The following is a 115,343-nucleotide window of genomic DNA, read 5'->3' as shown; positions in this document are numbered from 1 at the left end:
CCCATCAGGGGCTGGGTGGCCCGGTGAGCGCGCGCGGATACGTTCCTTCGGAAAACGTCGCGCAGATCAAGCAGCTCGGCCTCAACGCCTTCCGCGATGACTTTCCCTGGTCCGATTTCGAGGTGGGGGGACGCCGGATGGGCTTCACGCCCAGGCTCGGCCGGCTCGAAGCGCAGGTCAAATCCGGCGTCGCGCGCCCCCTCCTGATCCTCGCCTTCGGCCATCATCTGGTTCCGAATTCCTCACCGCCGACCACCGATGAGGCCCGGCAGCGGTTCGCCGATTATGCTGCGGCGGCGGCGCAATCGGTCGTGGCGCAGCATCCGGTCTTCGAACTCTGGAACGAATGGAATCTGGCGGCGAAGAAGGATCCGGCGTTCTCACCGGAGAACTATCTGGCGCTCGCGCAAGTCGCGCGGCCGGCGGTCAAGCGCGTTGCACCGCATGCGCCTTTCCTGGTCGGAGCTCTCGGCGACGATCCGGGCTGGACATGGACGGAGAAGATGCTGCGAACCGGCATTCTTCAGCATGCGGACGGTGCTTCGATCCATCTCTACAATTTCTGCATGGGCCCGAGCAAACGCACGTCGGCCGAGATCATCGATCGGCTCACGGCGTTTCACCGTCTCGTCGGCCAGGCCAGCGGAAATCCTGACTTCCCGATCTACGTCACCGAGACGGGCTGGACCACGGCCACCAACAAGTGCGGCGTCAGCGAGCAGGCCCAGGCCGACAATACGGCTCAGCTCATCCTGTGGGCGTCGACCGCGACACGCTGGCTCAAGGGCATGTGGCTCTACGAGCTCAAGGACAGCGGAAAGAACCCGTCGGAGCTGGAGGATAATTTCGGGCTCTATCGTTTCGATAATTCGCCAAAGCCGGTTGCCTGCGCGGCCCAGGGGGCCTGGGCCTTCATTCGCCCCAGCCTGAGTGCCGAGCGCCGCGAGCTCGCCAGCGGCGTCGTGTCGATCAATGCATCGACGGCTTCCGGCGGCAGAGTTGCAGTCTGGTCCGAGGCCCCGGACCGACGTTACGAGATCCGGCTCAAGGGCGATCAACAAGGCGCAAGCTTTGCGATGCCGTGCGACCAGGCGGCAAGGCCTGCGTCCGGGGTCTGGATCCCCGTTTCGAGCACACCGGTTTTGATTGCAGCCAATGACAGTGCCGTTCCCGCCCTGGAGATAAGGCCGGCGCGGTAGACCCGATTTTGCAGATATGAGGTTGATGCGATGAAAGTTCTTTTGACGTCCACGCTTTATCCGACGCCTCAGGCCCCAAAGATCGTCGGCGGCGCGGAGATTTTCGCCCGTCGTTTCGCCGAAGGTCTGGTGCAGCGCGGTGATGAGGTGGAAGTGATCCGGGCCGCATCCACGCCTCATCAGGCTCCGGAAACCTGCGACGGCATCAACGTCTACTCCGCTCCGGTGCGGAACGTATATCTGCCCTTCACGGAGCAGAAGAACGTCGCATTGCGTAGCATCTGGCACGCGGTCGACGACTGGCAGATGCAGGCCCCCCTGATCGCGGAGCGCATCCGGGCCTTCAAGCCGGACGTGCTGCACTCCAACAATCTGTCGGGCCTCACCACCGCGATCTGGCGCGTTGCCGCCCAGCTCGGCGTTCCCGTGCTCCATACGCTTCACGACTATTATCTGACTTGCCCGCGCTGCTCCCGCTTCAACAATGGGCGATCCTGCGAGCACACCTGCACGAGCTGCGGAATTCTGAGCTTTCATCGCAAGCGCGCCACGCATTGGCTCAGCGCCGTGGTCGGCGTGAGCGAGCGCGTCCTGTCCATTCATACCGACATGGGCATGTTCTCGGAGACGCCGATCCGCACCGTGATCCGCAACGCCTCGACCGAGCCGCCGCGCGAGCCCTACCCTCGGCCGGTCTGCACCACGGAAGTGACGTTCGGGTTCATCGGCCGCCTCACGGAGGAAAAGGGCATCGACAATTTGATGCAGGCCCTTGCTCAGCTGCCCCGTGATCGGATTCGAATGATGATCGCCGGACGGGTCAGCGAGGAGGAGCAACGGCGCCTCAGGGCGCTCGCGCCCGATGCGCGAATCGAGTTCATGGGCTTCGTGGTGCCGGACGATTTCTACAAGCAGGTCGACGTCGTGATCGCGCCCTCCATCTGGCACGACCCCGGTCCGCTCGTCGTCGCAGATGCCAAGGCTGCGGGCAGGCCGCTGCTCGGCACGCGCTTTGGCGGCATGCCCGAGGTCATCGAGCACGGCGTGACCGGCTGGCTGACCGAAGCCGATCCGCAATCCCTGGCCAAGAGCATGCTCGCGGTCGCGGCCGATCCGCACAAGATCGACGAGATCAGCCGGCGCCTGATCGCGGATACCAACAAATGGATATTCTCCGACGTGCTGTCTTCATACAAGAACCTGTATGAACAATTGCGCGAGCAGCGGATGTCGCACGTGCGCGCAGCAACGGCCGAAGCGTCGCAGGGGCCATCGATCGTCGGCAAGGAGCGCCTCATTCCGCGATGACACGCCTCCTCGCGATGGCGGGCTACGTCTATCAGAGCGCCGCGGCGATCATCCTGATCTTCGCGATCAGCCATCTGTTGCCCGCCGCCGACTACACCAACTTTTCCCTCGCGCTGGCCTCGAGCCAATTGCTCTGCGTCCTGATGTTCGAGTGGCTGCAGCTGGCCGGACTGCGGTTTCTGGCGGCAGCCAAGGAAAACGAGGCGGCGCGGCTGAGGTGGTCGCTATTTGCCGCCGGCCTGTCGAGCGCAGCCGCGCTCGTCGTGGTCGGGAGCTGCGCGTCTGTGGCCAGCGTGCTCCCGACCGGGATCGTCGCGTTGGGTCTCGGCATATCCGTGCTCCAGGGCTTGACGGATCTTTACTTCCTGTCGGTCCGCCTGTCCGACCGGCTGGGCATCGCATCCTTTCTGCTCGCGCTGCGTGCCACCGCCCTTCTGATTGGAGCCGCCGCGGGCGCGATGATCTCGGGGACGGCCGAAGCGGCGCTGCTCGGCATTGCCTTGGGTCACGCCCTCGGCCTCCTCGCCGGCCTTGTCGCCTATCGCACGCCGATGGAGCGCGTGTCGCCGCAAACGATGCTGGCCGACTGGAAGGAGTTCTCCCGCTACGGCATGCTCGCGGCAGGCGCGTCCGTCATCCATCTGTCGGTGCCGGTGCTGCTCCGTGTCATCGTCGTCGGCCAGCTGGGTGCGACCGGGGCCGGGGCTGGATTTTCGATTGCGCTCGACCTCCTGCAACGTCCCTTCTGGGTTCTCAATGCGGCGATCCACACCGTGAGCTATCCGGAAGTGGTCAACGACTTCGAACACGGAGGCAGCGCAAAGTCAGTGCAGTCGGCGCGGCGGATGTTCGAATTCATGATCTGCACGACCCTCGTGCTGCTCGGTGGTCTGATTGGATTCATTCCAGATGCCGCCCGTATCCTGGTGCCGCAGGCGAGCCTGGATGGCTTTCTCGAGACGGCACCAACGGTCGCCGCCTTCTATTTCCTGCACACCCATCTGCAGGCGACGATCGCGGTCGTTCCCCACCTCGAGAAGCTGGCGACCAGGCTCGTCGTCGTCGCGGCCTGCCAGCTCGCCATCGTTGTGTCCCTCTCCCTGGTCGCGGTATCGGCCGGCCTGTCGCCGCGGGGGGCGGTCGGCTGCGCTGCGGTCGCCACGCTCGCGACGATCCTGGTCGCACTCGGTCCCACGCTGCGGTTCGAGGCGTTCCCGCGCTGGCCGTTGGTCATGCAGGCGGTCGTGGCCGCAATCCTGATCGGATCGCTCGGTTCGATACCGACGGAGCCCGCGGTATGGCTGGCCGGCAAGATCGCGGTCGCCGCGATGGCAACGGCGGTCATCGGATGGCGCGGAGACTTTCTGATGCTGGCCCGGCGCAGCTGATTGGCTGCATCAGCGGTGTGCGAAGCAGATCTGGTTCCGATACGGAACCGGGTCTTCCTCAGCGGTTTTCTGCGGCGAAAGCTGCACCATCCCTGAGCAGCCACAACCATTGCGAGTAAATCGATTGGTTTAACCGCCCATGGAAGCGGCATCTGCGAACTTCCCGTGCAGGAGAGCGCGAGCTGCGCGAAGGAATGGACGAAGATGCTTTGATCCACGGCCAGCGAGAAAATGTCTTGCTGCTCCTTGCCGACCTCGCGCGCCGCACGCGCCAACCGCTCTTTCAAAATCTGTCATATAAAATCCAATTCGCGCGGTCTGCGCATACATTCAGCAGTGCAAATCACGAAAATCTTGAAAGCGCCTTCCTCACGCCATGCTGCCCGGGCATCGCATGAATATTCTGCTGCAACACAGAGCAAGTCTGTTCCTGCACAAGGAACCTCGTTTCGCTCGCGATTTGTAGCTTCCATTTTTATCTGAAATTCACACTCGACAGAGAAGCTTGAACGCAATCCCTGCGAGCAATTTCGTTCGCGCTGAAACTCGAGTGTGAAATGTCCGATCAAACCATCCTATCCGCCAGCGGCTTCATCGACTCTATCGGCGTCAACACGCACGCCGGCTTCGGCTGGACCGGCTACAACAATCTCGCGCTGATGGTCGATGACCTCGAGTATCTCGGCGTCACCCATCTCCGCGACGCCATGGGGACCAGCCCGGCCGCGCAACCCGTCGTCGATGGTCTGGCCGCTGCCGGCTACAAGTTCGACTTCCTGGTGTCATCCGCGCTGCCCCAGACCGGCACAACCGGGCTGCAGAACTACATCGCCTCGCTCCAGAAGTTCGTGACGAGCCACCCGGGCAGCATTAGCGCCATCGAAGGGCTCAACGAGGCCAATCACCAGCCCTTCAGCTACAACGGCAGCTCGAGCCTTACCGCCGCAGCTCAGTTCCAGAGCGCGCTCTATCAGGCCGTGAACGCCAACGCCGCGCTCGGCAGCATCCCCGTCTACAATCTGTCACTGGCCTACAACGATCCGCAAGGCTACAGCCAGCTCGGCGACATGTCGGGCTCGGTCGACTACGCCAACGCCCACGCCTATGTCAGCACCAGCCTGACGACCGGCAGCTCGATTTCGGCAACGCTGAGCGCCGTCATGGCCGCGGCACCGGGCAAGCCTGTCGTCATCACCGAGACCGGCTACACCACGCAAGCCAACACCCAATATCTCGGCGTCAACGAGACGGTGCAGGCCAAATCGATCCTGAACACCCTGGTCGATGCCTACAAGGCCGGCGTGAGCGCGACTTATCTCTACGAGCTGTTCGACCGCGATTCTTCCGCCGGCAATACCAATCCCGAGGCCAATTTCGGACTGTTCAATTCCGACGGGACGCCGAAGCTCGCCGCCACCGCCATTCACAATTTGACGACCATTCTGGCCGACGACGGCAAGGGCGGCCTGCAGCCGACTGATCCGTTGAACTACACCCTGAGCAACATGCCAGCCACAGGCAACAGCATGGTGCTCGGCAAGAGCAACGGCGCTTACGAGCTCGTCGTTTGGGCGGAGCCGAAGCTCTGGAAGGACTCGAACGACACCGAGATTTCCAATCCGACCGAGACCGTCACGGTGAACCTGGGCGGCGTGCATCATTCGGTGAAGGTGTACGACACGCTGACAGGGACCACGGCGATCGCCAGCTACACCGACGTCAGCACGATCACGATCCCGGTCAGCGATCACCCGCTGATCATCGAGATCGACGCGCCTCCGACCACCACGACTCCGCCGGACACAAGGACCACTGTCAGCGGCACCGCCGCCGAGATCGTGCCGCAACTGTCCGACCTCAGCGACTCCACGGCCCTGCAGACCATCACGCTGACCGATTCGCACGTCCTGCCGGTCGCCTCGAAGGCGACCATGGACTACATGATCGCCCACTACGGCAGCGCCCTCTCCAAGATCCAGGGCGGTTACTCGTTCTCGGTGACGAACTCGGCTGCGACCTGGAGCAGCACGAAGACCTATAATTCCAGCGGAACGCTTGTGTCGAAGTCGGACACCGGCCTGAATGCAAGCGGACAGCCGACCTCGACCACCGTCGCCTACACCGACGGTTCCAAGGACCTGATCAGCTACACCGGCGGCGTGAAGACGAAGTTCGTTCATGTCGGCACCGACGCAACCAGGACGACCGACACCTACAACACGGCCGGAACCCTTCTGAGCGAAGTCGTCCAGAAGTCGGACGGCTATTACTCCACCACGCTCTACACGAGCGGCGTGAAGACGGCCGCCTACGTCAAGAATGCCGACGGCTCGCAGGACAATTACACCTACGGCATCACGGGTAAGAGCTTCACGACCCAGGTTCAGCATCTCGATGCATCCGGAAAGGTCACCTCGGTGACCCGCAGCCATGCCGACGGCTCGCTGGACTCGACGCAGGTCTACAACGCCGACGGCAGCAGCGTGATCACCACCTACAGCGCCACCGGCGTCAAGCTGGTCGAGACCGCCTATCATGCCGATCACAGCAAGGATGTCTGGACCTACAACATCACAGGCCAGAACTACACGACCGAGCACGACGTCTACAATTCGACCGGCTTCCTCACCAGCCTGACGCGGCTGCACAGCGACGGCAGCCTCGCCTTCAAGCTTACTCAGACGACCGACGGCACCAAGACGACCGATTGGTACAATGCCGCCGGCAGCCTCACCAGCGAGGTGGTCCAGAAGGCCGACGGCTTCTCCTCGACCACGCTCTACAGCAACGGGGTCAAGACCAACGCCTATGTGAAGAATGCCGACGGCAGCCAGGATAATTATGCTTACGGCATCACCGGCCAGAGCTACACCACGCTGATCCAGCACGTTGATCCCACGGGCAAGGTCACCGCCGTGACCCGCAAGCATGCCGACGGCACGCTCGACTATACCCAGGTGATCAACAGCGACGGCAGCAGCGTCGTCACCAATTATGATGCCGCGGGAACGCGAACCAAGGAAACCGACTATCACGCCGACGGCAGCAAGGACGTTTTCCTCTTCAACATCACCGGCCAGACCTACACGACCGAACACGACATCTACGACGCGACCGGCTTCCTCACCACGCTGATTCGCAAGCATGCCGACGGCAGCATGGCGTTCAAGCTGGTGCAGAGCGCCGATGGGGCCAAGACCACGGACTGGTACGACGCCAGCGGCGTGCTGACCAGCGAGGTGGTCCAGAAGCCGAGCGGTTACAGCTCGACCACGGTGTACACCAATGGCGTGAAGACCGCGGCTTACATCACCAACGCGGACATGAGTCACGACAACTACAGCTACAACATCACCGGGCAGAGCTATACCACGCAGTATCAGCACCTCGATCCATCCGGTCAGACCACCGAGGTGACCCGCTGGCATGCCGACAACTCGCTCGACTACACCCAGATCGTCAACAGCGACGGCAGCAGCGTGGTGACCAACTACGATGCATCAGGTGTCAAGAAGACGGAAACCGACTACCACGCCGACGGGTCGAAGGACGTCTTCCAGTTCAACGTCGTCGGCCAGAACTACACGAACGAGCACGACAGCTACGATTCGACCGGCTTCCTCACCAACATCGTGCGCACCCATGCCGACGACAGCCTGGCCTTCACGCTGGTGCAGAGCGCCGACGGCACGAAGACCTCCGACTGGTACGATGCCAACGGCGTCATCACCAGCGAAGTGACAACCAAGAGCGATGGTTACAGCTCCACGACCGTCTATACCGGCGGCGTGAAGAGCGCTGCCTACATCAAGAACGCCGATGGCACATCCGACAACTGGAATTACAACATCACCGGGCAGTCCTACACCACCCAGCATCAGCACCTCGATGCCTCGGGCAAGTTGGTCGAGCTCACCCGGACCCACGCCGACGGCACCCTGGACTATACCCAGGTCATCCATGACGACGGCAGCAAGCTGACCGACATCTATAACAGCTCCGGGACCAAGACCCAGGAGATCGCCAACAACGTGGACGGCTCGAAGGACGTCTTCCTGTTCAACTTCAACGGACAGACCGGTACGACGCAGCACGAGAACTACAACTCCGCCAGCGCGCTGCAATTCTTCGATCAAACCAAGGCCGACGGCACCCACAATGTCACAGCCGTCGCCGGCGGCGTGACGATCCAGGGCGGGGCCGGCAATGACGTGTTTTCAGCCGCGCCAAACTCGACCACGGTTGCCTACGATCACGGCCAGGACCAGATCCTCAACTTCCAGGCTGGTGACGGCACAACCCACGACGTGGTCCAGATCTCGAAGCTCCTGGCCGCTGACTACAGTCACCTGCAGATCACGCAATCCGGGACGAATGCGCTCATCACGTTCTCGGCCAATGATTCGATCCTGCTGAAGAACGTGTATGTCAGCAGCCTGACGAGCCACGATTTCTTGTTCGTCTGAGCAAGGCGAGCTGACGACAAGTCCGCATCAACGTTGACACGGGCCGGGACCAGCCAAGGTCCCGGCCCGCTCGTTAGGCGTCTGCCTCATCAAGAGGCAGAGTTGAGGCGATGAAGACGTTCACTTCCCCGGCAGGATGGTTTCGAGGAACTCGAGGCCGACCGATCCGCGATCACGCCACCTTCCCCGCTCCATCCAGCGAACTTGCGTCACAATTCGTCTCTAGAAGCGAGACGAACCGCGCAAGGACTCCGAGGCCCGATGGAAGCCAGTGAAGCAAGACGTTTTGTCGTTCTCGACTTCTACCGCTTCGTCGCTGCGCTCGGGGTCTTCATCTTCCACCTGAAGCTGATCGACACGGGCATTTCGCCGGCCTGGAACGGGTCCTACGGCCTGTTCGTGGACATGTTCTTCATCCTGTCCGGCTTCGTGATCTCCTATTCCTACCCGTCCGACGCACGTGGCGTGGCGGCCTATTCCCGGTTCATGATCCGTCGCATCGCGCGGATCTATCCGCTACATCTGTTGAGCTTGCTCATCTTCGTGGTGCTCATCGGCGTCGGCCTGGAGCGCACGGCCCGCTCGACCTCGCTGGACTTCCTGTACAATCTTCTGCTGCTCCAGGCCTGGGGCGTCACCGACCATCTCAGCTTCAACTCGCCGTCCTGGTCGATCAGCGCGGAGTTCTTCTGCTATCTGATCTTTCCGCTGCTGATGCTGCTTGCACGCAAGGTGCAACCGTTCGTGCTCGGCGCGATCGTCGCCGCGCTCTATCTGGTCCTTGCTCACGGCCATTTGCCGATCTGGCAGGAACGGTCGCAGATGTATGGCGCCAATTTCGACTACGGGATGCTCCGCGCGCTGCCGAGCTTTTTGAACGGTATCCTGCTCGCCATTCTATTCCGGATGTCGCATCCCTACCGGCACAAGCGGATGATCTTCGCCGGCATCGGCATGTTCGGCCTCTCCGTGCTCGTCCTCAACGTCTTCGCCAAGCCGGACCTCGCCATCCTGCTGTTCTCCTGCGCCATCCTGCTCACGGCGGTCGGCGAGAGCGCCTTCAAGGAGTTTCCGGGCGCCCGCCTGCTCGGACGGCTCGGCAACACCTCATATGCGATCTACATGCTGCACGATGCCATTCTCATTGCCGTGTTCAAGCCGCTGTGGATTTGGCTCGGACTGCGTCCTGATCAGTTCGGCCTGTTCGCTCTGGCGTGCTGCGCGGTCCTGACCATCGCCGCGGACCGCACCTACGCCTATTTCGAAAATCCGGCGCGGCGCTTCATCAACCGCTGGGCCGACATTGGTGCCACGTCCTCGCGCAAGCCGGCCGCAGCCGACACCTCCGTGCGCTTTGACAACACCGAGCGGGCGGTCAACTGACGCCTGCCGGCGACGTGAGGGCGTTCAGGCGACCTTGCCGCCGGCCTGCTGCACCGTCCGCATCGCACTGTCGCCCAGCAACGGTGCGATGTTGGCGCGGGACAGCTCCATGACATCCGGCAGCATCTGTCGTACCTTCTCACCGGCGGCTTCGTGTGCGCCAAGGAACTGCAGCACAAACTTCTCAAAGCTGTCGTCGACCAGGAACTGGGCCGGCGACAGCAACAACGATTCGCTGACGCCAAAGTGCGCGAACAGGCCCTGGAACTTGTCCTGATAGGTAATCGCCGCGACAGGCGTTCCCTGCCCCAGCGCCGCAATCGCGAGATGCATGCGGCCGGTGATCACACCGTCGACCAGACCGACAACGGCCTTGATCTCGCCCGCCGACAGCGCCTGATCGACATGATGCACGTGATCGACGAGCGTGGGCTTCAGGCGGTCGGCCAGCGGCCGAAGGCAATTGTCGTCGGCGATCTCTGGGCGGTAGTCATGAGCGAGCAACAACCAGCTTGCATTGTGCTCGCGAGACAGCCGCTCCATGGCGCCCGCGGCGAGCTCTATCATTTGCCGCAGCTTGGCCGGCTCCGGCTTCCTGAACAACATCGGATGAATGTTGAAGACGAAGACCTTGCGACCCTGCTCGCGTTGTCGCGCGATCGTGGCCGCGATCTGCTTCACTGCGGCCGTATCCGCCCGCGGGGTCAGCATGAACGCCGCGTCGGCGACCAAATGGGCACGTTTCCGCGCGAAATCGTCGAAACGCTGAAGAGATATTGCATCACGCAGATTCAGCACCACGCCCGGGTCCAGCAGCCGGAACACCTCGCGCAGCGCTTTCGCCGGGCGGGAGTTGAAACTGAAGCCGAGCACGCTGACCTTGGCGCCGAACGCAGCCATCAGATCGGCCACGAGCAGCATGCGCGCGGCATCCACCGGCGAATAGTAGCCATCGAGCACGTCGGCCCCCAGGACCAGCCCGAAATCCGGCCTGGTGAGCGACAGCTCCTGCGCGACCGTCTCGTATGAGAACGGCTGTCTCCAGAGTTCGAGCGGCTTGAAGCCCATCGCGCGCACGTCCGCGCTGGCCGTTGGCGTCGCGGTGACAATGTAGACCTCAAGGTTCGGATAGGTCTTCTTCACCTCCCCAGTGGCCGCTTCGATCATCGCCTCATCGCCGCGCGATTGACGAACGCTCCAGGGATCGGAGGGGAGCACGACGAGCCGGCGCAGAGTGTTGCGCGGCGCGGCGTTGACGCCGACGTCCCTCCTGGCGATCTGCCATCTGCGCAGCTCGAGCAGGTCGAGCGCCAACGGCGTATTCTTCGCGCTGTTGAGCCAGCCTCGGAGCTGCCTGCGTACGGGCACCGGGATCAGTTGCTTCACGACATCCTCCTCGTCTTCATCAAGCGGTCGCACCGCGCTTCACGACGAAATCAATCAGGGAAAGGAGCTGCTTCCGCCAGAACAGCAGAATGCCCGTCAGATAAGTCGCGCCAAAACAGGACGACAGCAGTCCAATCCGCAAATAGGGATTCATGCCCGGCGTCGCCTCCCGGCACAGCACGACTGCGCCGTAGGCCAGAGCGATGGCGCAAAGACATCCCGCAATAGGGCGCAGAAACTGGCTCCAGCTCAAGCCGAGCAGCCGGAGCGCCAGCGCAAACGTGACGGGGGTCACCACGAGCTGCGAGAACGCGAAGATCGTGGCCAGTTGACCAATGTCGCGCGAGGGAAGCAGGAACATCGCCGGCACGACCGTACAGAATTTGAGGATGTTGAGCAGAAAGACGTAGTTCGGCTTGCCCAGAGCACCAAAATAGGCGCTGTTGACGAACTGCACCGTCTGGACCGCACCAATCAGCATCAGCGGCCGCATCACCGCTTCGCTGCCACCCCACTTCGCACCGAACAGCAGCAGGGAGAACTCCGGCGCGATCGCCGCGAGGAGCACGAAGACCGGAGATCCGATCAGTGCGCCGAGACTGACGCTGCGCAAATATGCACCTGCGATGCGGTCCCGCTCGTGCGCGATTTTGGACAAGGCGCTCAGCGCCACGTCCATGACCGCCTGCGTGAGCAACTGCATCAGGATGATGTAGACCCTCGCCCCGACCGTATAGATGCCAAGCGCGGCGACGCCATAGAGCGACAGGATGATCATGTCGATCGTCCGAACGATGGCGAAGTCCAGCAGCCTGTTCAGCATGACGTGGATGCTGTAGCCGGAGAGCTCGCGAAAGCTCTTCAGATCGTAGCCGCGCATCGGCAACCATCGCGGCTGGCTCCAGAGCCACAAGCCGCTGATCGCGCTCTGAACGACCACCTGGATCACCAGGCTGAGGGCGCCGAACCCTGCATAGGCACAGGCGATCCCCACGACGCCGGAGACGGCTGTCGCCACCATGGTCCTGACCGCGAGCACCCGAAAATCCATCTGCCGCTTGTAGAGCGCCTCCTGGAACAGCGTCGCGGTGCCGATCGGAAGCGAGAGACTGGCGGCCGTCAGCAGCGGCGCCAGCCCCTTCACGTCGAACCAATGCTCGATATGCGTCGCGAGCAATGCGATCAGAACGGCCAGGAGCGCTGAGGCTGCAAACGAGCAGAAGAACGGCAGCGTCACATCGGCGGGCTCGAGCGTCCGCCGCTGGATCAACGCATCACCGAAGCCGAATTCCGCGATGGAGCTCAAAAGCAGCAGGATAAAGGCGACCAGCGCCGCAAGACCGAAATCGGCGGGATCGAGCAGCCGTGCCAGCACCAGGAACAGCACGAACGACAATGCGCGGCCGCCCCAATTCTGCGCGAGCGACCAGAACAGCGCCACCACGACCTGATGTTGCCTGCCTCGAGTGACGTTCATCAACAATTCGACCCAATTCCGATCCAGACGACGCGGCAATGATGAGGACACGCCACCGCTTGTCGCCGCTCACAACGGCGACTGATTGCTCGCTACAATACGACGGAGTGATGGCAATCAGATGAGCGCCATCACGATTCCGATTTAGAGTGGAAGTGAGTTCAAATCGTGGACTACACTCCCATCGCTCTCTGCGATGTGATGCAAAATGGATGCCTTGATGAATTCGCCGGCCCCGCGTTCTTTTCCCAATTCCAGGCGCTTGCGTGTGGCGATCTACGCCCCGCATTTTGCGGAATATTCCTACCGGCTCGCTTCGGGATTGGCTCACCATTGCGACGTCAGGCTCGTGCTCAACCGCAAGGACGCCAACCAGCAATGGGAACTTGCCGACATCGCCGTGGCGGCTCCCTTCGAGACCCGGATTCGCGATCTGAGCCTGCGCCGCGGCGGCGTGATCGGTATCCCGGCTTCTTTTCTCGACATAATTTCGTTTCGTCCGGACGTCGTTCATTGTCACGAAGTTCCGGAGATCTATACGTCCAAGCTGATCCAGTTCCTTCGTCCACTCGGCATTCCCCTGGTGCTGACCGTTCACGATGCTATCCCGCATTCGGAAGGCGGCTCCGGCACCTCGCCACGTGAAGACGGTTGGCGCGGGCACATGCGTGCCGCCGCGTCGATCGTCACGACGCATGGCGAGAGCTGTATTGCCGATTTTCGTCGCGCCTCGCCCGACTTCAAGGGCGGAACGGTCTCCAGCATGCACGGCGTGCTCATGGTTCCACCGGCCCGACATGCGGTCACCGCGCCCGAAGCCGCACGCATCCTGTTTTTTGGACGAATGTGGGCCTACAAGGGCCTCGACGTCTTCATCGACGCGATCGACATGTTGGCCCGGCGCGGTGTGGCGCATGAGGCGATCGTCGCCGGGCGCGGTCCCGAGATGACACGGCTCGGCGCGCGGATGGAAGCGATGCCGACGGTCAAGACCATCAACGCCTACATTTCGCCTGCGGACACCGGACAGCTGTTTCAATCCGCCACCGTGGTCGCCTTGCCGTACAAGGATGCAACACAGAGCGGCGTGCTTGCCTCCGCTTACGGCAATTCTCGTCCCGTCGTTGCCAGCGCCACCGGGGGCATTCCCGATGTCGTCACCGACGGAGTCAACGGGCTGCTGGTTCCTCCCGGGGATGCCACTGCATTGGCCGATGCACTCGAACGCGTGCTGACCTCCAAGCCACTCGCCGCGACATTGACCGATGGCGCACGGCAGACCGCGGCCGGCATTTTGAACTGGGACCACATCGCCGAACAGCTGCTGGGGTCCTATCACAAGCTCGTCGGCCGTACCGTGAGCTGACCGCGACGGGCACGCGGCCGCTCAAACCGATTGCCCGACCTTCAGCGGTCGAAAGAACGTGCCGCGGATCGCGCCGTCCAGCAGGCGCCTGAGCCTGACCTCGATCAACTCATAACTGATCGCGCTTGCGACCAATGACATCACCAGCCCGAGCACGATGAAGGCGGCCCACAGCAGCCAGCGATCGACGCCGGCGGCGACCAGCTTCAGGCCGATCACCTGCAACGGAAAGAGCACAAAGGGATGCACGAGATAGAGGCTGTAGCTGATTTTGCCGACATATTGCAGGGCCGGGGCACTCAGAGCCCTGCCAAGGCCCGATTCCGGGGCAAGCACCATGCCGAACAGCAGGAATCCGGGAAGGAGCCCCACGAACGGGTGAAACAGCACGAGGCTCGCATACAGCGCGGCTCCGCAGGCGAGGCCCGCGAGCAGGCCGACCCGTCCGGGAATGGAGATGCGAAATCCGGTGGCGCTGAACAGCATGCCGATGCAGAAGAACGCCGTGATCGGCCAGTGCATCAGGCAGGCCAGACCCAGCAGGATCAGGGGCGCCGCCAGCAGCTTGCCCCCGCCGCGCCACATCGAGAATGTCAGCGCAAACCAGATGTAGAACGCCCACTCATAGGTCAGCGTCCAGGCATTCTGCTGGGCAATGGGCAAGCCAAGCGCGTCCTGCACGAAGAACAGATTGGCCGCGAAAATCCCGAGATAGCTCGTCAGATCGATCCCACGGAAGAACTTGTAGCCGACGATCGGACCTATCGCGAACAGCGCAAGATGCAGCACGACGAACACCGGCATGATGCGCAGGACGCGATCGAAGAAGAATCGCGGCAGCGAGCCGTGCCGCACCAAGCTCGCCGGGATCAGGAAGCCGCTGATCATGAAGAACAACTCGACGCCATGCCCGCCGACATTGATCACCGATTGCAGCCAGAGCCAGAGCGGCGGCAGGAAGCCGGGATCCGGGATGTCGTACATGCCTCCCTTTGGCATGTCGTAGAAATGATCCATCAGCACGCTCAGCGCCGCAATTCCCCGAAGCCCCTGGACCGAGGGAACGAACGATCCGTCGTAGGCGGCGCCCGGCTGGTGCAGCGCGCCACTCACTCTGCAGCACCCTGAGTACTGAGGGCGGGCTCGAGAACGACCTTCTTTCTCCGTGCCGAGCGGAACCTTTGTCCGAAGGCGATGCTGGGCTTCTCGACGAATGTAAACGTCATCCAGCTGACAAGGATCGACAACGCCAGGATCAGGGCCATGAAGATCGACCATCCGAGCGGCCCGTCGCCGAACCAGACGAGGCGGTGGATGAAGACGAGCACGAACGGCGACATCAGGTAGACCGAATAGCTGATCACGCCGACGAACGCCATCGGGCGCCACGCCATTCTCTCACCGAACACGGCAAAGCCAATGAAGACGATCGCCGCGCAGACATAGGCCGATGCGATCGAATAGCTGTAGAAGAAGTTCTCGTGGTAAACGCCTCCGAACCGCCGGTCGGCCAGGGTGATGGCGAAGATCGCATACAAGAGCGTGCAGACCGCCACGTGAGACCATCGCAGCTTTCCGCCGATGACGGTGTCGCGGATGATCTTGCCCAGGAACATCGCCGACAGGTTCAGCCCGACCTCCATCACCGAGGAAACCGCCCTGTTCTCCACCAGGAGCGCGGCGGTGGTGCCGACCAGCGCGGCCGCAACGACGATCGTCACCGCCGTGAAGCGCCGGTTCAGCAGCCCCATCGCAAACAGAATGGTGCATCCGACATAGAACAACAGCTCGATCGCCAGCGTCCAATAGAACACCCAGAGATTCGGGACGTTCACGAAGGTCTGCAACATCGTCACGTTCGCGGCGATCTGTCCGAGCGGATAGATCTTCGAATCCAGCAGCTGCATCGTCACGAGCCCGACCACGAGCGAGGTCCAGTAGGCCGGGTAGAGCCGGAAGAAGCGGCTGATCGAAAAATCCCGCACGGGCGTGGCGCTGTCCGGGAAGCTGAACGGAATGACGAAGCCGCTGACGAAGAAGAACAGCACCACGCCGAACCGGCCAAAGTTCATGTAGTAGCCGAACAAATCGTGGATGGGCCAGTAATAGGCGCCCGTCGGGTGCTTCTCGACGATCACCTCGAACACATGCTGGACCAGGACCGACAACACGGCAATGCCGCGCAGCGTGTCGATGAATGCGAGCCGTTTATGCATTATTCGTTCTCACCTGCTTCCGCTCGCCGCCGGCATGTCCGGGCGGAAGCCTTCCAATGACGGCATCGGCGGCCGCATGACAACCGGCACGGCGTCGCCCGCCCGTGCGGAGGCCGCGCGGCGCGAAAACACGTCGCTGAAGCTCAAGGCGATGATCAGGAGGCCGGACGCCGGGCCGTAGTTCAACACCGTGATCGTGAACAGGTTGACGACGAAGATCAGCGTCAGCTTGTACACGTCGGTCGCGCCGAATGTCGCCCTGAATACCATCACCATGAACGCGACGAACGGCAGACCGAACATCAGGTAGGTCCCGATGTAGAAATTGTCGACGGGCACCCAGAAGTGCGCGAGCGGCGAGAACAGCTTCTGCGGATAGTTGAAGCAGCCAGCGCCGCAGCCCGTCACCAGGCCGATCGGCATGAGCTGGTTCATGTAGACGAACGGCAACTGCCAGCTGTTGTTGATGCGATCGACGATGCTGAACAGGGTCGAGTGCGGGACGGCGGCGGTGCCGGAAGCGATCACGATCATGAAGAACGGAACGAAGATCGCGGCAAAGGACCATTGCGCGATGCCCCTGATTGCGGGAAAGCGCGACTTCTCCGGCAGCATACGCACGAACACGAGCAGGAGCAGATAGAGCACGAGGACGATCATCGTCGTCTTGCTCGTGGTCAGCTTGATGACATAGACCGCGAGCGAGCCGAACAGAAGGCACCACGTCGTGCTCTTGCGAATCGAGGTGATCGCGAACGACACGAGAATGAAGAAGGCGGCCATGGTGTTGTCGGCCGCAAAACCCATGAGGCGCTGGTCGTCACCGCCATAGGCCCACCACAGCCGGCCCGCCTCTCGAACTGCGCCGAAGGACTCGTATTTATACCCGACCCAGGGCATGAGATAGAATTTGGTCAGCAGCACCCCGATGACCGAGAGGTAGAAGGTCACGGCGATGACCGACAGCAGCTTCTTGTACGAGCCGAGACTCGAATCACAGAAGCAGAAGCCGACGAACACCGGCAGCATCATCTTGAAGGACGAGATCGCTGCGTTTGCCGTTCCCATCATGAAATAGCCAAGCACAAGCGACAGCATGATCTGGACCAACACCAACAGGGCCAGGGTGCTGCGATTGCGCAAGATGCAATGCACGATGAACTGGATCAGACACGCAAGCGCGACCGCATCGGGCAGATACCAGAGCGCATCCATGTGATAGATGCTGGTATAATAGCGGATCACGCCGCCAAAGGCGTCGCGGACCAGATAGACCCCGAGCGCGATCGCCTCGATGCTGAGGCTGATCAGGATCAGACGCGGCCGTTGCATTGCGAGGATGCTCATGCCCGACTCAGTTCGTCAGCCGCGCCGACGGCGCGGGGGATGGCGCGAAATCCCGACGGCTTCCCAGCACATTTCGCATGAACTTGCCGCCGGGAATTTCGATGTAGAGATAAGTGAAGTGCGAGACCGCTAGCACGGCGGCCAGCGAGACGACGAGATTCAGCGTCGCCGGCAGGCCTGCCCAGACCGAATCCAGCGCGGCGATCCGCCCCGCCCCCACTGCCCGCACGAAATATTCAGCGAGCAGCACCACGAGCGCGTGCACCATGTAGATGGAGTAGGAACGTTTCCCGAGCCAGACCAGCGGCCCCGCCACCAGCATCCGCGGCACCAGCAGCGCATCTGGAAAGGCCAGCAAGCTGCCGAGGAAGATCGCGAACGTCACCGGCGCGAGGAAGGTTGCCGCGGGATTGGTCTCCGCCAGGGACACCAGAACGATGCTGGCGATCATGGCGGCGAACTGCAGTACGCCCTGCGCGGCAGGGCCTGGCTTGGCCGGTAGGCGATCGACGATCCTGACCGTCAGCACGCCGAGAAAGAAGCTCACGAAGCAGCGCAGGATGCCGAAGTCGGTCTGAAGTCCGAGGCTCCTCTTGTCGAGCACGAAAATGATGACGACCAGACTTCCCACCGCGAGCAGCCCGCAGAGAACGTAGAACCACAACAGGGAACGCATGCGCTGGGCCAGCAGCACGATCAGGCCAAATACAAGATATGTGTAGAACTCGACGCTGATGCTCCAGCTCGGCGCATTCCAGCTGAGATAGTCGATGAATCCCATCGAATGCAGCAGCAGGACGTTGAGACCGAAGGAATAGGCATTGTTCACTTCGAACGCCGCCGGCGCGGCCACCACGACACCGGCCATGACCAGACCGATCCGCAGGAGGCGAAACAGAAGATTTGCCATCAGCATGACGATGTGCAGCGGATAGACCCGCGCCAGGCGCCGCACCATGAACTCGCGCAGCGAGAAGCGCCCGAAGTCGCTCTCGACGTAGCTGAGCGACATGACGATCCCGCTGAGAACGAAGAACAAGTCGACCAGCAGCCAGGAGCTTCTGAAGAACGAGCAATTGATCCACGCGTTGTGCGGGAACGCCGCGAGGAAAGTCGGCATCAGCAGGAGATGGTGAATCACCACCGACGTCGCGGCGATCCCCCGAATGCTATCGAGCGGCAGGACATGCGCCTTCTCACGATGAACCATCTCCGTCACATCAACATTCCGTAGCTATTGCACCGCAGCAGTGTGTATCAGGTCTTGCGCGTGTTCAATCTCTGCGATCGCGGACTCGCATTCGACGCATGAGGGTCGACGATAATTTCAACGCTCGCAGATCATTCGGACATGCGAGCGCCAAGATCACGCCACTTTTTGCCTGAGATCGACATGCGTCGGCGCGCAAATCAATTCGGTCGTGATGATTGCGAGTATTTGCGTGGAAAGTGTGCGCGAAATTCGGCGCTGTTGCGATCAAGCCGACCGCGAAGACGTCGATCTCTTCGCATGCAGGACCGCACATATCGCACTGATAATTTTCGCAAGCGGGGAACAATGAGTCGCGTGACGACTTGTGTCGGTTTTGCGACGCATGCTCGCGACACTTCGACGTTCAACGCCTCTTATGTTTTCAGTTTGCAACATTCCTAGGCGCCAGCGTGCCGATCTCGCAGGCATTGCATATCTCCATTTTGCAACCGACCGGGAAACAGACAATGCACGCGTTGTCTCGCCGAGAGCACGCAGCTTTTGCATCGCACAAAAATTGACACAGTTGCATGCGAGGTTTCGCGTGTTCTCCTATTGCAACAGGGAGCAAGGGATACGGATGGGTTGCGGACTAACACGTCGTCTTGCGAGATCGCGATGGCTACCGATCATCTTGGCAGGTTCTGTCTTGATGGTGTCGAGCATCGATGCTTGCCGCGCCCAGTGCGTCGAATTTACGGATCGCGCCTCGCAGCTCCAACTCGACACGTTCGTAAAATCGCCCTCCTCGCTTCTGGAGCAGCTGCGCAATGACAAGGAGAAGCTGAGATATCGGCTCGCCACATTTATCGCCACGAACCCGTCGGTGTTGCCGTCCGTGCAGACCCTCATCTCGGCGTCGACTTCGACCGACCGTTCAGCCATTGGCGCCGCGTTGAGGATCGCCGAAGGGCGGTGCACGTCGACGAAGCCAGACGCTGCGCGCAAGATCAGGGATTTCACGCAGCGGATCGGCGATCTCAACGTGCAAGCAGGTTATTCCGCCGCCGGAGAGGACGCCTCCGGCGCCCAGGCCCAATCGCAAGACAAGGGCCGTGCGCAACCGCCCCGAGGCGGGGCGCTGCTCGACGGCGAGTGGAAGACCAAGCTGGCCAACCCGTTCAAACCCGTCCCCCTTCCGAATTGATCAGCGATCGTCAAAAGGCAGCGAATTAACAGATGTATCAGCCTAGAGAACATTTCCCGTCGGGCCACAGATTCGGCATCGAATTCGGCGGAGCGGTCCTGAGCTTCGAACGCGTGGCCGATGTCCTGCGCCGGCAATGGCCGATCATCGCGGTGTGCACCGGCGCTTCGCTGGCGCTGGTGATCGTCTATCTGATCATGGCGCAACCCATGTACACGGCGAATGCCCGCATCATGATGGATACCCGTCAGGCGCAGGTGCTGGACAAGGACAGCAACGCCAACAGCGCCCTCATCGATACCGGATACGTCGACAGCCAGGTCGAGGTCATCAACTCGGACGACCTGATCCTCTCGGTGGTCCGTCGCCTGAAGCTGACGGACGATCCGGAGTTCAACGGCTCCAATCCGGGTTTGCTCTCCATCGTCCTCGGCAAGTTCATGGCGTTGTTCAGCTCCGGAGAACCGGCGTCGCAGGAACGACTCGAGCACGCCGTGGTCGAGCAGGTTCAGAAGAACCTGAGGACGGAACGCGTCCTGACGACCTATGTCTTGTCGCTGAACTATCGCTCGCGAAGCCCTGACAAGGCCGCCAAGATCGTCAACGCCATCGCCAGCGCCTACCTTGTCGGCGCCCTGGAAGCCAAATATCAGTCCACCAAGCGGGCGACCGAATGGCTTCAGCAGCGCAGCATCGAGCTGAGCGAGCAGGCAACGGCCAGCGACCGCGCCGTGCAGACCTTCAAGGCCGAAAACAACATCGTCGGAACCAGCCGCGGCCTAATGTCCGAACAGCAATTGTCGGACCTCAACACCCAGCTGGTTCAAGCGCGGGCGTCGACGGCCGAAGCCAAGGCCCGGCTCGACCGGATCACCGCAATTTCGGACCAGGACGTCGCACAATCGACGGTGACCGATGCTCTCAACAACTCGGTCATCACCCGCCTGCGCGCGCAATATCTGGACCTCCAGGCCCAGTATGCCGACTGGTCGAGGCGCTATGGCAAGCAACATCTTGCTGCGGTCAATCTGGCCAACAAGATGGAGGAGCTGCGCAAGAACATCGCCGATGAGTTGCATCGGATCGGCGACGCCTATCGCAGCGACTATGAGATCGCAAAGAGCCGAGAAGCCTCGCTCGAGAAGAACGTAAAGGAACTCGTCGCCCAGGCCGGCGATACCGGCCAGGCTGCAGTCAAGCTGCGCGATCTCGAAAGCGCCGCCGACACCTACCGCAACCTCTACAACAACTTCCTCGAGAAGCTGCAGAGCGCGACGCAGAATCAGAGCTTTCCGCTCAGCGAGGCGCGCCTCATCAGCACCGCCACCAAGCCGGATCGCAAGAGCTCGCCGCGCACGGTCCTGGCGCTGGTGGGAGGCCTGGTGGGCGGCCTGTGCCTCGGCTTCGGCGCCGCCTTCGCCCGCGAGCTGCTCAGCGACGTGTTGCGGACCCCCGGCGAGGTCGAGGACGAGCTCGGCGTGAAGTGCCTCGGGGTCCTGCCGGACATTCGTCCGCCGACCAAGACCGGCGCGTTGCTTTCGACGTCCGCGAAGACAGGTCCACCCGATCTGTCCCGCTACGTCGTCGATCATCCATTCTCGCGGTTTGCCGAGACGTTGCGCAACATCAAGGTATCGATCGACGTTGCGCGCCTGACCCGCGAGATCAAGGTGATTGGCATCGTGTCGTCCCTTCCCAAGGAAGGAAAGACGACGGTGGCGGCCAACTTCGCCCAGTTGATCGCCCTCACCGGACATCGCACGGTGCTGATCGACGGCGATCTGCACACGCGCTCGCTCACGCGAGAGCTCGCGCCGAACGCCAAGAGCGGACTGGTAGAGGCGCTCAGCGATCCGGCCAGCCTCGGCTACCATGTGCAGCGAAGCAAGGAGACAGGGCTGGATTTCCTGCCGTCCGTCGTGGCCTCCCGCATGGTCAATTCGGCCGATGTCATTGGATCGAAGGCGATGGCCGATCTGCTCAAGGTGCTAAAGGAGCACTATGAGTACATCGTGATCGATCTTGCCCCGGTGATGCCGGTGGCGGATTCAAAGGCCGTCAGCTTCCTGATCGATGCCATGGTCTATGTAATCGAGTGGGGGCAGACGACACGAAGCGCTCTTCAGGAGTCGGTTTCCGGGTCGGAAGTCCTGCAGAAGAAATTGCTCGGCGCCGTGCTCAACCGCGCCAACCCGAAGATGCTCAAGCGCATCGAGGCGTACAAGGGCAAGCATCACAACAGCTATTACGTCGAGCATGCCTAAAAGGCAGAGGCGCGGCGCCGCGCCCAGCCGAATTGTAAAGACGTCGGGCCCGCTGCCATTTGGCAGCGGGCCTTTTTTCGCGTCTTGCGCAACTGTCGCCTGAAGAGGAACGAGCGCGCCTTCGCACCACGAGACGGAAGATTGCGCCGAGCCCACCTCCGACTGCTGAGGCCCTCCGTATTCGTCCGGAATCCACAACTTGCAGTTATTGCTCTAGCCAAAAGCAAGGATTGACGAAGGCGACGCTGGCGAGGACAGTGCGCCAATTGGCAATCATTCATCGGTAATACGAGACAATCCGGTCCTCGATGCTTCAAACTGCTGAAACTTTGGGCATCTTTCTTTCTGGGTTCCCTGAGGCTAACCTCGGCTGATATTTGTCGTTCATTTCCGGCGGGCTCGGAATGCTGATCGTCCTGACGATTTTGACTATTTGGGTTCTGCTCAACATCCTGTTCGTGTTGATCGTGGTTCCCCCCCGTAAACCGCGTCCCCAGCCGATGGCGACGACACTCTCACCCGCGCCCATCGACCCGAGTCAAAGGGAAATCGAGCAGGACGAACCCTTCTCGATCCGCCATGTCATCGTTTCCGTCGCGATGGGAGCTTTCTTCGTGCTGGTGCCGCCGTTGCTTGCCTTGCGCGACGCGATCATGCGGCTCTTCAGCAGGTCGTCGAGAGACGGAACCTGATCCCTCGAGGATCCGGTTCCGGACAGTGAAGAAATTGAACGACTAATATGCTTCCTGGAACATCACTGCGGACGCCGTCCGGGCCATAATCTTCAGGTCGAGCCAGATACTCCAGTTGCTGACGTACCAGACGTCATATTCGACCCGCTTCTCCATCAGATCGATCGTCGGCGTTTCCCCCCTGAACCCGTTCACCTGGGCCCAGCCGGTCAGGCCCGGCTTCATGTGATGCCGGTAGACGTACTTGCTGATGATCTCGTCATAGTAATTGTCATGGGCCAGCGCGTGGGGGCGCGGCCCAACCAGCGACATATCCCCGCGCAGCACGTTCCAGAGCTGCGGCAGTTCGTCGATGCTCGTCATACGAAGGAAGCGCCCGATCTTGGTGACCCGAGCATCCCTCTTGGTCGCCTGGGCAATCGTTTCGCCGTTCTCGCAGACTGTCATGCTCCGGAACTTCCAGATCTCGAACGGCCTGCCATTGAAGCCGCGGCGCGACTGGCGAAATATGACGGCTCCCGGGGAATCCAGCTTGATCAGCACGGCAACGGTGAGCAGCAGCGGCGTCAAGACTACGAGCGCGAACAGGGCCACGCCGACGTCGAGACAGCGCTTTTGCAGCCGCTCGAGAATGGTGAGAGGCGGCCGCTGGATTTCGACCGCTACGGTTCCACTGACCGGCAGGAAAGGACGAGCGACCAGATCGGCGACCGGATCGTCCGGCAGCAGGCGTATCGGCTGCGGGACCGCGCGCAGATATGGCCCGAGCTTGCGCAGCATCGGCAATTCGTTCCAGTCGATCGCAAGCAGATATTCATCGACGTCGGCCGAGCGCGACTGACGGATCACGTCGCGAATCTGCCGCTCCCAATGGCCGTCATCCCGGTCGTCGCCAAGCACGAAATGGCGCATGACGTCGAAGCCATTTCTCCGCAGGTCCTTGAAGCGGCTGGAGGTGAAGTCGAGCGGCTTGAGGCTGAGCAGGATCACCTTGCGATCGACCAATCGGCTTCGCGCAAAGCTCGTGCCAAACACCGCCTGCCAGACGAAGCGGAGGCTGACCAAACCAAGTCCGCCGATCACGGCAAATACGATGACGGTGCCGCGGGAGAGGTTGTCGGTTGATTTCAGCAGGAAGGCCGCAACGGCAAGGATCGTCAGCGACGTCAGCCAGATAAACACCGCCTTTCGAAGCTGCCAGACGATGTTGAGCAAGCGGTGGGTGGCGTAGACATCCCGGAAATAGGCGACTGCGACGAACACCACGCCGACAAACAACCCCGCTCCCACCGAAGCGCCGTCGGCGGGTGAAGCGACGGCCGCGCCGTACAGCGAAGCCCCGGCGGCATAGCTCAACAAGATCAGCAAAAAGTCAGCCGCCATGACGACGATCTGAAATGGCCTCTGAAGAGCGCTGCCGCGCATCGACGACAGCGTGTGAGTGTTTTCAGAACCATAAGTTGCAACAGCCATTCGTACCTCTGTCTATCGAGAGAGTGTCTGACGCTCATCGTGATGCTGAAGACTCGTCACTTCCCCGCACGGAAAGTGTTGAGTGATCGCAGCGACATTGTGGCGCTGCACGCAAAACTTTTGCGGCGCACGGATCATGCGTCGTGTTGAAATGCGCAGCGAAATTCGACGCGCTGAAAATGTCGTCACAGTGATGACATATGAGCGAACGCGTTGCCCTATTTTGAATCAAGTTCCACGTCCACCGCGATGCTTTGCCGTCGTGTGAGCGACTCCTCGCTCATCTTTCAGGCGATGGAATCCCTCGGCGAAGCACAATGAGTCATTTGCGAGAATTTCGATGATTTTCTATCTGGGCGTGCGTTGCGTAATTACGCCAAGGCATGCATCTTTGCTGCACTCTCGCCTTGAGCGATGCAATCCTGCGGACCGACCATTCGCACCGCCGGTCGCATACCCCAGGTGGGCAAAAAATGCCGCGCCCTTCTTTTGGCGTGATCGAGCCGGAGAACAAGGACGCTCCCTCGCCAATTTCACGTCGTTCGTGTTGGATGGAAGCTCTCCGGTGCCGGCGACTTGGGGAAATTTTTTCGACCACCCGATCGATTGAGCGCCATGATATCTCTCGCCCGACCACGCCCGCCTATGCCCAAACCGCAATTGCCGGAGGGAGTCCGCATCTATGCGATCTCGGACATTCATGGATGCGCACATCTCCTCCAGCCGATGTTGCGGGTGATCGACGCCGACATCGCCTGCAGCCGGCCGCGCTACGCGATCGAGGTCTTCATGGGCGATTACATCGATCGCGGCCCGGATACGCGCTCCACCCTCGACGTCCTCGTCGAACGGAGCCGCCGGGGCAACGCGGTCTTCCTCAAAGGGAATCACGAGGCATTTCTGGTGAGGGTGTTCGAAGACCCTTCACTGTTCGAGGATTGGATTGCCGTCGGCGGGACCCAGACGCTGATGTCCTACGGGCTCGCGCCGCCGGACCTGAAGCGCGACGAGCCGGCATCGATCATGCGCGATCTGATTCGGGCGATGCCCACCGAGCATCTGGAATTCCTGGACAATCTGCGGCTGAGCTTCAGTTGCGGAGACTTCTTCTTCGTTCACGCCGGCGTTCGCCCCGGCGTTCCATTGGCCGAGCAGACGGAGCGCGATCTACTCTGGATTCGCGAAGAATTCCTGCGCAGCGAGGAGCAGTTCGGCAAGTACATCGTGCATGGCCATACGCCGGTCCGCAGCGCCGAATTCATGGCGAACCGCGTCAACATCGACACCGGCGCCTATGCGACCGGCAACCTCACCCTGATGAGCATCCAGGGCAGCCGCATGCTCGCGGTATGACGCGGAGCCTTGGTTCGCGACGGCTAGCCCACCGGACCATGGCATCGACCTCGACCGGATCTAGTTGAGCAAGCGGGGCTTTTCCAGCCGCGCGCGTGTTTCGGCCATCCAATCGTTCCAAGCTCGCTCGTGCTTGACGTAAAGCTCCAGCCAGCGCTCCCCATGTCTGTCCTGTCGGACACGGCGCGTCTCGACAAGCAAATCGGCCCCGGGGCGGGAGCTCGGATTATCCAGCGCTTCGAACTCGACCGTCTCCGAGATCGTCAGCCCGACAAGCACGCGTTGTCCGGCGCCATCGACGATGTAACGCCGCGGCGCATCCTTCTTGGGTTCGCTCATCTCGTCATGCCCCATCGTACCAGTGAGATCCCGCCAGCGAATCGGACGTTGCCTAAAAGGCTCGTCGAGGGTGGCCGAACGTCGAGGTGGGAGTCGGTCCGGTCATTCGGCGCGAGGCGCCGCGGGACGGGTTCGCAGGGCTTCGTTGCACGCGCCAAGCGCGTAGCGCGTATCCCAAGGTGAGGCCAGCGCCGAAAATGAAAGCGGAGAGGAATGTAGAAGTCATGGGAGTCGCCCTAGATAGTCCGGGACTCATCAAGAGCGAGCAGTGTGTCGACATCATGGTTCTTGCCGACTTCGGGCGCCGAAAGATTGTTCATACCTGACCTCTTACGTGCATGCAGCACAATCCCGTGCATTGATCGCTGCGATCAAGATCACTCATTAGAGTCACTCCATATAAAGAGATGTCCTCGCGATCCCGATCTGTCCGAAGGCTGCTGCCGTCGAACGGACCTGGCACGCCCTCCCACGAACAGGAAATTTCGGGCCAACCGGCCAATCCATGCCCTTGCAACCAGTCGGGACCCGTCGCATTATTTCGCATCTCATATTACGAGGGATTCAATCCAATGAACGTCCGCGCCCTTATTCCATCCATTGCCCTGTCCGCTCTCGGTCTCGCTTTGACAGCATCCGTAGCACCGGCCGCCGAGCTGGCGGTTGCTCCAGCACATCAGCGCGCGGCCTACGCGCAAACCGGGGTCGTGCTGTGGGATGACGTTTATCCGCCCGCGATCTACGGCCCGCAACTTCGCTCCGTCGAAGAAGTCGCAGCCATGAAGGCGCAGGCGCGTCCGGTGTCCCAGCGCTGGTGGGGCTATTGGTACGTTCGGTGAGCGCGGGAGCGCTTAGCTAGGAGCCACCTTCGACCCAGCGACCTTCGACCACAGACCGCCGATCCACCGGATAGCCGGTGGCGGCGGTTTTTGCTTGGGCTCGCGCGCCGATTGCCGGACGGCGGCCCCGGAGACAGGCCGGCAGGCCAACGCCTTCTCCGAAGCCGGTTCCCTCTCAGCTCAACAGGAAGTTGCCGTTGTGCAGCGTGCCGCTCGCATTCTGCAGGCTCACATCCATATCACTCGTTCCGTCGCCATCGATATCGATCTGAAGATAGTCGTTACCCGGCCCGAAGTTCTGCAGATGAGCCGAGGCATGATTGCCGCCGAGCAACGCCGCATTCTCCACGTACTCGATGTGACCGCCGGCGACGCTGATGCCTGAGAACGTAAAGCTGTCATTGTCGGCATCGAAACTGTGAATGGTATCCGCGGCACCGGCGGCGGAATCCGCGGTGCTGACGAAGCGGAAGTTGTCATGGCCCGCACTGGCGAAGATCTCATCCGCACCCGCGCCGGCAGTGATCGTGGTGTTACCCGACGCATTGCCGATCGTGATCCTGTCGAAATTCGCGGCGGCATTGACGGTTTCGACATTGGTCACCGTGATGTCATAGACATTCGCGTTGAAGTTCAGAGTGTCGTCGCCGCCGCCGAGATCAATCGCGTTCGCCGGGCTGCCCTGCAACGTCAGAATGTCGTCCGACGAGCTCCCGTTGAGCAGATTCACGTTCCACAGATTGTCGAACGAATTGCTGCCTGCGGCGAGATTCAGGACGTTTGCCGTCCCTTCGCCGAGATTGACCGACACTCCGGACACGGTGTTCAGAAGCGTGACCATATCGTCCGACGGGTTGAGATTGCCGGTAAAATCACTGCCGTTGAGGTTTTCGACACCATTGATGCTGACCGAATTCACCCCATTGGCGAGCGACACCAGATCGTTTCCACCGCCCATGTCGATGACGATGCCGTCGACGGTATTCGTCAAGCTGACTGAATTATCGCCTGAATTGCCGTTGATGTGCTCGACGCCGAGCGCGGCGAATGCCGCGAAGTTTCCGTTGAGAACGATCGTATCCTCGCCATCGCCGAGGCCGACCGCGACGCCGTTGGCCGCGGCGATCGCACCGGTCACGGTCAAGGTATCGTCGCTCGCGGTTCCGTGCACGTGGTTGACGTCGTAGATGTTCACGAACGAGTTCGCGCCGGCTGCGAGATTCATCGTATTGTCGCCGTTGCCGAGGCTGATGTTCAGGCCCGTGACAATCGTCGACAGGGTGAGCACGTCGTTGACGCCGGGCGCCACACCGAAATCGGACCCGCCGACTCCCTCGACACCGATCAGGCTGAGCGTGTTGGCGCCGCCCGCGAGATTGAGCTGATCATTGCCGCCGCCGAGATCGACGACCAGTCCGTTGGCGGTCGTCGTGAGGTTGACGAACTCGTCATTGCCGCTGCCGACAAGGTTTTCGACACCCGAGAGATTGAGCGTGTAACCGTTACCGAAGATGCCGTTGAGCAGGACGGTATCTCCCGTCCCGGCTCCCAGATTGAGCCCGTGTCCAAAGATATTGGCTCCGACGCGAAGATAATCGTCTCCAGCCGTCCCGATCACGGGTGCCGTGTTAGAGAACTGTTGCGTCGAGAGGTCGATCGGACTGCCCGAAGCTCCCGACGACAGCAGCACGATGGCGTCGCTAAACTGCAGCGCTTCGACGTTGGTCAGGGTGTCGGTGCCGTCGCGGTTCGCAACATTGTCTTGAACCTGGACCGTCCCAGCCGTCGTGACGGTGTATTGCGATTGCGTACCCGAGAAGATCACCATGTCGGAGCCGGCGCCGCCGTCGATCGTATCGTTGCCGCCCTGGCCGGTGATGCCGTCATTGCCGCCGCCAGCGTTGATCGTGTCGCCACTGCCGCCGCCGAAGAAGAACTCGTTATTCGAGCCGCCGACGAGCGTGTCGGCCTGATTCGAACCCTGGACGCTGTTGACGCCTCCCGTGATGAAGTCTGCGCCGGCCGCACCGCTCACAAGTCCCGTCGAAAGATCGACGGAAACTCCGCCCCCGCTCGCCTGAGAATACGAGACCCGCGTATTGCCGTTGCCGGTGATGGTGTCGTTACCGAGCAGGCCTTCGAACAGGTTGAAGGTGCCGAACGATCCGGCCGAAGTCACGCCGGTGAATCCGGTGGCATTATAGGTGTCGTTCAGGTTGCTGCCGGTCGCGCTGTTGACGCCCACATAGGTATCGGTGCCGATGGAGCCGCCGCCGGTCGCAGTTCCCGCCTGCAGGTTAACCGTCACCGCATCGGTCGCGCTGGAATAGATGATGCGGGTGTTGCCATTGCCGGTGATCGTATCGTTGCCGGCCAGACCTTCGAACTGGTTGAAGTTGCCGTTGTTGCCGACGTTGTTGGTTGCAGCGTTCTGGAAACCAACGGCGCCGAAATTCGTGGCCGTGAAGACGTCGTTGAACGTGGTGCCCTGGGCACCCTCGATTCGGCGGAACGTATCATTGCCGATCGAACCGTCACCGGTCGCTGTGCCTGCCGTGAAGTCGATGGTGACCGGGCCGGTGGAGAAGTAGATGTTATTATAGCTGATGACATCGAAGCCACCGCGGCCGTCGATGAAGTCGTCACCGGCAAGTCCGGTGAAGGTCTCCGTGGCCGTGGTGATATCGCTGCCGCTGATGGTGTCGTTGAACATCGAGGCCATCACGGCGTTGACGCCGCTGAACGTATCGTTGCCCGTGGATAAGTCACCGCTTGCAGTACCTGCCAGCAGATCGACCGTCACCGCGCCGGTGGCGTTGGTGAATGCAACGCGCGTGTTGCCGTTCCCGGTGATGTTGTCATTACCTCCCATGCCGATGAATTCGTTGAAGGTCAGGTTGGAACCGGCATTTTGGCTGCCCCCGCTGAAGCCAACGGCGTTGAAGACGTCGGCAACGTTCGAGCCGCGCACGGACTCGACCGATCGCAGCGTGTCGGTGCCGACCGTCGCGGCGTCACCTGTCACGGTTCCCGAGGCCAACTGAACGTTGATCCCACCCATTGCGGCCGGGTCGAGCGCGTAGTCCGCCCGATCGAAGCCAGCCCGGCCGTCGATGAAGTCATCGCCGGCGCGGCCTTCGAAGATTTCCACGGTTCCGGCGCCGTTGGTGCTGCCGAGCAGTTGGTCGCCAAACCCAGAGCCGACAACTCCCCCGAAGCCCGAGCCCACCAGGGTATCGGTACCGACCGAAGCATCTCCCGTCGCCGAATGGGCCGCCAAATCGACGGTCACGCCGCCCGTTGCGTTGGCATACGAGATGCGCGTCAGGAGCGCACCCAGGCTGTTCATCGCGCCCGTGATGCTGTCGTTCCCGCCGCGGCCTTCGAACTCGTTGAAGCCCACATTGGTCCCGGCAATACCGCTATCGCCCGCAAAGCCAGTCGCGTTGAACGTGTCGGCATAGTCGCTGCCCACAATCCCCTCAACGTTCACCAGCGTGTCAGTGCCGACCCCTGGACCTGTCACCGAGCCTGCCGCAAGATTTGCGGTAATGCCGCCCGTTGCCGCGACATAGTCGGCGCGGTCGAAGCCGAGGCCGCCGTCGAGCAGATCATTACCATCGAGGCCCTTCAGCCGGTCGTTGCCGCCGAGGCCGCTCAGGCTGTCGGCATAGGCGGTACCGACCAGTGTATTTGCACCGGCGTCACCGGTGAGATGCACGCCCTGCCCCAGGATGAAGTCGGCAGCCGTGAGGTTCGACAGCGTCACGTTCAGCAGCGTGAGGGTGTCGCCATTGCCGAAGTTGATGACCGTGTTCGGCCCCTGTTGGGTGGCAAGCGCCTGAACGTCGGCAAGGGTCGAGACACCAGGGATCCCCGTGAGGTCGATCTTGTCGGCGTCCGTCTGCAGGAAGTCGCCGATGGTGTCGGCGCCGCCGCCGGCAGCGTAGACAAAGGTGTCTGCACCGATGCCGCCGTTCAGGCCGTCGTTGCCGGCACCGCCGCTGAGCAGATCGTTGCCGCCGTTGCCGAACAGCTGGTCGTTGCCGCCAGAACCGGTGATTGTGTCGTTGAAGTTCGAGCCCGCAGCGCTGGTCACCCCTCCGATGATGGTGTCATGACCCACCGAACTATCGCCGTCCACAGTACCGCTTGCGAGGTTGACGATCACGCCGCCGGTCGCGTTGGCGAACAGCAGCTGCGTGCTGCCGTTGCCGGTGATGAGGTCGTTGCCGGCGAGGCCCTGGAAGGAATTGAAGCCGATGAAGCCGGTCGCGTCGTAAGTGTCGGCGAAATTGCTGCCATAGACGCTGTTGACGCCCGTGAAGGTGTCGTGCCCGACCGACACGTCGCCCGCGACCGAGCCAGCGTTCAGGCCGACGGTGATGCCGCCGGTGGCGTTGGTGTAGAGCACTCGTGTATTGCCGTTGCCGGTGATGGCATCATCGCCGCCCAGGCCTTCGAACTGATTGAAGCCGCCGTTGTTGCCGATATTGAGCGCACCGGCCTGACCATAGCCCGTCGCCACATAGGCGTCGGCGTAGCCCGTGCCCTGAATGCCCTCGATCGACCGCAGCGTATCGGTTCCGATCGACCCATCGCCGCTCGCCGTGCCAGCCGCCATGTCGACGGTGACGCCACCCGTGAGCGTGCTGAGGCTGTTGTAGATCGCGGTGTCGAAGCCGGCGCGGCCGTCGATGTAGTCGTCGCCGCCAAGACCGGTGAAGTTGTTGTTGAAGCTGCTGCCCAGCAGCGTGTCGGCGAAGGTCGAGCCCTGCACCGCATTGACGCCGGTGAAGCTGTCGGTGCCCTCGGTCGCACCCGTGGCGCTGCCGGCGACCGTGACCGCATTCGTGGTCCCGACTGTGCTGGTCTCGAGGTCGACGCTGACGCTGGAGGCCGCGATCTGGTAGTTCAGGCGGGTGGAGCCGTTGCCGATGATGGTGTCGTTGCCGCCGGCGCCGGCGAAGTCGTTGAAGGCGCCGGAGGAGCCGACATTGGTCGCCCCGGCCTGACCGAATCCGGTCGCGTCGAACGTGTCGTCGAAATTGGTGCCGCGGGCGGCCTCGACGTTGCGGATCGTATCGGTGCCGACGGTCGCATCGCCGTTCACGGTGCCCGCGGCGAGGTGAACATAGATGCCCGAGGTGGTCGTCGTATCCGAATTGTAGGTGACCTGATCGTAGCCGCCGCGGCCGTCGATATAGTCGTCGCCGCCGCGACCTTCATAAGTCTCGTAGGTGAAGGCCGCATTGTCGCTGCCGTAGAACGTGTCGTTGGAGGCCGAGCCCCAGATCGTCGAGACGTTGGAGAAGGTGTCGTGGCCCACCGAAGCGTCGCCATCGGCGGTCCCCGCTCCGATGTCGACCGTGACCGCGCTGGTCGCGCTCAGATAGGACAGTCGCGTCACTGCCTGCCCCAGGGTGTTGAGATCGCCGACGACGCTATCGTCGCCGCCGCGCCCTTCAAACTCGCTCTGGCCGGCGGCTACGCCGGGCAGACCGGTCGAGCCGTTAAACCCGGCCGCGTTGAACGTGTCGGCATAGTTGCTGCCGAGGATGCCCTCGACATTCGCCAGCATGTCTGTTCCGACGCCGGGTCCCGAGACGGTGCCGGCCGCAAGATTGGCGGTGATGCCTCCCGTTGCATCACCGTAATCGGCGCGGTCAAAGCCTACGCCGCCGTCGAGCTGGTCGTTGCCGCCGAGCCCTTGCAGGACGTCGTTGCCGCCGAGGCCGCTCAAATTGTCGGCATAGACCGTGCCGACCAGCGTGTTCGGATTGGCATCGCCGATCAGGTGAACGCCTGGCGCGAAGATGAAATCCGCCGCAGTCAGGTTCGCCAAAATCACGTTCTGCAGCGTCAGGCTGTCGCCATTGCCGAAATTGATGAACGTGTTCGGTCCCTGCTGCGAGGCGATCGCCTGCACGTCAGCGAGGTTGTAGATGCCTGCGCCCGAAAGGTCGATCTTGTCGGCTTGCGCATGCGAGAAGTCGCCGATGAAATCGGCGCCGCCGCCGCTCACATAAACAAACGTGTCAGCGCCGCCGTTGCCGACCAGATTGTCGGCGCCGCTGCTGCCCTTCAGCGTATCGTTGAAGTTCGATCCGGACAGGCCGATCACGCCACCGGTGATGGTGTCATGCCCGACGGAGGCATCTCCATTGACGGTGCCGCTGGCGAGATCGACAACAACGCCGCCAGTCGCGTTGGCGAACAGCAGCTGCGTGCTGCCGTTGCCGGTGATGAGGTCGTTGCCGGCAAGACCTTGGAAGGAATTGAATCCGAAGAAGCCGGTCGCGTCGTAAGTGTCGGCGAAATTGCTGCCATAGACGCTATTGACGCCCGTGAAGGTGTCTTGCCCGACCGACACGTCACCCGTGACCGAGCCAGCGTTCAGGCTGACGGTGACGCCGCCGGTGGCATTGGTGTAGAGCAGCCGTGTGTTGCCGTTACCGGTGACCTGGTCATCGCCGCCGAGGCCCTCGAACTGGTTGAAGGTACCGTTGTTGCCGACATTGAGCGCACCGGCCTGGCCATAGCCGGTCGCCACATAGGTGTCGGCGTAGCCCGTGCCCTGAATGCCCTCGATCGAACGCAGCGTATCGGTTCCAATCGACGCGTCGCCGGTCGCCGTGCCCGCCGCCATGTCGACGCTCACACCACCCGTGACCGTGCTGAGGCTGTTGTAAATCGCGGTGTCGAAGCCGGCGCGGCCGTCGATGTAGTCGTCACCGCCAAGACCGGTGAAGTTGTTGTTGAAGCTGCTTCCGAGCAGCGTATCGGAGAAGGTCGAGCCCTGCACCGCATTGACGCCGGTGAAGGTGTCGGTGCCCTCGGTCGCACCCGTGGCGCTGCCGGCAACCGTGACCGCATTCGTGGTCCCGACGACGCTGGTCTCGAGGTCGACGCTGACGCTGGAGGCTGCGATCTGGTAATTCAGGCGGGTGGAGCCGTTGCCGATGATGGTGTCGTTGCCGCCGGCGCCGGCGAAGTCGTTGAAGGCGCCGGAGGAACCGACATTGGTCGCCCCGGCCTGACCGAACCCGGTCGCATCGAACGTGTCGTCGAAATTGGTGCCGCGGGCGGCCTCGACGTTGCGGATCGTATCGGTGCCGACCGTCGCATCGCCGTTCACGGTGCCCGCGGCGAGGTGAACATAAATGCCTGAGGTAGTCGTCGTATCCGAATTGTAGGTGACCTGATCGTAGCCGCCGCGGCCGTCGATATAGTCGTCGCCGCCGCGACCTTCATAAGTCTCGTAGGTGAAGGCCGCATTGTCGCTGCCATAGAACGTGTCGTTGGAGGCCGAGCCCCAGATCGTCGAGACGTTGGAGAAGGTGTCGTGGCCGACCGAGGCATCGCCATCGGCGGTCCCGGCCCCGATGTCGACGGTGACCGCGCTGGATGCGCTCAGATAGGACAGTCGCGTTACCGCCTGCCCGAGGGCGTTGAGATCGCCGATAACGGTATCATCGCCGCCGCGGCCTTCGAACTCGCTCTGGCCGGCGGCTACGCCGGGCAGACCGGTTGAGCCGGTAAACCCGGCCGCGTTGAACGTGTCGGCATAGTTGCTGCCGACCACGCCTTCGATGTTGACCAGCGTGTCCGTCCCGACGGCGGGTCCCGAGACGGTGCCGGCCGCGAGGTTGGCGGCGATGCCGCCGGTCGCATCGGTATAGATGGCGCGGTCGAAGCCGGAGCCGCCGTCCAGGAGATCGCTGCCGCCGAGGCCCTGGAGGCGGTCGTTGCCGCCGAGACCGCTGATGGATTCGGCATTGGCGCTGCCGACGAGGTCGTTGGCGTTGTCGTCGCCGACGATCGGCGCGGCCGGCGTGCCGAACAGGAAATCGCTCGCCGTCAAGCTGTTCAGATCGACGTTCTGAAGCGTGAGGCCGTCGTTCGAATTGAACGTGATGACCGTGTTGGGACCGTTCTGCACCGCATGCGCTTGCAGATCGGAGAGACTAAAGATGCCGTAGACGCCGGTCAGATCGAGCTTGTCCTGGCCATGGACGAAATCCTGGATGAAGTCGAAGCCGCCGCCGCTCGAATAGACGAAAGTGTCCACACCGGCGCCGCCACTGAGGAAGTCGTTGCCGGATCGACCATCCAGGGTGTCGTTGCCGTTGCTGCCGGAGAGGCCATCGTTGCTGGCGCTGCCGACGATGGTGTCGTTGAAGTTGGACCCCAGAACGTTGAACACGCCACCGGTGATGATGTCGTGGCCGACCGAGCCGTCGCCATCGGCCGTGCCCGCGGTGAGGTTGATGCTCACACCGCCGGTCGCGTTGCCATACTGGATCTGGGTATTGCCATTGCCGGAGATGGTGTCGTTTCCGGCATTGCCCTGGAATGTGTTGAAGTTCGCGTTGGCGCCGGTGAAACCCGTTGCGTCGTAAACGTCATCAAGACTGCTGCCCACGGCGCTGTTGACGCCGGTGAACGTGTCGTGACCGGTCGAGCCGTCACCGGTGGCGGTGCCACCCGCGAGATTGACGGTCACCCCGCCGGTCGCGTTGGCGAAAATCAGGCGCGTGTTGCCGTTACCGGTGATGACGTCGTCACCACTCAGCCCTTCGAACTGGTTGAAGGTCCCGTTGTTGCCGATATTGGCCCCACTCGCGCCGTAACCGGTCGCATCGTAGATGTCGTCAAAGTTGGTGCCCTGAATGCCCTCGATCGAACGAAGTGTATCGATGCCGTTCGATGCATCGCCGGTGACGATGCCGGCCGCCATGTCGACGGTGATGCTTCCCGTGATGAAGAAGATGTTGTTGTAGGACGAGACGTCGAAGCCGCCGCGACCGTCGATATAATCGTTGCCGGCAAGGCCGGTGAATGTGTCGTTGGTCGCCCCGCCCAGCAGCGTGTCGTCGAACATCGATGCCTGAACGGCGTTGACGCCGCTGAATTGGTCGGTTCCGACGGATGAATCGCCGGTGGCAAAGCCAGTGACGAAGTCGACCTGGACGCCAGCCGTCGCGTTGTTGAAACCGAGCCGCGTGAAGCCGTTGCCGGTGACGATGTCGTCACCGCCATTGCCGGTGAACTCATTGAACGTCCCGTTCGAGCCGGCATTGACGCTGCCCGAGCCGAAACCGGTGGCATTGTAGGTATCGGCGAAGTTGGTGCCGCGGATTGCCTCGATCCCGCGCAACGTGTCCGTTCCGATGGTGGAATCGCCGGTGACAGATCCGGCGGCGAGATTGACCGCAATTCCCGTCGTGGTGTTCGAATCGACATTGTAGTCGACGCGGTCATAGCCACCGCGGCCGTCGATGTAGTCGTTGCCCGCAAAGCCCGAATACACCTCCGCGGTGAACATCGGATTGTTGCTGCCCAAAATGGTGTCGTTATAGGCGGAGCCCCAGACGCCGTTGAAGCCGGACCCGACGAGCGTGTCGTGACCGACCGATGCATCACCCTGTGCATAGCCGGCGGCAATATCCACCGTCACCGCGCCGGTGGCGCTGACATAGGAGACGCGCGTCAGCTCGGCACCCTGGCTGTTGGTGTTGCTGATGATGGTGTCGTCGCCGCCTTTGCCTTCGAACTCGTTGTAGCCGACGGGGCTACCCGGGACATGGGCGTCGCCGGTGAAGCCCGCCGCGTTGAACGTATCGGCAAAGTCGCTGCCGATGGCAGCTTCGATGTTGACGAGGGTATCTGTTCCCACGCCCGCGCCGGACGCCGTTCCGGCCGCGAGGTTGATCGTGACGCCGCCGGTTGCGTCGGTATAGACGGCGCGGTCGAAGCCCGGGCCACCGTCGAGGATGTCGTCACCCGAGCCGCCGCCGAGATAGTCCTTGCCGGCGCCGCCAAAGAGGATGTCGTTTCCGTCACCAGCGCTGATGCGATCGTTGCCATCCTGGCCGTCAATCAGATCGTTGCCTGCTCCGCCCGAAAGCAGGTCATCGCCGAGCGAGCCGAACAGGGCATTCCCGACCGGGGTCAGGACGGCACTCTGGACCTGCTGGTCGAGATTCTCGACATAGAGCGTCGTGAGCTCAGTTACCGAATCCGGGTCGGAGAAATTCGTCGCAGCCAATTGCTCGGCAGCCGCGCCTTGAGCGACCTGGCCGGCCTGCGCCAGCTCGGTGACGCTCGTGGCCCCCTGAATGCTGTCGTTCGCGGCAGCAACGACCTCGATAACCGTCGCGGCGGCCGCCGCGTCGACGCCGGAGGACGTGACGACGCTCTGAACCGTTTCCGAAGACGCCAGATCGAAGACGGGCGCGCCGGGCCCGCTCAGGGAGGCCGTAATGGCGCCTGCAATGGCTGTAATGACCGCGCCCGTCTCCACGCCGACGGCCGACACCTGGGCGACCGTGCTTTGGACCTGGATAGCCGCCGCAAGCACCGCCGTTGCCGTCGGATCGCCATTCACCGCAGCGGGCACGGGATCGTACGACAGCAGGTCAATGGGGTTGGCGGGATCAGAGGCGAGATCGACGTTGAACGCGGCCGCAATGGCGTTGATGGCTTGGTCCACCGTCAGCGGGTGCTCGTCGTTTGCCGTGCTATCGACCAGCGCAACGATCAATGTCGTCAGCGGAGTGATGACGGTGGAGCCCTCCGGCGCCCTCAGCACACCAGCGACCTGCAACCCCGTCGAGATATCGACGCCTCCGATACTCACGAGCGGACCGGAGCCGCCCGCCAGCGTAAAGCTGCCGTCAGCCCGCGTCGTCGTATACGCCTCGCCTGCGTCGAGTATTCCGTTGTTGTTGGCGTCAGCAAATACGGTCGCCCCGCCGATATAGCCGTCGATATCCAGCGCGTTGATCTCGTTGGCACCGGACGTCACGGTCAGCGCGAGCTCGGCTGAGCTCACCGCCTGATGAATGCCGTCGTCGGAGATGGCGGTGACCTGCAGCGTGAACGGATCAGCGCTGCCGACGGCGTGGTTCGGGATCAGAACGACGTTCTGAATGGAGTCGCCCGTCACGAGCCAGACGCCGTCCCCGATCGCTGCGCCGTTCTGGACCGTAAAGCTCGACGGAACCCCCTCGATCTTCACCGACAAGGTGCTGCTCTGGTCGACCTTATCGGCGGAAATGTGAAGCGTGATGTTTCCGTCGGCGGCGCCCGATGAGTCCTGAACGCTCAGATTCGGCGCGTCCTCCGCGCCATGGATATCGAAGCTGATGTTCTTTGTCGTGCCGTCGACCGACGTGACCGTGAAAGTCTCCGTCCTGGTGTCGTTGGCGCCGAGATACTGAATAGCGGCGTTGTCGACCGAATAGGTGTAGTGGCCGTCGGCCTGCAGCGTCACCGTGCCGAGGTTGCTTGGTGCCGTGATCTCGCCAGCCTGGAACGCGGCCTGATTCTGGTCGGCGTCGAGGATGGACAGCTGCCCGGACGCCGTCAGTTGGCCGTCCTCGGTGACGTCGTGATCGCCAACATTGCCGATGGTCGCGCCGTCGTCCTCGCCGTGGATTGTGAACGTGACATCCTTGGAGGTGCCGTCCTGAGAGGTGACCCTGAACGTATCGATCTTGGTTTCGCCGGCTCCGAGATATTGCGCGGCGTTGTTGGCGACGGTGTAGGTGTAGCTGCCGTTGGCCGAGAGGTTCAGCGTGCCGAGATTGCCCGGCCCTGTGAGCACGCCGGCCTGGAACGAGGACTGGCCCGCGTCCGGGTCGCTGACCGAGATGCTGCCCACGGCGGTCAGATTCCCGGCGTTGTTCGCCGCAAGGTCTTCCGTCACATCGGCAATGGTGGGATCGCCGATCGTCGCCGCGTGATTGCCGCCGGCCGGGCCGTGAACGGTGAAGCTGATCTGCTTGGTGGTGCCATCGACAGCGGTCACGGTGAAGGTGTCGACCTTGACGGTACCGGCCGCCAGATTATGCGCAGCGCTTTCGGCCACGACGTAGACATAGCTGCCGTCGCCCGACAGCAGCAGGAAGCCGAGATTGCCGGCAGCGGAGCCAACGGCCGGCTTGAACGCCGCTTCGCCCTGATCAACGTCCGTGATTCCGATGCTGCCGGATGCGGTGAGCACGAGCGCGGACGGATTGTCGTAGACATCGTGAATCGTGGGTGTGCCGATCACCGCCGCGTCATTGACGCCCTTGATGACGAACGAGATTTGCTTGGCCGTGCCGTCGAACGACTTGACGGTGAAGGTTTCGACCTTGGTGTCGCCCGCACCGAGATATTGCACGGCGCTGTTGGCGACCGAATAGCTGTAGGTGCCGTTGGCATTCAGCGTCAACGCGCCCAGATTGCCCTGCCCAGTGATCACGCCGGCCTGGAACGTGGACTGGTTCTGGTCGGCATCCGAGATCGAGATCATGCCTGACACCGACAGCGTCGGCGTGCTCGCGTCCTCGGTGACGGTGGTGAAGGCGGGCGCGCCGATCACGGCGGCATCGTTGGTGCCGTGAACCGTGAAGGAGACCTGCTTGGCCGTGCCGTCCAGCGCGCTGATCGTGAACGTCTCGACCCTGGTCTCGCCGGCGCCGAGATATTGAACGGCGCTGTTGGCGATCGAATAGGTGTAGCCGCCGTCGGCTTTCAGGGACAGCGTGCCGAAATTGCCCACCGCGGATACCACGGTGGTCTTGAACGCCGATTCGCCTTGATCGACGTCGGAGATCGCGATCGTCCCGCTGAGCTTCAGGGTCGGATTGCGGGAATCCTCGGTGACATCGGCAGCCGAAGGCGTGCCGATGATTGCGGCATCGTTGGCGCCCTGGATCGTGACGGTCGCCGTCGCTGTCGATGTCAGGCCGGCGCTGTTGGTTACGGTGTAGGTGAAGCTCTCGCTCGCGGACTGGCCGGCGCGCAGCGACTGGAACGCCGAACCCGGCGTATAAGCGATGCTGTGGCCGTCGGCGGCGATGCTGACCGTCCCCAAAATTCCCTGCGTGTTGACGGAGGTGACGCGCAGCGTCCCGCCCGCGGGGTTGGTGTCGTTGGCGAGCACGTTGATCGCGGTGGCGCCGGCATCCTCGCCGATCGTGACCGAATCGGCATTGGCGACCGGCTTCTGCACGAGCGAAACCTGGAAGACGGCGTCGTTGTAGTCGGCGTCGCCCGGCGCGGTGTAGGTGCCGTTGGACCTGCGCGTCGCGGCGGAGTCCTCCCAGGCGATGGTGCCGGTTGCGCCGTCGGCGGTGTCGCCGGCGAGCTTGGCTGCCGTCTGCTGGCTGCCCATGACCGATGAGGCATAATCGATGCCGCCTGCGTTCTTGGAGGTCTCGGTGAACAACGCATTGGCGCCGGCGCCCCTGAGCAGGTCGGGCTTGCCGGCAACGTAAATGACGTTGCCGTTGGCATCGACATCGGCGACCGCCCAGGTGCCGTCCGAGAGCTTGATGACCTTGATGGCGCCGGAGAGATCGTCGGCATCGTTGCGGCCCAGCGCCGCACCGTCCGGAATGAGGAAGAACTGGATCTTGCCAAGATCGGCGGTGTTCACCGCGAAGTCGACATAGGAGACACCGGGGGTGAGGGCGCCAGCCCCTTGCGAATCCGCATTTGCGAACAGAATTCCGCCGAGCCCTGTTGAGCTGTTGTACCAACCAAAGGTGTTGCGATAGGCCGCGGACTCCGAGACAAAACTGGCGCGCAAAATCGTCTGGTCGCTCATGGCGAGCCCCCCTTTAACGTTCTGATGCTCAAAAGTTCGCCGTCAGCCCAACGGCGCGAGTTGGAAATGAAATGGTCTTGTTATGATTGTATCGGGTATCGGTTCGACGAGGCGCCGTTGCCCGACGTCGAACGGCGAAGTCCTGTCACGGAGCGACGAAGGACTTCTGATAATTGCAAATTGTTTTCATTGTTGCGTGACTGCGTCAAGACAGCACAGCTGCTAACCTTAAGCGCAGTGTGAATCGAACTGCGCAGCCGAGAAAGCGCGCGTTCCAGGTTTGCGATTGCGCCCGATTTCGGCAAACCAGAGGATCGAAGCTCTACCGAATTGCAGCACAATACGGGATGGAATGAAGCGATCGCCTTGCCTCCCCGGCTGGCCTTGACCAGATCGCTTAAGCTGCCGAGAAAATGGATTGCGACCGTTGATAGCGCAGCTGAACAATTCGCGCCGCGCCGGGCAACACATACTGCGACACTCTGACGCGCACAGATATCCCCACAGATCGATATCGGGAGCCGAAAGCCGTCGTCGAGATCCGACTGACTCAAGCAAAGCAATGTCATCTCAATTCCTGGTGCGGCAAATATTTCTCTTCCATGGAATAGCGCCGGCACATCTGGACGCATGACCCGAATGGGTCATTCCGGTCCGGGCGCCGCCGCCTGCCGCAGCCATCCGCTAGACTTTCGTCAAGTGCGATTTTTCAGGAAAAACAGGCAAGGGGGGCTTGCTTCGAGCCGCCTCCTCACGAAGCATCGCCGGTGAGGGAAACGCATTCCGGGGCCCCAAATGTCGGGGACTTGCATGCATGCAGCAAGGATGCATGCGGGCTCGCAACGAAATGCGTGGGGTTAGGCGGAGGGGGCCGCGCTTGAAAGTCGACAAAATCGACGATGCGGAGCTGTCGAAGGTCCTCAATCGACTTGGCGAAGCCGCCGTGAATCCGGAAGCATGGCGCGACATCATGGATGACATCTGCAAGGCGGTGGGCGCGTCGGCGGCCCTGCTCCTTCAAAGCGATATCCGGACCCCGGACGTTCCGCGCACGGCGTCGATTGCGGAGGCTACCGAGCTCTACTTTAGGAATAACTGGCATCTGAGGGACCCGCGCGCCAAGGGCTTTCCGCGCATGATGGCGGGCGAGGTCGTGACCGACCTCGATGTGATGACGCCGGAGCAGATTCGCGCCGATCCCATGTACAACGAGTTGCTGTTTCCATCCGGATTCCGCTGGTTCGCCGGCATCGGCTTCTGGGCCGACAGCGCCGCGTGGGCATTGACGATCCAGCGAACCGGCCGCGAAGGCCCGTTTGAGGCAATCGACAAGCAGCTGCTTGCCCAATTGGCGCCGCGCCTGACCGAGACGGCCACGCTCGCGACGGTCGTCGGCAGGACTGCACTCACCGCGATGACCGATGTTCTGGACCGGGTCCGACAGCCCGCGTTGATCCTCAATCGGGAAGGAATGGTCCTGCGCACCAACGCGGCAGCCGAAACGGGATTCGACAACGAGATCCGCATCAGAGAGCGGCGCCTCATCCTTCGCGACAAGCATGCGATGACAAGGCTCGATCAGCTGATCAGCGCGATGCGCTCCACGCCGGACGCCTCCGCCATCCCCGCCTCTCCGATCCTGATCCGCCGGACGACAAAGCCACCGGTCGTCTTGCGGATCCTGCCGGTGGACGGGGCGGCGCGCTCCGTCTTCCTCGGAGCCCGCGCCATGCTGATCCTGTCCAACCTCATTCCACGCCCGGCGCCGGATCCGGCGCTGATCGGCCAGGCCTTCGATCTCACCCCGGCGGAATCCCGCCTGGCCGCCCTGCTTGCAACCGGCGCATCGCTCGCCAGCGCTTCCGAGCACCTGCGGATCTCGCGCGAAACAGCCCGCAACCACCTCAAGTCGATCTTCTCGAAGACGGGCGCGCACCGCCAGTCGGAGCTGGTCACGCTTGTTTCTCAACTCGCTTGATTTGCATCGTCCAGCTCGGGACCGTGACCGAGGTCCTGAACCGCGCGTGTCAGCCATCATCCGCGGCAAACACGAACGCGCCAATTCCCTGCGAACAGGGAAGTTTACAGGGAAAAGCGCCCACCGCAGGCCCCGCCTTGGCAACGAGAATTGGCGAGAAGTACCTTAAATTGCCAGAAATCCCGAGCGTCCCGGCTCTCATCGGAGCAGGGAATTTTCGCTGGCGAACAGGGACTCGCATGGCCGTGAGCAGGGAAATATATCCGGCGGGCTTCAGTGGCGCGCCTCCCCTTGCGCCGCGCGAGCGGGGATACTGATCAGGAGCTGCCTGAATGGGCGAATTGGCCGATCGGAAGGTGAAGAACCGATCTCATCCATCTATTGATCGCAAGGAGGCATTTGCCTGAAAAATTTCGCGCCTTGGCGTGATCCCGGACCTAGCGTAGCATTAGGGAGTCTCATGCCTCCGGGGAGGCGGCCTTTTGTGATGCGCCTGCAAACGCTCTCGTTTCATGATTGGCTGGAGCACGCATTTGGACGCGAGGTTCGCTTTCAGCAAGCACCTTGGTACTTCGATCCTGAGCATGATTGGTGGGACCCGCCACCAGCAGAAGCCGTGTCTTATCTCACTCGGCTGTTTGAAGACCCGCAGACCGCGCTAGAGGGATTTGCTGACAGCCAAATCGCACAAGGCTTAACCTACCTTGTCAATACCAGCGCAAGCGGCGATAACAGATGGCTTTGTTCAACTGATGTGCCCATCAAAGATCGTGTCCGCTGCGTCAAGTCCATCGCGGAACTCTTTGCCAAATTGTTCGAATCGCGGTGCACCCCCAGTTTGTCCCACCTGAGCGAAGCCGATGCCGGGACGCTAAACTGTGTCTGTTATATGTGGTGGGATGCATTTCCGTGCTTGGCTCTTGCCGACGATCCGCATCTACCAACTCTCCACGATTGCGCGCTCCGCACGATGGAGCGCATCCTTCACCTCAACTCGATTGCTTGTCAGGAGAGCGCTCTGCACGGGCTCGGACACTGGCAACGCGGCTACAGTGACAAGGTGATCCCAATCATCGATCGCTTTTGCACGGTGCATGCTAAAGCTGACTTTCGGCTCTTGGCCTATGCCCAATCTGCCCGCTGCGGGTGCGTGCTGTGACCTTGGGGAAATGGCTCGATAGCAGCACGGCGGAACGCAAGATGGCGACCAAACCGTACGAGTCCCGTTGCTGAAACATTCCGCCTCACGCTGCGAAGAAACGCGATCCTTCACCTCCCGGTGATCTCTCTGAGCGGCTCGAGGTCTGCCGGAACTTTTCCGTGCCGATGTGTCAAACGCCATATTCCGCCGATGCAATGGGCGCTGTTGCATTCCTGGCCGCCGTCGCTGCAGGCGTCGGCGACGCCGCGATGACATTCGCCTTCGGCCGTAATAATCCGTCTGCGAGGCCAAACACCTGGTACACCCGGTGGGATTGCTTATCCGCGAACCAGCAATTGATGACGGGATTCCGGCCGCCGGCCCATCCGAGCTCGCGCAGTCCTCGGCGAAACGCCTCCAAGGGCCGCCAGTCAACGGTGCCCCAGGCGTCCGGCTGGACGTGCACGCCCGCAGCCAGAGCAACAGACGGCTGCAGCCTGGGCGTGATCTTGACCAGATTCAGCAGCGTCGCTGCCACGATCATCATGAGGATCCCACCAACGCTGAGCGTAATCTGCATCGCAAGCCCTTCCGATATGTCGAGCAGCGCCAGGAGGCTAACGAGCGTCAGCAGGACGCCGAGGCAGAAGATTGGCAACGAATGCTTGCCACAGAGGATGGCGCCGCGCATCACCGCACTCGTCAAGGCTTGCCGATTGGGCGGCACGAACCATACCGCCACAACCGCTAGAGCCAAGAAATGCAATAGACGCAACGGATCGAGATTGGATTTGTCTGGCGGGTAAGCCAATTTGGTCAGCCCCTGGGGGATCAACGCTTCCAACGGCTTGACTTTCCAGCTCAATGCGATGACGAGGCTGAAGATCAGATAGAGAGCGGCAGGCACGAGCACCGTGCGAGACGTTAGCCAGGGGCGCACTCGTTCGCCCTCGATTATCATCCAGGCACCAAGAACCGCCAATAGCTGCCAGGCCAGTGGATTGAAAGCCCAATGGCCGCTCGGCCACGCCGGCATGGACCAACCGAACATTTGCACCAGCGCATAAAGCGCCAGCGAGGCGCCAAGCGTCACGTTCGGCATTCGGAGCAGCAACCACAGCAACGGCGCGAAAAAGAGCTGGAGAAGCACGAAGATCGGCAATACGTCGGTATTGACCGGACGGTATTGCAGGATCGCTGCGTGGGCGAGCGCCGAGCCCGGCTGGTCCAACAGAATCCGCGTATTGCTCTCATCAGCAAGACGGTCCCCGCCTGCGAGGTGAACCAAGACGGCGCAGGCGAGCGTCAGCAGCAGAAATGCGACATAGATGTCCCAACTTCGCCGCAGGGTCCGGCGGATCACGCTGGTCCACCCCTCGCAACTCCGTACTTTGCCGTAGGCCAGCGCGCAGGTCACTCCCGAGACGAACATGAACACTTCCGCGGCATCGCTGAAGCCGTAGTTCCGTAGCGTCAGCCAACTTCCAATGTTATTGGGGACATGATCAAGAAAGATGCACCAGAGCGCGATGCCGCGGCAGGCATCAATGCGAAGGTCGCGGCTGTTGACTTTGAGCTCCGGCAGAGCGCCCGCAAATAGCTTCGGGGATGCGGTCCGATCCTGCATTGGCTTGCCTCGTCCAGGGTACGCGCAGGCTTCGAGAGGAACGAGCGACAGGAACTGAATGTAACAAAAAGCACGTTGCGGGATTCTGACAGCGCCGCAGTCCAGAATTGCTTCACACCGACCCGGCCACGACAGCAATTGCGACAAATGGTATGGCAGAGCTGCGCACAACCCTCTGGGGGAGTGCTGACTGCCGTCATCATCGTGCAAGCGCCGCAGTCTGTAAATCGGCCGGAGGTCGGTACAGAGAGGTGCCTAGGTCCTATGACCAAGGTACCGTCCGTCCTGCGGGGCCCGCGAGCTGCGCGCTTCACGTAGTCCGCTCCCTTCTTCTGACGGCGAACCCGCTGGCCGGAGCCGAGATGGAAGATGGACGATTTCGAAGGTGGGTGTATGATTTTCCATTGATCTCCGCGCGGCCAGAAGACGGAGAGCTTTTTTATGAAGGTGCTTGTTGTTGACGATCACACATTGATTCGGGCCGCGCTGCACGCCGTCCTGAAGCAACTAAAGCCAGAAGCCGTCATATTCGAAGCTTCGAGCGGCCGGGAGGCCATGCACATCGTCGAGGAGCATCCCGACATCAGCCTCATTTTGCTTGATATCAATTTGCCTGATCGCGACGGCTTCTCCGTCCTTTGCGAACTGCGCGATCGCTATGCGAGGACTGCTGTCGTCATTCTCTCGTCCTCCGATGATCAAGACACAGTCAGGCGCGCCTTCAAATTCGGCGCGCTGGGTTTCATTCCGAAAACCACGGAACGCGAGGTGATGCTCAAGGCTATTGAATTGGTGTTCTCCGGCGGAGTTTACATCCCGTTGGAGATATTGGAGAAGACGGCGGGCCCACGGCATGCAAACAAGCCAGTGACGCCCGACTCGCTCAAGGGGGTCGGGTTGACCGATCGGCAAATTGAAGTACTTGCGCTCCTGATGAAGGGGAAGAGCAACAAGGTCATTGCCACGATGCTCAATATGGCAGTGCCTACGGTGAAGAATCACATCACGGTCGTTCTCAAGGCCCTCGGCGTAGCGACGCGCACCGAGGCCATCATAAAGGTCGGAAAAATGGGCTGGGAGTGGCCGCCGAAATCTGGATCATGAAACTGCCCCGGCGTCTCTCCCACCATCGTGATCCCTAAACAGCTTGTGCATGACCGCGCGGAGCTGCATTGGGTCGACCGGCTTATGCAGCAAAACGTATCCTCGATCCTTGGCGTCCCGCAGTGGTTCAGCTGCCGTGTCGCCGCTGATGAGAATGGCAGGAATTGTCGAGCCAAACGCCGCATTGATTTGTTCAATTGCCCTGATTCCGGTCTTCCCGCGTGCGAGATGATAGTCCGAGATGATGAGGTCGGGGCGTTGTTCGCGCTCAGCAAGTCGAACCAGTGCGGCTTCGTCGGATCCGGCGGCAAGAACCGAACATCCCCATTTGCTGAGCAATCCGCCCGTTCCCTCCTGCACGATGGGAGTATCGGCAATAACAAGAATTGCCTTGCCGTCGACTGCAAAAGCGCCGGGGTGTGGTAAGTCGGCGGGCGCCGCGGCCCTGACGCATTCGTCGACCTTCGGAACCAGGATCGTGAATCGCGAACCGCGACCCACAGTCGAAGCGAGCTCAATTGGATGGTTGAGAAGCAAGCGGAGCCTGTCGACAATGGCAAGGCCGAGCCCCAGGCCGCCGGACCGGTTCTGCTCCGGAGCAGGAACTTGAAAAAACTCGCCAAAGATATTCTGCTTTTGATCCTCGGGAATGCCGGGACCGGTATCGTATACTTCGATGCGCAGCATTTCACCGCGCCGACGGCATCCGACCAGGATCCCGCCCTGCAACGTATAGCGTACAGCATTGGACACCAGATTCAGGAGTATGCGTTCGAGCAGCATGGCGTCGCTCCGCACCCAGGCGTCACTTGGCCTGACGCGTAAGCGCAAGCCTTTTTCACGCGTCGCCTGATCAAACGCGGTCTCACTTTTCTGCAACAGGCGCCCGATCGGGAATTCGGTCATGTAAGGGTTCAGCATCCCGGCATCGATTCTCGAAATGTCCAGCAGCGAATTGAACATTTCGTCCATTTCCTTGCGCGTTGCGTCGACCCGCTCGATCGTCCTCGCCCGCTCCCCCGGTTCGAGCGGCGTGCGCAGCTGGGCAACAAACAGCCCTAATGCATGTAACGGTTGCCGCAAATCATGGCTTGCCATGGCAAAAAAGCGTGATTTTGCGGCACTGGCAAGCTCCAGCTCTTGCGTTCGCTCTGCGACCTTCTGCTCGAGTTCGACGCGTGCGCGGCGCAGATGCTCCTCCGCTTTCTTGCGTACCTCGATATCGGCGCTCAGCAACAAGCTTGGAACGGTAATGCTGATCAAGAACATCAACACCAGCAGGAACGATGCGTTAAGGTCCGTGGTGGTGAACGGGCCGCCGCCCCTGAGCGTGCCCCAGATCGTGATGCCCGCAAGCATCAGGGCGACCGTCGCGGTATCGCGTGGACCGCGGCGCAGCGCCGCCCACAACATTGGCAAGATCGCCAGAAAACCCAGTGGATCTCGTCCGGGCGTTTGCTCGATCAAAGGGCTGAAAGCAATGAGTCCAACGACCGCCGCTGTCGTGAGGACGCCGACCGTCTCCTGAAGCGCATGGCGTTCGAAGTCATGATAGCGGCTTGATGCCCAAAGCACGATAACGGGAGTGATGACCAGTGCGCCTGTCACATCTCCCAGCCACCAGGTGATCCACGCGTCGGCGAAACTCTTCTGTTCGATGTACCCGAAGATTGTCAGACTGGTCAGGCCAATGCTGGCGCTGATCGGCGTCGCGATGCCGACGCAGATCACCGCAAACTTTGCGACAGAATCGGGGGTTGAAAACGTATTACATCCGCTCGACCACCGATCAATGAGATAAGCGCCGACAACCGCTTCGAGAGCATTACCGGCCGCAATCGCGATTGCGGTAGCAACCGAGCCCGCCGTCGTCGCATTTGCGATCAACGCTCCCGCAAAAATTGCTGGCCAGGTCCGATATCCCCCCAACAGCACCGCCGCCAGCGCGACACCTGTCGGCGGCCAAATTGGCGTTGAACTGGGATGAACGGAGGCGAGAGCAAGGCCACCTTTGGCCAAGACGAGATAGATGGCGCCGATTGCGACCAGACTACCGACATAGCTGACACCTCGGCTAGAATTTGTCTCGGGAGCTAATGATCGAGGATTGGACATCGTCCACGTCCTGGACTAGGCAAATGCTTCGTCTATCGAAACTGACTTTTGATCTCTGGATCTAACATCGCTAGATGGATACGGGCAGATGCACTCAGGTCCAATTGATCACAGCAGTCCGCCGGCGGACTAAGAGACGGCACGTGCGATCGAGCTGGCCGACTTGCTGTTCAATCCCCGCGGATTGCGTCAGAGAACCAGCGGGACGAACAGGGCACCGTTGCACCCCGAGGAATTCGCGCCGTCTCGTGTTCACCCCGAGCTTTGGGGGGATGCATCGTACGACGAAGATAGGCGCTCCGAAAGCCGGATTTGGACCTGGACCAGGTCGCTGTGCGCGACAAAGGCCTATCTCTCGTTGGAGTCTGGGGACTGAACCACTTGCACGATAGCTTGCTGCGACGTGACGGAAGCCTCGCTCAAAAATTAGAAGCATCCATGACCGATGAGGCGACGAGTCCGTTGCGTCGGCCGTGGCGTTTGCGCTGGGCGACGCAATTCTCCCTTGATCGAACCACCGTAAAGAAGCCTGTGATCGAGTGCCATCGTTCGACGACTTGCACGGCGGTCATCTTATTTGAGGCGCCGCCTCGTTTGTTCGCTATCGCTGACAAAACGGCGCACGCACTTCACCGCATTCAAGCATCTTTGAAGAAGCAGCACTGGCGTGCTCGCGCCGCCAGCGGGCGGCAATTAATCACTTGCGTGGGCATCCGAAGACGAATGCGCCGTACACGGCCTTCGTCCGGATTGATCAAAGCGAATTGGCAGGCATGCCGACATTCGCCCGTATCCCGGCATGCCGGTGGCTGGAAGCCGCATCATCAACTGAGGCTAGAGCCGTACGGTTCGAGCGCCTGCCGAACGCCGCACACACCAAACAAATACCGCATCATCGCTCCGTGGACCGCCTCGACCGCGCTCCACAATGTGGCAGGTGCTACAGCCCAAAGCCTCGGCCGATCTCCCGCATCAGCCTGAGCGCGGCGTCAGTATGGCGGCCATAGAACAGCGCGCGATCAAGCTGCGAAAAGATGCCCATTCCAAATAGCGCGATAGCGACGCCTCTAAGCATGGTTGTAGACCGGGTTTGAACGATGCTGCGAAGGTTCAAAACGGCCCCAGCCGCAGGATGGGGTCAACAGCCGGGGCCGGCATTCCCATTCCAATGTGCCGCAATCGGCGGTAATCGGCACGCACCCAGCTAGCCACAGGAAAGCTAACGAACCATTTCGCGTGTCCGAATTCGGTGCGATGCGCTTTGCTGTTGCGCAAACCAAAGCCCAACGCAAAGCGAGCGCCGCCCGCAATTATACGGAGGCCGAACCAGAGTTGCGGTGGCGTGGCGTCCATCTTCAGCGGCTTCTTCAGGTTGATTTTATGGCGATCCAATTTTGGGCCGTGGACCCACGAGCCTCAAAGCCAAGGCGCATCGCTTCCAACGCCTCGGCCTGTTTTCCCTGGGCATTGAGCTGCCAGGCTGTGGCGGCCTGCCGCTGAATCTCCGCCCAATAGGCATCCTTGTCCCGCGGCAGCTTGTCCCGCAGTTCTGCCAGTTTGGCGATGTCCGCCGTTGCGGCGGCTGCATTGCCAGAGCGCGCGGCGCCAAGAGCGCGGGCGAAACAGGTGATCGCATCGACTTAGGCAAACCGGCTCGGCTCGGCCTTCAGCGCGGCCGCGCCCTGCAAATCGCCGCGCTCGACCATGTAACGCGCCTGGCTGGCCGCTATCGCGTAGGGACCGGCGCGGACGGCGGGCGCATAGCCCGTCGTCGCAACCATGTCCGCGATGACGTCGCGGGCTCGGCTGTCCTGCGCGAGCTGGAGCAAGGCGTAGACCATATAATCGTCGGCATGCAGGCGCTTGCTGGGGTCCTTGCCGTCCTTGGCAGCCTTGGCGGAACGACTTGGCCTCAATGGATTCGCTCCAGTAGCCGACGCGCGTGAAAATGTGCGAGGCCATATGCAAAGCGTGCGGCGCTCCCTGCCTGCATCGATGAAAGAAGAGAGGTTCCTGAAGGTCAGCTCCTCGCGTCGTCTGGCAAAAATCCAGCAGCTCGGCGATTCCGGCCCTGATGTTCTCCCCTGAGCGTTGACCGTTAGATGTGGAGGAGAAAATCCTGACTGGTGAGTATATTCGCGGTTACATTGGTCAAGACAATTTCCATATCCGCCGACCCTTGATTCTGCGCTGTGGTCGAGTTGTTGACGTAGACAATCGTATTCGCGCCGCTCTGAATCCACCCGATACTGTGCGCGGCGACTTGGGCGCTCCCGCTGAGCAAGCCTTGGACACTCGTCACCCCCGCGATCGCCGAGGTGTCGATGATGTCTGTACCATGAACGAAATCACTGATCGTATCGTGGGTTGCAACCGTGGAATCGGAAATCGCAGCGAATACGAATTGGTCGCTTCCCGCTCCTCCTATTAACGTGTCGGCACCTCCTCGGCCCTGGATCACGTCATTTCCTGCTTGCCCATCCAGCGTGTCGCTGCCGACATCGCCAAAAATGAAGTCAGCAAAGGATGACCCACGGACGGCATTCACGCCGGTGAAGGCATCTGTTCCGGTGCCGGCGAGGTCACCGGAGGCCGTCCCATGGGAGTTGCCGGCGGCTAGATCGACAGTCACCCCATCCAGCGCATTGTAGAATGCAATGCGAGTATTGCCGTTGCCGGTAATGGTGTCATTGCCGTCCATTCCCTCGAACTCGTTGAGGGTACCGAAATCGCCGGCATTTGCACCGGAGGGGCCAAAGCTGGTTGCGATGAAAGTATCGTCGAAGTTAGTCCCGCGAATCGCCTCAATTGATCGAAGAGTGTCTGTTCCGATCGAAGCGTCGCCGGCCACCACGCCTGACGCCATATCGACTTGAATACCTGAAACCGAACCGTCGTTGTTATAGAACGCCCTGTCGAAGCCAGTTTTGCCGTCGATGAAGTCATTGCCGCCGCGACCGGCAAAATCTTCAGCTGTGCCATTGGGATTGTTGGAGCCGGTGATGGTATCGGCGAATGACGACCCTGACACCGAGCTAACGCCCGAAAAGGTATCGGTGCCTACCGACGCATCGCCGGTTACGGTACCCGACGCGCCGCTGGTGGTGCTGGTCCAGCTATTGAGACCGAAAGTGATCGTCACGGGACCGGTTGCATTGGCGTAGATCAGACGCGTGTTGCCGTTGCCGGTAATGGCATCGTCACCACCAAGTCCCTCGAACTGGTTGAAGCTGCCGTTGTTGCCGACGTTAAGAGCGCCTGCAAGGCCGTATCCCGTTGCCACATAGGTGTCGGCAAGGACGGTTCCCTGGATGGCTTCGATCGAACGCAGCGTGTCCGTACCGATCGAGGAGTCGCCCGTGGCGGTGCCGGACGCCATGTCAATGGCGACACTGCCGGTCGAAAGATAGATGTTGTTGTAGCTTGCGGTATCTAAGCCGCCGCGACCGTCAATCGTGTCGTTGCCGCCAAGCCCGGTAAATATCTCGTTGATGCCGCTTCCCGACAAGGAATCGGCGAACATCGTGCCCATGACGGCATTGACGCCCGTGAACGTATCGCTTCCGACCGAGACGTCCCCGGTAGCCGTGCCGGCTGCTATGTCCACCACGACGCCTGCGGTCGCATTGTTGAATCCGAGGCGCGTATTGCCGTTGCCGGTGATGATGTCGTTGCCGCCTTCGCCGGTGAACTCGTTGAAGGTCCCGAGCGAGCCGGAGTTCGTGCTGGCGCTGCTAAATCCGACGGCGTTGTAGGTATCGGCAAATTTGGTGCCACGGACCGCTTCGATCGACACAAGTGTATCAGAACCAACCGTGGCATCCCCCGTCAGGGTGCCAGCCGCGAGACTGATCGTGATACCCGACGTGGTGGTCGGATCGTTATTATAGTCGACGCGGTCGAAGCCGCCGCGGCCATCGATCACGTCGTTGCCAGCGAACCCCGCAAACACCTCGACCGTGCCGAATCCATTGTTGCTTCCGAACAGAGTATCGGCGAACGAAGAGCCCCAGACGACAAGAATCCCCGAGCCAACAAACGTGTCGTGACCAACGGATCCATCTCCATCCGCTGCCCCGGCTGCGATGTCGACAGTCACACCGGCGGTGGCGCTCACATAGGAGACCCGCGTCAGAGCCGCGCCTAAAGGATTCACGTCACTCAGAATGGTGTCGTTGCCACCGCGGCCCTCGAACTCGTTGAACCCGATCGGCGTACCGGGCGTACCGGTGCCCCCAGCGAAACCGGTCGCATTGAAGGTGTCCGCAAAATCACTGCCAACCACGGCTTCGATCGCAACGAGCGTATCGGTACGCACTCCCGGTCCGGATACCGTTCCCGCCGCAAGGTTCACGGAGATCCCGCCCGTGGCATCGGTATAGACAGCGCGGTCAAAATCGGCCCCGCCATCGAGCAGATCGTTGCCGCCGAATCCCTGAAGCCGATCATTTCCGGCGAGGCCGGAGATTGCATCCGCTTGACTCGTTCCGAGCAGCACATCCGAGCCCGAGGTGCCGTTGGTGGCGTTGGGAAAGATGAAGTCGCTCTGCTGGAGGCTTGTTACACCTATCAGCGTCAGAGTATTCCCGCTTCCGACGTCGATGATGGTGTTGCCGCCGCTCACCGTTACCTTCGATTGAACATCTGCGAGCGTGAAGAAGCCTGACAACCCTGTCAGATCGATCGTGTCGCCTTGGGTACGGTTAAAGTCCGTGATAGTGTCTGCTCCGTCACTATCGGCGTAGACAAAGGTGTCGGCGCCGTTTCCGCCGGTCAAGGTATCGGCGCCACCGCGGCCGTCGATCCGATCATTGCCGTCCCTGCCGTCGAGGGCATTGGCATTGGCATCCCCGAGAATGACGTCAGCGAAAGCTGAACCGCGGACGGCATTCACGCCGGTGAACGTGTCTGTCCCGACACCTGCGAGGTCACCGGAGGCCGTCCCGTGGGAGTTGCCGGCTGCGAGGTCGACGGTCACCCCATCGAGAGCATTGTAGTATGCGATGCGGGTATTGCCGTTGCCGGTGATCGTGTCATTGCCGGCCATTCCCTCAAACTCGTTGAGGGTACCGAAATCGCCGACATTTGCGCCGGAGACGCCGAAATTGGTCGCGACATAAGTGTCGGCGAAGCCGGTTCCGCGGATCGCTTCGATGGATCGGAGAGTGTCCGTTCCGACAGCAGCGTCGCCGGTCACCACGCCCGAAGCCATATCGATTTGAATACCCGACGCCGAACCATCGTTGTTGTAGAAGGCCCTGTCGAAACCCGTTTTACCGTCGATGAAGTCATTGCCGCCGCGACCGGCAAATTCCTCCGAGGTGTTGTTTGGATTGTTCGAGCCGGTGATAATGTCGGCAAATGACGACCCCGACACCGAGCCGACACCGGAGAAGGTGTCGGTGCCCACGGACCCATCACCGGTCACGGTACCCGACGCGCCGCTGGTGGTGCTGGTCCAGCCGTTGAGAGCGAAAGTGATCGTCACGGGGCCGGTTGCATTGGCGTAGGTCAGCCGGGTGTTGCCGTTGCCGCTGATGACGTCGTTACCGCCCATTCCCTCGAATTGATTGAAGCTGCCATTGTTGCCGACATTGGCATAGGGAAGGCCGGTCGCGGGATCGATAGCGCCGGTGACGCCGAAATTAGTCGCGTCATAAGTGTCGGTAAAATTAGTGCCCTGAATGCCTTCGATTGAACGCAAGATGTCGGTGCCACTCGAGGCATCTCCGGTCACCGTTCCAGCGGCAAGGTGAACGCTGATCCCCCCCGTCGTGAAGGTCAGGTTGGCATATTGCGCCGTGTCGAAGCCGCCTTTTCCGTCGATGAAATCATCGCCGGCAAGGCCCATGAAGTTCTCATTGGCGCCGCTTCCAGAAAAGGTGTCGGCAAACATCGAGCCCATGACGGCGTTGACCCCGGTGAATGTATCGGTACCCACGGAGGCATCGCCGGTCGCTGTGCCCGCGAGGAAATCGACCGTCACGCCGGCGGTTGATTGCGTATATTGAAGTCGGGTGTTGCCGTTGCCGATGATGCCATCGTTGCCGCCCATGCCTTCGAAATTGTTGAAGGTGCCGCTCGATCCGGCATTGGTGCTGGTGCCGCTGAAACCAGTGGCATCGTAAGTATCGGCGAAGTTGGTGCCGCGGACGGCTTCCACTGAACGCAGCGTATCGGTCCCGATTGTCGCCTCGCCAGTGACCGTTCCGGCCGCAAGATTGACGGTTATGCCCGTGGTGGTGGTGGCGTCGTTGTTGTAGACGGCAAAATCGTAGCCGCCGCGGCCATCGATCAGATCGTTGCCGGCACGAGCGTCATATTGCTCGAAAGTGCCGTTCGGATTGTCGCTGCCCCGCAGCGTGTCTCCAAATGCTGACCCAATGACCGCATTGACATTGGTGAAGGTGTCGTTGCCGACTGATGCATCGCCGTTCGCCGTTCCCGCGGCGAAATCAACGACCACTGCCGCTGTCGCACTGACATAGGAAATGCGGGTCAGAATCTCTCCGGAAGGATTGACCGTGCCGGCGATGATGTCATCTCCCCCCATGCCTTCGAAGCTGTTGAAGCCAATTGGCGTGCCAGGCACCCCGGCATTGCCGCTGAAACCGACCGCCGAGTAGTAATCGGCAAAGCTGCTGCCCTGGATGGCTTCGATACCGACCAGAGTGTCGGTGCCGACACCCGGCCCCGTCACGGTTCCTGCCGTCAGATCGGCGGTGATGCCCCCGGTCGCGTCGAGATAGACCGCTCGATCAACGCCCGACAAACCATTGAATGTGTCATTACCGCCGAAGCCTTGGAATGCATCGTTCCCGGCGGTCCCTGTCAGGGTGTTGTCGCCAGCATCGCCGAGAATGGCGCCGAGCACGCCGACAGAATAGACCACCGCGCCGCTGGTTGCGGTGTTGCCGGCCGCATCGCTCACCCGTGCGGTCAGCGAGTTGCCGCCCTGGTTCAGCGTGACCGTCGTGCTCCAGCTGCCGTTGCCCTGCACGATCGCGGTGCCGATCGTGGTGGTGCCATCCAGGATGGTGACGCTGGCGCCGGCATCGGCGACGTCGACCGTGCCGGTGATGGTCTGGCTGGCCTGGTTGACGGGCCCGCCCGCGCTGGTGATCGCGACGGTCGGCGCCGCCGTGTCGAGCGTGAAGTTTAGCGAGGCCGAGCCGGTGTTGCCAAAAGTGTCGGTTTGGCTCGCCACGATGGTGTGTAATCCGTCGGCCAGCCCGCTCGGCGTAAACGACCACGCCCCTTGCGCATCGGTCGTTGCCGTAGCGGTGCTGAGAACACCATCGATCGTCAGATGCACCACCGTGTTGGCGAGGCCGGTGCCGCTCAGCGCTGGGTTGGTGGTGAGGTGATCGGTGGCCGAGGTGCCGGTGTCGGAGACCAGGGCCTCGGTCACCGTCGGGCCGGTGGTGCTGAGGGTGTAGACCACCGCGCCGCTGGTCGCGATGTTGCCGGCCGCATCACTGACCCGTGCGGTCAGCGAGTTCGGGCCATTGTTGAGCGTGACCGTTGTGCTCCAGGTCCCGTTGGCCTGCACGATGGCCGTGCCGATCGTGGTGGTGCCATCCAGGATGGTGACGGTGGCGCCGGCATCGGCGACGCCGACCGTGCCGGTGATGGTCTGGCTGGCCTGGTTGACGGGTCCGCCGGCGCTGGTGATCGCGACCGCGGGTGCCGCCGTGTCCAGCGTGAAGCTCAGCAAGGCCGAGCCGGTGTTGCCAAAAATGTCGGTTTGGCTTGCGACGATGGTGTGCGGTCCGTCCGCCAGCCCGGTCGGTGTAAACGACCACGCCCCTTGTGCGTCGGTGGTCGCCGTCGCCGCGATCGAGCTGCCGTCGATGGTGAAGTGCACCACGGTGTTGGCAAGGCCGGTGCCGCCCAGCGCTGGGTTGGCGGTGACGTGGTCGGTGACTGAAGTGCCGGTGTCGGCAACCAGGGCCTCGGTCACCGTCGGGCCGACGGTGCTGAGCGTATAGACCACCGCGCCGCTGGTTGCGGTGTTGCCGGCCGCATCGCTGACCCGTGCGGTCAGGGAGTTGCCACCCTGGTTCAGCGTGACCGTGGTGCTCCAGCTGCCGTTGCCCTGCACGATCGCGGTGCCGATCGTGGTGCTGCCGTCCAGGAGGGTGACGGTGGCGCCGGCATCGGCGACGCCCACCGTGCCGGTGATGGTCTGGCTCGCCTGGTTGGTCGGTCCGCCCGCGCTGGTGATCGCAACCGCGGGTGCCGTGGTGTCCAGCGTGAAGCTCAGTGCTGCGCTCGTCGAACTGTTGCCGGCGACATCGCTGAACCGCGCCGTCACCTGCTTGGCGCCATCGGCGCCGAGATCGCCGGCAGTCACCGTCAAGCTGACACTTCCGGCCGATATGTCGACTGCCGTGATCACATGCGTGACCGGATGCGCCAGCGGCGAGCCGCCCAGTAACAGCTGCACCGTATCGCCGATGGCATCGGTCGGGTTCAGCGCCACCGTGAAGCTCGGCGAGGTCGCCGAGGTGATGTTGTCCGTGCTCGAGGTACCAGTATCCGAACCCGCCGTCAGATCTGGCGTGCCACCGGTCGGTGCCGTCGTGTCGAGGGTGAAGCTCAGCGACGCCGAGCCGGTGTTGCCAAAGGTATCGGTTTGGCTTGCGACAATGGTGTGTAGTCCGTCGGCCAGCCCGGTCGGTGTAAACGACCACGCCCCTTGCGCATCGGTGGTCACCGTCGTCGCGATCGGGCTGCCGTCGATGGTGAAGTGCACCACGGTGTTGGCGAGGCCGGTACCGCTCACGGCCGGGTTGGCGGTGACATGGTCGGTGGCGGAGGTGCCGGTGTCGGAGACCAGGGCCTCGGTCACGGTCGGACCGGTGGTGCTGAGCGTATAGACCACCGCGCCGCTGGTCGCGATGTTGCCGGCGGCATCGCTCACCCGTGCGGTCAGCGAGTTCGGGCCATTGTTGAGCGTGACCGTGGCGCTCCAGGTCCCGTTGGCCTGCACGATCGCGGTACCGATCGTCGTGCTGCCGTCCAGGATGGTGACGGTGGCGCCGGCATCGGCGACGCCGACCGTGCCGGTGATGATCTGGCTGGCCTGGTTGACGGGTCCGCCGGTGCTGATGATGGCGACCGTCGGTGCCGTCGTGTCGAGCGTGAAGCTCAGCGCCGCGCTCGTCGAACTGTTGCCGGCGACATCGCTGAACTGCGCCGTGATCTGTTTGGTGCCATCGGCTCCGAGATCGCCGGCAGTCACTGTCAGATTAACGTTGCCCGCCGTCACGTCGGCGGCCGTGATCACATGCGTGACCGGGTGCGCCAGCGGCGAGCCGCCCAGCAACAGCCGCACCGTATCGCCGATGGCAACCGTCGGGGTCAGCAACACCGTGAAGCTTGGCGACGTCGCCGAAGTGATGTTGTCGGTAGCCGAGGTACCGCTGTCCGAGCCCGCTGTCAGGTCCGGTGTACCGCCGGTCGGCGCCGTGGTGTCGAAGGTGAAGCTCAGCGACGCCGAGCCGATGTTGCCAAAGGTATCGGTCTGGCTTGCGACAATGGTGTGTAGTCCGTCGGCCAGCCCGGTCGGTGTAAACGACCACGCCCCTTGCGCATCGGTGGTCACCGTCGTCGCGATCGGGCTGCCGTCGATGGTGAAGTGCACCACGGTGTTGGCAAGGCCGGTGCCGTTCAGCGCCGGATCGGCGGTGACGTGATCGTTGACTGACGTGCCGGTATCGGCGACCAGGGCCTCGGTCACGGTCGGGCCGGTGGTGCTGAGGGTGTAGACCACTGCGCCGCTGGTCGCGGTGTTGCCGGCCGCATCGCTCACCCGGGCGGTCAGCGAGTTCGGGCCATTGTTGAGCGTGACCGTGGTGCTCCAGCTGCCGTTGCCTTGCACGATGGCGGTGCCGATCGTCGTGCTGCCGTCCAGGATGGTGACGGTGGCGCCGGCATCGGCGACGCCCACCGTACCGGTGATGGTCTGGCTGGCCTGGTTGACCGGTCCGCCTGCGCTGGTGATCGCGACCGTCGGTGCCGTGGTGTCCAGCGTGAAGCTCAGCGAGGCCGAGCCGGTGTTACCGAAGCTGTCAGTCTGGCTCGCGACGATGGTGTGCAATCCGTCGGCCAGCCCGCTCGGCGTAAACGACCACGCCCCTTGCGCATCCGTGGTCACTGTCGCCGCGATCGGGCTGCCGTCGATGGTGAAGTGCACCACGGTGTTGGCAAGGCCGGTGCCGCCCAGCGCTGGGTTGGCGGTGACGTGGTCGGTGACTGAAGTGCCGGTGTCGGCAACCAGGGCCTCGGTCACCGTCGGGCCGACGGTGCTGAGCGTATAGACCACCGCGCCGCTGGTTGCGGTGTTGCCGGCCGCATCGCTGACCCGTGCGGTCAGGGAGTTTGGGCCGTTGTTGAGCGTGACCGTGGCGCTCCAGCCGCCGTTGCCCTGCACGATGGCGGTGCCGATCGTGGTGGTGCCGTCCAGGATGGTGACGGTGGCGCCGGCATCGGCGACGCCGACCGTGCCGGTGATGGTCTGGCTGGCCTGGTTGGTCGGTCCGCCCGCGCTGATGATCGCAACCGCGGGTGCCGTGGTGTCGAGTGTGAAGCTCAGCGCTGCGCTCGTCGAACTGTTGCCGGCGACATCGCTGAACTGCGCCGTGATCTGTTTGGTGCCATCCGATCCGAGATCGCCGGCGGTCACTGTCAGATTAACGTTGCCCGCCGTCACGTCGGCGGCCGTGATCACATGCGTGACCGGGTGCGCCAGCGGCGAGCCGCCCAGCAGCAGCCGCACCGTATCGCCAATGGCATCGGTCGGGTTCAGCGCCACCGTGAAGCTCGGCGAGGTCGCCGAGGTGATGTTGTCCGTGCTCGAGGTACCAGTATCCGAACCCGCCGTCAGATCTGGCGTGCCACCGGTCGGTGCCGTCGTGTCGAGGGTGAAGCTCAGCGACGCCGAGCCGGTGTTGCCAAAGATGTCGGTTTGGCTTGCGACAATGGTGTGTAATCCGTCGGCCAGCCCGCTCGGCGTAAACGACCAGGCGCCTTGCGCATCGGTGGTCACCGTCGTCGCGATCGGGCTGCCGTCGACGGTGAAGTGCACCACGGTGTTGGCGAGGCCGGTACCGCTCACGGCCGGGTTGGCGGTGACCTGGTCGGTGGCGGAGGTGCCGGTGTCGGCGACCAGGGCCTCGGTCACGGTCGGGCCGGTAGTGCTGAGGGTGTAGACCACCGCGCCGCTGGTCGCGGTGTTGCCGGCCGCATCGCTCACCCGGGCGGTCAGCGAGTTCGGGCCATTATTGAGCGTGACCGTGGTGCTCCAGGTCCCGTTGGCCTGCACGATGGCGGTACCGATCGTCGTGGTGCCATCCAGGATGGTGACGCTGGCGCCGGCATCGGCGACGTCGACCGTGCCGGTGATGGTCTGGCTGGCCTGATTGACGGGTCCGCCGGTGCTGGTGATGGCGACCGTCGGTGCCGTGGTGTCCAGCGTGAAGCTCAGCGAGGCCGAGCCGGTGTTGCCGAAGATGTCAGTCTGGCTCGCGACGATGGTGTGCAATCCGTCGGCCAGCCCGCTCGGCGTAAACGACCACACCCCTTGCGCATCGGTGGTCACCGTCGTCGCGATCGGGCTGCCGTCGACGGTAAAGTGCACCACGGTGTTGGCAAGGCCGGTGCCGCTCAGCGCCGGGTTGGTGGTGAGGTGATCGGTGACCGAAGTGCCGGTGTCGGCAACCAGGGTCTCGGTCACGGTCGGGCCGACGGTGCTGAGCGTATAGACCACCGCGCTGCTGGTCGCGGTGTTGCCGGCCGCATCGCTGACCCGTGCGGTCAGCGAGTTGCCGCCCTGGTTCAGCGTGACCGTGGTACTCCAGGTCCCGTTGGCCTGCACGATGGCGGTGCCGATCGTGGTGGTGCCGTCCAGGAGGGTGACGGTGGCGCCGGCATCGGCGACGCCGACCGTGCCGGTGATGGTCTGGCTGGCCTGGTTGACGGGTCCGCCGGTGCTGGTGATGGCGACCGTCGGTGCCGCCGTGTCCAGCGTGAAGCTCAGCGCGGCCGAGCCGGTGTTGCCAAAAGCGTCGGTTTGGCTCGCCACGATGGTGTGCGGTCCGTCGGCCAGCCCGGTCGGTGTAAACGACCAGGCCCCTTGCGCATCGGCGGTCGCCGTCGCCACGATCGTGCTGCCGTCGATGGTGAAGTGCACCACGGTGTTGGCATGGCCGGTGCCGTTCAGCGCCGGGTTAGTGGTGAGGTGATCGGTGGCGGAGGTGCCGGTGTCGGAGACCAGAGCCTCGGTCACGGTCGGGCCGGTGGTGCTGAGCGTGTAGACCACCGCGCCGCTGGTCGCGGTGTTGCCGGCCGCATCGCTCACCCGAGCCGTCAGGGAGTTGCCGCCCTGGTTCAGCGTGACCGTGGTACTCCAGGTCCCGTTGGCCTGCACGATGGCGGTGCCGATTGCGGTGGCATTATCCAGGATGGTGACGGTCGCCCCGGCATCGGCGACGCCGACCGTGCCGGTGATGGTCTGGCTGGCCTGGTTGACCGGCCCGCCCGCGCTGGTGATGGCGACCGTCGGTGCCGTGGTGTCCAGCGTGAAGCTCAGCGCGGCCGAGCCGGTGTTGCCAAAAGCGTCGGTTTGGCTCGCCACGATGGTGTGTAATCCGTCGGCCAGCCCGGTCGGCGTAAACGACCAGGCGCCTTGCGCATCGGTGATTGCCGTAGAGGCGATGAGAACACCATCGATCGTCAGATGCACGACGGTGTTGGCCAAGCCGGTGCCGTTCAGCGCCGGATTGGCAGTGACGTGATCGGTGGCCGACGTGCCGGTGTCGGCAATCAGGGCCTCGGTCACGGTCGGACCTGTGGTACTGAGCGTGTAGACCACGGCGCCGCTGGTCGCGGTGTTGCCGGCCGCGTCGCTGACCCGTGCGGTCAGCGAGTTCGGGCCATTGTTCAGCGTGACCGTTGTGCTCCAGCCGCCGTTGCCCTGCACGATGGCGGTGCCAATCGTCGTGCTGCCGTCCAGGATGGTGACGGTGGCACCGGCATCGGCGACGTCAACCGTGCCGGTGATGGTCTGGCTGGCCTGATTGACGGGTCCGCCGGTGCTGGTGATGGCGACCGTCGGCGCCGTCGTGTCCAGCGTGAAGCTCAGCGAGGCCGAGCCGGTGTTGCCGAAGATGTCAGTCTGGCTCGCCACGATGGTGTGCGATCCGTCAGTCAGCCCGCTCGGCGTAAATGACCAGGCGCCTTGCGCATCGGTGGTCACTGTCGTCGCGATCGGGCTGCCGTCGACGGTGAAGTGCACCACGGTGTTGGCGAGGCCGGTGCCGCTCAGCGCCGGGTTGGCGGTGACGTGGTCGGTGGTCGAAGTGCCGGTGTCGGAGACGAGACTCTCGGTCACCGTCGGGCCGCTGGTGCTCAGCGTGTAGACCACCGCGCTGCTGGTTGCAGTGTTGCCGGCCGCATCGCTGACCCGTGCGGTCAGGGAGTTGCCGCCCTGGTTCAGCGTGACCGTGGTGCTCCAGGTCCCGTTGGCCTGCACGATGGCGGTACCAATCGCAGTGGTGCCGTCCAGGATGGTGACGGTGGTGCCGGCATCGGCGATGCCCACCGTACCGGTGACGGTCTGGCTGGCCTGGTTGACCGGCCCGCCCGCGCTGGTGATCGCGACGGTCGGCGCCGTCGTGTCGAGCGTGAAAACAACGGGCACGCTCGTTGTGACGTTGGCGCTAGGGTCCAAAGCCACGATGCTGTGGTCGCCATCACCTGCCAGGGTGACCGCCAGGCTCCAAACGCCGCCGGAGCCAACGGTAACCGTTCCAATCTGCGTCGTAACACCATTGTATGTGTCGTACAGCGTCACCGTGCTTCCAACGAAGGAAGGATCAACTGTTCCGCTGATTGTTTGATTTCCTTGGTTGGTTGGGCCGCCTGCGCTGCTGATAAGGACAGGTTCGAATGAAGCCACAACAACAGCTTGCGATGGGTCCAAAGTGGGGACGAGCGGCTTCGAGGCGGAGGCAGAAGTCCCCGCGATGGAAGCGAGCGTCACAACAACTGGAGCGATCGATCCCCCACCAGCTTGGCCTTTTATGTCGTCCCCTATAATGGTGGTTGGAGCTTCAGTGGGTGATGGTGGGGGGCTCCCAGCGAACTTCTGCAGCGACTTTGTGTCGACGTCTCCTCGCTTGCCGTCGCTAGGAGCCGGAGTGTCTGGAGCAATCTGTTTCCCGATATCGTAGGTCGTCAACACCTGTTGAAAAGCGTTGAACTCCTGCGCAACTTGCCCTGGGGTCTTGCTGACAGTTTGAGTGATCACCTCGAAATTCGCGGTTGGCGTGATGGTTAGCGATGGACCGTCGCTGGTAACTATCCCGATCGGATCCCCCGCAGTACAAACGCCTTGAAGCAAGTTCGTCGCTGGAACGCATTTGAAGACTTGTACGGAATGAACTCGGCCGTCTTGCTGATCAGCGACAGAGACCGAGACTTTCCCATCCACAGCATCGACGCTGAGAAGGACGGCAGTACCGCGAATTCCAATCACGGCAGTCGGCGTCGCGACCTGCATGTCGCCGCTTTTCGCGACCTGGCCAGCGACGAAACTGGCGGCACCCTGGATGAGAGTGAACATCGAATGGTTCGTGCCACTCGTCAGGCTGACTAAGGTGCCACTCGCACTACTCTGCCCCTCATACCCCAATTCGTTCAACATGAACCGAGCGTTGGCGCTCAGGTTGAACGTGCTGCCGTCGATAAGGACGAGACCAATGGTAGAGCCGCTTCCAGTTTGCACGACATCGTTCTGATAAACGACATCCCCATTATTCGCCTCGATCGTAACGCCGTTGCGAACGATGCTGGCGCTTCCCGTTACGGTCGCGACACGGCCAATCACCTTTCCAGCAGCGGCATTACCTCCGGCTTGCGCAAAGGTTTGATAACCGGTGAGGGCTTCGACCACTCTCGCATCGAGCAGCGCGCCGTCCGACGAGCTGAGCGGCAAACGCTTCTCGCCGAGAAAGTAATTGGGGATCGTGATCCGATGGTCAGAATCGGAAATGATGAGATCATGACCTGAACGTGCATAGTCCCCTGAGAACAAGAGATGCGCGTCCGAAATGATGAGTGCGTGAGCTGGGGCAGGCTTAGGGAAACTAAAGGACGCCCCAGCCATATCAGATCCGGCAACATCGAACTTTTGGTTCAATGGGGTAGTCAAACCAGCCCCCACCCATAAATTTGCAAATTAAATAATTAAATGCTAATAGCACCCCGTAAATTTAATTAAAAGAGCTATTTGATCTGGCTGGAACGCTGAAAGCCTGCGGTGGTTTGGCCCGTGATAATCACGCTGGCCCGAGTGTCCGTGGCTGACGATCATAAACGACACACGCTGGGTCCATCCGCATGGTGCAATCAAGAGGGCTTCATCGCCTGGACCTGTTGGAAGTGCGCCGTCAGCTGGTGCGCGCGCGCAATCGGCACTCCAATAACAGGAGCATTGTGAGGCGCATCAACGGTCTGTTATGTCGAATTTATCACTTGGATGCGATCGAACCCAAAGGAGGTCGGCGAATCCGCGAAGCCATTCAAATTGCGCTGCGAGATACATCCAAGGATTAGTTGACCAAAGTCCCGCGCCCCGCTCCCTTATTATCCGCGATTGCGCGGTGCGTTCACTCGCGAGCGTATCCTGCCATATCTCGGCCAGTGGACAATTGCGACAGACCGCGAGTTGACCGCCGCTTGCGGTTTTTACCGTTTGCCGCTGGGCGCGTGATTGCACGTCTTATGGAAAGCGTTCGCCGCCCCGGCCATCTGAAGCGATAGCTGGTCCATGGCCGATCCTTCTTCAGCCAGGCGCTTCTCAACGTACTGCTGCTCAACGTCGGTCAACGCAGTTTCTAGCAGGCGCAAATACCGCTCAACATTCTTCCTATGGGTCTGCAAACGGACAATCGTTTCGTCGCTCATGTTCTATCCAATAGGTAGCGGCGCAATATTGCAAAATAGCTCTGAAAAGCCGCGTCAAAAAAACCAAAATATAAATAACAGATTTAAAATGGCAGAACAATCGAAGCGGATCAAGACTCAGCCTCGCGGTGAATTGCTTATGCTCCACACGCCGGATTTTTGAATTTACTAAAATCCAAACTCCCTTTACCCTAGGGGTATATTGCTATGCGAAATTTGATTGTGGGGCAGCGTTATGTCGAGTGCGATTGAGTTGATCGTTGGCGGTTTCACTCGGCTAAAAGACCAGCTGTCGCTCGAAGCTCTCCGGATGCATCGCTAGCGGTTGGCCGCTGATCTGAAGGCCACAACTGGTTTCGATTGCCGATCATCTATCGTCCAAATCGAGCAAGACATCGCGGCCATTGAAGCGGGGCTCCGGACGCTTTCTCAACCGGTCAGCGGCTGATCGGACAAGCGAGGGTGAGAGAGACCGAAGGCGGTTAGTCCGCTCCACCCCACGCCGATTTGCCGCCGGAATACTGGCAGGCGCTCCTCGACGATCCACGCTTCGGCCTGTCGGGCAAACTCTAGATGGCACCCGTAAATTTCCCAATGTTGCCTGCCTCGGGCCGCCGGCAAGATGACAACATGAAAGCATCGAAGCCGAAGGAATGGAGCGACCTCGAACGCAGGAAGCTTTCGGCAATGAGCCGCCGGCGGTACGGCGCGGCGGAGATTGCCGCGGCCCTTCGCCGGCATGTCGGCTCAGTCAAGCGGATGGCGCGAGAAATGGGGCTACTTCTGAAAAAATGACGATCGGACGAATTTCATCGATCTATTGCAAGACAGAACGCCTGTCCGCGTTCGACCGATGCCGCACCTGATCGGTAACCAGAATTCAGGACCGCTCCGTTGGTAGTCGAGCTTAGCTCGGCTGGCCACGCCGCTCCATCTGTGGCAAGCTCGATTTTATTCAACGAGCTCAACAGGTATCTCGCCACCCGACATCGGGTTCCGTAGAGGCCAGCAGTTGAACCCAGTCTTTCGGTTCGGCGCGCATGGATAGCGACTTCCAGGCGTTATGGGAGGACGACGACCGCATCTTTTGCCGGGCATCGCGCCAGGGCTCCGATGGTGGCCGCAAAACTGTGCTGGCCGTGCTTCCCGCCGAGCATGCCCCATCAACGAGCCGGGATCGCCTGGCTCACGAATATGCACTAAAGGACGAGCTCGACAGCGCGTGGGCCTTGCGGCCGCTCGAACTTGTCAGGGAGGGCGGCCGGCCCGTGCTGCTGCTCGAGGATCCCGGCGGCGAGCCGCTGGAGCGCCAGCTCCAAGCGCCTATGCAGGTGGGAACGTTCTTGCATCTCGCCGTCCACATCACGGCGGCTCTTGGCAAGGTCCATCAGCGTGGGCTCGTGCACAAAGACATCAAGCCGCACAACATCATCGTGAATCGCGCGACCGGCGAAGTCAGACTCACGGGTTTCGGCATTGCCTCGCGACTCCCGCGCGAGCGCCAATCACCCGAACCGCCTGAAACCATCGCCGGCACCCTCGCCTATATGGCACCCGAGCAGACCGGACGAATGAACCGCTCGATCGACGCGCGCAGTGATCTATACGCGTTGGGCGTCACCTTCTATCAGATGCTCGCCGGCGTGCCCCCGTTTACCGCAGCCGATCCGATGGAATGGGTGCACTGCCATATCGCCAGGAGGCCTGTGCCGCCCGCCGAGCGTCGGAAGCAAGTGCCCAATTTCCTTTCGGCCATCATCATGAAGCTGCTCGCCAAGACCGCCGAGGAGCGCTATCAGACCGCGGCCGGTCTGGAGAGCGATCTCCGGCGCTGCCTCGCCGCCTGGGAGGCTCGGCAGGGGATCGACGACTTCCCCCTGGGCGAGCGCGACATCCCGGACCGGCTGCTCATCCCCGAGACGCTCTATGGGCGCGCGCGAGACATCGAAGTCTTGCTCGCGGCCTTCGACCGCATGGTCCAGGGCAGCACGCCTGCGCTGGTGTTGGTCTCGGGATACGCCGGCATCGGCAAGTCAGCTGTCGTCAACGAGCTGCACAAGGTGCTGGTGCCCTCGCGCGGCCTGTTCGCCGACGGCAAATTCGACCAATACAAGCGCGACATTCCCTATGCCACATTGGCGCAGGCGTTCCGCAGCCTGCTCCGGGGCCTTCTGGCGAAGAGTGAGGTCGAGCTGGCGCCCTGGCGCGATGCCCTGCACAAGGCGTTAGGCCCGAACGGCGGGCTATTGGTGGACCTGGTCCCCGAGCTGAGGCTCATCATCGGCGAGCCGCCGCGGGTACCCGACCTGGCTCTGCAGGATGCGCAAAGGCGCTTCCACCAAGTGGTGCGGCAGTTCATCGGCGTGTTCGCGCGACCGGAGCATCCACTGGCGCTATTCCTCGACGACCTGCAATGGCTAGACTCGGCGACGCTTGACCTGCTCGAGGATCTAATGACTCAGGCGGATGTGAGCCATCTGCTGATGATCGGCGCTTACCGCGATAACGAGGTCGACGCCGCGCATCCTCTGCGGCGCAGGATCGCCGCCATCAAAAATTGCAGCGGCATCGTTGAGGAGATCGCGCTAGCGCCGCTTGCCACCGAGCATGTCGGGCAGCTGATCGCCGACTCGTTGCGTTGCGAGCCGAGTTATGCCGCGTCCCTGGTGCAGATAGTGCAGGAGAAAGCGGGTGGCAATCCGTTCTTCGCCATCCAGTTTCTTCACGAGCTCGTCGAGGAGCGTTTGCTTGCGTTCGATCATACGTCGCCGTGCTGGACGTGGGATCTCGATCTCATTCGCGCCAAGGGCTATACCGACAATGTGGTGGACCTCATGGTCGGCAAACTCGCGCGCCTTCCGGCCGACACGCAGGCAGCGTTGCAGCAGCTCGCCTGTCTCGGTAACAGCGCCACGATCACGCTGTTGGCCCTTGTTCTGGGAAAATCGGCGGCTGAAGTCGACGCAGCGCTGTGGGAAGCCGCGCACGAGGAGCTGGTCGAGCGACGGCAAGGCTATTACAGATTCACCCACGACCGGGTGCAGGAAGCCGCCTATTCAAGCAAACCGGAAGCCGAGCGTGCGGAAGCCCATCTCGCCATCGGCCGGCTCCTCGTGGCGAATACTCCCACAGAACAGCACGGGGACGTGATCTTCGACATTGTCAATCAGCTCAACCGCGGCGTTGCGTTGATCACCTCACGAGACGAACGAGCGAAGCTGACCGAGCTCAACCTGCTCGCAGCCAAGCGCGCCAAAGCGTCCACCGCCTATGACTCGGCACTGACTTATCTCAAAGCCGGCGCGGCCCTGTTGCTGGAGGATTGCTGGGAGAGCAGGCATGAACTGGCCTTCTCCCTGGAGATCAACCGGGCAGAATGCGAGTTTCTGACCGGCGCGCTGGCGGAAGCGGAGCGACGCCTGATGGCTCTCTCAGCCCGTGCGGCCGGGCCTGTCGAGTTAGCCACGGTCTCGTGCCTGCGCATTGACCTGTACACGAGGCTCGATCGGAGTAGCGATGCAATTGCTGTTGCTCTCGATTACCTCCGCCACCTGACCATCGACTGGCCGCCCCATCCGACGGAGGAGGAGGCGCGAGGTGAATACGACCGCGTCCGCTCCCAACTTGGCGGGCGCCGTATCGAAGCTTTGATCGATCTGCCCTTAATGAGTGATTCGGTGTCTCTCGCGACTCTGGGCGTGCTGACCAGGCTGCTGCCGCCTGCACTATTCACGGATTTGAACCTCTTTTCCTTGACCGTTTGTCGAGCGGTTAATCTCAGCCTTGAACACGGAAACTGCGATGCCTCGTGCGTTGCTTATATGAGGCTTGGGATGATTGCCGGTCCTCGCTTCGGCGACTACGAGGCGGGATTTCGATTTGGTCTGCTCGGATATAAATTGGTCGAACGGCGCGGATTGACGCGACTTCATGCGCAGACCTACATGCTCTTCGGAGCGCACCTCGCGCCATGGACGCAACATGTCCGGAGTGCGCGTGATTCGCTGCTTCGGGCTTTCGACGTCGCAAACAAAACCGGTGATCTCACTTTCGCCGCGTACGCCCGCGTCAATCTCAATTCGAATCTGCTCGCGGCTGGTGACCCGCTCGCCGAGGTGCAACGCGAAGTCGAGAGTGGCCTCGCATTTGCGAAGACGGCACAGTTCGGGCTGGTCGTTGACGTTGTCGTCAGCCAACTGCAGCTCATCCGAACCCTGCGGGGGCTGACGTCGAAATTCGGCTCCTTCGACGATGAGCACTTTGAAGAGCTTCAGACGGAGCGCCGGTTCGCCGAGAATGCCAACCTCATGCGAGCGGACTGCTGGTATTGGATCCGAAAGCAGCAGGCGCGCTTTTTTGCAGGCGACTACGCGACTGCGATTGAGGCGTCGCAAAGGGCGCAGCGGCTGCTGTGGACGTCTATATCGCAACTCGAAACTGCCGAATACGAATTCTATGGTGCATTGTCCCTCGCGATGGCCTGCGCCTCCGCTGCGCCTGCCCAGCACCGGGAGTACCTCGCGGCACTGGCGGTGCACCGGCGACAGATCCAAATCTGGGCAAAGAATTGTCCGGAAAATTTCGAGAATCGCGCTGCGCTTATCGAGGCGGAGGTCGCCCGCTTGGAGGGCCGCGAACTCGATGCCGAGCGCCTCTATGAACACGCAATCCGCTCGGCCCGCGCCAACGGCTTTGTTCAAAACGACGCGCTTGCCAACGAACTCGCCGCACGCTTCTACGCGGCGCGCGGGTTTGAGAGAATCGCTCGAGCGTACTTGGCCGACGCTCGGCGTGCCTATTTGCGGTGGGGGGCTGATGGCAAGGTGCGGCAACTCGACCGCGTCTATGCCCACCTGGCAGAGGAAACAGCGGCGCCCGGTCCGACGAGCACGATCGAGACCCCCCTGGAGCAGCTCGACCTCGCCACCGTCATCAAGTTGTCGCAAGCGGTCTCGGGCGCAATCGTCCGGGAGAAGCTGCTCATCACCGTCATGCGCACCGCTATCGAGCACGCGGGCGCCGAGCGCGGCCTGTTGGTTCTGTCGCACGGGACCGAGTTGCGAATTGCCGCCGAAGCGACCACCGACGGCGACACGGTCGTCGTGCAGCTGCGCGACGAGCCCGTGACTGCAGCGCTCCTGCCGGAGGCGATCCTCAACTACATCTTGCGTACGCGGGAGAGCATCATTCTCGATGATGCCGCAGCCCAGAAACCGTTTTCAGCGGATCCCTACATCGTTCAGCGCCAAGCGCGCTCCGTGCTCGGCCTGCCGGTGATCGCTCATGCCAATTTCATCGGCGTGCTGTACCTGGAAAACAATCTGGCTGCGCACGTCTTCGCGCCCGATCGGATCGCGGTGCTAAAGCTGCTCGCCTCGCAGGCGGCAATCGCGCTGGAGAACGCTCACTTGTACCAGGATCTCGCAGAACGCGAGGCTAGGATTCGGCGCCTGGTCGAGGCCAACATCATCGGGATTATCATCTGGGAGCTTGGAGGTCGGATTCTGGAGGCGAATGATGCGTTTCTCCGCATCGTGGGATACGATCGCGAGGATCTCATTTCGGGCCCCCTACGCTGGACTGACCTTACACCGCCGGAGTGGCTCGACCGCCACATGCGATTGTGGATCCCGGAGCTAAAGATGATGGGGAGCGTCCAGCCGTTCGAGAAGGAATATTTCCGCAAGGACGGCAGCCGCGTGCCCGTGTTGATCGGCATGGCTGCATTCGACGAGCGACGAGATTACGGCGTCTCTTTTGTCGTCGACCTGACGGAGCGCAAGCGGTCGGAAGAGGCTCTGCGGCAGAGCGAGGAGCGCTTTCGCACCCTTGTACAATTCTCCTTCGACGTTTACTGGGAATCCGATGCGCAGCATCGCTTCACCCGCCAGGAGTTCGGCGAGGGTCTTGCCGACGCGCCGGCGCTTGGCTCTGAAATTGGGAAGACGCGGTGGGAAGTGCCCTATTTGGAGCCCGACGCGGAGGCCTGGCGCAAGCACCGGGAGACTCTCGATGCCCACCTGCCGTTCCGTGATTTCGAGCTGGCGAGGCCTACGCCTGACGGCGGCAAACGCTACGTGTCCATCTCGGGACTGCCGGTCCTCGACAATGCAGGGCGCTTCATCGGTTACCGCGGCGTCGGACGGGACATCACCGAGCGCAAGCGGGCCGAAGAGACCTTGCGGGAGGTGCAGAGGGAATTGGCGCATGCGAGCCGCCTCGCCACCATGGGTGAGCTCACGGCCTCGATCGCCCATGAAGTAAGCCAGCCGATCGCTGGCGCATCGATGAATGCCGATGCCGCCCTGCATTTCTTGGACAGAAACCCGCCGGATGTCGGGAGAGCCAAGGATACGCTCGGTTATGTTGTGAACGACACTGATCGAGCCCGCGACATCATCGGGCGCATACGTGATCTCATCAAGAAAGCACCGCCACTGAAGGGTCGCTTGGATATCAACGAGGCGATCCGGGACGTGATCGAGCTCGCCCGCAGCGAAGCGGTGAAGAACGACGTCGCGATGCAGACGGAACTCGGAGACGGTTTGCCACTCGTCGAAGGTGATCGCGTCCAATTGCAGCAAGTGATCCTCAACCTGATAGTCAATGCCATCCAAGCCATGGGCACGGTCGCGAGGGGATCGCGAAGCGTGCTCATCACGACCGCTCGGGCCGAATCTGACGGCATTATCGTCGCGGTGAAGGATTCGGGACCAGGATTGGCCCCGGACGCTCTCAAGCGCATCTTCGACCCCTTCTACACGACAAAGCCTGGCGGTCTGGGGATGGGACTGTCGATCTGCCGCTCGATCATCGAAGCGCATGCCGGGCGCTTGTGGGTGACCTCCAACGCGCCCCATGGCGCGACTTTCCACTTCACGGTGCCAGCCCATCCGGGCAGCGCGTCGTGACGTTGTAGCCGCCACGCGATCAGGCGCACGCGGTATTTTACTTCGTGGAGCCAATCGGGGCCGACCGGGACCGCAATGCCCTTCGTCGGCAGGCAAAACTCAAATGAACGCATGCGGGAAGAATAGGCATTTTCGGCTGATTTCCGAGAGGCGGCCCGAGGGCAAGTCCACAATCAAGTTCATGGCATGGGCGGCATGGGAGCGATGTCGGTATCCCCGCAGTCGGCAATAATTTTGCTCCACTGCCGATGCGAGCACGTCAAGGTGTTCGGTCAATCTGGCAAACAACCCGCGCTGGGATCACACGCCAAGTCGCGAATAAGGGCGCACTCAGCGGCGCCTCGGCGAAGCTTCTCGGACTGGGCCTGCATGTCTCAAAGCCAGCCGCCATGTTCCTTTGTTGCAACATTACAAATAGTTGTTCCCGGTCACAAGTGAACACAGCGTTATCGCTGACTGGGACTAGCCTCAATTGCGTGGCGCTCCTCAGCGCCATCCGTCGGACCGCCTTGGCCCCGCACTGTCCCCTCCAGCCCCCAAGGGGCCAAGGCTGGCCCGAGGGAGCTTGCAGCATCAAGGTGAGAGCCTGCCATCCCGATCGTTAGGAGCGATGCCGCCAATTGGGAAACGCAAGACCTCAGGCAAGAGATCGCACGGCAGCTCAGCAAAGCAGCAGATGGGGAGTGCCCACGCTGCGCTTCACATTGATCCAACCTCAACGCGTGCGCGCGCCCGGACGGCGGCGGGAGAAAGAGTTCGTTAGCTTTCTTGTGGCTTGCTGGGAGCGTGCCGATTACCGCTGATTACGGCACACGGAATGGGAATGTCGGCCCCGGCTGTTTCTCCCAACCTGCGGCTGGGGCCGTCTTGAACTTTCGCTGCGTCGTTCAACCCGGTCTACAACCATGTTTAGAGGCATTGCCATCGCGCTGTTTGGAATTGGCATCTTTTCGCAGCTTGATCGAGCGTTCTTCTATGGCCGCAATACCGACGCCGCGCTCAAGCTTGCGCGGGAGATTGGCCGAGGCTTTGGGCTGTAGGTCAGCCGCGCTGCGCTCAAGATCGCTCGGGGACTACTTCTTCAACAATATTGGTCACTGCGGACTTTCGGCCAAACGACAACGGACGTCAGCACGCGCCTAGAGCCGCCGGCTATGTCAGCTATCGTCAGTTCTGAGCGTCGGAGGATTGATCGAAATCAACCCGAAATCACAGTATTGGAACGCCTATAGCTCCGGACCAGAAAGTCCCACCTCTCGCTCAGCGCGGAGGACGTTGCCATAGAGACTGCCGATCCATTGTCTTCCGCTCGAGGTTACATTCAAATAGCGGATGGCAGTTTGGACGTGCGGTGCGACCTTGGTCCAGTAGAACTGAGGATATTTGTACACCACGTCAGCGGGTGTGGTGTATCCGAGCGACTTGTTGAGTCCTATCTCCTCGAACTCGTAGAACAGCGCATTTGATTTCTTCATGTAATTCGGGTCGCCGAGCTGACCGATCAGGTCGGCGGCGCGAAGCAACAAACCTTCCTCTTCGTCAAGATCATCCTTGAGTTCGTTCGCTGATCCGTCCGCATAAGGAAAACGAGTGTATTCGATGGCTTGGGTAACGCGAGCAGCGTCAATTTCGTCAACTGCGTCGAGACGCTCCATGGCGAATAATTTTGAGCGGTCGACATGATAGGGCGCAAGCGCTGCATCGGAAGAGCCGATCGATAACTCAACCGTTCGGCCGGTACCATCAACCACATAGGCACCGTCCTGGTCTCCATGAACTATTCCCCGAACGTAGCCAATATCGTGAAGCAGGCACGCCAGGATGAAGTGAGCATAGTCGCTAGCCGTCGTTGGCCTAAGAAGGGAGCGCCCGATCAGGATGTCATGCCCCACCAGCGTGACCAACAAGGTGTGCTCGACGTTGTGGTAGAGTGCATCGCTGTTACCAATACATTCCAGGGCCAGCTTTGCTGCATAGGGCAGCAATTCCGGCAAGCTAGCGTGGGACGAGCCGAAGCGACCGCTTGTCTCCGAGATCAGGAACGCACCAAGAGCCTGGGACGTCAGTTCTGGGATTGTTATCATGAGCAATCTCTCACTTTGGCGCCGAACCTTCGGGAGGCCTTCTGCAGGATCGGGAGGGAGAGGACGACCTTAATAGTTTGAAGCCAAAGGATGGGTGATAATTGACTTAGATCAACAGCAGCGACGCCGCACTACGCATGTGCCCAGTAGCGACTTCCGCTGAGGGTCACACGCCGCGGAGGAAGCCCTAGCCCCCGTCCGTTCTGTCTCCCAAAACCGACATTGCGAATGCCTCGTCCCGGTTCGGCTAAGGGCCAGAAAAGAATCCCAACCTGTCTGCCCACGTTCACTTCGCCGGGCCCGTTCACTTCGCCGGGAGCGAACATCGAGGTCGAGGCGCCCGACGTCAGCTTCGGCCCCATCAAAAGGTACGGGAGAGGTCTCCGCGGCAGCCGATCTTCGGGGAGTGTTTAGGCGCGCTTCACGTGCGGATCGCCTCATTCTCAAGCCCAAATAAGAGAACGAGAAGTTAGCGAGGGCGCATGTAGCCTTCATGAGTAAAGGCCTCCAGCGTCATTGCGGCAGACCCGCTCGGAAACGCCACGCCGGGTCTGCTCTTTCATTTACCCCTTTTGTTTTTCTTCTGCGCTTTTTCCATCGGAGCTTTTAGAGCGTTCTTCGAAGCGATCAGCGCCCTTGGTTAAATCGTGCCCCGTCTTGCTCTCGTTTTTCGCTTCTTCCCAGGCAGTTGCCTCGCGCAAGCCTTCAGCTGCCCGTTCCCCCGCCTTTGATGATTTTCGTTCGTCATCCATTTGCTGCTCCTTACCGATAAAGACACTCGTCCAGGAATACTTCCTTGTCTCTCTCATCAGCTGCAACAGTTTCCAATCAGATCGCCCGGACATTGTTCCAGTTCCGTTGAAGCTAGGTGCGCTTCCTGGCGTAAACCTCAGTCGAGCCGCGCGGTCCACGTTCCCTAAACAGCGCAAAGCCGACATCGACGTTTCAAACAGTATCCCCGCCCTGGGTCCAATCGTGTCGATCTAGTCGCGTTCTCGGCACGTCCGGGGTTGCCTTAGCTGCTGACATGCCGAGCTGAACCGATCTTCGCCTCACGGCTAGGAGCATAGGCATAACTTCGTCATTCGATCACTTCGTCGGCGCGAGCGAGGAGATAGGGCGGGATAGTAAGGCCGATGTTCTTTGCTGTTTTGATATTTATCGCCAACTCGAATCTAGTCGGCTGTTCAATCGGAAGGTCGGCGGGTCGAGCGCCGCTCAGAATTTTAGCTGTGTAATCGGCAAGCTGACGCTGAACATCGGTAATGCGTGGCGAATAACTCATAAGTCCGCCGGATTTGACGAAGAACGACCATTCATAAGTCGCGGGAATCCGATACTGCTCGCACAACGCTGCGAGTTGCTCTCGGCGTGCAATATAGAATGCATCTGGACTGACAAGAAGCGCGGCATGCTTCCGGTTTCTGATTTCGCCGAAGGCAGCAGAAATTTGCTCGTCGGTGCTCGCCTTCAGGACGTGAATTTGTCGGCCAAGCGACTTGGCCGCAGCTTCGGCATCCGATACCACTACATTCGCGTTTGGATTTGTTGGATTTACCAGCATAGCGATTGTTCCGCCTCCCGGTGTCAACTCTGCCAATAACTCAAGTCGCTTGGCGGTCAGTTGCGGAGTGTACATGCTCACGCCAGTCGCGTTTCCTCCCGGCCTGTTCAAACTGGAAACAACGCCAAGAAGTACCGGGTCCATGGCAATTGCAAACACGATTGGAATCGTCTTAGTCGCTTTCGTTGTCGCCAAGACTCCGTTTGTACCAGTGGCAGCGACGATCACTCGAACGCGATCCTGAATCAGATCTGCGATCAATTCCGGAAAGCGATCATACCTTCCATCAGCGAAGCGGTACTCGATTGTGACGTTCTGGCCTTCTACAAGGCCCTTGGTGCGGAGACCATCCCGAAAGGCGACGAGCAAGTCCTTACTTTTGTCGGCTGAGTCGAAGCCAAGATAGCCAATTGTCGGAAGTGCGCCCTTTTGCGCGTATGCCGCGCAGGGGGAGACAACTGCCGCGGCGCCGCAAAGCGCAATCAATCCTCGCCACTTCATGGGCAAACCCTCAAGGTCGTAAGCGCAGGCGGCAAAGTGAGTATAGATCAGCTGTTCGTCGCGCGCGATGCAGATTGTCGCGCGCCTAGAAATACCGCATCGCAAATGGGAGCGAGATTCCGGTCGTCTTGCGGATCCAGCCGGTGGACGGGGCGGCGCGCTCCGTCTTCCTCGGAGCCCGCGCCATGCTGATCCTGTCCAACCTCATCCCACGCCCGGCGCCGGACCCGGCGCTGATCGGCCAGGCCTTCGATCTCACCCCAGCGGAAACCCGCCTGGCCGCCCTGCTTGCAACCGGCGCATCGCTCGCCAGCGCTGCCGAGCACCTGCGCATCTCGCGCGAAACCGCCCGCAACCCCCTCAAGCCGATCTTCTCGAAGACGGGCGCGCACCGCCAGTCGGAGCTGGTGACTCTCCTCTCTCAACTGGCGTGAGCGGTAGATCTGCTCAACGGCCGCTGGACGCGATGAGCTAAGAGGCGCCGACCATACAGCGGCGCTGCCGAGGACTTCCTTCGTTGCCGCTGCCCTGTCAGAATATGCAGAATTCCCTGTAACCAGGGAAGCGGCATGTCGGCGGGCCTGGCTGCGCCAAATTAACCATCAGGGCACCGATCTCGCGAACGGATTCATTTTCCGTAAAGGCAACTCACGCTGAATCATCGCAGGAGACTCGAATCGGAGATCCCCGATGCCAAAACGCGTAAGTCCAGCACGAATGACTGGCATGGTCCGGTTGGCCGGCTATGGACAAGAGGACGATCGTTCTCTCGATTTAGTTTTTGGGCCCAACGACGGCTTGAAAGATCGCGGCCATCAGGGTTGCCTGCTCAGCGACGCTCAATACAACGATCTGGTCGCCACTGCCGGAGTGAAACGCTTAGACGATCGGGCGCGCGTCGACCTGAATGAGTTTCGCCTCCACGTATTCAAGGACTTACTGCACGCCGAACAGCAACCATCGCCGGGGCAAATCCACAAGGAGATGACCAAGACTTGCGATCTGATCCATGATTTTCTGCAGCGGCTCGCGTCCATCGGATCGCTACCGCAGGAGATTACCAACACAGTGTGCATCGAACCGTTGGCACCGCCCGAAGTCTTCAGCCTGTTTCCCGAACGGCTGTATGACTTTGCAGCTCTGTCGAGATACCACGCCAAGACTGGTCCACGCCCTAGTGAGTTGGACCACGCTGCTGCTTCAGCCGATCGGTTGGCCCGCCACTTGAAAAATCTGGACGCTGCGGTGGGCGAGAAGATCTTGGATGCACTGTGGCTGAAAAATGTCCGGGGTATGCGCGGTCTGGCGGCGATCGCCGGCGTCGTGCGCGACGCCACGACTTGTGCACTCAATCGAAGCAAGAAGAAGAGCGGTGGCCCCCGGCCGAAAACCACGATCAAACAGGTGGTGATATGGCTCGGCGATTGGCTCGAACGTTACGGCGTCCGATTCTCGCACACGCCCCGGGTAAAAGGCCACTATGACGGTCGGCTGCACACACCCGCGGCATGCTTCGTCTTTCGATTTATCAGGATGTGTGACGGCTCGATCCAGGAGACAACGGTCAGCCAATTGTTGGCCGATGCCGTTAAATTCAGGAGGCGTCGCATCGGCTAGCCGGCGGGAGGTCTTCCTGATTGCTATGACGCGGCTCCTGCCTCTCAATGGGCTCAGCAGATGAGAGGAGACCGAGTTGCACAATCAGTCCGACCGGGGCAATGGATGTCCGCTTCGCCATGACCTCACGCCGGTGCTCGTGCCGATCACCGAGCTCAAGCCTCTCGGGTATGAAACGCGACGCCATCCCCAGGGCCAGATCAAGAAACTCGCGGCAAGCCTGCAAGAGTTCGGCTTCGTGGTGCCGGTCATCGCCGATCGTGACTGCCGCATCGTCGCCGGAGCGGCCCTCGTCCGCGCGGCAGATCAACTCGGTCTGGGCGAGGTCCCGGTAGTCCAGCTGCGCGATCTCACCGATGCACAGCTGCGCAGCCTCAGGCTGGCGCTGAACCGTCTGACCGAGGACAGTAACTGGGACGATCAGGCTTTGCGGCTCGAGTTGGTGGAGCTGAGCCAGCTCGATCCAGAGCTCGATCTGCAAATCACCGGCTTTGCTATGGGCCAAATCGATTGCCTATTGGCAACTCCCGAGGGCGATGAGGATGAACTGCCGCCGTTCGTGGCGCGGCCGGCTGTCACCCAACCGGGCGACCTCTGGAATCTGGGTGAGCACCGGATCGTCTGCGCCGATGCAACTTCCGAGACCTATCAGCGCCTTTTAGAGGGCGAGCTGGCGCACATGGTCTTTGCCGATCCGCCGTACAACGTCCCTATCGGTGGCCACGTCTCCGGCCGCGGCAAGGTCACGCATCCCGAGTTCGCGATGGCGTCGGGCGAGCTATCGGCGGCCGAATTCGAGGCGTTCCTGGCCAAGGCGCTAGCGCATCTTGCCGCCTTCACGCATCCGGGGTCGCTGCATTTTCTGTGCATGGATTGGCGCGGCATGGGATCCTTGCTTGCCGCCGCCGAGACGATCTATCCCGAGTTGATCAATCTTTGCGTTTGGAACAAGGCAAATGCCGGGATGGGATCGCTCTACCGGTCAAAGCACGAGCTGGTGTTTATCTTCAAGAACGGCCATGCGCCCCACATCAACAATATTCGTCTCGGCAAGCATGGCAGAAACCGGGCGAACGTCTGGGACTATGCCAGCCAGAACACCTGGGCCAATTCCGCCAAGAGCAAGCTGTCGCTGCATCCCACCGTCAAGCCGGTGGCCCTGATCGCCGATGCGATGCGCGATTGCTCAAACGAGCACGACATCATCCTCGACCCGTTCGGCGGCGCCGGCACGACCGTCATCGCCGCGGAGCGGACTCGACGCCGGGCGCGGCTGATCGAGATCGCCCCCTTTTATGTGGATATCACCATCCGCCGCTGGCAGCATGTGACCGGCAAGTGTGCTGTCCATGCCGCGACCGGCGCTACGTTTGAGCAACGTGATCGCACAACATCGGAGAGCACGCATGACTAAGAATGACGGTAATCCAATTGGCTATGGCAAGCCCCCACTTCACAGCCGATTCAAGCCCGGGCAATCCGGCAACCCCAAGGGACGTCCGCAAGGCAGGTTAAATTTCGCAAGTGACCTTAAACGCGTCCTCGAAGCATCAGTCAGCGTGACCGAGGGCGGCAAATCACGCAAGGTCAGCACGCAGCAGGGTGTGTTGCTCCGCCTTACCAACAAGGCGCTGAACGGCAGCGATCGCGCGATGGACAAATTCCTGTCCCTTGCCGAGGCCCACTTCGCCAAGAACGCCGCGATCACATCCAAAACGCTAGACGCCGATGACCAGGCCATCCTCGAGCAGTTTCGGCAAGAGCTTCTCGCCGAGGCCAACGTTTCCCAAGATATACTCAAGGACGAAGACGACACATGAGTGTACTTGCGGCGGTGCTCAGGGAGCATTTGCGCTACTTCATTTACAAAGCTTTTCGTACTGTCTTCCCAGGAAGCCCCTACCTTTCAAACTGGCATGTGGACGCCATTGCCTTTCAGCTGCTGCAGATCGAAGCCGGCGATTGCCGCCGCCTGTTGATCAATCAACCGCCGCGCTCGCTGAAATCCCTGTCGGTATCTGTCGCCTATGTGGCTTGGCTGCTCGGTCGCAATCCCAGCCGGCGCATCATCGTCGTTAGCTATTCCAACGAACTGGCGGCTGAGCTGCACCGGCAATTTCGTACGGTGATCGAGTCCGCCTGGTACTGCGACCTGTTCCCGGCAATGCGTATCGCGCGAGATACCGGCAGCGAACTGGTGACGAGCGCCGGAGGAGGACGTTACGCCACCTCGGTCGGTGGGACTTTGACAGGTCGGGGTGCCGACCTCATTATCATCGATGATCCGCTCAAGGCCGAGGAGGCAATGTCCGAGCTCGCGCGCAAGCGCGTCATCGATTGGTATGGCGGCACCCTGGTGTCCCGGCTCAATGACAAGGACAGAGGTGCCATCGTCGTCGTGATGCAACGCCTACACGAGGACGACCTTGCTGGGTACCTGCTGCAGGCCGGGGGCTGGCGCCATCTCAACCTTCCGGCGATGGCAACCGAAGATGCCCAAATTCCGATCGGTCGCGGCAAGCATCACATCCGGCGCGCCGGCGAGGTGCTGCACGCGGCGCGGGAAGACAAAGCGGTTCTGGAGCAGATCAAAGCCGAAACCGGCAGCCTGCAATTCTCGGCGCAATACCAGCAACAGCCGATTCCGCTGGAAGGCAATTTGATTAAGCGGGAATGGTTTCGTCGCTACGCCCAGCTGCCGACCACTGACCCATCTAGCCACGTCGTGCAAAGCTGGGACATCGCCATGATGACCGGAGGCGGCAACGATTATTCGGTCTGCACCACCTGGCGCATAGTCCATAAGGATTATTACCTGATCGACGTGTACCGAGGCCGCCGCCAATATCCCGAGCTCAGGCGAATACTGATCGGCCTGGCGAAGCGACATGATGCTGCAACCGTCATCATCGAGAACGCGGGACCGGGCATGGCGATGTTGCAAGATCTGCAGCGCGAGATGCCCGACGGACTGCCGCGCCCGATCGGCATCAAGCCGGAAGGCAGCAAGGCCGACCGCATGGCCGCACAATCGTTCAAGATCGAAGCCGGGCAGGTTCACCTGCCGGCCGACGCGCCATGGCTGGACGCCTACCTGCTGGAACTGCTCGCCTTCCCGCAAGGCCGGCACGACGACCAAGTCGACAGCACCTCACAATTCCTAAAATGGGCGAGCACGCGCTATATGTTCGACGATTGCCCTCTTGGAGTTATCTCGGTGAAACTGACGCGTGGCCACGATGGCTCATACATGGAATGAGCCGGCACTCCGTATCAGAGCTGACACGTCGCGGGGCAATCAGGCGCAGCGCCGCGGTAACAGCAATCGCGCCGCAATAGCACAGGAAGCGACGGCGGACCGGCGCATACTCGTTCGCTGGAGTGCGCAGTCCAAAGGACCGGCTGGCCTTGGCGGTCGAGCACATCGCTCGGCGGAATTGCCGGCCGCCAGGAGCGGTGAGAAGCGCAGAAACACCTGGCAGAAAAGAGCAAGAATCTTGCTGCAGAATGGACTGGCATTCGCAAGCAAATGGAGCGTTACTGAGTCGACCGGGCCTTGGCGATGGTGCCGGTATCTCACCTCGCAGGTGCGGGGCTTTCGGCGGTGCGGCCCGCGGGCCGCTCATGGCCACCCCCAAAGGAGATACCGGTGAGCACGCTTGCAGCCAATGGCGCCGAGGCGCCCCATTCCCCCCTCTCGTTTAGGACCAACGATCGCCGCGCCTTCATCGGCGGCTCGGACGCCCACGTCATCATGGGCAGCGATGCGGCAGCGCTGCTCCGGCTCTGGCAGGAAAAGCGCGGCGAGGTCGAGCCCATCGATCTGTCGAGCGATCTCATCGTCCAGCTTGGCACGGCGACCGAGCCCCTCAACCGCGCCTGGTACGAGCGGCAAACCGGCCACGCGATCGAGCACGTTCAGCGACGGGTTTTACACCCGGTCCACCGTTGGATGGGAGCGACCCTGGATGGGCGGGTGCACCAAACCGGTGATGTCTTCGAAAGCAAATTCGCGCTGCCCTGGAATTTCTCGGAGGAGGCCGCAGCGGAGAAGCACATGGCGCAGCTGCAGCACAACATGTGGGTCACCGCGTCCCGCAGCGCCGTTCTCTCCATCATCACCGGCGGAGGCAAATGGGTCGAGATCAAGATCCATGCCGACCCGCTGTACCAGCATCTGCTGCTGACCGCGGAAAAGAAGTTTTGGCGCTGCGTGCAGACCGGCGAGGCGCCGCAGCTGTTTGGCGTCGAGCCGCCGCGGCCGCGGCTGGCGGCGGTGCGAGTGGTCGACATGGCAGGCTCAAACGCCTGGGCGGAACTGGCCGCGCTCTATCGCCAAACCCGGACCGCGGCGCTGGAACACGAGCGGGCGAAAACGGAGCTCAAGGCACTGGTGCCGGAAGACGCCAAGGAGGCGAGCGGCCACGGCTTGCGCGCCAAGCGGTCCAAGGCGGGTGCGATCAGCTTCGAAGTGATCGACGCCGCGTAAGCGGCCTGCCGAGACCAACCACGGTGCAACTGGACCCGGCGCGGGCTCCCACGCTTGAGAGAGTCTATCGATGCAGCCACCGTTTGACTTCGTCCATCTCGACCCCTCCACCGATCCGCCGGAGCCGTATCAGGAGGCATTCGAACTGCTCTGGGAGTTCTGGGCCAAACTGCACGGCTTCGAAGCGCCCTGCGCCCAAGACCACGTGCTGCTCGGCCTGGTCCGTCACCTCAAGCACCAGCTGGTCATTGCCGGAGTCGTCTTGGCGGTCCAGCTCGACGTTCTGAACAACCGATGATTTCAGCGGAGACGGCAATGCAGCGTTCCAGCGAGACTATCGGCCAGATCGCCGGCGCGTTGGCCAAGGCGCAAGCCGAGCTGGTCAACCCCGAGAAATTATTGACCGCCACCGTCATATCGCCGTTCCCACGCGAGGAGAGCCGCACCTTTCGCTACGCTTCGCTCGCCAGCGGCCTTGACATCGTGCGCAAGTGCCTCACCCGATACGAGATCGCGACCGTGCAGGCCACCGCGATCGATGCCGGCACCGGGCTGATCAGGCTCACGACCACCCTGCTCCACAGCTCTGGCGAATGGATTGCCTCCGACTGGCCGGTGTGTTCAGTCACCAACACCGCCGCCCCACACCGGATGGGCGCCGCCCTGACCTATGCCCGGCGCTACGCGCTATTCACCCTGGTCGGCATTGCCGGCGAGGACGATCTGGATGCGCCGGACCTGACGGCTGGCCCATCGCTCACGTCGCAGACCGCACCCGTGGCAAAGGCGAAGCCGGCCAAAGGCGTTGTGAATCAGCCGCTGCTGCGAGATGCGCAAGCATCGGCCGAGCTCCGGGACCGCCTGCTTGGCGAGTTGGGTTCACTGCTGAGCGGGGACGAACTCCTGAATTGGGCCAAGACCAGCCTGCCGCTCAAGAACACGCTCTTGGAGCGGGACGCTCGCGCGATTGAGGCTGTCTATCAGACGCGGCTCGAGGCAACCGTCCCTTGCGAGATCAGCATCGCGCCGCACCAGCTCGCCGTTGCAACACCGGTCCCCGCGGGGAGACTGGTTCAGGACGGCGCTAAGCGCGCCGGCGCAACCGAAGATCAATCCGCCGCGGAGCCGAACATCGGGCTTGCCTTCCCGAAAGAAGCGTCGCGGAAGCGCAGCAAGACGCACCTTGCGTTCGTGCGCAGCCAGCCCTGCCTTGTCTGCAAGCAGACGCCCTGCGATCCCCACCATCTCAAATTCGCGCAACCGCGAGCTCTCGGCCGCAAGGTCAGTGACGAATTCACGGTGCCCTTGTGCCGCACGCACCATCAACAGCTGCACCGCCATGGAGACGAAAGGGCATGGTGGTCGGATGTGCAGATCTCACCGCTCCTCGTTGCAAGCGAGTTGTGGGCAGCGAGCCCAATCCATGAGCGTGCGGCAGCATCCGCCATATCAACCTGCGCCCGGCCCGGTCCTTGAGACGACCCCATGATGAATGGCCGTGATGGGTGCTTCTGTTCACCTTCACGACCTCAGCTTCCGTGGTGTGCAGCAGATCCGATGCGGCCGCTTTAGGGCCGGAACGAGATCTTTGAAAATTTGCCACCTAACGTCATATCGGCATCCATTGAAAGCGGCGAATGCAGACAATCCGGGTGTCACTGCCCTAGCTGGAGCTGCTCGAGTCCATCCTCGATCACTCGGAGGTCATCAAGTAAAGCATCCCGAGAGTCAGTCGAAATAATGCTTGATGTGCACCTCAGATCCTGCAGGTGTTCGAGGCCACAGACTCCTATACCGTGGCAGCCTTCACCTCGTTCAGATCAAGCGCGCGCACGCTGCTCCACGATTGTGCATCGATTGCCTCACAATTGTCATGGCGCTTCCATCGCATCGCAATATACTTCGCCTAGCAATCAGGAATGTCAGGCGAACTTTCGATGATCAGACATGCAGCCCGCATGCTGGCCATAATGTATTACGTTTGCGGCCAGCCCGCCTATTCGAACTATGAATCCCAAGCGGTGACGCCACCGCTTTCATTCTCTCAATTCTGCATTCAATATCCCGAGGACTGCCGGCGCCATGACGATCGCAGGATCCGAGACTTCCGCTCTTCAATCCAGCGCTGGCGCGAACTCGCCCAAATCAATTCAACGGTTAACCTCGGCATAGCGCCGAAGGATCCGCCCGCAAGCCGACGCGACGCGGAATGGCAGATATTTCCTGACGAAGGCAATTGCGGCGACTATGCCGTCACCAAGCGCCATCTGCTGCTGCGATCCGGCTGGCCCAGCTCGGCCCTCCTTCTCGCTGAGGTCGTCATTCGGGCAACCGGAGAGCACCATCTTGTGCTGCTCGTGCGTGAGGGAAGAGCAGTCCTCGTACTCGATAATCTGAGTCCGGTGGTCACGCCGCTTGTGGATGCTTTGGATCGGTTCACTATCCTGCGTGCGGAGTCGGGAGCGGACCCACAACGGTGGACACGAGAAGTCGCGACCTTCTAGCTGGCCTCCGAACCGGGCCAAGCCTCATATGGTCATGAGATCCGATCTGGTTTTTTCCGCGGCTTGGAGGCCTCTCGCCCGACTACGGTCAAACGAGGGACGCACACCTTGAATGGCACTGCGCCTCGCACGCACTCGGAGGAGATCTTTGGCGCGCCGGCGGGCGCCAGACGCTGTTAATCTAAGCTTGATTTTCGCTCCATTTCGCCCTCCCTAACCAGGTCAATTTCGTGTAAGCACCAATTTCCATTTTTGGGACTGATATGACAAAGAAACGAGCACTTATTACCGGCGTCACTGGGCAGGACGGCGCCTATTTGGCCGAACTTCTTTTGCAGAAGGGATACGAGGTCCACGGCATCAAGCGCCGGACCTCGCTGTTCAACACTGATCGCATCGATCATCTGTATCTCGATCCGCACGAGCCTGATCCGCCCTTTCGGCTCCACTATGGCGATCTGACGGACTCCTCGAGCCTGATCCGGATCGTCGGCCAGGTGCAGCCGGACGAGATCTACAATCTCGCGGCGCAGAGCCACGTTGCCGTCTCGTTCGAGGAGCCGGAATATACTGCGAACTCCGACGCCCTTGGCGCCCTGCGCATCCTTGAAGCTATGCGCATTACAGGCTTGGAGAAGAAGGCCCGCTTTTATCAAGCGTCGACATCTGAACTTTACGGCTTGGTCCAGGAGATCCCCCAAAAGGAAACCACGCCGTTCTATCCCCGCTCGCCGTACGCCGTCGCCAAGCTTTACGCCTACTGGATCACGGTCAATTACCGTGAAGCCTACGACATGTATGCCTGCAACGGCATCCTCTTTAACCACGAGTCTCCGGTCCGTGGCGAAACCTTCGTCACTCGAAAAATCACCCGGGCTCTTGCGCGCATTCATCTCGGCTTGCAGGAGCGCCTTTACCTCGGCAATCTGGACGCCTTGCGCGATTGGGGACACGCGCGCGACTATGTCGAAATGCAATGGCTGATGCTGCAGCAGGACAAGCCAGAGGATTTCGTGATCGCGACCGGCGTGCAACACTCTGTCCGAGATTTCGTGAATGTCGCTGCGAACGAAGTGGGCATGACTGTTCGTTGGGAAGGAAGCGGCGTCGAGGAAAAGGGATATGACGCCAAAACCGGCAAGTGCGTCGTTTCGGTCGACCCCCGATATTTCCGCCCCACCGAAGTCGCGACGCTTCTTGGTGACCCATCAAAGGCCAAGCAGAAACTCGGCTGGGAGCCCAAGACGTCGTTCGAAAGCCTGGTTCGAGAGATGATGAAAGAAGACCTCGAATCCGCAAAACGGGACGAACTCATCAAGCAGCACGGCTTCAGATATTATCCACGCCACGAGTGATGGCGGTCAGGTACGGTGCGGCCAGAAGGGCGCTGTAGCTCTTCTGGCAAGAATTGGGCGGTCTAGAGCGGCTGACATGCGGGTCTTACTCGAACCGTCCGGCGGGCGACTGCGAGCGCCAGTCGCGCAAAGCAGCCGCCAGGTCAAATTGTCGAACGAAGCCATCGTTCTGCAATTTTTTCGGAACGATGTTGGTAGACCTAAAAAGCTTGAGCACGCGGGCTCGATTGATCGAGGTCTTCAGGCCGAGCTTGGAAAGTAGCTCAAATGCCAGCCCTCCCAGAAGAATCAAGCTTATCGGAATTGTAAACCTCGGTTCTGGCAAATTGGCTACCCGGCAAAAGGCTGCGCAAATGCCTTCCGTTGTCAGCGGTTCGTCGAACGCAAAATTGTAGATGGTGAGCATCTCTTCGCTGCTACGTGCGAATTCGAATGAGGCGACCAAATCTTTGACGTATCCGCAGGCTTTTTTGGTGTCTCTCCGGCCGGGATAGAAGAATGCCCTTCTCTCCAATGATCGAGCTAACCTGGTGAAATTCCCACGTTCCTGAAACCCAAATACAACGGCTGGCCGGACAATCACCAGCTTTCGATCTCTCGGCTCTTCTAATTGCCAACTCTGATGAATGCCTTCGGCTAGAAGTTTCGATTTCCCGTACGAACTCTCCGGATTAGGATCCGAGAATTCAGAGATCTCATCTTCACTCGGGCCGTATACTGAGATCGAGCTTGTAAAAAATAACGTTTTCGCTTTTGTAATCCGGGCATACTGCGTCACGCTCAAGGCGCCGGATACGTTGGTCCAGTAGTACTCCCAGTCCTCCGGACCCGGAGTTACGTGCACTGCCGCAAGATTGTAAATGTCAGTCACCCCAGGTGCTAAGTCCGCCGGAATTGGCAACCTTACATCGCAAAATGTATATTCAACACCTTTCGTCCTGAATCTCGGCTGGGGCGCGATATCCGCGCTCACGACTCGAGCATATTTACCTGAATTCACAAGCTCACGAGCAAGATGTGAGCCGATGAATCCGTGCCCGCCGAATATCACAGCAATTCTGCCCCCGATCTCCATTAGTTGCCCCTGTTTCCTTGAAATGTCATGCCTTGCCAATAAGCGCTAGATATTGGTTCATAATGGTTTGCTTGTTCATGCACTCGGCCACGAAAGTGCGGCCGTTCTCGCCTTTTCGCGATAACTCGTCCTTGCTATCGAGAAGGCTGGTGACTGCTTCGAACAAGCCATCCTCGTCTCCAGGCGCAACGCAAATTCCTGCTCCAGAGCGCTGCGTGAGCACGTCGAGCGGACTTCCGGTCTCGGCTATACAGACATATGGTCGTCCAGCCGCCATGATTGAGAAGAGCTTAGATGGCAATGCATAGTTCGCCACGTCCAGCGCCTGTGGCACCATGTGGAGCGTGGCGGCCTGCAAGCTAGGGACAAACTTGTCCGCATCTACCAGCGGCGCAAATCTGGTATTTGTCACGCCGGCCTGCTGAAACAGGCGAACAATCCGTTCTTTTTCCGAGCCGTCTCCCTGCATCACGACTTTGATGTCGGCCCTTTCGAGTGAAAGGCGTTTGATCAATGGTAGAAGCTGATCTAGATTCTGCTTCTTTCCAAAATTTCCGGAATACATCAATGCTGGCGGGTGGGCTGGAATGGGCGATTCAGACGCAGGTGAAGCCCAAATAGAAATGACGTCGATCGGGCTCGTACACCCGATCTTCTCAAGCTCGCTCTTCATGCCTTCCGTCAGTACGACGACCCGATCCGACCGATTGAGTACGAAGCTCTCCACCCGCTCCATCATTCGCAGTATCAGCGGGTTCTTAGCAATACCGAGTGACCGCGCTAGCCCACTTTCGATATCGTGAACGATGGTTAGCACCTGTGCGCCACTGGTTAATTTCACCAATAATGCAGCGAAGACCGTCAAAATACTCGGAACGTAGGCGATAACAACGTCTGGTCTGCTGAAACGTCCAAGCAATGCCTTCCGACAAACTGAAATTACAAAGCGAATGTCGTTTTTCACGCGCTCCTTGAAACCGCCAGCGCCTCTCTCACTTACACCGATTCGAGATACTTTGATGTCTTCAAACGTCTCTTCGTCGCGACTCCCATCGCTCCACGCACGGAAATTTTCTGCCGTGGGATAATGCGGTCGAAAGGCTATTGTGTGCAGCCGATGCCCCGCCCCCTGCAAATACCTTGCAAGGTCGGTACAATAGGGTGCGGACCCTATCTCTTCCGGCCAAAAATAAGGAGACAGATAAAGAATAGTCTTTGTCAAAATTAAAAACCCCAGTGCAACCGCAATTACGACCTACGACCCGACGATCGCATCCAGCCTGCGCCCCCCACTCTGCAGGAAATCATCGTACGCCGCCGCCAGACCGGACCGAAGAGAGGTGTTCGGCCGCCAGCCGAGCGCTCTAATCCTAGAGCTATCTAGCAGCTTGCGTGGCGTACCATCGGGTTTAGACGTATCGAAGACCAGCTTGCCCCTGTAGCCCACAACGCCCGCAACCGTTGCCGCAAACTCAGCAATAGACAATTCGTCGCCACTGCCAACATTGATCGGCAGGTCACTCGAATAGTTCTTCAGAAGGAAAGCGCAGGCATCTGCAAAATCCTCGACGTTGAGAAATTCGCGGAGCGGCGTGCCCGTGCCCCACACAGTGACTGTCGGGGCCTTGGCAAGCTTGGCTTCGTGGAAGCGCCGTATTAGGGCCGCCGGAACGTGGCTATGATCGGGATGATAATTGTCGCCGCGGCCGTAGAGATTGGTCGGCATGACGGAGATGAAATCATCGCCATATTGCCGACGAAAGGCTTGGCACATCTTGAGGCCGGCGATCTTCGCGATCGCGTACCACTCGTTGGTCGGCTCCAGCGGCCCGGTCAGCAATTCGCTTTCGGCGATTGGCTGGTTGGCGTGCTTGGGATAGATGCAGGACGAGCCGAGGAATAGCAGGCGCCGCACGCCAACCGCGTGACTTGCGCGGATCACACTCAATTCCAGCGCAAGGTTGTCGCAGAGAAAGTCGACCGGGAAATTGTTGTTGGCTGCGATACCGCCGACCTTTGCCGCCGCGTGGACCACGACGTCCGGGCGATTGGCCTCGAGCCATCTGAGCGTGGGTTCTTCCTTTGTCAGATCCAGCTCACGCCGATCAGCCGTCAGCACGGTGCAATTCTCTGACGCAAGCCTTCGAACGACAGCCGATCCGACCATGCCGCGGTGACCCGCGACAAAGACACGTTTGCCCGTGAGATCGTAGGTTGAAACCCCTGTCATCGTATCCTCTACCGGCGTTCGATTGGCCGGATCGTCACTTCCGTGAGATCCAGCTACCGCCGCATTACGCAATCACGCTGCCGATGCAGCCCCGCCAAACTGGTAACACAATCTTCACCATGCAACAGCCAATCCCGGCCCGCAAAGATATTCATGGTGAACCCGTGCTGCGCGCACAAAAGAGCAGCACACGGCGTAACAAAAATGAGCAAGGCAGCCGCATGAGCTGTGCGGCTGCCTTGTAAATCTTCTAAAAAGCGGCGCTCGCCGCTCAGGTCAGCCGAACCTTAGTATGCCCGACGCAGGACAGGGCCGACGGGCGCGCAAACACGGTCCATATACCAGCCATAGGGCGTCTCGACCCGCACCAAGGGGCAGTGGCGCGACGGTACATATCTATATGGGTAGGGCTGCGCCCAGAACGTGACAGGCGTCGCCTGGCTTGCACCCGTGAGCAGGGCCGCCGGCGCCGGCATTTGCATCGCCGCGCTTGCTCCGCTCGCTGCACAGAAGGAAACGGTGGCGGCCAAAAGGCCTGCTCGCATCAAGGTCTTAAACATCTCAAAAAGCTCCTTGCCCCTGCGGATTTGGTCCATTCCCCGCGCCCCACCAGGAGGCTGCAACCCGAGAACCACCGCGAACCAGCCTGAATAGTAAAGCCTAGATTACCAAGGCTAGGACCGAAAAGGCAACCGACGCCGCAGCTTGGGGAGGCCCTTTGTAGCGATATGGCGCGCAACTGTGGCTTCTTGGTCCTATTTTTCTTCGCTCCAGGCGCCCGGGGCGGCAAGGTCGGGTGAACGTCGGTACACATCTCGAAGGAACTGATAGTTGACGGTCTGGGCCAGCGGCACGTCCTCTTCGCCAAGCTTGGCGAAGAGGAGAATGTCCCGAAGCGTCCGCCAACGGCTTTCGTCGTAATCGCCGATGCGCCCCCCTGTCGGCAACACCAGCGGACGCAGCTGCTGCAGTTCGAATTTCAGCCGCTCGGAATTCAGCCTGGCCGGTCCGGCGCCGGCGAGAACGGGCACGCTCCGTGCATAGTCCGCGTAGGTGAATTGCCATCCTCGGATGAGGCCCTGAAGGACATCGGCAATCATGGATGGCTGTTCATGGACGAGAGCGTTACTCGCGAAGTAGACCAAGCCAGGAACATGGATGCCGTAGTCTTGCGGTTTGATGACATTCAGCTTCGTGAACGTCGAACTGGAGGGATCCGGCTGCTCGTCGATGGCAGCGATGATGGCATCCACCTGCCCGCCCCGCAGAGCTTCGAAGCTGTCGCGGTCTGGCACTTTGGTGATCTGGCTTCGGGGCAGCCCGAGCTGCGCCATCATGGCGTCGAAAACGACGTCGCCTTCACTCGCCCTCCGGTATCCGACCCGCTTTCCGACCAGGTCGGCCGGACGCCGCAATCCCGAGCTTTCGAGCGTGAAAATCGCGACAGAGGTATCGAGGAAGCTCGCGGCGAAGGCGGTCACGGGCGCGCCGCGCCAGCTCGCCAGCAGGAACTTCTGGCCGCTCGTCACGCCGATGGCATGTTGGCGTGCAATCGTCTGGACGAACTCGGGGTCTTCGGGCTGGGCCGCCACCTCTATGCGGGAGGAGAAATACCCCTGTCTCGACGCCGAGAGCTCGCCGGCGAATCGCGCGCCATACTGGCCGTCGAGGAGGAGCTTGACTGTGCCGGCCGCGGAGGCCGTCGGAGCTCGTACGGGGGCCGCATCGGGGCGAAGAAGCAGAAGCGCGGTCCCCACCAAGGCCGCCGCAGCGAGGCCAATGGCAAGGTAACGCCTCCCTTTCGGCCGGGTCCGCCGCCGGGACTGGGTTCGGGGCAACGAGAACTTCCTAACGGGTTGTGAAATTTAACATATCAGTCGAGGCGAGATGGGCTACAATGAAGCTTCTGGGGTAAGGTTAATTTTCCCTTCGCCTTGTTTTAAAAGCGATTTTGACCGATAGCACGGCGCGTTCGGATAATGAATTTTGCGTCAATGGGCTTGGCAAGATGACAATTCTTTCCACTCGACCGGTGCCCGTCCCTGATTCTGCGACGGAAATTGGTGCGGTCGAGCAATCCCCGGCAACAGGCTATGCGCCGAGCTGGCTGCGTCCCGTGGTTGTCGAGCGGTTGATGGCTGTGGTCGATGCGGCGCTGATCGTATTCAGCGGGATCGGCTGCGCGGTTGGTTATCTCTTGGCGAGCGCAGGCGTTGTCGGCAAGGCCGACGTCTACGCGGCGGCTAGCTTCCTGGTCGCAATAAACTTCATCCTACTGACCATTGTGCAACAGGGCTACCGACTCAAAACGATTACCGACCTGCCGCGCACGTTCCGGATGACGCTGACGACATGGACCGGCCTGTTCGGCGCACTGCTGGCAATCGCATTCACGATGAAGGTCAGTGAGGGGTTCTCCCGCGGCGCCACGATCTCGTTCTATCTCGTTGGCCTCTTCTTGCTGCTTGCCTGGAAGACCGCGGCCGCGCGCTGGACCGCGCGGGCTCTGCGCACCGGCGCCTTCGCCAACGGCCGCGCGATCATGATCGCCGAGTTCGGCCTTGCCACCTCATCCAACGCGGTCGACGACCTCGGCCAGCACGGCTACCGCCTGATGCGGGTGATGGAGATCCCCGCCAAGGAGCTCGCCTCGCCGTTGCTGCTCTCATCGCAGGCACCGCGGTTCGAGGAGCTGATCAACTATGCGCGCGAGAACCGAATCGAGCACGTCTTCCTGTTGATGAACTGGAGCCGGCAGCACGCGATCGACAGCATTCTGGATGCGCTGAAGATCCTCCCCGTCCCGGTGCATCTGGTGCCGGACGCCAACACGGCGCGCTTCCTGCGCTATCCGCTGGTCGGCACAGGCAACACCTTCACCGCCGAGCTGCGCCGCGCACCCTTGTCCTGGAAAGAGCGTGCGCTCAAGCGGGCGCTGGATCTCGTCGGCGCCAGCTTTGCACTCCTGGTGTTCGCGCCCGTGATGCTGGTGACCGCTATCCTAATCAAGCTGACCTCGAAGGGCCCGGTGTTCTTCCGCCAGACCCGCCACGGCTTTGGCGGGCGCGCGTTTAAGATCTTCAAATTCCGGACCATGCGCGTGCTCGAGGACGGCCCGACCATCGTCCAGGCGCAGAAGAACGACCCGCGCGTCACGGGAATCGGCAAATGGCTGCGCAAGACCTCGATCGACGAGCTGCCGCAGCTTCTCAACGTGCTCAAGGGCGACATGTCGCTGGTCGGCCCCCGCCCGCACGCGGCCGCTCACAACACCGAATATGAGCAGATCATCGGCAACTACGCCTTCCGCCACCACGTCAAGCCAGGCATCACGGGCTGGGCCCAAGTTAATGGTTATCGCGGAGAAACCCACACGCTTGAGCTAATGCAGAAGCGCGTGGAGCATGATCTGTGGTACATTAATAATTGGAGCGTGGCCCTGGATATCAAGATCATCATGCGAACCGCTTTTGGTTTGCTCGATACATCCGCATATTAGTTCGCATTCAGGCCGACCACCCTATCATGAGCCCCAATCGACGTTTCATCGTGGCGATCGGACAGATTCCACCGCCAACAGACGGGCTCGCCTACATCACGTCGGAATACGTCAAGCTTCTCGCCGAGGATCACGACGTCAAGGTTCTGAACATTTCCCCGCGAGTATCGACGCGGGGTGTTGCCTACCATATCTCGAGGGCTGCAATCGTGCTGGGCGCCTCGCTCCATTTGGCGGTCAACGCATGGCGCGGAAACCGGGCCTGCTATATGCCATGCCAAAGCGACTTCGGGGTCGTCTACACGATGTATTTGCTGGCCGTTGCGCGGCTGTTCGGCTATCCGACCTATCTTCATCACCACAATTTCGGATACATCAATGAACGGCGCAGGCTGATGGAAGCTACGCTTCGAGCCGGTGGCCCAGCGGTTGTTCACATCTTCCTTTGCGACCATATGCGAACGCGCTTTTGCGCGACCTACTGGAAGCCGGAGCTCTCCCTGGTGATTTCGAACGCTGCGTTCGTGCCTCCTGCCGCCAGCCAAGCCCGTGCTTCAACTAGCGGCTCTCTCAGAGTGGGGCTTCTGAGCAACCTTAACCGCGAAAAAGGGCTCTATCTCTTTCTCGATCTGTTGCGCGCGGCGCGCGACCAAGGCTTAAACATCTATGGAACGCTGGCCGGACCGCTGCGCGAGCCGGACGACAAACGCGCTGTTGAAGCTGCGCAGAAAGAGTTCGGCGACCGCTTGCAGTACGCCGGTCCAATCTATGGGGCCGACAAAACTCAATTTTATGAGTCGATCGACGTGTTCGTATTTCCAACCATCTATAAGAACGAGGCCCAACCTACGGTGCTCTACGAAGCCTTGGCGGCAGGCAACGTCGTGATCGCTTACGAGCGGGGCTGTGTCGCCTCGCAGGTCGGCAACAACGGGATCATGGTACCGCAAGGCGAGCCGTTCGTCCCCGCAGCCCTTGCTTCGTTGCGCAATCTTGAGGCGAGCCAGGAACACATGGCATCCCGTGGTTCCGTAGCTTGCCAAATGACTGAGATGCACATTGCCGAAAGGGCGAAAGCGCGAAGAGCGCTTTCGGCCCTCCGTCGGTTTCATAGCGGCAGAGATTTCATTTCATGAAGATTGCGATTTGGCACAATATCATGTGGTCTCGCTACAAGGCGGGGGTGTTCTCCTCAATTCACCGCCAAGCCCAGGCTGAAAACATTCCGGTGAACTTTTATCAAATCGCCGAGACCGACGCGAACCGCGCCGGACTGTCTCCAATCGATCAAAGCTGGCATCAGTATCCATTTACACTGCTGTTCAAAGGCGCGTCGTCAGAGATTTCCCCTTTCAAACTGTTGTGGAGAGCAGGCCTCCTGACCTGGAAGGACCCCGCCGACCTATTCATCCTATCCGGATACGAGAGACCCGTTGTATGGCTGCAAGCTCTTATCCTGAGCTTGAAGCGCCGACCATTTGCGCTGTTCTGCGACTCGACTTTGTACGACCAACCTCAAAGGTTTTGGAAGGGGATTGCCAAGCGCATCATCTTCAACTGGGCTGATGGCATCTTCTGCTATGGCGTCCGAGCCATGGAGTATGTGAGCTATTATGGCGTGCCGAGTACGAGGAGCTTCGTTCGATGTCAAGCAGCAGCATTGCCCAAGGACTATTCGGTCGAGAAGGCTCACCAACAACGACTTGAAAAAGCTCCGCAGGAAGCCGCCCCTCGCTATTTGTATGTAGGGCGCCTATCACCGGAGAAATCCTTAGATCACCTGCTGCTCGCGTTCGAACAAGTCTCGCTCACCACACCTGGAGCACGACTCGTCCTTGTCGGAAAGGGCCCACAAGAACAGGACCTGCGCGACCTGGCAATCAAGCTCGGGATTCAGCAGAGGGTCATCTTTGCTGGGCCCAAGTACGATAAGGCACTCTTCGAACAGTATTCCAGCGCTAGTTGCTTGGTCTTGCCCAGCTACAGCGAACCTTGGGGACTGGTCGTCAATGAAGCGCTTAGTTACGGCTGTCCTGTGCTGGTCAGTTATCGCTGCGGATGCGTGCCCGAGCTTGTCGACGAGGGCATAACAGGTTTCTCCTTCGAATGGGGAAACGTCGCTGAGTTGGCGGAGAAGATGGCTCTTCTCCCGCGCACGCTTTCTGATGTTGAAAAAACGGCGCATGCTTGCCTTAAGCGGATCGCACCCTTTACGCCAGAAGCGGCCGCCAACAGCATCCTCCAAGGCTGCTTCACGATCATGAATAGCCAGAATCAGATCAGGTGATGACAAACGCAAAGTCGGCTTCCGTGGCGCGTCGAAACTCGAACGCGGTTAATTTGGTGAACTTCTCGAACGATGGGCACCGTCCGTCATACAATCAAGTTCTCACGACCGCCCTTGCGCGGCTGGACATTGATGTTCGGGAGAATGCACGCGAGGCCACTACCGACTTCTTCCCAATCATAGATGACAACATCCCCGCTTTTCTGCGGCAAGCGCTGCTGAACATGGTTAGAGGTCGGCGCACGGTTGGACTCTTCTTTCGCCCGGCTGAGTGCTTTCTTCCGAAGGATCCGAGAAGGCTGAAGCGACTTGTGTTCACCGCCTTCAAATACCTTCCCAATACGGCAATCATCTCTATTCTACCCTTCGAAATTGACAAGCGGTTCGAAACTATCGCCACGGACTGGATCTTCGACCCCCAATTTTGGGATGCCGACTTCCTTCCGGAAATTCGGCTTAACCATCGCAGCGGCCTCGCTGACCAAATACATCGAGCGGCGAACGGGCGAACGGTTCTCATTGCGATGGGCGCCCAAAATGGGATGAAAGGGTTCGATTTCTTCGCCCGTCTTTGGTGCGAAGAGAACGAGCTACGAAAGCATTTCTTGTTCGTTGCTGCAGGAGCGGTTGCGGAACAGAGCAAGGTCTGGGCTGAGCGCTTCAATCAATCTGAAGGACTCCTGTTTGACCGCTTTGTGTCAAATCCAGAACTGTTCGAGTTGTATGATGCTGCCGACGCTGTTTGGAGCTGCTACGCCCCGTACTACAATCAATCATCCGGCGTCTTCGGTCGAGCATTTCAGCTCGCAAAACCCTCCGTCGTCCGGGAAGGCTCCCTGTTAGTCACGCTTGCCGAGAAGCTCGATCATCCATGCGTGCAGCTTCCTTTTGATGAAATCCGGGCCGCGTCGCGTAGCCTTTCCGACTGGCGACCCAAGATCGGCAATCCTCACGCTCTCGAAAAGAAAATCGATAAGATACGGAAACGTGATCTTCTCACTCTTGCGGCGGCCTTAGCCCCGTCGCGGACCAATGCTCACACTTCAAGAGTTACTTGATGAAGATTGACCTCAAACGAAATTCTGTGTGGTCAATTGCCGAGGTATTCGCAACGGGCATTTCTCTTTTCTTGCTCTACAAATACGTGGTCTCAATCCTCGGTCTCAAATCGCTAGGCATTTGGTCATTGGTGCTTGCGACCACATCCCTTGCTCGCCTTGGCGACCTAGGTGCCGCTGCTGGTCTAAGTCGGTTCATTGCTATTGCGGTCGCACGGGGCGATCACGCAAGGGCTCGAGACTTCGCCGAAACAGCTTTGCTTACAAATTTTTCGTTATACCTAATCGTAATGGCGATTCTCTTCTACCCGCTCTGGTGGGGGATTCAATTCGTGATCCCCGCGGACTCGCTAGATGAAGCACGACACCTCCTTCCGTATGCAATGGCATCTTTTGCGCTGCTAAACGTCAATTCCGTTACACTGACGATACTCGTTGGGAAGCAGAGAACCGATCTTAAATGCAAGATCGTAATCCTTAGTTTGGTTGCCCAAGCTGCGACGGTCCTTACAACTGTGCCTTACGTCGGTCTTACGGGAATGGGATGGGGCCAACTCGCGCAATACGCGACCTCCATTATCGGATCTTGGATTACTTGTCGCTCGTTACTTGGGCCTCACACGGTATCCATCGTTCCCCGGCACTTCAGTCGCACTGCTTTCAAGGAATTGTTTGGATTTGGACTGAAACTGCAATTCATGAACTTGATCTCATTCTTGTTTGACCCCGCTGTAAAGCTCGTCATATCAACCGTTTCGGGAGTAGAGACACTCGGAATTTTCGAAATGGCACAGCGAATGGTCTTGCAAATTCGGCATGTAGTCGTCGCGCCGATGCAACAGCTGGTACCGGCGTTTGCCCATCTTTGGGAGTCGAATCCGACAGAGGCGACAGCGCTTTACACGCGCGCGACGACTGAGGCGATCATAATGGGAATTCCGCTGCTCCTGCTAACTGGGATCGCCTCTCCGGTAATCTCCATGATTTGGATCGGCTCTTATCAGGTTAACTTCGCGCTATTCGCAAATCTTCTTTGTCTTGGGTGGATCGCAAATGCGATAGCTGCCCCATCGTATCTTGTCGGCTTAAGTCAAGGCACGATTAAGTGGAACGTCGCGGGTCATATAATGACGAGCGCTGGCGGCACAGCCTTGGCTTACTTGTTGGGAACCCAGTTCGGATCCGTATATCTGGTGCTCGGTGTCGCCACAGCCCTTGCCGCGGGCTCTCTCCTAACTATGGTGCTCAACTGCTGGAGCTACGGAATTGAGCCGTTTCCAACACCACAGCAGCTGACTGCAGCTATAGGCTTGCGATCCAGGAATGTACTCAGCAGGTTTAGAGGCTTGCTCTTCGGGCCTTGGAAACTATCGTGATCCTCTCTGACCGACGCTGCTCTCTCCCAAAATTTCGAATGCCGCATTCCTTTACAACCAAACCTCGCCGAGAGTTGTCTACTTTCGCCATACACAGAGGATTCTCAAACATCTAACGGGCGCACAAAAACACCGTCGACTTGAAGAACCTCGTTATTGGCTGGGTCAGAAAATCCCTCACACAAAGCAATGCAACGAAATCCTTTTCCCTCCAACAAGCTAAACACCTCGGCGAATGCCGCGCCGCCCTGGTATAGAGGAGCCAGCGACAATTCAACGAGAACAACTGCAGCTTTTGAAAGGGTGCTCTCAGCACCACGAAGAACTTCAAGCTCAAACCCCTGGGTATCCAGCTTTATTCCCAACGGAGCCTCTGTGGTGGCGGAAACAACATCGTCCATCCGACAGATTTGGATCTCTTCCGTACCATTAAACGATGATGCCTCACTCGCCCTCGTCGATCGTTCGGTAACCTGTAGCAGCGAGGAGCTTGCAAGGTTCTTAGATATATTTATAGTTGTTGTACTGGCCTCGCGACCCAGTGCCATTTGGGGAGCTATTTCCCACAACGAGTCTGCGTGGGAAACTTGGCGCATTACTGCATGAGCTTCGCTAAGAGGCTCAAAAGAGATTAGTCGTCCGCCGTAGCCGTGCGACCGTATAGCGAGGCCAAACTGGCCTCTGTTGGCGCCGACATCCAGTATGGTTCGTACGCCCAACTCCTGTGCCTTCACCGCAAAGAGGCGATTCGCATCGCGAAAGACATGGTCGAACTCTACTCTAATGCCGAACTGACGAAAAACAGTCTTGACCAGCGTCAAAAAGAGTTGTCTAGGCGCTCCAAACATCATTCAACCTCAATGCATCCACCGGCTCGCGATCGCGATTCATTTCGATCGTACTCGCTGCTCTACGATCCTAGAAAATAGATCCTAAACACGTACTCGCTAATCTGAATAGGGATCATTCCACACTTAGGTTCAAGCTCTTCTCAGGAATACGTTGAGCAATGATGCAACCATACTTAAGGACCCCCGCGAAGTCGCCAGAATCATCGCGTTGGGACAGAGCTGCTCTGCTTTACTTCGTGGCCTTCTTGCCGCTCGCGTTCGACTTCAAGAGCGAGGGGGCCGGGGCGGCAGCCCAGATCCAAGGCGCGCTGCTCTTCCTGTACATATTTTTATCAGGCCTGTTTTGGCTGGCGACGGCGCCATCGATCCAAGAAGTGCAATCACCCCTCCTGGGAATTGTGGTGGGCTGGTTCTGCTTCGAGTCGAGTCTGACGGCCTTGGTCAATGGCCAGGAACTGTATCCGGTATTTATCAATACAATTCCGGTATTGATATTCGGATCTTCGGCCTACGTCACCGCACGAGCGCTCAACGTCGTAAAGGACTTGGGGACTATATTAACTGCCCTGAAAATCCTCGCCCTGATCTATCTGCTTTCCAGATTTCTAATCATTCTCCTCGGAACCGGTATCGACTTGATGACAATCAGATACCAAATCTTGGGCGGCTCCGTTAACGCGTGCCTCGGACTAATAGCAACAAGCCTGCTATTTAGACTCACGATCCTCGATTTAATTATCGTTTCCGCAACACTGATTGTCGTGGGCCTTTCGGTAACCCGTACTCAGGTAGTTGTCGCCCTAGCCCAGTTTGCTATCTATGCCCGTGCACCATGGGTTCTCATGGTGCGCGGGAAACTGATTAGCAGGACCATCCTTCTAGGATGTCTCTTAGGGACAGCGCTAACTCTCGATCTAGTTTCAGAGGCAGGTATCGTCGAGCGGTGGTTCTCCCGGCTCTTTGTTTCGAGCGAGGTTGGGTTCGATCCAACCTTACTTACGAGAAGAGCTGAAGTGAATTTCATGGCCGAATCATTCTTGGGTTCTCCAGGGACTTTCCTTTTCGGACAGGGCCTGGCCGCTCCGACCATCCTCACCGGGCCTGAGGCCGCAATGGCTGCACAACTTGTCGGGCGACTTTCTGTCGAGCAGATACATAGCATTGGTTTTGGCCACCAAAATTACTGGGCAATACTCTTCATCGGCGGGGTAGTTGGAGGTGGTCCCTTGCTGTGCGTTCTGTTCTGGCACGGCTTTCAAGCATTGTCGTTCGTTAGCTGGTTTCGCCAACACCGTTGGAAGGACGAAGGTGTCTTTCACCTAGGCGTTTGGGGCGCGACTATCGTGATCGGAATGCTCACATATGGCTTCTTAGCTGGGCTCTTTGGCGACAGAATAATAAGCCTATGGTATGGAATAGGCACAGGGCTTCTTATGGGATGTCGATCCAGGATTGGGAGTACACGTCGATTGCGTATTCATGCCAGCAAAACATAGGAATCGATTTTGTTTCGACTAATACTATTGTTCGCATCGTGCCTTTTCAGCTTAGTAGCTGAAGGAGCGGAACTGGCGCCCAGCGCCTCTTCGATAATTTCGCCTTCCCCGATTCCCAATTCAGTTGAGCTGGCGGACACCATCGTGAGGACGGGATATTTTCCCGATGGCGTGACTCGCATCTTGAGTCCAATCAAATTGACCCACAAGGATTCGGGCAAAGCGGATGCGCCCACCGTTATAAGGGGCAGTCGAAGTGGAAATTCCCAGATAAGTGGAGCAGCCGTCGTAAGGGGTACGAAGATCCAAGACGTCAATGCCAGCCGAGCGCCTACGCAGCCGACAATCTACGCTTTGGATCTTTCCTCGTTGCCACAACCACGGCCGTTCGGCATTGAAAGACGAGGGGCTTATTTTGATATCGATCAATCTCGTTTTGAACTTTTTCAGAACGGCCTCCGGCTGCACTTAGCAAGATGGCCTAAGCTAGGATACTCGACTGCTATTAGAGCTGCTCTGGACTCGGATGACCAATCCGGTACGAGCGTGATGATTCCACGGGATGCGTTTGCCCGATTGAATTCCGAGAAGGATATATGGCTCGGTGGTTACTGGACTCAGGATTGGGCTTTCGAGACTGCACCGATAGAGCGGTTTGGAGAGGATGGCGAAACTGTGCAACTGCCTCGCATCAAAGCTCCAGGGAAGCTACGAAGCGGATTCAAATACTTTGTTCAGAATGCACGTTCTGAGCTCTCTGAACCGGGAGAGTACATTCTGAACTCGAACCGAGAAGCCTTCGTCATCCCGACGAACGAATCAGACCAGTTCGAGGTCGCAATTGCGACGACGCTACTAGAAATAAGCAACGCGCATGACATAGTCATCGAGGACGTCGCCTTTGAGAAGACCCTTGGTACGACCATCAAGATCGTTGACAGCGAGAACATAACTATTCGGAACTGTTTCGTAGGACGCAGTGGTGCGGGAGCAATCAGAGTAACCGGAGGGCGGAATGTCGTCATTGATCGTTGCGTGATTCGCGATACCGCTGAAACTGCAGTATTGCTGAGTGGCGGAGATCGACCAACTCTGACCCCAGCCGGTCACGCTATTACCAATTCTATTGTTACGGATTTCGGGATCGACTCACGAACCTACCGGCCGGCCGTGCAGGTAACGGGTGTCGGGATTCGTGTCGAAGGATGCTTCTTATCGCGAGGCCCACACTCCGCAATAATTTTGGCGGGTAATGATAATCTGATCCGAGGGAATGAGATCAGCGCTGTGGTTCAGGAAACCGATGATGCGGGAGCGATATATACGGGACGCGATTGGACGCATCGAGGAAACGAAATTGATGGCAACTTTTTTCATGACATTGGGATGAGAATGTCAGCTCACGCGAGGTCTCCGTCTGAACCGTCCTTTGTTTCTGCAATATATCTCGATGATCAAGAAAGTGGATACAGAATTTCTCGCAACATTTTTTGGAGAGTCGGCAGGCCAATCGTCATTCATGGGGGGCGCGACAACCTGATCGAAGAGAATGTTTTTGTGGCGAATACGCACGGGGCCATTTGGTTGCACAAGCGGGGGGAAGCACTAGGAGGTGAGCTCGAGCGACGGTTAAGAGCCGTGCCCTACGACCGAGATCGATGGGCAACAAGATATCCCGCCCTAGCTACTCTAGCTGAGAACGATCCCGGCTCTCCCGTCAATAACAAGGAAAAGGATAACATCCTGCTCGGCCATGGCACCCTGGTAGAATTCCGAGCACCCGAGGATGCTCAGTACTGGGCTCAACGCGACACTACCACGGCCATCGGTCGTTCTCGCAGAGGTTGGCCGGTTACGTCGCCAGAGGATCTTCAAAGGTACTTAAGCGCCCAATTCCCAGGCACACACTCTATTCCAGTTCGAAGCAAAGCTCTTTCAGATCTGCAATTCTCAGCCCATTAGGCATGATTCGGAAAAGTATGAAGCGGTTTTGCGAAAAAAATCCCGTTTGAACAAAGAGCTAAAGTGCGATTGCGATTCGACCCGTTCTTATTGCACTTCAGACTTGGAAGGGAGATTCAGGGGCAGAGACAAGGCACGCCAGCCTGATAGCCTGTTGCCATTTCACCGCAATAACCTTTCTTCGAGTTGCACGCCCGGAATTGAGATCTTTATCCCGTCCCGAGCTAGTCTTCGCGCAAAGATCTCGCGGGATATCAAATCAATCCCGTTCAAGCTGGCCAGCAGACGTTCCCTGTGAACCCAGCCCACGGTCATCAAGTTTACTGCCGCATGCTCAAGAAGATCGCCGTCGACCATTGCAGCGAATTCTGAGACAGCTTTATCGTTCGCGAACGGACTCAACTGTGGAAGACTTGCAAGGCTAAGTCGATTTCGGTGCGCCGCAACCCAGCCTTCAAGAGGCCCGGTTGCGTAAGACTGATCCAGGTATCCAAGTGTCGTCGCGTCAAATCCTTTGCGCGTCGTCTCCACCGAATAGAGCATCAACCATAGAAAGGAATCTTCGGGATTGAGCGTTAGAGAGAATTTGAGGTCGTCGTTTGCAGCCGCCGCGGCCTGATCGCTCTGCTCGGGACTCTCTCGTCCGATCACTTCCTCTGCAATTCGCAACCGAATTAGGCTCTTCGCGCGCGCAAATTGGCTGCGTTGGACGACAGGTGCGGGGTTGGCCGCCATTGATACCAGCAAATCACCCAGTGCACCCGGTTTGAAACGATCACCAGCGAGAAGACGTACCACAGCTTCCCTGGCTTGCGCGGCTGACCAGAATGCCGGCAGGTTGATGGCTGACCAGAAGATGCCAACAAGACCAAATGCCAGCAGCGCGGCTTGCATACTAGATCTTGGCACTCTGCTCTGCACTTTCCTAAGGTTCGAGCCTCGGCTATATGCCTCCCTGGAAGACAGCCAGCTCGCTTCGCCGGCCGTTACTCCACGTACCCATAGCGCGCGTAGTATTTCTGGTAGTAGTAGCGCCCGTGATAGGACTCATAGCGCGCGAGCAGCTTCGTATCCGCCTTGTTCAGCACAACACCTAGAAGCTTGTCCTGGATTTCCGGCGCATTGCGCAGATTATGCCGCACAACATCGATCTTGGTCTTACCCCATTCCACCACAAACACGAAGGAATCCACGAAGGGCGATGTGACGCGCACATCCACGACTGGGGCCATCGGCGGCATGTCCAGCACGACATAATCATATTTCGAGCGTAGCAGGGCGACGAGATCGCGCATCGGCTTCGACGCCAGCACCTCATTGGTATGCAGCAGCTTCGACGTCGTGCCAGCAGGCAGGATGGCAAGCCCAGTCTGGGAATCGATGCTGACGATGTCCTCGAGCTGCTCCTTGTGCGCGAGGACTTCGACAAGGCCGGCTTTCGCATCCGGCCGCAGAGCACGGGACAGTGAGGGATTGCGCAGATCGGCGTCAATCAGGATCACCCGCGCGCCGCCATGCGCGATGAGCTGCGCGAGGTTGGTCGACAGCGTGCTCTTGCCCTCATTGGGCAGGGTCGAAGTCACGGCCAACACACGATTCTCGCGCACGATGGAGTTGAGATCCACCGCTACCTTCAACGAGCGCACCGCTTCGGAGAAGCGCGACAGAGGATTGTCGACGACATAGCGGAGTAGATCGGGTGCTGGGTTGCTCATCTTGCTGCCGAACTTGCCGGAGAGCGCCGCCGATGCCGGCGCACCTAGCGCCGGCAGGATGGCAACGCAGTTGGTCCCTAACTGCTCCTCGACCTGGCCAGTGGTGCGGAACACCTTGTCGCTGAGCTCGCGCGCCATCGCCGCGCCGAAGCTGAGCATCAGGCCGCCGAGCAGCGCGGCGCCGAGGATGATCAGCGACTTCGGCGCGCTCTTGACCAGCGGCGTGGTCGCCGCGCTGATCACCCGCGCCTCAGTGATCGGGAAAGACTGCTGCTGTACACTCTCCATGTAGCGCTGGAGGAAATTGTCATACATCGCCTGGTAGCTCTGCGCGTTGCTCTCGAGCTCGCGGAGCTGGATCTGCGCCTGGTTGGTGAGCTGCGATTCCGAGACGATGTTGGCAAGGCTCGCCTTGATCGCCTCCTCGCGCGTCTGGGCGATGTCGTAGTCGCTCTTGTACGATTCCTGGATGCGCTTGAGCTCGTCCTGGACGTTCTTCTTGATCTCGGCCATTTGCCGGCGCAGGTTGACCGCAGCGAGGTGATCCGAGCCGTATTTGGCAGACCAGATCGACTCCTTCGAGGCGAGATCGACATATTGTGCGCGCAGCTTGACGATGGTGTCGTTCTTCAGCGCGTCTCCGACGTTAGCATCAGGGATCTCCTGCTTGACGATGTCGTTCATGCGATCAAGCCGCGCCTTCGCCTCCGCAGTCGATGCATGCGCCATGATGAGCTGACTGTTTACTTCGGCCAGCTGCTGCTGATTCATGAGCCCTTTGCCGGTGTCAATGATGTTATTGGCTGTCTTGAAATCGACCACGGACCTCTGCGCGGCGGAAGCCTGAGTGCGCAGCTCCTTGATGCGGTCCTGAAGCCAGACGCTGGCTCGGCGGGTCGCCTGATACTTCGCCTCGAGCTGGTCGACGATGTAGGCATCCGCAATGGCATTGGCGATGCGCGCGGCCTTCTGCGGGTCGCGCGAGGAGAAGCCGATCTCCATGACATAGGTGAGGCCGAGGCGCTTGATGGTGCGGTTGCTCGCGAAGACGCCGAGCGCCTTGCGCGTCAGCTCGAATTCGGAGGGGGCGTGGCCGGAGGAGACCAGGCCGGTGACCGAGCCCATGATGGCGCCGAGCAGACCGGTGCCGCTGCCGGTAAACTCCGGGTCTTCCGTGAGGTGCAGGTCGCGGATCACGGCAAGGCTGATGTTCTCGGATTTGAGGATCTCGACCTGGGTTTCCACCGTGGCGGAATCGATCGCGATATCGCCGAGCACGGATTGCTGCTGGAACAGCTGCACCTTGCGGGTATCGATCACCATCGTCGCAGTGGAGGTGAACAGCGGCGCGGCGGTGAAGAGATAGAGCAGCGCCAGGATCGCGCATGCCGAGACGATCGCGACCATGGTCGGGAACTGGCGCCTGATGATGTCGAGATAGGAGGTCAGCGACTGCGACGGGGAGCCGTCGGCCTCGGCGAAATCACGATTGATCTCCGAGGTCGGCTTGTTCACCTGCAACATCTAGCAATTCCTGAAAATGGATCGATATGTTTGATTGGGATTAATGTTCGCCGAAAGCCCGGATGCGTCCGGAGCAAACCTGATGCCAAAGCCCGCGTTGCGCGAAACACTAACACAATCCTGCCTGCAATTGAACGTGGTCGATGCAGTGCACAGTGCCGTTTACGCGACATTTTGCAGGAAGCTTAACGGCGCAAAAGCAAAGCGGCGCCCGCTGGCGCCGCTTACAAAGGGTTGCATGGCCGATTGTGATGCGTGTCAGCGCGGACTGACGTTCCCGGATGCGTTGGTAATCCCAGCAGTACCCGCGCTAGAATTCGGCGAGACGGTGTTCGCATAATGGAACCCACCGAAGCTCGGCGCACCGTTGTTAGCACCACCGGTGTTGCCGGGATTGCCGGTCGGACCACCAGCTCCGGAGCTACCGCCACCACCACCACCGCCGGTCGCGGCGATCGCGACGTCGCCGGTCGCGGCCTGGTAGGCGGCGATCACGTCGGCGTTGCCGGTGTTGGCGATCGCGGCCTGGATCTCATTGGCGAAGGCCTGGTCTGACTGTGCGGCCATGCGGGCGACCTGGGCGAGGCCGCCGACGATCGCGCGCATCTGGTCCTTGGTGGTCGCGGGATCCTTCAGGAGCGCGATCAGGCCGGGAAGCGTGGTCGGATCGGAGGCGCCGAGATCGCGCACGCGCGAGATCAGCTGCGGGCCGCCGGTCGGATATTGCTGCAGCAGGCTGTTGGGGGACGCCTTGAAGTCGGAAATGACGGTGGCCGGCAGCTGGCGCTGCGGCGGATAAACGGCAGCGCTGGCGGCCGAGGTAATCGTCGCGGCGAGGGCCGCGGCGGCAGCCATGCGAAGCGCGGTTCTGATAACGCTCATAAATCAACCTCCAAAAAATCAGCTGCCCCGATGTGCTTCCTCGGCCCGGGCAAATGGCTGTGCAGTGCGGAACCTAACCGAAGAGAAAACAGCTGTCCACTTATTCTAAAGACTTCGTAAACGACGCAACTGCTTCAAATCTAGACACTTTTATGAAGCTGAGGCACCGGGCTCGGGGCGGCGCCCGCGGTTGTCGGATGGCCCTCGCCTCGCCGGCTGGTAGCGCCCGCCTCCGCTATCGGCCGGCCCTCCTTTGTGCGGAAGGACTGCGCCAGGCCGGCGCCGAAAAGCGCAAAGAATGGAATGCTGTAACCGGGCACCTGCAGCGTGAAGTCGAGGCACGAATGCAGCAGCGACAGCGTCGCGGTCGCCACCGCCGCCAGCGGGATGATGGCATCGCGCCGGCGGGTGAACACGCCTCTCGCCAGCACCAGCAGCATGATCGCCCAGCCGAGCGCCACCAGCAGCGCCATGGGAATGCCCATCTCGGAGGCAAGCTCCAGCGGGGTCGAATGCGCGGCATCCCAGATTCCACGAATCGAGATGTTGGGGCTTCGATACGGCGGGAAGGCCCATTGGAAGGTGCCCATGCCGGTGCCGAACCAAGGATTGTCGCCGATGATTTTGAGCGTCGATTTCCAGGCCTCGATGCGGCCCTCGTCAACCAGGCCTTGGCTGTCGAAGCGGCTGGAGACGCGGCCGCCGAGCAGCTGCAAGAGGCCGAGCGCGACAGCGAGGCCCGAGCCGAGCGAAATCCAGATGCCGGTGCGCGGCGGCAGGTCCTTTCTGAGAAAGAGCGTGAACGCGACGATCATCGCGAGCAGCGACAGGCCGACGCCGGCGCGCGAGGTGGTCATGAACATCGCCATCAGGCAGATCAGCAGGCAGCCAAGCTGCGGCAGGATCTCTTTCGGCGGAATCGTGCGCACATCGAGCGACAGGCGTCGCCATTCGATGTGCCGTTCAGGCAGCCGGCGGCGGACGTCCTCCAGGATCAACAGCATCCAGATCACCGCGCAGGAGCCGAAATAGGCCGCCGCCGTGTTGCGGTTGATGAAGGTGCCGGTGACGCTGCCGAGATAGGCCGTCTTGCCCCGCCACAGGATCATGGTGGGCTCGATCAGGAACGAGAGCACGCCATACAGCGCGTAGGCCGCGCCCGAGATCGCGATCACCCACAGCATGCGGCGGGCGCGGTCGCGATCGGCCCCGACGGTAATACCGAGAACGATGGCGAGGATGTTGGCGAGCGGCGCGCCGAGCGCGAAGAACGCTTCGTTCTTGACGATGGAAGCCGACGGGGCGATCGGCACGCCCAGCAGCTCCGCGGCCTGCTTCCAGATCGGCTGGAACGGTGCGACCCAGGGATGGTCGGAGAGCTGCTCATGCAGCACGAACGCGTAGGCCACAACGATGACGCCGATGCCGGCGAGCAGCCAAAGATGCGGCTGACGCAGATCGCGCGTCGGCGCGAAGATCACCGCTACCCCGAGACACAGGCACCAGAACGCAATCGACAGATCATTGGTCGAGCCGAACGGGAACGGCGCGCCAGCCACCACAAAGAACAGGATGAAGGTCGCGGGCAGGCTCCATGACCAACGAATCCTGAACCAGCTCATATTGGGAGGCCAAAGGCGCATCGTGCTTTCTTTAGGCGAGCTTTGCTTTAGGCTTAGAGGAAGCAATCGATCGGATAGATTTTCAGATCCACGTTGAGGCGGCTGTTCCGGGTCTGCGCCCGGAATGCCAAGAATACTCCAAAGCTATCGCTGCCCGGATCGAGTTTTATTCCAGGGGTTAATTCGTCGGGCGGGACCAGGACGCCGATGTGCCGGTTGATGGCCGAAATCTCGATGCGCCCCTCCCCCTCGCCGAAATGCCCGCCGAGGTGCGTCACCGTGACTTTGGGCAGGCCGCGGCGCTGATGGCAAACCTCCTCCTCCCATAGCTTGGTCTGCTGGACCAGCGGCTTTCCCGCATCATCGGGGACAACGATATCCGGGAAGGACGGACGCAGCATCCCGAAGAACTTGCTCTCCTTGGAGTTCGCCGACAGCCGGACCGTGAACGACAGCTCGCCCTTGGCTCCCTTGAGGCGCGACAAGACAGGAGCGTCGGGCTCCGCGGAGACCATCACGTCGATGCGGTGGCGAACGCCTAGCTCTGCAGCAGCGCCGAGAGCCTGCCCGAGCGGTGCAAGCCCGAAGCCGACGGGGACGAGAGCCAAAAGACGGCAAAGTGTCCGTAAGCGCATGAAGCCCCTTGCAACAGTGCGGGGTGCCCGATGACCGGCGCCCTGCCCAGTGGCGGAACTCGTAGCCGCAGCAGAACCGCTTCGATCTAAACGAAGATGGCACCGGGACAAAGCCCCGGTGCCATCGCTTCTGGTCGATCAAGTCGGCCTTTACGGCGCCAGCTTGACGTTGTTGCGGAAGATCAGGGCGTCGTTGGAGAGATTCACCGCATCCGAGCCGGTGGCCATGATCACGCGCAGGAACTGCAGGAATTTCGTAACTTCGACGTTGCGGGAGTTCGAGACGTAGATCACGTCGCCGTTCTTCATCATGACCTTGGTGGTAAGGAAGAAGCCGCCGGGATCGCGGAGGTTCACGTTGAAGATGACCGGAACGGTCTCTGACGTGTACTTGCTGACGTCGATGCCGAGCTGGGCCGCAACCTCGCGCGGCTCGCGGCGATACATGTACACGGCGGCCGGATCGGCTTGGCCATCGAGAAGACCACCGGCCTTGCCCATGGCTTCGCCGAGGTTGATGCGCCAGGCATCGAAGTTGAACTCGCCGCTCTGACCGCTGGCGCCGAACGCCAGGAACTTCTGCTGCTCGCGATAGACGTAGATGCTGTCGTCGGGGCGAACATAGACGTTGTTCTCGGGCGCCATTACGAGATTTTCGAACGGCACGGTGGCCCGCCGTCCGCCACGCTCCAGCATGACCCAGGTCTCGAAGCCCTGGCCCTTGATGCCGCCGGCGCGGGTGATCGCATCGAGCACCTTGTCCTTGGCGCCCGCCGCGCTCGCGGGATAACGCGCAGGCGAATTGACCTCGCCGAGCACGCTGATGAGCTGGGTGCGCTGCGAGGACATCGCGACGACCGCCTGCGGCTCGATGGCGCGGTTGCCGATCTTGTCGACGATCGCGCGCTGGATTTGCACCGCCGTAAGCCCCGCAGCCTTGATCTGGCCGGCATACGGCACGGTGATGAAGCCGTCATTGTCGACCGACTGATCCGGGATCGTCACATAGTTACCCGGGCGGACGCCGGCTTCCGCCGGAATGAACAGACCGCCTGCCGCGGCTTCGAAGATGGTGACGCTGACGACGTCGCCGATGCCGAACACGATGCTGGCCGGCGGCCGCTTGTCCGTGAACGCCCCCGCGAGCCCCTTGGGCTCATGGGTGTGCAGGATCTTCACCGTGGCCGGATTGAGCGGCACCAGCTCGTAGGCCGGAGCGTTTTCAGTCTGAATCTTGTTGTTGACGTCGTCCGTCAGCGGACCCGAGCCGGGATTGGTCGAGCACGCTCCGAGCGCCAAAGCGGCGGCCAGAAATGCTGGCTTGAAAAGATATGACTTGGCAAAGGAATGCATGAATCGCGCCCCAGGAGACCCCAATTAGCCCCTGATTGGTACGGCCTAGGGGGTGGTGCGACAAGGGTTCCCGGTGGTTAACGGAGCGATCGGTCGGCCACTGTTGCGTGCGGGCCACTGTTTGGGGCTTGGTTTAACCCTTTGTGACCATTTGTTGTATTTCGTGTGCCCGGTCGGCGAGCAAACCGCCCAACTCAAGGGCTTCGTGTGTCGAGCGCGAGGCTTCTTGACCTCTCTCCGCTCTGCTAAGTCTGGGCCGTTAAGGATAGGAACTCCCATTGTCTGGCCTCCTTCTTGTTCCGCTGTTGGCAGGCTCCCTCCTTGGCGCCGCTGATCGCCCATGGGGCTCTGCTACCTCTTGCGCTGGCAGCACGTGGTCCTCGTGCCAGGGCGCCCTCGTCGTTGAGGTGGCCGCCCCCTCCTCCATCTGGAAGTTCAGCCGCACGCAAGGGGCCAAGGACGGCGAGAGCTTCGCGGCCATCACGAAGACCGCGGACACCACCCAATCCGACCCGGACTTTGCCGGCCTCATCGTCCGCTGTGCGCCGAAGGGTAAGATCGACGTGCTGGTGGCCCTGATCCGGCCCTTTCCGCCGCGCAGCCACCCCAAGGTCACCATCGCCGCGAGCGGCGGCGGCACCCTGACCTTTGACGCCAGCATGGCGGCCGCAGGCGCCGCGGTGCTGCTGCCCGACGAGGTCGCGGCCTTTGCCGCAGGCAAGTGGCAGACAACGGCCTCGCTGTCGGTGGTGGTCAGGGAAAGCGACAGTGAGATCAAAGGCGTGGTGGCCCTGAACGGCTTGCGGGAGGCCTATCATTCGCTGCTGGCAAATTGCAGCCAATAGGCCAAATTTAGCCATACAGCTTAAGGGTCTTTTTAGGGTGGGGAACCTAGGGTCCGAAGCACGGAGAGTGTTTCGGATGACCGCGTTTTTGATTTTCAGCTTTCTCGTAGGTGCCGTGCTGGGCCAACGCTTTCGCGTCCTGGTCCTGCTGCCATTGACCTTCGTCATGGTGCTCGCCGCCATCCCGGTCGGCTCGATGCTCGATCTCACCCTGCTCGAGAGCCTCAAAGGCGTGGCACTCGCGGCCATCGCCCTCCAGGGCGGTTATCTCTTCGGCTCGGCCGCGCGCTTTGGCCTTGCCGCCGCACGCGCCGCCCGCGTCTTCGGCCGCCCGATCAAGGCCACCCGCTGATCGCGCCGATCAATCAGCGACCGACGAGCCCGCGCGCAAACGGCCCAAGGTTTAAGCGTTGGACCGAGGCAGGCCTCTGTTTGAAAACCACCCGCCCGCTTGTATGGTGACCTGACCGTTTCAGGATTCCCTTCGAGCGCGCCGTTTGTCCCTCGCTTATTTTGCCCTCATCGTTTCCATCGTCTCCGCTTCCGCTCTCGAAATCGCCGGCGCCAAGTTTGGTGCGCAGCTCGGGACGATGGCCGCCGCGCTAAGCCTGCTGGCGGCCACCGCAAGCGCGCGAAAAGCCGACTACGACCACTATGTTCGCGCGACCTCCTGGGGCCGCTGGATCCCGATCGCCATTCCGCTGTTCATCGCGGCTCAGCTCGTCCCGCTTCCGCTAAGCTTTGCCCATCCGATCTGGGCCAGCACCCGCGATGCCATAGGTGGCCTGCCGTTCGGACCGATCACTGCCGATATCGGCCTGACCGTCAGCGCGCTGCTGCTGGCGCTTGCGGCGATCTCGTTGCTCGGCGTCACCATCCTGGTGGTCCGCAACCGCAGCCGGGCCGAGCTGGTTCTCTTTGTGCTGAGCGGCGTAACCGCGGTCTCCGCCTTGATGTTGGACCTGCATCGGCTGTCGCCGGCCCTTGCGGCGACCGTTCCCGCCGATCTCACGGCAACCATGGCCGGCCTCGGTCTCATGCTCAATCTGGCGGTGATGCAGCTTGCGGCTGAACGGGCCGAGACCCATCACTCGGTCCTTCGCTCGGTGGCGATCGGCCTTTGCGGTCTTGTGGGCGCACTGGCAAGCGCGCTTGCGGTGTTCGGCCTGTCGGGCACGAACAGCGCGATCGCCGCGGCCTTTGGCATTGTGCTGATCCTGCTGATCCTCGTCATTCGCAGGCTCGATCTATCGCCGCTCGCAGCGGGCGCCTTGTCGGCCGCCGCCTTGATCGGAGCGGCGATCGTGCTGTCCTTCCTGTTCGAAAAGGGCTCCGGACCGGTCCTGCTGCGGCTCGTCCCGGATATGGGGGCTGAAACGCGGGCCGCGCTGGAGCGGATGTTGTCCGACACGCGCTGGTTCGGCGCGGGCGCCGGGACCTTTGCTGCGGTGGGCCGGATCTACCAGAGCGATGTCGGAGCCGCTTTGACGGCGCCGTCGACAGCCGCGGCGGTCTTTGCCGGCATGGGATGGATTGGCCTGGCTACCGCGCTGGCGGTGAGCCTGATCGCGCTGCTGCGCCTGTTTTTCGGCGCCTTGCAGCGCGGACGCGACTCGTTCTTCCCTGCGGCCGCCGCGGCCTGTGTTTTGTTTGCGCTGGTTCAGAGCTTCGCCGGGCCCGGATTGCTGCGGCCCGCAGCAATCCTGTGCCTTTCCGTGATCGTGGGACTCGGGCTGTCGCAGAGCGTCAGCCAATCCGGATCACGATAGAGCGCGGATGATCAGACCGCGCGGTCGCCGAGCGAGGCCCAGTAGTTCGGGTTCTTGGGCGACTGAATGCGGACCCAGCGATAGGGCTTCTTCGACCACGGCAGGATGTGACCGGAGAGATTGTCCAGCACGAGATCGCCGGCGAAGGTGCGAACCACGACCACGAGATGATGCTCGCCCCAGGTGGTCACGACCTCGCTGAGCAGCACCGAGCGCGCCGGAAAGCCCTTGGCGATCAGTTCGTGGCGTTTTGTCACAGCGTAATCGTTGCAGTCGCCGCTGGTCGGATGCAGGAGCCACTTCTCGCCGCGCAGCCCTTCCAGATTGGCCTCGGGACGGATGGCGGTATTGACCTGCTGGTTGACCTCTTGCATCTGCGCCAGCCGCTCCGCCGTAAGCTTCAAGCGCCCGCCCCTGAACACGACGCGCTGCGGCCGCGGCCTGCACTCGTCCTTGTACTTCAGGCAGAACAGCGTGAAGGCCATCGGCGCCAGCGTCGGCTGGTCGAACTTGATGTACTGGATGGCCCCGCGCAGCCCCAAGGGCGCACCGACGAAAGCGGCTTCAGCGCGCTGCTGCACCCCTGCAGCAACGACGATGGCGGCCACGGCCGCCAGAAACTTTACAACTTTGCGCATGTCGCGCTCCCCGTTTTTGTTGGGGAGACGCTACGCGAGACGTCTTGAAATACGGCTCAAAGGCCGCGCGATCCTTTAATCAAAATGCGGGCACCTTGGTCGGAAACAATTAAGAATACCGATGTGTGACTTGTTCTGCTAAGAGCCATCGCGACGTTCCGCTCGTGACGCTGGAAGCGATTCGACCGACCTGATGGGCCTTTCCTCACGCTTTCGAAAGAAGACCAAGCCGCGGCTTCCCGACGGCGTTCGCGTCTATGCCATCGGCGACGTGCACGGCCGCGCCGATCTGCTTCAATCGCTGTTAACCGTCATCGACGTCGATCTGGCCCGCTCGGCCCCTGAACGGGCCATCCAGGTCTTTCTCGGCGACTATGTCGACCGTGGCCCGGACTCGCGCGCCGTTCTTGATCTGCTGATCGAACGCTCGAAGACACACGAGACGGTCTGCCTCAAGGGCAACCACGAGATCTTCCTGCTCGAGGTCCTCAAGGACCCAGCCCGCCTGCAGGAGTGGCGCCACTATGGCGGGCTGCTGACGCTGGTCTCCTACGGCATCACGCCGACGATGAATCCGTCCGCGGAGCAGCAGGTCGAGCTGATCGAAGGACTGAAGCGCGCATTGCCGCCCGAGCACCTGGCGTTCCTCCAGCAATTGCCCTCGTCCTTTACCTGCGGCGACTTCTTCTTCGTCCATGCCGGCGTCAAGCCTGGCGTCCCGCTCGAGCGCCAGAAGGATGAGGATCTGCTCTGGATCCGCGAGGAATTCCTCGCGTCCGAGGAGCGCTTCGGCAAATATATCGTCCACGGTCACACCCCGGTCAGCGTGCCCGATATTCGCCCGAACCGCATCAACATCGACACCGGCGCTTACGCGACCGGAAACTTGACGCTGCTGACGATCCAAGGTGATAGTCTGCTCGCAATTTAAGAGCCCTGCTCTCGTTTCAATCCCGTGCTCGCTTCGCCCTCACAGGCCTCGTCGATTTCACCATGAACCGCATGTTCCTGCTTCGCGTCATCGGCATCTGCACCGCCATCGTGCTGGCGCTTCATGCCGGCATGGAATTCTACGGCGATCTCATCCGACCGAACTTTCGCGCGAGCGATTTGTTCTCGGGCGAGATTCCGCCCGAGAAGGCGAAGCTGGCGGCCGGCGGTGTCTTGGCATCAGTTTCGCTGGATGGCGACCTGCTCGCGAACTACGCGGCGGCAATGGCCGCTGACGTTCTTCACCGTCCATCGTCCGATGCGGCCGGACGGGCCAGCGAGAACAAGGCCGCCCAAGGCGCCGTCGTCGCTGCCTTGAAAGTCTCACCGATCAGGCCAGCGCTCTGGCTCACGCTCGGCACGCTGCAGGCCCAGGCCGGCGAAGCAGCAACGCCGGCGGTGAAGATGTCCTACTTGACCGGAACGGTGCCGATCGACGTCGCCTTCGCTCGCGTCCGGACCGTGACCTCGAGCGCGGCTGCAACGGACGAGGAGATCAAGCTGCTGGCGCAATCCGACATCCGCTCGGCGCTTGCCAATCGCTCGCGTTACGAGCCGCTGCTGATCGCGGCCTATGTGCAGGCAACTCCGCAAGGCAAGGCGCTGCTGCTCGACACCACGGAAGTGACCGACCCCAAATTCAACGAGATCTTGCGGCGGTACTAAAGCTCAGCGCACCGATTTCGGGTTGACCGGCACGAAGTCCTGATCGCGACGCGGTTGGTCGGATCGCCCCTGATAGACGAACATGCCCTTCTTGGTCGTGACGATATCGCCTCGCTGCAGGCTGTCGTCGCGGAGAAGGCGTTCGGTCGCGACAAGGTCCGGATCTTCCGGAATCGGCTTGTAAAGCTCGGGATGCTCCCGCCGCTCGCGCGAGGCCTCCTTGGCGCGGCGCCGTGCGTCCTCGATCCGCTGCCGCCATTCGTCGCGCGTCACTTCCGGCTCGCTTGGTGGAAGATAGTCGTTGATGGATGGCTCGGGCTCAGACTGAGCACGACATGAGAGCGGGTAGGCAGAGAGGACCAATCCGACAGCGGCGGCCACGGCCGCCTGAACCGGCGCGCGCCCGGATATCCAGCGATCCGATGTGGACTTGCGGCGAATGGATCGCACTCCGATGACTCCCAAGCGGGCCGAGCAGCATCCAGCGGCCCCCTCAACTTCAGCTCATGCGGCTGCCAATTGCAAGATTTTAGGAACGCGGGGCCGTCCCATCAAAAATCGAAAAACAACCCCATGCACAGTAGCCGGCGCCAGCCATTTCAATCAGTTACGCCTTTCCCGAAATCCGATTTGATCCGTCGGGCAAAACAGAGGTAGGATGGCATGATCTGGAGAGAGCCGACCGGATGATCGCGCTTTCTGAGATCCATGTGAGATGAGCGGCTCAATGGCCAACAGCTGCGTTCCAAGACCTCGTTAAATCGTCGCCGTTCGATTTCGGCATGAGCTGGTGGAGTTGCCGAGAATGCGTACAAGACCGGTACTGCTGTCAGGTGCTGTCCTCGCGGCGTCCGCCATGTCTGGCCTTGCGGCGCAGGCGAGCCCCATCTGCATCAAGGAACGAACACCGTTTGCCTTGTCGCACGATACCGTGAAATGGACGATGTCGATCGCGCCTGGCGCGGAGTGCATCCAGGGCCTGCGCTGGTCGTACATGCAGATCTTCAAGGTATCGGTCGTGAGCGGACCATCACGGGGACAATTGGCGGTGGTCGGGTCCGGCTTCCGCTATTCGGCAGAAGCCGAGGCGCCCGGCACCGACAAGTTCACGCTGCTGATCTCGGGCAAGAACCGTCGCAATGCAGGGACGTCGACCTTGGAGGTCGAGGTCAACCCGCAATAGCTTGAGAGAGGCCCCGAAGGATGAACGGCGCGGCTAGCGGCGGCTCGAGCCACTGCCCCGGGTTCTATTCCCGTGATAGGGTCGGGCGTATCCGCCCCTCGTCACGGGCGGCTCGATCCGGCTCGGGATATTGGGCGTCGCGTTGGGGCGCGCGGGCTGCGACGGATTGACAATGGTCACGTTGCGGTTGGGCGTCGATGGGTCATTGACGCCCTGGGCCCAGGCAG

The 115,343-nt window shown here is 60.8% G+C and carries 73 protein-coding genes (1 of these 73 only partly in view); 42 read left to right on the top strand and 31 right to left on the bottom strand.

From position 1 onward, the window contains the following. The 6 genes from GGD66_RS28905 to GGD66_RS28880 form a co-directional block, all read left to right on the top strand. Positions 1-1,199: the 3' portion of a hypothetical protein gene (locus GGD66_RS28905; RefSeq protein ID WP_244550778.1), read on the top strand. 82 nt of this gene lie to the left of the window's left edge; only the last 1,199 of its 1,281 coding nucleotides appear in the window; the start codon falls outside the window, past its left edge; it ends in the stop codon at positions 1,197-1,199. A gap of 30 nt (positions 1,200-1,229) precedes the next feature. Further along, the gene (locus tag GGD66_RS28900) at positions 1,230-2,507 is read left to right on the top strand and encodes a glycosyltransferase family 4 protein (RefSeq protein ID WP_183259732.1); all 1,278 of its coding nucleotides are present in this window, start codon (positions 1,230-1,232) and stop codon (positions 2,505-2,507) included. Further along, the gene (locus GGD66_RS28895; protein WP_183259731.1) at positions 2,504-3,895 is read left to right on the top strand and encodes a hypothetical protein; all 1,392 of its coding nucleotides are present in this window, start codon (positions 2,504-2,506) and stop codon (positions 3,893-3,895) included. The genes GGD66_RS28900 and GGD66_RS28895 overlap by 4 nt, the downstream gene beginning before the upstream one ends. Before the next feature lie 194 nt (positions 3,896-4,089). Continuing rightward, on the top strand, positions 4,090-4,293 hold the full coding sequence (locus GGD66_RS28890; RefSeq protein ID WP_183259730.1) for a hypothetical protein: 204 nt from the start codon (positions 4,090-4,092) through the stop codon (positions 4,291-4,293). Between the two features lie 159 nt (positions 4,294-4,452). Continuing rightward, positions 4,453-8,361, top strand: a complete 3,909-nt coding sequence (locus GGD66_RS28885) for an RHS repeat protein (RefSeq protein ID WP_183231100.1) — start codon at positions 4,453-4,455, stop codon at positions 8,359-8,361. A 261-nt stretch (positions 8,362-8,622) separates the two neighbouring features. Continuing rightward, a complete protein-coding gene (locus GGD66_RS28880; protein WP_018323203.1) occupies positions 8,623-9,744 on the top strand; it encodes an acyltransferase in 1,122 nt (373 codons plus the stop codon). Positions 9,745-9,768: 24 nt separating this feature from the next. On the opposite strand, the gene GGD66_RS28875 is transcribed toward GGD66_RS28880, so the two are convergent. Both GGD66_RS28875 and GGD66_RS28870 read right to left on the bottom strand, forming a co-directional pair. Beyond that, entirely contained in the window at positions 9,769-11,058 is a 1,290-nt protein-coding gene (locus tag GGD66_RS28875; RefSeq protein ID WP_246789007.1) for a polysaccharide pyruvyl transferase family protein, read from the bottom strand. 91 nt (positions 11,059-11,149) lie between these two features. Then, a complete protein-coding gene (locus GGD66_RS28870) occupies positions 11,150-12,607 on the bottom strand; it encodes a lipopolysaccharide biosynthesis protein (RefSeq protein ID WP_183231102.1) in 1,458 nt (485 codons plus the stop codon). A 268-nt stretch (positions 12,608-12,875) separates the two neighbouring features. Here GGD66_RS28870 and GGD66_RS28865 point away from each other — a divergent pair, with 268 nt between their 5' ends. Continuing rightward, a complete protein-coding gene (locus GGD66_RS28865) occupies positions 12,876-13,973 on the top strand; it encodes a glycosyltransferase (RefSeq protein ID WP_312009961.1) in 1,098 nt (365 codons plus the stop codon). Positions 13,974-13,994: 21 nt separating this feature from the next. On the opposite strand, the gene GGD66_RS28860 is transcribed toward GGD66_RS28865, so the two are convergent. The 4 genes from GGD66_RS28860 to GGD66_RS28845 are packed head-to-tail and all read right to left on the bottom strand — an operon-like array spanning position 13,995 to position 18,746. Continuing rightward, positions 13,995-15,086, bottom strand: a complete 1,092-nt coding sequence (locus tag GGD66_RS28860; RefSeq protein ID WP_183259728.1) for an acyltransferase — start codon at positions 15,084-15,086, stop codon at positions 13,995-13,997. Then, on the bottom strand, positions 15,083-16,189 hold the full coding sequence (locus GGD66_RS28855) for an acyltransferase (protein ID WP_092261613.1): 1,107 nt from the start codon (positions 16,187-16,189) through the stop codon (positions 15,083-15,085). Before GGD66_RS28855 ends, GGD66_RS28860 begins: the two co-directional genes overlap by 4 nt. Positions 16,190-16,198: 9 nt before the next feature. Then, positions 16,199-17,536 carry a hypothetical protein gene (locus tag GGD66_RS28850; RefSeq protein WP_183259727.1) on the bottom strand — a complete coding sequence of 446 codons (1,338 nt, stop codon included), beginning with the start codon at positions 17,534-17,536 and terminating at the stop codon, positions 16,199-16,201. Between the two features lie 7 nt (positions 17,537-17,543). Then, positions 17,544-18,746, bottom strand: a complete 1,203-nt coding sequence (locus GGD66_RS28845) for an acyltransferase (protein WP_183259726.1) — start codon at positions 18,744-18,746, stop codon at positions 17,544-17,546. 694 nt (positions 18,747-19,440) lie between these two features. Between GGD66_RS28845 and GGD66_RS28840 the strand changes: the two genes are divergently transcribed. The 3 genes from GGD66_RS28840 (at position 19,441) to GGD66_RS28830 (ending at position 22,891) form a co-directional block, all read left to right on the top strand. Beyond that, the gene (locus tag GGD66_RS28840; RefSeq protein WP_018323195.1) at positions 19,441-19,935 is read left to right on the top strand and encodes a hypothetical protein; all 495 of its coding nucleotides are present in this window, start codon (positions 19,441-19,443) and stop codon (positions 19,933-19,935) included. Positions 19,936-19,967: 32 nt separating this feature from the next. After that, positions 19,968-22,199, top strand: coding sequence for a Wzz/FepE/Etk N-terminal domain-containing protein (locus GGD66_RS28835; protein ID WP_092261617.1), 2,232 nt, complete (start codon positions 19,968-19,970; stop codon positions 22,197-22,199). Positions 22,200-22,603: 404 nt separating this feature from the next. Beyond that, on the top strand, positions 22,604-22,891 hold the full coding sequence (locus tag GGD66_RS28830; protein WP_028141809.1) for a hypothetical protein: 288 nt from the start codon (positions 22,604-22,606) through the stop codon (positions 22,889-22,891). A 42-nt stretch (positions 22,892-22,933) separates the two neighbouring features. Here the strand turns inward: GGD66_RS28830 and GGD66_RS28825 are convergent, their stop codons facing one another. After that, complete coding sequence (locus tag GGD66_RS28825; RefSeq protein ID WP_018323192.1) at positions 22,934-24,364, bottom strand: undecaprenyl-phosphate glucose phosphotransferase; 1,431 nt, start codon at positions 24,362-24,364, stop codon at positions 22,934-22,936. Positions 24,365-24,979: 615 nt separating this feature from the next. Between GGD66_RS28825 and GGD66_RS28820 the strand changes: the two genes are divergently transcribed. Next, the gene (locus GGD66_RS28820) at positions 24,980-25,717 is read left to right on the top strand and encodes a metallophosphoesterase family protein (protein WP_092261618.1); all 738 of its coding nucleotides are present in this window, start codon (positions 24,980-24,982) and stop codon (positions 25,715-25,717) included. A 60-nt stretch (positions 25,718-25,777) separates the two neighbouring features. Here GGD66_RS28820 and GGD66_RS28815 read toward each other — a convergent pair whose 3' ends face one another. Then, on the bottom strand, positions 25,778-26,056 hold the full coding sequence (locus GGD66_RS28815; RefSeq protein ID WP_177237416.1) for a hypothetical protein: 279 nt from the start codon (positions 26,054-26,056) through the stop codon (positions 25,778-25,780). A 572-nt stretch (positions 26,057-26,628) separates the two neighbouring features. On the opposite strand from GGD66_RS28815, the gene GGD66_RS28810 reads away from it, so the two are divergent. After that, positions 26,629-26,895 carry a hypothetical protein gene (locus GGD66_RS28810; protein ID WP_092261620.1) on the top strand — a complete coding sequence of 89 codons (267 nt, stop codon included), beginning with the start codon at positions 26,629-26,631 and terminating at the stop codon, positions 26,893-26,895. 175 nt (positions 26,896-27,070) lie between these two features. Here the strand turns inward: GGD66_RS28810 and GGD66_RS28805 are convergent, their stop codons facing one another. Continuing rightward, a complete protein-coding gene (locus tag GGD66_RS28805; RefSeq protein WP_183259725.1) occupies positions 27,071-40,498 on the bottom strand; it encodes a VCBS domain-containing protein in 13,428 nt (4,475 codons plus the stop codon). 877 nt (positions 40,499-41,375) lie between these two features. Here GGD66_RS28805 and GGD66_RS28800 point away from each other — a divergent pair. Together GGD66_RS28800 and GGD66_RS28795 are read left to right on the top strand one after the other, a co-directional pair. Beyond that, the gene (locus GGD66_RS28800) at positions 41,376-42,476 is read left to right on the top strand and encodes a helix-turn-helix transcriptional regulator (protein WP_183259724.1); all 1,101 of its coding nucleotides are present in this window, start codon (positions 41,376-41,378) and stop codon (positions 42,474-42,476) included. Between the two features lie 487 nt (positions 42,477-42,963). Beyond that, positions 42,964-43,635, top strand: a complete 672-nt coding sequence (locus GGD66_RS28795) for a hypothetical protein (protein WP_183259808.1) — start codon at positions 42,964-42,966, stop codon at positions 43,633-43,635. A gap of 172 nt (positions 43,636-43,807) precedes the next feature. Here the strand turns inward: GGD66_RS28795 and GGD66_RS28790 are convergent, their stop codons facing one another. Next, on the bottom strand, positions 43,808-45,244 hold the full coding sequence (locus GGD66_RS28790; protein ID WP_183259723.1) for an OpgC domain-containing protein: 1,437 nt from the start codon (positions 45,242-45,244) through the stop codon (positions 43,808-43,810). 441 nt (positions 45,245-45,685) lie between these two features. Here GGD66_RS28790 and GGD66_RS28785 point away from each other — a divergent pair, with 441 nt between their 5' ends. Then, positions 45,686-46,348 (top strand): response regulator transcription factor, encoded by a 663-nt coding sequence (locus GGD66_RS28785; protein ID WP_018323185.1) that lies wholly within the window; start codon positions 45,686-45,688, stop codon positions 46,346-46,348. Here GGD66_RS28785 and GGD66_RS28780 read toward each other — a convergent pair. From GGD66_RS28780 to GGD66_RS28765, 4 genes are all read right to left on the bottom strand, one after another. Beyond that, positions 46,343-48,463: an MASE1 domain-containing protein gene (locus GGD66_RS28780; RefSeq protein WP_183259722.1), complete on the bottom strand. Its 2,121-nt coding sequence runs from the start codon at positions 48,461-48,463 to the stop codon at positions 46,343-46,345. The genes GGD66_RS28785 and GGD66_RS28780 overlap by 6 nt on opposite strands. A 1,110-nt stretch (positions 48,464-49,573) precedes the next feature. After that, the gene (locus GGD66_RS28775) at positions 49,574-49,855 is read right to left on the bottom strand and encodes a hypothetical protein (RefSeq protein WP_183259721.1); all 282 of its coding nucleotides are present in this window, start codon (positions 49,853-49,855) and stop codon (positions 49,574-49,576) included. Between the two features lie 248 nt (positions 49,856-50,103). Continuing rightward, complete coding sequence (locus tag GGD66_RS41670; RefSeq protein WP_246789006.1) at positions 50,104-50,379, bottom strand: hypothetical protein; 276 nt, start codon at positions 50,377-50,379, stop codon at positions 50,104-50,106. Between the two features lie 182 nt (positions 50,380-50,561). Continuing rightward, positions 50,562-62,168 (bottom strand): Ig-like domain-containing protein, encoded by an 11,607-nt coding sequence (locus GGD66_RS28765; protein ID WP_312014196.1) that lies wholly within the window; start codon positions 62,166-62,168, stop codon positions 50,562-50,564. Positions 62,169-62,861: 693 nt separating this feature from the next. On the opposite strand from GGD66_RS28765, the gene GGD66_RS41665 reads away from it, so the two are divergent. Beyond that, positions 62,862-63,125: a hypothetical protein gene (locus GGD66_RS41665; RefSeq protein ID WP_246789005.1), complete on the top strand. Its 264-nt coding sequence runs from the start codon at positions 62,862-62,864 to the stop codon at positions 63,123-63,125. 123 nt (positions 63,126-63,248) lie between these two features. Beyond that, the gene (locus GGD66_RS28760) at positions 63,249-63,539 is read left to right on the top strand and encodes a hypothetical protein (RefSeq protein WP_183231112.1); all 291 of its coding nucleotides are present in this window, start codon (positions 63,249-63,251) and stop codon (positions 63,537-63,539) included. Positions 63,540-64,216: 677 nt separating this feature from the next. On the opposite strand, the gene GGD66_RS28755 is transcribed toward GGD66_RS28760, so the two are convergent. After that, entirely contained in the window at positions 64,217-64,435 is a 219-nt protein-coding gene (locus GGD66_RS28755; protein ID WP_183237577.1) for a hypothetical protein, read from the bottom strand. 630 nt (positions 64,436-65,065) lie between these two features. Here GGD66_RS28755 and GGD66_RS28750 point away from each other — a divergent pair. Then, positions 65,066-65,230 carry a hypothetical protein gene (locus tag GGD66_RS28750; protein ID WP_161500021.1) on the top strand — a complete coding sequence of 55 codons (165 nt, stop codon included), beginning with the start codon at positions 65,066-65,068 and terminating at the stop codon, positions 65,228-65,230. Positions 65,231-65,475: 245 nt separating this feature from the next. Further along, entirely contained in the window at positions 65,476-71,346 is a 5,871-nt protein-coding gene (locus GGD66_RS28745; RefSeq protein WP_183259719.1) for an AAA family ATPase, read from the top strand. A gap of 1,226 nt (positions 71,347-72,572) precedes the next feature. On the opposite strand, the gene GGD66_RS28740 is transcribed toward GGD66_RS28745, so the two are convergent. The 3 genes from GGD66_RS28740 to GGD66_RS28730 form a co-directional block, all read right to left on the bottom strand. Further along, the gene (locus GGD66_RS28740) at positions 72,573-73,430 is read right to left on the bottom strand and encodes an HD domain-containing protein (protein ID WP_183259718.1); all 858 of its coding nucleotides are present in this window, start codon (positions 73,428-73,430) and stop codon (positions 72,573-72,575) included. Positions 73,431-73,993: 563 nt separating this feature from the next. After that, the gene (locus GGD66_RS28735) at positions 73,994-74,182 is read right to left on the bottom strand and encodes a hypothetical protein (RefSeq protein WP_183259717.1); all 189 of its coding nucleotides are present in this window, start codon (positions 74,180-74,182) and stop codon (positions 73,994-73,996) included. A 329-nt stretch (positions 74,183-74,511) separates the two neighbouring features. Continuing rightward, on the bottom strand, positions 74,512-75,495 hold the full coding sequence (locus tag GGD66_RS28730) for an ABC transporter substrate-binding protein (protein ID WP_183259716.1): 984 nt from the start codon (positions 75,493-75,495) through the stop codon (positions 74,512-74,514). A gap of 185 nt (positions 75,496-75,680) precedes the next feature. Here GGD66_RS28730 and GGD66_RS28725 point away from each other — a divergent pair, with 185 nt between their 5' ends. The 10 genes from GGD66_RS28725 (at position 75,681) to gmd (ending at position 85,460) form a co-directional block, all read left to right on the top strand. Further along, positions 75,681-75,929 carry a helix-turn-helix transcriptional regulator gene (locus GGD66_RS28725; protein ID WP_183259715.1) on the top strand — a complete coding sequence of 83 codons (249 nt, stop codon included), beginning with the start codon at positions 75,681-75,683 and terminating at the stop codon, positions 75,927-75,929. A 256-nt stretch (positions 75,930-76,185) separates the two neighbouring features. Further along, positions 76,186-77,112, top strand: coding sequence for a hypothetical protein (locus tag GGD66_RS28720; RefSeq protein WP_183259714.1), 927 nt, complete (start codon positions 76,186-76,188; stop codon positions 77,110-77,112). A 76-nt stretch (positions 77,113-77,188) separates the two neighbouring features. Further along, the gene (locus GGD66_RS28715) at positions 77,189-78,526 is read left to right on the top strand and encodes a site-specific DNA-methyltransferase (protein ID WP_183259713.1); all 1,338 of its coding nucleotides are present in this window, start codon (positions 77,189-77,191) and stop codon (positions 78,524-78,526) included. Beyond that, complete coding sequence (locus tag GGD66_RS28710) at positions 78,519-78,932, top strand: DUF5681 domain-containing protein (RefSeq protein WP_183259712.1); 414 nt, start codon at positions 78,519-78,521, stop codon at positions 78,930-78,932. Before GGD66_RS28715 ends, GGD66_RS28710 begins: the two co-directional genes overlap by 8 nt. Next, positions 78,929-80,371, top strand: a complete 1,443-nt coding sequence (gene terL, locus GGD66_RS28705; protein ID WP_183259711.1) for a phage terminase large subunit — start codon at positions 78,929-78,931, stop codon at positions 80,369-80,371. Before GGD66_RS28710 ends, terL begins: the two co-directional genes overlap by 4 nt. A 390-nt stretch (positions 80,372-80,761) precedes the next feature. Then, positions 80,762-81,601, top strand: a complete 840-nt coding sequence (locus GGD66_RS28700; RefSeq protein ID WP_312014199.1) for a YqaJ viral recombinase family protein — start codon at positions 80,762-80,764, stop codon at positions 81,599-81,601. Between the two features lie 70 nt (positions 81,602-81,671). Beyond that, complete coding sequence (locus tag GGD66_RS28695) at positions 81,672-81,899, top strand: hypothetical protein (protein WP_183259710.1); 228 nt, start codon at positions 81,672-81,674, stop codon at positions 81,897-81,899. A 17-nt stretch (positions 81,900-81,916) separates the two neighbouring features. Then, a complete protein-coding gene (locus tag GGD66_RS28690; protein ID WP_183259709.1) occupies positions 81,917-83,077 on the top strand; it encodes an ERF family protein in 1,161 nt (386 codons plus the stop codon). Between the two features lie 443 nt (positions 83,078-83,520). Then, on the top strand, positions 83,521-84,105 hold the full coding sequence (locus GGD66_RS28685; RefSeq protein WP_246789003.1) for a transglutaminase-like cysteine peptidase: 585 nt from the start codon (positions 83,521-83,523) through the stop codon (positions 84,103-84,105). A 263-nt stretch (positions 84,106-84,368) separates the two neighbouring features. Continuing rightward, positions 84,369-85,460: a GDP-mannose 4,6-dehydratase gene (gene gmd / locus GGD66_RS28680; RefSeq protein ID WP_183259708.1), complete on the top strand. Its 1,092-nt coding sequence runs from the start codon at positions 84,369-84,371 to the stop codon at positions 85,458-85,460. Positions 85,461-85,545: 85 nt separating this feature from the next. On the opposite strand, the gene GGD66_RS28675 is transcribed toward gmd, so the two are convergent. The 4 genes from GGD66_RS28675 to GGD66_RS28660 form a co-directional block, all read right to left on the bottom strand. Next, positions 85,546-86,535, bottom strand: a complete 990-nt coding sequence (locus GGD66_RS28675) for an NAD(P)-dependent oxidoreductase (RefSeq protein ID WP_183233126.1) — start codon at positions 86,533-86,535, stop codon at positions 85,546-85,548. Positions 86,536-86,560: 25 nt separating this feature from the next. Beyond that, positions 86,561-87,757 (bottom strand): glycosyltransferase family 4 protein, encoded by a 1,197-nt coding sequence (locus tag GGD66_RS28670; protein ID WP_183259707.1) that lies wholly within the window; start codon positions 87,755-87,757, stop codon positions 86,561-86,563. A 33-nt stretch (positions 87,758-87,790) separates the two neighbouring features. Further along, on the bottom strand, positions 87,791-88,765 hold the full coding sequence (locus GGD66_RS28665) for a GDP-L-fucose synthase (protein ID WP_183259805.1): 975 nt from the start codon (positions 88,763-88,765) through the stop codon (positions 87,791-87,793). Positions 88,766-89,520: 755 nt separating this feature from the next. Continuing rightward, positions 89,521-90,522, bottom strand: coding sequence for an ABC transporter substrate-binding protein (locus GGD66_RS28660; RefSeq protein WP_312014195.1), 1,002 nt, complete (start codon positions 90,520-90,522; stop codon positions 89,521-89,523). Positions 90,523-90,773: 251 nt separating this feature from the next. Here GGD66_RS28660 and GGD66_RS28655 point away from each other — a divergent pair, with 251 nt between their 5' ends. From GGD66_RS28655 to GGD66_RS28635, 5 genes are read left to right on the top strand one after another with little or no spacing between them, the layout of a single operon-like run. Further along, positions 90,774-92,264 (top strand): undecaprenyl-phosphate glucose phosphotransferase, encoded by a 1,491-nt coding sequence (locus GGD66_RS28655; RefSeq protein ID WP_246789002.1) that lies wholly within the window; start codon positions 90,774-90,776, stop codon positions 92,262-92,264. A 26-nt stretch (positions 92,265-92,290) separates the two neighbouring features. Continuing rightward, the gene (locus tag GGD66_RS28650; protein ID WP_183259705.1) at positions 92,291-93,400 is read left to right on the top strand and encodes a glycosyltransferase family 4 protein; all 1,110 of its coding nucleotides are present in this window, start codon (positions 92,291-92,293) and stop codon (positions 93,398-93,400) included. Further along, positions 93,397-94,551, top strand: a complete 1,155-nt coding sequence (locus GGD66_RS28645; protein ID WP_183259704.1) for a glycosyltransferase family 4 protein — start codon at positions 93,397-93,399, stop codon at positions 94,549-94,551. Before GGD66_RS28650 ends, GGD66_RS28645 begins: the two co-directional genes overlap by 4 nt. After that, the gene (locus GGD66_RS28640; protein ID WP_183259703.1) at positions 94,551-95,609 is read left to right on the top strand and encodes a hypothetical protein; all 1,059 of its coding nucleotides are present in this window, start codon (positions 94,551-94,553) and stop codon (positions 95,607-95,609) included. Before GGD66_RS28645 ends, GGD66_RS28640 begins: the two co-directional genes overlap by 1 nt. Next, positions 95,609-96,985, top strand: a complete 1,377-nt coding sequence (locus GGD66_RS28635; protein WP_183259702.1) for an oligosaccharide flippase family protein — start codon at positions 95,609-95,611, stop codon at positions 96,983-96,985. The genes GGD66_RS28640 and GGD66_RS28635 overlap by 1 nt, the downstream gene beginning before the upstream one ends. A 104-nt stretch (positions 96,986-97,089) precedes the next feature. On the opposite strand, the gene GGD66_RS28630 is transcribed toward GGD66_RS28635, so the two are convergent. Next, the gene (locus GGD66_RS28630; protein WP_183259701.1) at positions 97,090-97,836 is read right to left on the bottom strand and encodes an FkbM family methyltransferase; all 747 of its coding nucleotides are present in this window, start codon (positions 97,834-97,836) and stop codon (positions 97,090-97,092) included. 245 nt (positions 97,837-98,081) lie between these two features. Between GGD66_RS28630 and GGD66_RS28625 the strand changes: the two genes are divergently transcribed. Then, on the top strand, positions 98,082-99,332 hold the full coding sequence (locus GGD66_RS28625; RefSeq protein ID WP_183259700.1) for a hypothetical protein: 1,251 nt from the start codon (positions 98,082-98,084) through the stop codon (positions 99,330-99,332). A gap of 144 nt (positions 99,333-99,476) precedes the next feature. After that, complete coding sequence (locus GGD66_RS28620) at positions 99,477-101,294, top strand: right-handed parallel beta-helix repeat-containing protein (RefSeq protein WP_210321693.1); 1,818 nt, start codon at positions 99,477-99,479, stop codon at positions 101,292-101,294. Positions 101,295-101,456: 162 nt separating this feature from the next. On the opposite strand, the gene GGD66_RS28615 is transcribed toward GGD66_RS28620, so the two are convergent. The 6 genes from GGD66_RS28615 to GGD66_RS28590 form a co-directional block, all read right to left on the bottom strand. Further along, positions 101,457-102,188: a hypothetical protein gene (locus GGD66_RS28615; RefSeq protein ID WP_183259698.1), complete on the bottom strand. Its 732-nt coding sequence runs from the start codon at positions 102,186-102,188 to the stop codon at positions 101,457-101,459. A 92-nt stretch (positions 102,189-102,280) separates the two neighbouring features. Next, positions 102,281-104,533 carry a polysaccharide biosynthesis tyrosine autokinase gene (locus GGD66_RS28610; protein ID WP_183259697.1) on the bottom strand — a complete coding sequence of 751 codons (2,253 nt, stop codon included), beginning with the start codon at positions 104,531-104,533 and terminating at the stop codon, positions 102,281-102,283. Between the two features lie 258 nt (positions 104,534-104,791). Continuing rightward, positions 104,792-105,415, bottom strand: coding sequence for a hypothetical protein (locus GGD66_RS28605; RefSeq protein ID WP_183259696.1), 624 nt, complete (start codon positions 105,413-105,415; stop codon positions 104,792-104,794). Between the two features lie 140 nt (positions 105,416-105,555). Further along, entirely contained in the window at positions 105,556-107,058 is a 1,503-nt protein-coding gene (locus tag GGD66_RS28600; RefSeq protein ID WP_246789001.1) for an O-antigen ligase, read from the bottom strand. Positions 107,059-107,090: 32 nt separating this feature from the next. Next, on the bottom strand, positions 107,091-107,645 hold the full coding sequence (locus tag GGD66_RS28595) for a hypothetical protein (RefSeq protein ID WP_183259695.1): 555 nt from the start codon (positions 107,643-107,645) through the stop codon (positions 107,091-107,093). Positions 107,646-107,822: 177 nt separating this feature from the next. After that, positions 107,823-109,025, bottom strand: coding sequence for a polysaccharide biosynthesis/export family protein (locus GGD66_RS28590; protein WP_183259694.1), 1,203 nt, complete (start codon positions 109,023-109,025; stop codon positions 107,823-107,825). A 407-nt stretch (positions 109,026-109,432) separates the two neighbouring features. Here GGD66_RS28590 and GGD66_RS28585 point away from each other — a divergent pair, with 407 nt between their 5' ends. From GGD66_RS28585 to GGD66_RS28575, 3 genes are all read left to right on the top strand, one after another. Then, positions 109,433-109,870 carry a hypothetical protein gene (locus GGD66_RS28585; RefSeq protein ID WP_246789000.1) on the top strand — a complete coding sequence of 146 codons (438 nt, stop codon included), beginning with the start codon at positions 109,433-109,435 and terminating at the stop codon, positions 109,868-109,870. Between the two features lie 76 nt (positions 109,871-109,946). Next, positions 109,947-110,222, top strand: coding sequence for a hypothetical protein (locus GGD66_RS28580; RefSeq protein ID WP_183237551.1), 276 nt, complete (start codon positions 109,947-109,949; stop codon positions 110,220-110,222). A gap of 145 nt (positions 110,223-110,367) precedes the next feature. Continuing rightward, positions 110,368-111,639, top strand: coding sequence for a hypothetical protein (locus GGD66_RS28575; RefSeq protein WP_183259692.1), 1,272 nt, complete (start codon positions 110,368-110,370; stop codon positions 111,637-111,639). An 11-nt stretch (positions 111,640-111,650) separates the two neighbouring features. Here GGD66_RS28575 and GGD66_RS28570 read toward each other — a convergent pair whose 3' ends face one another. Then, positions 111,651-112,277: a transglutaminase-like cysteine peptidase gene (locus GGD66_RS28570; protein ID WP_183259691.1), complete on the bottom strand. Its 627-nt coding sequence runs from the start codon at positions 112,275-112,277 to the stop codon at positions 111,651-111,653. 193 nt (positions 112,278-112,470) lie between these two features. On the opposite strand from GGD66_RS28570, the gene GGD66_RS28565 reads away from it, so the two are divergent. Next, a complete protein-coding gene (locus GGD66_RS28565) occupies positions 112,471-113,208 on the top strand; it encodes a metallophosphoesterase family protein (RefSeq protein ID WP_183259690.1) in 738 nt (245 codons plus the stop codon). Between the two features lie 62 nt (positions 113,209-113,270). Continuing rightward, positions 113,271-113,933 carry a hypothetical protein gene (locus GGD66_RS28560; protein WP_183259689.1) on the top strand — a complete coding sequence of 221 codons (663 nt, stop codon included), beginning with the start codon at positions 113,271-113,273 and terminating at the stop codon, positions 113,931-113,933. A gap of 3 nt (positions 113,934-113,936) precedes the next feature. Here GGD66_RS28560 and GGD66_RS28555 read toward each other — a convergent pair whose 3' ends face one another. Next, positions 113,937-114,383 (bottom strand): hypothetical protein, encoded by a 447-nt coding sequence (locus GGD66_RS28555; RefSeq protein WP_312014194.1) that lies wholly within the window; start codon positions 114,381-114,383, stop codon positions 113,937-113,939. A gap of 355 nt (positions 114,384-114,738) precedes the next feature. Here GGD66_RS28555 and GGD66_RS28550 point away from each other — a divergent pair, with 355 nt between their 5' ends. Next, on the top strand, positions 114,739-115,116 hold the full coding sequence (locus tag GGD66_RS28550; RefSeq protein ID WP_183233106.1) for an Ig-like domain-containing protein: 378 nt from the start codon (positions 114,739-114,741) through the stop codon (positions 115,114-115,116). The last annotated feature ends 227 nt before the right edge of the window (positions 115,117-115,343 follow it).

Origin of the sequence: Bradyrhizobium sp. CIR48 (genome assembly GCF_014198315.1) — a bacterium.
Classification (GTDB): Bacteria; Pseudomonadota; Alphaproteobacteria; order Rhizobiales; family Xanthobacteraceae; genus Bradyrhizobium.
Note: the sequence above shows the minus strand (reverse complement) of the source record. Positions and strands in the feature narration are given on the sequence as shown.

What these genes read in the sequence shown, in the direction of transcription:
- GGD66_RS28805 (WP_183259725.1), bottom strand. Translation starts at nt 40,498, where the DNA reads ATGAGCGACCAGACGATTTTGCGCGCCAGTTTTGTCTCGGAGTCCGCG.
- GGD66_RS28690 (WP_183259709.1), top strand. Translation starts at nt 81,917, where the DNA reads ATGCAGCGTTCCAGCGAGACTATCGGCCAGATCGCCGGCGCGTTGGCC.
- GGD66_RS28565 (WP_183259690.1), top strand. Translation starts at nt 112,471, where the DNA reads ATGGGCCTTTCCTCACGCTTTCGAAAGAAGACCAAGCCGCGGCTTCCC.
- GGD66_RS28855 (WP_092261613.1), bottom strand. Translation starts at nt 16,189, where the DNA reads ATGCATAAACGGCTCGCATTCATCGACACGCTGCGCGGCATTGCCGTG.
- GGD66_RS28870 (WP_183231102.1), bottom strand. Translation starts at nt 12,607, where the DNA reads ATGAACGTCACTCGAGGCAGGCAACATCAGGTCGTGGTGGCGCTGTTC.
- GGD66_RS28755 (WP_183237577.1), bottom strand. Translation starts at nt 64,435, where the DNA reads ATGAGCGACGAAACGATTGTCCGTTTGCAGACCCATAGGAAGAATGTT.
- GGD66_RS28600 (WP_246789001.1), bottom strand. Translation starts at nt 107,058, where the DNA reads ATGCGCCTTTGGCCTCCCAATATGAGCTGGTTCAGGATTCGTTGGTCA.
- GGD66_RS28710 (WP_183259712.1), top strand. Translation starts at nt 78,519, where the DNA reads ATGACTAAGAATGACGGTAATCCAATTGGCTATGGCAAGCCCCCACTT.
- GGD66_RS28720 (WP_183259714.1), top strand. Translation starts at nt 76,186, where the DNA reads ATGCCAAAACGCGTAAGTCCAGCACGAATGACTGGCATGGTCCGGTTG.
- GGD66_RS28695 (WP_183259710.1), top strand. Translation starts at nt 81,672, where the DNA reads ATGCAGCCACCGTTTGACTTCGTCCATCTCGACCCCTCCACCGATCCG.
- GGD66_RS28640 (WP_183259703.1), top strand. Translation starts at nt 94,551, where the DNA reads ATGACAAACGCAAAGTCGGCTTCCGTGGCGCGTCGAAACTCGAACGCG.
- GGD66_RS28750 (WP_161500021.1), top strand. Translation starts at nt 65,066, where the DNA reads ATGAAAGCATCGAAGCCGAAGGAATGGAGCGACCTCGAACGCAGGAAG.
- GGD66_RS28900 (WP_183259732.1), top strand. Translation starts at nt 1,230, where the DNA reads ATGAAAGTTCTTTTGACGTCCACGCTTTATCCGACGCCTCAGGCCCCA.
- GGD66_RS28745 (WP_183259719.1), top strand. Translation starts at nt 65,476, where the DNA reads ATGGATAGCGACTTCCAGGCGTTATGGGAGGACGACGACCGCATCTTT.
- GGD66_RS28615 (WP_183259698.1), bottom strand. Translation starts at nt 102,188, where the DNA reads ATGCAAGCCGCGCTGCTGGCATTTGGTCTTGTTGGCATCTTCTGGTCA.
- GGD66_RS28850 (WP_183259727.1), bottom strand. Translation starts at nt 17,536, where the DNA reads ATGAGCATCCTCGCAATGCAACGGCCGCGTCTGATCCTGATCAGCCTC.
- GGD66_RS28890 (WP_183259730.1), top strand. Translation starts at nt 4,090, where the DNA reads ATGGACGAAGATGCTTTGATCCACGGCCAGCGAGAAAATGTCTTGCTG.
- GGD66_RS28590 (WP_183259694.1), bottom strand. Translation starts at nt 109,025, where the DNA reads ATGCATTCCTTTGCCAAGTCATATCTTTTCAAGCCAGCATTTCTGGCC.
- GGD66_RS28735 (WP_183259717.1), bottom strand. Translation starts at nt 74,182, where the DNA reads ATGGATGACGAACGAAAATCATCAAAGGCGGGGGAACGGGCAGCTGAA.
- GGD66_RS28655 (WP_246789002.1), top strand. Translation starts at nt 90,774, where the DNA reads ATGACAATTCTTTCCACTCGACCGGTGCCCGTCCCTGATTCTGCGACG.
- GGD66_RS28825 (WP_018323192.1), bottom strand. Translation starts at nt 24,364, where the DNA reads ATGGCTGTTGCAACTTATGGTTCTGAAAACACTCACACGCTGTCGTCG.
- GGD66_RS28635 (WP_183259702.1), top strand. Translation starts at nt 95,609, where the DNA reads ATGAAGATTGACCTCAAACGAAATTCTGTGTGGTCAATTGCCGAGGTA.
- GGD66_RS28790 (WP_183259723.1), bottom strand. Translation starts at nt 45,244, where the DNA reads ATGCAGGATCGGACCGCATCCCCGAAGCTATTTGCGGGCGCTCTGCCG.
- GGD66_RS28570 (WP_183259691.1), bottom strand. Translation starts at nt 112,277, where the DNA reads ATGCGCAAAGTTGTAAAGTTTCTGGCGGCCGTGGCCGCCATCGTCGTT.
- GGD66_RS28730 (WP_183259716.1), bottom strand. Translation starts at nt 75,495, where the DNA reads ATGAAGTGGCGAGGATTGATTGCGCTTTGCGGCGCCGCGGCAGTTGTC.
- GGD66_RS28885 (WP_183231100.1), top strand. Translation starts at nt 4,453, where the DNA reads ATGTCCGATCAAACCATCCTATCCGCCAGCGGCTTCATCGACTCTATC.
- GGD66_RS28785 (WP_018323185.1), top strand. Translation starts at nt 45,686, where the DNA reads ATGAAGGTGCTTGTTGTTGACGATCACACATTGATTCGGGCCGCGCTG.
- GGD66_RS28645 (WP_183259704.1), top strand. Translation starts at nt 93,397, where the DNA reads ATGAAGATTGCGATTTGGCACAATATCATGTGGTCTCGCTACAAGGCG.
- GGD66_RS28580 (WP_183237551.1), top strand. Translation starts at nt 109,947, where the DNA reads ATGACCGCGTTTTTGATTTTCAGCTTTCTCGTAGGTGCCGTGCTGGGC.
- GGD66_RS28845 (WP_183259726.1), bottom strand. Translation starts at nt 18,746, where the DNA reads ATGGTTCATCGTGAGAAGGCGCATGTCCTGCCGCTCGATAGCATTCGG.
- GGD66_RS28560 (WP_183259689.1), top strand. Translation starts at nt 113,271, where the DNA reads ATGAACCGCATGTTCCTGCTTCGCGTCATCGGCATCTGCACCGCCATC.
- GGD66_RS28675 (WP_183233126.1), bottom strand. Translation starts at nt 86,535, where the DNA reads ATGGAGATCGGGGGCAGAATTGCTGTGATATTCGGCGGGCACGGATTC.
- GGD66_RS28835 (WP_092261617.1), top strand. Translation starts at nt 19,968, where the DNA reads ATGTATCAGCCTAGAGAACATTTCCCGTCGGGCCACAGATTCGGCATC.
- GGD66_RS28610 (WP_183259697.1), bottom strand. Translation starts at nt 104,533, where the DNA reads ATGTTGCAGGTGAACAAGCCGACCTCGGAGATCAATCGTGATTTCGCC.
- GGD66_RS28895 (WP_183259731.1), top strand. Translation starts at nt 2,504, where the DNA reads ATGACACGCCTCCTCGCGATGGCGGGCTACGTCTATCAGAGCGCCGCG.
- GGD66_RS28820 (WP_092261618.1), top strand. Translation starts at nt 24,980, where the DNA reads ATGATATCTCTCGCCCGACCACGCCCGCCTATGCCCAAACCGCAATTG.
- GGD66_RS28780 (WP_183259722.1), bottom strand. Translation starts at nt 48,463, where the DNA reads ATGTCCAATCCTCGATCATTAGCTCCCGAGACAAATTCTAGCCGAGGT.
- GGD66_RS28605 (WP_183259696.1), bottom strand. Translation starts at nt 105,415, where the DNA reads ATGAGCGTTATCAGAACCGCGCTTCGCATGGCTGCCGCCGCGGCCCTC.
- GGD66_RS28840 (WP_018323195.1), top strand. Translation starts at nt 19,441, where the DNA reads ATGGTGTCGAGCATCGATGCTTGCCGCGCCCAGTGCGTCGAATTTACG.
- GGD66_RS28630 (WP_183259701.1), bottom strand. Translation starts at nt 97,836, where the DNA reads ATGATGTTTGGAGCGCCTAGACAACTCTTTTTGACGCTGGTCAAGACT.
- GGD66_RS28650 (WP_183259705.1), top strand. Translation starts at nt 92,291, where the DNA reads ATGAGCCCCAATCGACGTTTCATCGTGGCGATCGGACAGATTCCACCG.
- gmd (WP_183259708.1), top strand. Translation starts at nt 84,369, where the DNA reads ATGACAAAGAAACGAGCACTTATTACCGGCGTCACTGGGCAGGACGGC.
- GGD66_RS28830 (WP_028141809.1), top strand. Translation starts at nt 22,604, where the DNA reads ATGCTGATCGTCCTGACGATTTTGACTATTTGGGTTCTGCTCAACATC.
- GGD66_RS28815 (WP_177237416.1), bottom strand. Translation starts at nt 26,056, where the DNA reads ATGAGCGAACCCAAGAAGGATGCGCCGCGGCGTTACATCGTCGATGGC.
- GGD66_RS28550 (WP_183233106.1), top strand. Translation starts at nt 114,739, where the DNA reads ATGCGTACAAGACCGGTACTGCTGTCAGGTGCTGTCCTCGCGGCGTCC.
- GGD66_RS28725 (WP_183259715.1), top strand. Translation starts at nt 75,681, where the DNA reads ATGCTGATCCTGTCCAACCTCATCCCACGCCCGGCGCCGGACCCGGCG.
- GGD66_RS28795 (WP_183259808.1), top strand. Translation starts at nt 42,964, where the DNA reads ATGCGCCTGCAAACGCTCTCGTTTCATGATTGGCTGGAGCACGCATTT.
- terL (WP_183259711.1), top strand. Translation starts at nt 78,929, where the DNA reads ATGAGTGTACTTGCGGCGGTGCTCAGGGAGCATTTGCGCTACTTCATT.
- GGD66_RS28740 (WP_183259718.1), bottom strand. Translation starts at nt 73,430, where the DNA reads ATGATAACAATCCCAGAACTGACGTCCCAGGCTCTTGGTGCGTTCCTG.
- GGD66_RS28880 (WP_018323203.1), top strand. Translation starts at nt 8,623, where the DNA reads ATGGAAGCCAGTGAAGCAAGACGTTTTGTCGTTCTCGACTTCTACCGC.
- GGD66_RS28665 (WP_183259805.1), bottom strand. Translation starts at nt 88,765, where the DNA reads ATGACAGGGGTTTCAACCTACGATCTCACGGGCAAACGTGTCTTTGTC.
- GGD66_RS28810 (WP_092261620.1), top strand. Translation starts at nt 26,629, where the DNA reads ATGAACGTCCGCGCCCTTATTCCATCCATTGCCCTGTCCGCTCTCGGT.
- GGD66_RS28685 (WP_246789003.1), top strand. Translation starts at nt 83,521, where the DNA reads ATGTCAGGCGAACTTTCGATGATCAGACATGCAGCCCGCATGCTGGCC.